General features: G+C 63.5%; 106 protein-coding genes and 1 tRNA gene (2 of these 107 only partly in view). 42 read left to right on the top strand and 65 right to left on the bottom strand.

Features of this window, described 5'->3' with window-relative positions; genetic code table 11:
- The 3 genes from L0U80_RS00290 to arcD all read right to left on the bottom strand — a co-directional run.
- A protein-coding gene (locus L0U80_RS00290) for an ornithine carbamoyltransferase (RefSeq protein ID WP_233861691.1) crosses the window boundary here: on the bottom strand, positions 1-712 show its 5' portion. Its footprint begins 299 nt before the window's first position; the window shows 712 of its 1,011 coding nt (coding positions 1-712); its start codon is at positions 710-712; its stop codon lies beyond the left edge, outside the window.
- A gap of 71 nt (positions 713-783) precedes the next feature.
- Positions 784-2,040: an arginine deiminase gene (gene arcA / locus L0U80_RS00295; RefSeq protein ID WP_233861693.1), complete on the bottom strand. Its 1,257-nt coding sequence runs from the start codon at positions 2,038-2,040 to the stop codon at positions 784-786.
- Between the two features lie 15 nt (positions 2,041-2,055).
- On the bottom strand, positions 2,056-3,534 hold the full coding sequence (arcD, locus tag L0U80_RS00300) for an arginine-ornithine antiporter (RefSeq protein ID WP_267954656.1): 1,479 nt from the start codon (positions 3,532-3,534) through the stop codon (positions 2,056-2,058).
- A gap of 833 nt (positions 3,535-4,367) precedes the next feature.
- Here arcD and queC point away from each other — a divergent pair.
- From queC to L0U80_RS00325, 5 genes are all read left to right on the top strand, one after another.
- Positions 4,368-5,102, top strand: a complete 735-nt coding sequence (queC, locus tag L0U80_RS00305) for a 7-cyano-7-deazaguanine synthase QueC (RefSeq protein ID WP_233861695.1) — start codon at positions 4,368-4,370, stop codon at positions 5,100-5,102.
- Between the two features lie 267 nt (positions 5,103-5,369).
- On the top strand, positions 5,370-6,002 hold the full coding sequence (queE, locus tag L0U80_RS00310) for a 7-carboxy-7-deazaguanine synthase (protein ID WP_233861697.1): 633 nt from the start codon (positions 5,370-5,372) through the stop codon (positions 6,000-6,002).
- 15 nt (positions 6,003-6,017) lie between these two features.
- Positions 6,018-6,461 (top strand): 6-carboxytetrahydropterin synthase QueD, encoded by a 444-nt coding sequence (gene queD, locus L0U80_RS00315; RefSeq protein ID WP_233865548.1) that lies wholly within the window; start codon positions 6,018-6,020, stop codon positions 6,459-6,461.
- Positions 6,462-6,717: 256 nt separating this feature from the next.
- The gene (locus tag L0U80_RS00320) at positions 6,718-7,500 is read left to right on the top strand and encodes an HpcH/HpaI aldolase family protein (RefSeq protein WP_233861699.1); all 783 of its coding nucleotides are present in this window, start codon (positions 6,718-6,720) and stop codon (positions 7,498-7,500) included.
- Entirely contained in the window at positions 7,497-8,213 is a 717-nt protein-coding gene (locus L0U80_RS00325) for a tetratricopeptide repeat protein (protein ID WP_233861701.1), read from the top strand. The genes L0U80_RS00320 and L0U80_RS00325 overlap by 4 nt, the downstream gene beginning before the upstream one ends.
- 41 nt (positions 8,214-8,254) lie before the next feature.
- Here the strand turns inward: L0U80_RS00325 and rodA are convergent, their stop codons facing one another.
- The 5 genes from rodA to L0U80_RS00350 form a co-directional block, all read right to left on the bottom strand.
- The gene (rodA, locus tag L0U80_RS00330) at positions 8,255-9,421 is read right to left on the bottom strand and encodes a rod shape-determining protein RodA (RefSeq protein WP_233861703.1); all 1,167 of its coding nucleotides are present in this window, start codon (positions 9,419-9,421) and stop codon (positions 8,255-8,257) included.
- A gap of 39 nt (positions 9,422-9,460) precedes the next feature.
- The gene (gene mrdA / locus L0U80_RS00335; RefSeq protein WP_233861705.1) at positions 9,461-11,968 is read right to left on the bottom strand and encodes a penicillin-binding protein 2; all 2,508 of its coding nucleotides are present in this window, start codon (positions 11,966-11,968) and stop codon (positions 9,461-9,463) included.
- A gap of 126 nt (positions 11,969-12,094) precedes the next feature.
- Positions 12,095-12,607: a rod shape-determining protein MreD gene (mreD, locus tag L0U80_RS00340; protein ID WP_233861707.1), complete on the bottom strand. Its 513-nt coding sequence runs from the start codon at positions 12,605-12,607 to the stop codon at positions 12,095-12,097.
- Positions 12,607-13,779, bottom strand: a complete 1,173-nt coding sequence (gene mreC, locus L0U80_RS00345) for a rod shape-determining protein MreC (RefSeq protein ID WP_233861709.1) — start codon at positions 13,777-13,779, stop codon at positions 12,607-12,609. Before mreC ends, mreD begins: the two co-directional genes overlap by 1 nt.
- A 139-nt stretch (positions 13,780-13,918) precedes the next feature.
- Positions 13,919-14,962, bottom strand: coding sequence for a rod shape-determining protein (locus L0U80_RS00350; RefSeq protein ID WP_124152902.1), 1,044 nt, complete (start codon positions 14,960-14,962; stop codon positions 13,919-13,921).
- Between the two features lie 533 nt (positions 14,963-15,495).
- Between L0U80_RS00350 and gatC the strand changes: the two genes are divergently transcribed.
- The 5 genes from gatC (at position 15,496) to L0U80_RS00375 (ending at position 20,771) form a co-directional block, all read left to right on the top strand.
- On the top strand, positions 15,496-15,795 hold the full coding sequence (gene gatC, locus L0U80_RS00355; RefSeq protein ID WP_233861711.1) for an Asp-tRNA(Asn)/Glu-tRNA(Gln) amidotransferase subunit GatC: 300 nt from the start codon (positions 15,496-15,498) through the stop codon (positions 15,793-15,795).
- Positions 15,796-15,968: 173 nt separating this feature from the next.
- Complete coding sequence (gatA, locus tag L0U80_RS00360) at positions 15,969-17,459, top strand: Asp-tRNA(Asn)/Glu-tRNA(Gln) amidotransferase subunit GatA (protein ID WP_233861713.1); 1,491 nt, start codon at positions 15,969-15,971, stop codon at positions 17,457-17,459.
- A gap of 2 nt (positions 17,460-17,461) precedes the next feature.
- On the top strand, positions 17,462-18,937 hold the full coding sequence (gene gatB, locus L0U80_RS00365) for an Asp-tRNA(Asn)/Glu-tRNA(Gln) amidotransferase subunit GatB (protein ID WP_233861715.1): 1,476 nt from the start codon (positions 17,462-17,464) through the stop codon (positions 18,935-18,937).
- A 146-nt stretch (positions 18,938-19,083) separates the two neighbouring features.
- Positions 19,084-19,920, top strand: coding sequence for a PPK2 family polyphosphate kinase (locus tag L0U80_RS00370; RefSeq protein ID WP_233861717.1), 837 nt, complete (start codon positions 19,084-19,086; stop codon positions 19,918-19,920).
- A gap of 68 nt (positions 19,921-19,988) precedes the next feature.
- A complete protein-coding gene (locus tag L0U80_RS00375; RefSeq protein WP_233861719.1) occupies positions 19,989-20,771 on the top strand; it encodes an exodeoxyribonuclease III in 783 nt (260 codons plus the stop codon).
- Positions 20,772-20,774: 3 nt separating this feature from the next.
- Here L0U80_RS00375 and L0U80_RS00380 read toward each other — a convergent pair whose 3' ends face one another.
- From L0U80_RS00380 to argB, 8 genes are all read right to left on the bottom strand, one after another.
- Positions 20,775-21,929, bottom strand: coding sequence for a M48 family metallopeptidase (locus tag L0U80_RS00380; RefSeq protein WP_233861721.1), 1,155 nt, complete (start codon positions 21,927-21,929; stop codon positions 20,775-20,777).
- Positions 21,926-23,332: an AmpG family muropeptide MFS transporter gene (locus tag L0U80_RS00385; protein WP_233861723.1), complete on the bottom strand. Its 1,407-nt coding sequence runs from the start codon at positions 23,330-23,332 to the stop codon at positions 21,926-21,928. Before L0U80_RS00385 ends, L0U80_RS00380 begins: the two co-directional genes overlap by 4 nt.
- A gap of 63 nt (positions 23,333-23,395) precedes the next feature.
- Positions 23,396-24,004, bottom strand: a complete 609-nt coding sequence (gene metW / locus L0U80_RS00390; protein ID WP_233861725.1) for a methionine biosynthesis protein MetW — start codon at positions 24,002-24,004, stop codon at positions 23,396-23,398.
- Complete coding sequence (metX, locus tag L0U80_RS00395) at positions 24,001-25,146, bottom strand: homoserine O-succinyltransferase MetX (RefSeq protein WP_233861727.1); 1,146 nt, start codon at positions 25,144-25,146, stop codon at positions 24,001-24,003. The genes metW and metX overlap by 4 nt, the downstream gene beginning before the upstream one ends.
- A gap of 358 nt (positions 25,147-25,504) precedes the next feature.
- Positions 25,505-26,086, bottom strand: a complete 582-nt coding sequence (locus L0U80_RS00400) for an HdeD family acid-resistance protein (RefSeq protein WP_233861730.1) — start codon at positions 26,084-26,086, stop codon at positions 25,505-25,507.
- A gap of 152 nt (positions 26,087-26,238) precedes the next feature.
- Positions 26,239-26,931, bottom strand: a complete 693-nt coding sequence (slmA, locus tag L0U80_RS00405) for a nucleoid occlusion factor SlmA (protein ID WP_233861732.1) — start codon at positions 26,929-26,931, stop codon at positions 26,239-26,241.
- Between the two features lie 51 nt (positions 26,932-26,982).
- Positions 26,983-27,729 carry a pyrimidine 5'-nucleotidase gene (locus tag L0U80_RS00410; protein ID WP_233861734.1) on the bottom strand — a complete coding sequence of 249 codons (747 nt, stop codon included), beginning with the start codon at positions 27,727-27,729 and terminating at the stop codon, positions 26,983-26,985.
- Positions 27,730-27,877: 148 nt separating this feature from the next.
- Complete coding sequence (argB, locus tag L0U80_RS00415) at positions 27,878-28,777, bottom strand: acetylglutamate kinase (protein ID WP_124152914.1); 900 nt, start codon at positions 28,775-28,777, stop codon at positions 27,878-27,880.
- Between the two features lie 359 nt (positions 28,778-29,136).
- Between argB and L0U80_RS00420 the strand changes: the two genes are divergently transcribed.
- Positions 29,137-29,382: a cysteine-rich CWC family protein gene (locus tag L0U80_RS00420; protein WP_233861736.1), complete on the top strand. Its 246-nt coding sequence runs from the start codon at positions 29,137-29,139 to the stop codon at positions 29,380-29,382.
- Between the two features lie 131 nt (positions 29,383-29,513).
- On the opposite strand, the gene L0U80_RS00425 is transcribed toward L0U80_RS00420, so the two are convergent.
- Positions 29,514-30,131, bottom strand: a complete 618-nt coding sequence (locus L0U80_RS00425; RefSeq protein WP_233861738.1) for a hypothetical protein — start codon at positions 30,129-30,131, stop codon at positions 29,514-29,516.
- Between L0U80_RS00425 and L0U80_RS00430 the strand changes: the two genes are divergently transcribed.
- Positions 30,130-31,503 (top strand): ATP-binding protein, encoded by a 1,374-nt coding sequence (locus L0U80_RS00430; RefSeq protein WP_233861740.1) that lies wholly within the window; start codon positions 30,130-30,132, stop codon positions 31,501-31,503. The genes L0U80_RS00425 and L0U80_RS00430 overlap by 2 nt on opposite strands.
- A 57-nt stretch (positions 31,504-31,560) precedes the next feature.
- Positions 31,561-32,103, top strand: coding sequence for a response regulator transcription factor (locus tag L0U80_RS00435; RefSeq protein WP_233861742.1), 543 nt, complete (start codon positions 31,561-31,563; stop codon positions 32,101-32,103).
- A gap of 99 nt (positions 32,104-32,202) precedes the next feature.
- On the opposite strand, the gene hslU is transcribed toward L0U80_RS00435, so the two are convergent.
- From hslU to L0U80_RS00485, 10 genes are all read right to left on the bottom strand, one after another.
- The gene (gene hslU / locus L0U80_RS00440) at positions 32,203-33,552 is read right to left on the bottom strand and encodes an ATP-dependent protease ATPase subunit HslU (RefSeq protein WP_233861744.1); all 1,350 of its coding nucleotides are present in this window, start codon (positions 33,550-33,552) and stop codon (positions 32,203-32,205) included.
- Between the two features lie 57 nt (positions 33,553-33,609).
- A complete protein-coding gene (gene hslV / locus L0U80_RS00445) occupies positions 33,610-34,146 on the bottom strand; it encodes an ATP-dependent protease subunit HslV (RefSeq protein WP_233861746.1) in 537 nt (178 codons plus the stop codon).
- Between the two features lie 357 nt (positions 34,147-34,503).
- Positions 34,504-34,923, bottom strand: coding sequence for an RNA polymerase-binding protein DksA (dksA, locus tag L0U80_RS00450; RefSeq protein WP_027793241.1), 420 nt, complete (start codon positions 34,921-34,923; stop codon positions 34,504-34,506).
- A 611-nt stretch (positions 34,924-35,534) separates the two neighbouring features.
- Entirely contained in the window at positions 35,535-36,617 is a 1,083-nt protein-coding gene (locus tag L0U80_RS00455) for a CobW family GTP-binding protein (RefSeq protein ID WP_373322170.1), read from the bottom strand.
- Positions 36,618-36,870: 253 nt separating this feature from the next.
- Positions 36,871-38,085, bottom strand: a complete 1,215-nt coding sequence (locus tag L0U80_RS00460; RefSeq protein ID WP_233861750.1) for a class I SAM-dependent rRNA methyltransferase — start codon at positions 38,083-38,085, stop codon at positions 36,871-36,873.
- 72 nt (positions 38,086-38,157) lie between these two features.
- On the bottom strand, positions 38,158-39,096 hold the full coding sequence (gene xerC, locus L0U80_RS00465) for a tyrosine recombinase XerC (RefSeq protein ID WP_233861752.1): 939 nt from the start codon (positions 39,094-39,096) through the stop codon (positions 38,158-38,160).
- A 30-nt stretch (positions 39,097-39,126) separates the two neighbouring features.
- On the bottom strand, positions 39,127-39,810 hold the full coding sequence (locus tag L0U80_RS00470; protein ID WP_233861754.1) for a DUF484 family protein: 684 nt from the start codon (positions 39,808-39,810) through the stop codon (positions 39,127-39,129).
- Between the two features lie 123 nt (positions 39,811-39,933).
- Positions 39,934-40,800, bottom strand: a complete 867-nt coding sequence (dapF, locus tag L0U80_RS00475; protein ID WP_233861756.1) for a diaminopimelate epimerase — start codon at positions 40,798-40,800, stop codon at positions 39,934-39,936.
- Positions 40,801-41,127: 327 nt separating this feature from the next.
- A complete protein-coding gene (locus tag L0U80_RS00480) occupies positions 41,128-41,697 on the bottom strand; it encodes a hypothetical protein (protein WP_233861758.1) in 570 nt (189 codons plus the stop codon).
- A gap of 276 nt (positions 41,698-41,973) precedes the next feature.
- Positions 41,974-42,858 carry a lipid A biosynthesis lauroyl acyltransferase gene (locus L0U80_RS00485; protein WP_233861760.1) on the bottom strand — a complete coding sequence of 295 codons (885 nt, stop codon included), beginning with the start codon at positions 42,856-42,858 and terminating at the stop codon, positions 41,974-41,976.
- Positions 42,859-43,160: 302 nt separating this feature from the next.
- Here L0U80_RS00485 and metK point away from each other — a divergent pair, with 302 nt between their 5' ends.
- Positions 43,161-44,348, top strand: coding sequence for a methionine adenosyltransferase (gene metK / locus L0U80_RS00490; RefSeq protein WP_233861762.1), 1,188 nt, complete (start codon positions 43,161-43,163; stop codon positions 44,346-44,348).
- Positions 44,349-44,445: 97 nt separating this feature from the next.
- Here the strand turns inward: metK and L0U80_RS00495 are convergent, their stop codons facing one another.
- A complete protein-coding gene (locus tag L0U80_RS00495) occupies positions 44,446-44,826 on the bottom strand; it encodes a hypothetical protein (RefSeq protein WP_233861764.1) in 381 nt (126 codons plus the stop codon).
- Between the two features lie 583 nt (positions 44,827-45,409).
- Between L0U80_RS00495 and L0U80_RS00500 the strand changes: the two genes are divergently transcribed.
- Positions 45,410-46,171, top strand: a complete 762-nt coding sequence (locus tag L0U80_RS00500) for a phytanoyl-CoA dioxygenase family protein (RefSeq protein WP_233861766.1) — start codon at positions 45,410-45,412, stop codon at positions 46,169-46,171.
- A 106-nt stretch (positions 46,172-46,277) separates the two neighbouring features.
- Here the strand turns inward: L0U80_RS00500 and L0U80_RS00505 are convergent, their stop codons facing one another.
- On the bottom strand, positions 46,278-46,484 hold the full coding sequence (locus L0U80_RS00505) for a DUF3185 family protein (protein WP_233861768.1): 207 nt from the start codon (positions 46,482-46,484) through the stop codon (positions 46,278-46,280).
- 212 nt (positions 46,485-46,696) lie between these two features.
- Here L0U80_RS00505 and mgrA point away from each other — a divergent pair, with 212 nt between their 5' ends.
- Positions 46,697-47,740: an L-glyceraldehyde 3-phosphate reductase gene (gene mgrA, locus L0U80_RS00510; RefSeq protein WP_233861770.1), complete on the top strand. Its 1,044-nt coding sequence runs from the start codon at positions 46,697-46,699 to the stop codon at positions 47,738-47,740.
- Between the two features lie 166 nt (positions 47,741-47,906).
- Here mgrA and L0U80_RS00515 read toward each other — a convergent pair whose 3' ends face one another.
- The gene (locus L0U80_RS00515; RefSeq protein WP_233861772.1) at positions 47,907-49,367 is read right to left on the bottom strand and encodes an MFS transporter; all 1,461 of its coding nucleotides are present in this window, start codon (positions 49,365-49,367) and stop codon (positions 47,907-47,909) included.
- A gap of 168 nt (positions 49,368-49,535) precedes the next feature.
- Between L0U80_RS00515 and L0U80_RS00520 the strand changes: the two genes are divergently transcribed.
- Positions 49,536-50,408, top strand: coding sequence for a LysR family transcriptional regulator (locus L0U80_RS00520; protein WP_233861774.1), 873 nt, complete (start codon positions 49,536-49,538; stop codon positions 50,406-50,408).
- A 121-nt stretch (positions 50,409-50,529) separates the two neighbouring features.
- On the opposite strand, the gene L0U80_RS00525 is transcribed toward L0U80_RS00520, so the two are convergent.
- The gene (locus tag L0U80_RS00525) at positions 50,530-51,543 is read right to left on the bottom strand and encodes an AraC family transcriptional regulator (protein WP_233861776.1); all 1,014 of its coding nucleotides are present in this window, start codon (positions 51,541-51,543) and stop codon (positions 50,530-50,532) included.
- A gap of 98 nt (positions 51,544-51,641) precedes the next feature.
- Here L0U80_RS00525 and L0U80_RS00530 point away from each other — a divergent pair, with 98 nt between their 5' ends.
- Positions 51,642-52,394 (top strand): SDR family oxidoreductase, encoded by a 753-nt coding sequence (locus L0U80_RS00530; protein WP_233861780.1) that lies wholly within the window; start codon positions 51,642-51,644, stop codon positions 52,392-52,394.
- A 145-nt stretch (positions 52,395-52,539) separates the two neighbouring features.
- Here L0U80_RS00530 and L0U80_RS00535 read toward each other — a convergent pair whose 3' ends face one another.
- Positions 52,540-53,415, bottom strand: a complete 876-nt coding sequence (locus L0U80_RS00535; RefSeq protein WP_233861782.1) for a LysR family transcriptional regulator — start codon at positions 53,413-53,415, stop codon at positions 52,540-52,542.
- Between the two features lie 189 nt (positions 53,416-53,604).
- Here L0U80_RS00535 and L0U80_RS00540 point away from each other — a divergent pair, with 189 nt between their 5' ends.
- The 3 genes from L0U80_RS00540 to L0U80_RS00550 all read left to right on the top strand — a co-directional run bounded on the left by L0U80_RS00540 (position 53,605) and on the right by L0U80_RS00550 (position 57,369).
- A complete protein-coding gene (locus L0U80_RS00540; RefSeq protein WP_233861784.1) occupies positions 53,605-54,678 on the top strand; it encodes an alkene reductase in 1,074 nt (357 codons plus the stop codon).
- Between the two features lie 680 nt (positions 54,679-55,358).
- On the top strand, positions 55,359-56,720 hold the full coding sequence (locus tag L0U80_RS00545) for a DUF2254 domain-containing protein (protein ID WP_233861786.1): 1,362 nt from the start codon (positions 55,359-55,361) through the stop codon (positions 56,718-56,720).
- Entirely contained in the window at positions 56,692-57,369 is a 678-nt protein-coding gene (locus L0U80_RS00550; protein ID WP_233865549.1) for a carbonic anhydrase, read from the top strand. Before L0U80_RS00545 ends, L0U80_RS00550 begins: the two co-directional genes overlap by 29 nt.
- A gap of 149 nt (positions 57,370-57,518) precedes the next feature.
- Here the strand turns inward: L0U80_RS00550 and L0U80_RS00555 are convergent, their stop codons facing one another.
- Complete coding sequence (locus L0U80_RS00555; RefSeq protein WP_233861788.1) at positions 57,519-58,409, bottom strand: LysR family transcriptional regulator; 891 nt, start codon at positions 58,407-58,409, stop codon at positions 57,519-57,521.
- A gap of 104 nt (positions 58,410-58,513) precedes the next feature.
- Here L0U80_RS00555 and L0U80_RS00560 point away from each other — a divergent pair, with 104 nt between their 5' ends.
- The gene (locus tag L0U80_RS00560) at positions 58,514-59,017 is read left to right on the top strand and encodes an SRPBCC family protein (RefSeq protein WP_233861790.1); all 504 of its coding nucleotides are present in this window, start codon (positions 58,514-58,516) and stop codon (positions 59,015-59,017) included.
- Between the two features lie 58 nt (positions 59,018-59,075).
- On the opposite strand, the gene L0U80_RS00565 is transcribed toward L0U80_RS00560, so the two are convergent.
- Complete coding sequence (locus L0U80_RS00565) at positions 59,076-59,264, bottom strand: hypothetical protein (protein WP_233861791.1); 189 nt, start codon at positions 59,262-59,264, stop codon at positions 59,076-59,078.
- 262 nt (positions 59,265-59,526) lie between these two features.
- On the bottom strand, positions 59,527-60,777 hold the full coding sequence (locus L0U80_RS00570; RefSeq protein ID WP_233861793.1) for an MFS transporter: 1,251 nt from the start codon (positions 60,775-60,777) through the stop codon (positions 59,527-59,529).
- A 496-nt stretch (positions 60,778-61,273) separates the two neighbouring features.
- Between L0U80_RS00570 and L0U80_RS00575 the strand changes: the two genes are divergently transcribed.
- Positions 61,274-62,005: a helix-turn-helix transcriptional regulator gene (locus L0U80_RS00575; protein WP_233861795.1), complete on the top strand. Its 732-nt coding sequence runs from the start codon at positions 61,274-61,276 to the stop codon at positions 62,003-62,005.
- Between the two features lie 48 nt (positions 62,006-62,053).
- On the opposite strand, the gene fabF is transcribed toward L0U80_RS00575, so the two are convergent.
- From fabF to L0U80_RS00595, 4 genes are all read right to left on the bottom strand, one after another.
- Entirely contained in the window at positions 62,054-63,295 is a 1,242-nt protein-coding gene (gene fabF, locus L0U80_RS00580; protein WP_233861797.1) for a beta-ketoacyl-ACP synthase II, read from the bottom strand.
- Positions 63,296-63,814: 519 nt separating this feature from the next.
- Positions 63,815-65,311, bottom strand: a complete 1,497-nt coding sequence (locus L0U80_RS00585) for an efflux transporter outer membrane subunit (RefSeq protein WP_233865550.1) — start codon at positions 65,309-65,311, stop codon at positions 63,815-63,817.
- Positions 65,311-66,531, bottom strand: coding sequence for an efflux RND transporter periplasmic adaptor subunit (locus L0U80_RS00590; RefSeq protein WP_233861799.1), 1,221 nt, complete (start codon positions 66,529-66,531; stop codon positions 65,311-65,313). The genes L0U80_RS00585 and L0U80_RS00590 overlap by 1 nt, the downstream gene beginning before the upstream one ends.
- Positions 66,532-66,564: 33 nt before the next feature.
- Positions 66,565-69,747 (bottom strand): efflux RND transporter permease subunit, encoded by a 3,183-nt coding sequence (locus tag L0U80_RS00595; RefSeq protein ID WP_233861801.1) that lies wholly within the window; start codon positions 69,745-69,747, stop codon positions 66,565-66,567.
- 524 nt (positions 69,748-70,271) lie between these two features.
- Here L0U80_RS00595 and L0U80_RS00600 point away from each other — a divergent pair.
- The 4 genes from L0U80_RS00600 (at position 70,272) to L0U80_RS00615 (ending at position 73,707) form a co-directional block, all read left to right on the top strand.
- Positions 70,272-70,484, top strand: a complete 213-nt coding sequence (locus L0U80_RS00600) for a hypothetical protein (RefSeq protein ID WP_233861803.1) — start codon at positions 70,272-70,274, stop codon at positions 70,482-70,484.
- 194 nt (positions 70,485-70,678) lie between these two features.
- Positions 70,679-71,707, top strand: coding sequence for a serine/threonine protein kinase (locus tag L0U80_RS00605; protein ID WP_233861804.1), 1,029 nt, complete (start codon positions 70,679-70,681; stop codon positions 71,705-71,707).
- A gap of 448 nt (positions 71,708-72,155) precedes the next feature.
- Positions 72,156-73,565, top strand: a complete 1,410-nt coding sequence (locus L0U80_RS00610) for an L-lactate MFS transporter (protein WP_233861806.1) — start codon at positions 72,156-72,158, stop codon at positions 73,563-73,565.
- 13 nt (positions 73,566-73,578) lie between these two features.
- A complete protein-coding gene (locus L0U80_RS00615) occupies positions 73,579-73,707 on the top strand; it encodes an MFS transporter small subunit (protein WP_233861808.1) in 129 nt (42 codons plus the stop codon).
- A 42-nt stretch (positions 73,708-73,749) separates the two neighbouring features.
- On the opposite strand, the gene L0U80_RS00620 is transcribed toward L0U80_RS00615, so the two are convergent.
- From L0U80_RS00620 to L0U80_RS00665, 10 genes are all read right to left on the bottom strand, one after another.
- Complete coding sequence (locus L0U80_RS00620; protein WP_233861810.1) at positions 73,750-74,772, bottom strand: XdhC family protein; 1,023 nt, start codon at positions 74,770-74,772, stop codon at positions 73,750-73,752.
- Complete coding sequence (locus L0U80_RS00625) at positions 74,745-75,329, bottom strand: SRPBCC family protein (RefSeq protein ID WP_233861812.1); 585 nt, start codon at positions 75,327-75,329, stop codon at positions 74,745-74,747. Before L0U80_RS00625 ends, L0U80_RS00620 begins: the two co-directional genes overlap by 28 nt.
- Positions 75,320-76,600 (bottom strand): vWA domain-containing protein, encoded by a 1,281-nt coding sequence (locus tag L0U80_RS00630; protein ID WP_233861813.1) that lies wholly within the window; start codon positions 76,598-76,600, stop codon positions 75,320-75,322. Before L0U80_RS00630 ends, L0U80_RS00625 begins: the two co-directional genes overlap by 10 nt.
- Before the next feature lie 4 nt (positions 76,601-76,604).
- Positions 76,605-77,492, bottom strand: coding sequence for an AAA family ATPase (locus L0U80_RS00635; RefSeq protein WP_233861814.1), 888 nt, complete (start codon positions 77,490-77,492; stop codon positions 76,605-76,607).
- Positions 77,493-77,584: 92 nt separating this feature from the next.
- Positions 77,585-78,382: an FAD binding domain-containing protein gene (locus tag L0U80_RS00640; protein WP_233861815.1), complete on the bottom strand. Its 798-nt coding sequence runs from the start codon at positions 78,380-78,382 to the stop codon at positions 77,585-77,587.
- A 13-nt stretch (positions 78,383-78,395) separates the two neighbouring features.
- Positions 78,396-80,783 (bottom strand): xanthine dehydrogenase family protein molybdopterin-binding subunit, encoded by a 2,388-nt coding sequence (locus L0U80_RS00645; RefSeq protein WP_233861816.1) that lies wholly within the window; start codon positions 80,781-80,783, stop codon positions 78,396-78,398.
- A gap of 13 nt (positions 80,784-80,796) precedes the next feature.
- Positions 80,797-81,294 carry a (2Fe-2S)-binding protein gene (locus tag L0U80_RS00650; RefSeq protein WP_233861817.1) on the bottom strand — a complete coding sequence of 166 codons (498 nt, stop codon included), beginning with the start codon at positions 81,292-81,294 and terminating at the stop codon, positions 80,797-80,799.
- Positions 81,295-81,779: 485 nt separating this feature from the next.
- On the bottom strand, positions 81,780-83,189 hold the full coding sequence (gene bcaP / locus L0U80_RS00655; protein WP_233861818.1) for a branched-chain amino acid transporter BcaP: 1,410 nt from the start codon (positions 83,187-83,189) through the stop codon (positions 81,780-81,782).
- 289 nt (positions 83,190-83,478) lie between these two features.
- Positions 83,479-84,138: a response regulator transcription factor RqpR gene (rqpR, locus tag L0U80_RS00660; protein ID WP_233861820.1), complete on the bottom strand. Its 660-nt coding sequence runs from the start codon at positions 84,136-84,138 to the stop codon at positions 83,479-83,481.
- A complete protein-coding gene (locus L0U80_RS00665) occupies positions 84,138-84,953 on the bottom strand; it encodes a sensor histidine kinase (RefSeq protein WP_233861822.1) in 816 nt (271 codons plus the stop codon). The genes rqpR and L0U80_RS00665 overlap by 1 nt, the downstream gene beginning before the upstream one ends.
- Positions 84,954-85,065: 112 nt before the next feature.
- Between L0U80_RS00665 and L0U80_RS00670 the strand changes: the two genes are divergently transcribed.
- Positions 85,066-85,368, top strand: coding sequence for a hypothetical protein (locus L0U80_RS00670; protein WP_233861824.1), 303 nt, complete (start codon positions 85,066-85,068; stop codon positions 85,366-85,368).
- 110 nt (positions 85,369-85,478) lie between these two features.
- On the opposite strand, the gene L0U80_RS00675 is transcribed toward L0U80_RS00670, so the two are convergent.
- The 4 genes from L0U80_RS00675 to L0U80_RS00690 form a co-directional block, all read right to left on the bottom strand.
- The gene (locus L0U80_RS00675; protein ID WP_233861826.1) at positions 85,479-86,249 is read right to left on the bottom strand and encodes a ferredoxin--NADP reductase; all 771 of its coding nucleotides are present in this window, start codon (positions 86,247-86,249) and stop codon (positions 85,479-85,481) included.
- Between the two features lie 632 nt (positions 86,250-86,881).
- Positions 86,882-87,535 carry a LysE family translocator gene (locus L0U80_RS00680; RefSeq protein WP_233861828.1) on the bottom strand — a complete coding sequence of 218 codons (654 nt, stop codon included), beginning with the start codon at positions 87,533-87,535 and terminating at the stop codon, positions 86,882-86,884.
- Positions 87,536-87,641: 106 nt separating this feature from the next.
- Positions 87,642-88,439, bottom strand: coding sequence for an endonuclease/exonuclease/phosphatase family protein (locus tag L0U80_RS00685; RefSeq protein WP_233861830.1), 798 nt, complete (start codon positions 88,437-88,439; stop codon positions 87,642-87,644).
- 29 nt (positions 88,440-88,468) lie between these two features.
- The gene (locus L0U80_RS00690; protein ID WP_373322171.1) at positions 88,469-88,972 is read right to left on the bottom strand and encodes a hypothetical protein; all 504 of its coding nucleotides are present in this window, start codon (positions 88,970-88,972) and stop codon (positions 88,469-88,471) included.
- Positions 88,973-89,441: 469 nt separating this feature from the next.
- Here L0U80_RS00690 and L0U80_RS00695 point away from each other — a divergent pair, with 469 nt between their 5' ends.
- Together L0U80_RS00695 and L0U80_RS00700 are read left to right on the top strand one after the other, a co-directional pair.
- Positions 89,442-90,548 carry an NAD(P)/FAD-dependent oxidoreductase gene (locus tag L0U80_RS00695; protein WP_233861832.1) on the top strand — a complete coding sequence of 369 codons (1,107 nt, stop codon included), beginning with the start codon at positions 89,442-89,444 and terminating at the stop codon, positions 90,546-90,548.
- A 254-nt stretch (positions 90,549-90,802) separates the two neighbouring features.
- Positions 90,803-91,114, top strand: a complete 312-nt coding sequence (locus L0U80_RS00700) for a high-potential iron-sulfur protein (protein ID WP_233861834.1) — start codon at positions 90,803-90,805, stop codon at positions 91,112-91,114.
- Positions 91,115-91,189: 75 nt separating this feature from the next.
- Here the strand turns inward: L0U80_RS00700 and L0U80_RS00705 are convergent, their stop codons facing one another.
- Both L0U80_RS00705 and L0U80_RS00710 read right to left on the bottom strand, forming a co-directional pair.
- Complete coding sequence (locus L0U80_RS00705; protein WP_233861836.1) at positions 91,190-92,719, bottom strand: amidase; 1,530 nt, start codon at positions 92,717-92,719, stop codon at positions 91,190-91,192.
- Between the two features lie 107 nt (positions 92,720-92,826).
- Entirely contained in the window at positions 92,827-93,525 is a 699-nt protein-coding gene (locus L0U80_RS00710) for a dienelactone hydrolase family protein (RefSeq protein WP_233861837.1), read from the bottom strand.
- Between the two features lie 585 nt (positions 93,526-94,110).
- On the opposite strand from L0U80_RS00710, the gene L0U80_RS00715 reads away from it, so the two are divergent.
- Positions 94,111-95,256, top strand: coding sequence for a branched-chain amino acid ABC transporter substrate-binding protein (locus L0U80_RS00715; protein ID WP_233861839.1), 1,146 nt, complete (start codon positions 94,111-94,113; stop codon positions 95,254-95,256).
- Between the two features lie 87 nt (positions 95,257-95,343).
- On the opposite strand, the gene L0U80_RS00720 is transcribed toward L0U80_RS00715, so the two are convergent.
- Entirely contained in the window at positions 95,344-96,564 is a 1,221-nt protein-coding gene (locus L0U80_RS00720; protein ID WP_373322077.1) for an MFS transporter, read from the bottom strand.
- Between the two features lie 183 nt (positions 96,565-96,747).
- On the opposite strand from L0U80_RS00720, the gene L0U80_RS00725 reads away from it, so the two are divergent.
- A complete protein-coding gene (locus tag L0U80_RS00725) occupies positions 96,748-97,416 on the top strand; it encodes a HugZ family pyridoxamine 5'-phosphate oxidase (protein WP_233861841.1) in 669 nt (222 codons plus the stop codon).
- Positions 97,417-97,817: 401 nt separating this feature from the next.
- On the top strand, positions 97,818-98,123 hold the full coding sequence (locus L0U80_RS00730) for an H-NS histone family protein (protein ID WP_233861843.1): 306 nt from the start codon (positions 97,818-97,820) through the stop codon (positions 98,121-98,123).
- Positions 98,124-98,151: 28 nt separating this feature from the next.
- Here L0U80_RS00730 and L0U80_RS00735 read toward each other — a convergent pair whose 3' ends face one another.
- Positions 98,152-98,346, bottom strand: a complete 195-nt coding sequence (locus L0U80_RS00735; RefSeq protein ID WP_233861845.1) for a hypothetical protein — start codon at positions 98,344-98,346, stop codon at positions 98,152-98,154.
- A gap of 13 nt (positions 98,347-98,359) precedes the next feature.
- Between L0U80_RS00735 and L0U80_RS00740 the strand changes: the two genes are divergently transcribed.
- Positions 98,360-99,526, top strand: a complete 1,167-nt coding sequence (locus tag L0U80_RS00740) for a cation diffusion facilitator family transporter (protein WP_233861847.1) — start codon at positions 98,360-98,362, stop codon at positions 99,524-99,526.
- A gap of 91 nt (positions 99,527-99,617) precedes the next feature.
- Here the strand turns inward: L0U80_RS00740 and L0U80_RS00745 are convergent, their stop codons facing one another.
- The 3 genes from L0U80_RS00745 to L0U80_RS00755 form a co-directional block, all read right to left on the bottom strand.
- Complete coding sequence (locus L0U80_RS00745) at positions 99,618-100,076, bottom strand: Lrp/AsnC family transcriptional regulator (RefSeq protein WP_124152967.1); 459 nt, start codon at positions 100,074-100,076, stop codon at positions 99,618-99,620.
- A gap of 90 nt (positions 100,077-100,166) precedes the next feature.
- On the bottom strand, positions 100,167-100,811 hold the full coding sequence (locus tag L0U80_RS00750; RefSeq protein ID WP_233861849.1) for a 3'-5' exonuclease family protein: 645 nt from the start codon (positions 100,809-100,811) through the stop codon (positions 100,167-100,169).
- Positions 100,808-101,452, bottom strand: coding sequence for an MBL fold metallo-hydrolase (locus tag L0U80_RS00755; RefSeq protein ID WP_233861851.1), 645 nt, complete (start codon positions 101,450-101,452; stop codon positions 100,808-100,810). The genes L0U80_RS00750 and L0U80_RS00755 overlap by 4 nt, the downstream gene beginning before the upstream one ends.
- A gap of 712 nt (positions 101,453-102,164) precedes the next feature.
- Here L0U80_RS00755 and L0U80_RS00760 point away from each other — a divergent pair.
- The gene (locus L0U80_RS00760) at positions 102,165-102,764 is read left to right on the top strand and encodes a septal ring lytic transglycosylase RlpA family protein (RefSeq protein WP_233861853.1); all 600 of its coding nucleotides are present in this window, start codon (positions 102,165-102,167) and stop codon (positions 102,762-102,764) included.
- A 49-nt stretch (positions 102,765-102,813) separates the two neighbouring features.
- Here the strand turns inward: L0U80_RS00760 and rsmI are convergent, their stop codons facing one another.
- Positions 102,814-103,701: a 16S rRNA (cytidine(1402)-2'-O)-methyltransferase gene (gene rsmI, locus L0U80_RS00765; protein ID WP_233861855.1), complete on the bottom strand. Its 888-nt coding sequence runs from the start codon at positions 103,699-103,701 to the stop codon at positions 102,814-102,816.
- A gap of 190 nt (positions 103,702-103,891) precedes the next feature.
- Between rsmI and L0U80_RS00770 the strand changes: the two genes are divergently transcribed.
- The 7 genes from L0U80_RS00770 to L0U80_RS00800 all read left to right on the top strand — a co-directional run bounded on the left by L0U80_RS00770 (position 103,892) and on the right by L0U80_RS00800 (position 107,328).
- Positions 103,892-104,353: a YraN family protein gene (locus tag L0U80_RS00770; protein WP_373322172.1), complete on the top strand. Its 462-nt coding sequence runs from the start codon at positions 103,892-103,894 to the stop codon at positions 104,351-104,353.
- Between the two features lie 110 nt (positions 104,354-104,463).
- Positions 104,464-105,051 (top strand): phosphoheptose isomerase, encoded by a 588-nt coding sequence (locus L0U80_RS00775; RefSeq protein WP_233861857.1) that lies wholly within the window; start codon positions 104,464-104,466, stop codon positions 105,049-105,051.
- 29 nt (positions 105,052-105,080) lie between these two features.
- Positions 105,081-105,866, top strand: coding sequence for a BON domain-containing protein (locus L0U80_RS00780; protein WP_233861859.1), 786 nt, complete (start codon positions 105,081-105,083; stop codon positions 105,864-105,866).
- Positions 105,866-106,204 (top strand): c-type cytochrome, encoded by a 339-nt coding sequence (locus L0U80_RS00785; protein WP_233865555.1) that lies wholly within the window; start codon positions 105,866-105,868, stop codon positions 106,202-106,204. Before L0U80_RS00780 ends, L0U80_RS00785 begins: the two co-directional genes overlap by 1 nt.
- A 76-nt stretch (positions 106,205-106,280) precedes the next feature.
- A tRNA-Ala gene (locus L0U80_RS00790) sits at positions 106,281-106,356 on the top strand.
- A gap of 176 nt (positions 106,357-106,532) precedes the next feature.
- Positions 106,533-106,673: a YgjP-like metallopeptidase domain-containing protein gene (locus L0U80_RS00795; RefSeq protein WP_233861861.1), complete on the top strand. Its 141-nt coding sequence runs from the start codon at positions 106,533-106,535 to the stop codon at positions 106,671-106,673.
- 40 nt (positions 106,674-106,713) lie between these two features.
- Entirely contained in the window at positions 106,714-107,328 is a 615-nt protein-coding gene (locus L0U80_RS00800) for a GIY-YIG nuclease family protein (RefSeq protein ID WP_233861863.1), read from the top strand.
- A gap of 507 nt (positions 107,329-107,835) precedes the next feature.
- Here L0U80_RS00800 and L0U80_RS00805 read toward each other — a convergent pair.
- The 4 genes in view from L0U80_RS00805 to L0U80_RS00820 are tightly spaced (at most 23 nt apart) and all read right to left on the bottom strand, a layout consistent with a single transcriptional unit that may run on beyond the window.
- Positions 107,836-108,558 (bottom strand): M48 family metallopeptidase, encoded by a 723-nt coding sequence (locus L0U80_RS00805; RefSeq protein WP_233861866.1) that lies wholly within the window; start codon positions 108,556-108,558, stop codon positions 107,836-107,838.
- 2 nt (positions 108,559-108,560) lie between these two features.
- Entirely contained in the window at positions 108,561-111,647 is a 3,087-nt protein-coding gene (locus tag L0U80_RS00810; RefSeq protein WP_233861868.1) for a type I restriction endonuclease subunit R, read from the bottom strand.
- 9 nt (positions 111,648-111,656) lie between these two features.
- Positions 111,657-112,847 carry a restriction endonuclease subunit S gene (locus tag L0U80_RS00815; RefSeq protein WP_233861870.1) on the bottom strand — a complete coding sequence of 397 codons (1,191 nt, stop codon included), beginning with the start codon at positions 112,845-112,847 and terminating at the stop codon, positions 111,657-111,659.
- Between the two features lie 23 nt (positions 112,848-112,870).
- Positions 112,871-113,682: the final stretch of a type I restriction-modification system subunit M gene (locus L0U80_RS00820; RefSeq protein WP_233861872.1), read on the bottom strand. Its footprint extends 1,612 nt past the window's final position; 812 of the gene's 2,424 nt are visible here — the last part of the coding sequence; its start codon lies off the right edge, out of view; the stop codon is at positions 112,871-112,873.

Raw genomic sequence — 113,682 nt, forward strand, 5'->3', positions numbered from 1 at the left:
CCATCGATACCCACACATCGGTATGGACGAAATCCACGCCCTTGACGGCAGCCTTCGGGTCTTCGGTCAGCAGCATGCGCGCGCCGCTTTCTTCAGCGAACTGCTTGCACTGAGTCACGAGTTCCTCGTGTGGCCACAGCGATTTCGGCGCCGAAATGCGAACGTCCATGCCTAGCTTCGCGCCAATGAGCAGCAGCGAATTCCCCATGTTGTTGCGCGCGTCGCCGAGGTACGCGTAACTGATCGACGTGAGCGGCTTATCGGAATGCTCGCGCATGGTGAGTACGTCGGCGAGCATCTGTGTCGGGTGGTATTCGTCGGTCAGGCCATTGAACACCGGTACACCGGCGAATTTCGCCAGTTCCTCGACGATCTCCTGCTTGAAGCCGCGATATTCGATTGCGTCGTACATGCGCCCGAGCACACGTGCCGTGTCCTTCATGCTCTCCTTGTGGCCGATCTGCGAAGAGGTCGGGTCGATATAGGTGACGTTCGCGCCCTGGTCATAAGCGGCGACCTCGAACGCGCAGCGCGTGCGCGTGGACGTCTTTTCGAAGATCAGTGCAATGTTCACGCCCTTGAGGTGCTGCTGCTCGGTTCCTGTGTACTTGGCGCGCTTGAGATCGCGCGAGAGGTCGAGCAGATATCTCAACTCCCGGGTGCTGTGGTGCATCAGGCTGAGCAGGCTGCGGTTGCGCAGGTTGAAAGCCATTTCGGTTCTCCATTGCGAATGCAGTTGGAATGCAGGTATTCAGGCCATCACGTTTGGCCGGGACACAACGTTCACAAATCCACGGCGTCGCGCACGATCGGGCATGTCATGCAGTGACCGCCGCCGCGCCCGCGGCCCAGCTCGCTCGCCGTGATCGTGATGACTTCCACGCCGGCCTTGCGCAGCAGAGTATTCGTGTAGGTGTTGCGGTCGTAGCCGATCACTACGCCGGGTTCGAGGCACACCACGTTGTTGCCGTCGTCCCACTGCTCACGCTCGGCCGCGAACGCGTTGCCGCCGGTTTCGACAATGCGCAGTTCCTTGAGGCCCATCGCTTCGCCTACGACTTCCACGAAGGGCTTTTCCTCGCGGCGCAGATCGAGCTTCGATGGACTCTTGTCGTCGGGGCGAATCGAGAACGGAATGATCTCGCCGACCACTTCGGGGAAGATCGTCACGAGGTCGCGGTCGCAGAAGCTGAACACCGTGTCGAGGTGCATGGCTGCGCGCGACTTGGGCAGGCCCGCCACGACGATGCGCTTGGCGCCGCCTTTGGCGAAGATGTTTTGTGCAAGCCGCCCGATTGCCTGGCGGCTCGAACGCTCACCCATGCCGATGAGCACGACGCCATTGCCGATCGGCATGACATCGCCGCCTTCGAGCGTGGCCGCGCCATGGTCCTCGTCGGGGTCGCCGTACCAGACCTCGAAGTCCTTGCCGGCGAATTCCGGGTGATACCGGTAGATGGCCGTAGTGAGCAGCGTTTCCTGGCGGCGTGCCGGCCAGTACATCGGGTTGAGCGATACGCCCTTGTAAATCCAGCAGGTCGTGTCGCGCGTGAAGACCGTATTGGGCAGCGGGGCCAGCACAAAGCTAGAGTAGCCGAGGTAGCGGCGGAACTCCTTGAGGATCTTGCTTTGATCGGTTTCCGGAATATCTTCGGCGACGACACCGCCAATCAGAAACTCCGCGAGCCGGCGCGGCTCGATCCCTTCCAGCCAGCTGCGTACCTCGCCGGCAAGCGAAACGCCCACCGTCTCGGGGCGAATCTTCCGGTCGAGAATGAATTTCAGCGCATCGGGGTTTTGTACCGTTTCGGTCAGAAGGTTGTGCATTTCGAGCACTTCAATGCCGCGGTCCCGCATCTTCGTCACGAAGTCGAAGTGGTCGCGCTTGGCCTGGCTCACCCAGATGACGTCGTCGAATAGCAGTTCGTCGCAGTTGCTTGGCGTGAGGCGTTGATGCGCGAGCCCGGGGGAGCAGACCATAACCTTGCGCAGCTTGCCCGCCTCGGAGTTGACGCCAAAGGCGACAGTGTCCGTACTCATAGGAAACTCCTCGAATCAGAGGGTGAGAAAGCCCTTGTAGAGGCCGAAAGCCGCGATGAGCGCGCCAATCAGTACCGCGGCGAACACGAAAATCTCCACGGTCGTGAAGACGGGTTTGCCGATCTCGCGTTTCGCGCGTGCGAACAGGATCACACCGGGCGCGTAGAGCAGCGCCGAGAGCAGCACGTATTTGAGCCCGCCCGCGTAGATGAGCCAGATCGCGTAGATCACGGCGATGAGCGAGATGATCATGTCCTTGGTGCGCGGGCCGCTGTCCACCTCGTAGGTCTCGCCGCGCAGCGTCAGCAACAACGCGTAGGCCGCCGACCAGAAATAGGGCAGCAGGATCATCGAGGTCGCGAGATAGATGAGCGAGAGATACGTGCCCTTGGAGAACAGCGTGATGATGAGAAAGAGCTGGACCATGGCGTTCGTGAGCCAGAGCGCGTTGGCCGGCACGTGCTTCGCATTCTCTTTGCGCAGGAAGCTCGGCATGGTGTGATCGCGCGCGGCCGAGAAAATGATTTCGGCGCAAAGCAGCACCCAGGAAAGCAGCGCGCCGCACAGCGATATGACGAGCCCGACGCTAATGAGGATCGCGCCCCAGTGGCCGACCACATGTTCGAGAACACCCGCCATCGAAGGATTTTGCAGTTCGGCCAGTTTGGGTTGCGTGAGCACGCCGAGCGAGAGCACGTTCACGAGCACGAGCAGCAGGAGCACGCCCACGAAGCCGATGACCGTCGCCTTGCCGACATCGCTGCGCTTTTCCGCGCGCGCGGAAAAGATGCTCGCGCCTTCAATGCCGATGAACACCCACACCGTCACGAGCATCATGTTGCGAACCTGGTTCGACACGCTGCCGAGCTTGGGATTCATTTGGCCCCAGAAGTCGGAGTTGAAGGTGCCGCTGTTGAACGCAAACGCGCAGATGATGATGAAGAGGCACAGCGGAATGAGTTTGGCCACCGTGGTGATCTGGTTGACGATCGCGGCTTCCTTGATGCCTCGCAGCACGAGAAAATGCAGCAACCAGAGCAGCACCGAGGCGCAGATCACGGCAACGAGCGTGTTGCCTTCGCCAAAGATCGGAAAGAAGTAGCCGAGCGTGCTGAAGAGGAGAACGAAGTAGCCAACGTTGCCTAACCAGGCACTGATCCAGTAGCCCCACGCCGAACCGAAGCCCATAAAGTCGCCGAAACCGGCTTTTGCGAAGGCATACACCCCGCCGTCGAGTTCGGGCTTGCGCAGCGCTAGCGACTGGAATACGAATGCGAGCATGAGCATGCCGACTGCGGTGATCAACCAGCCGATCAGCACTGCACCGGCGTCTGCGCTGACCGCCATATTCTGCGGAAGGGAAAAGATGCCGCCACCCACCATCGACCCGACAACGAGGGCAGTGAGCGCACCGAGCCGCAGCTTGCTGGAAGCGGGCGTGGCAGCGCTATCGGGCGTCGCAGCGGGACGGGGCGTAGACGTGGAATCGGACATGGGGAGTCTCCCATACGAGCCGGCCCGTCGCAGATTTCGCGCTGCGCACCAACCGGTAAGATTTTTGCTTTTGTGCCTCGCGAACTGTGCGGCTTTGCCGAGGCGCAAACCGATGCCGCGCCAGGACTTGTTTAATCTATAGGTGACACGAATTTTGGCAATACGACTTTGGTCCAATACCGCGAAGCCACGCGCAAGCATTGCTGCGAATATCATCCTGCAAACCGGAAACGTGTGAGTTGTGCGTGGCAATGGCGCGCGATATCGGCGCGCTGTGTCATTGATACGGATCGAATATCAATCGGGCGTTCGCGAGCGAGCGCAGCGATTAGCGCGAATGGCACGGAGCCGATGCACTGCATTGACAGTCGATCATTGCAACTTCATCGCGGCAACGATCGTCAGCCCGGAAGTGCCTTCATTAAAAGCACACGTTTTTGTCATTCTTCGAAAATGAAAGTCCACCTGATTAAATACGATCAAGATCGCAATCATGTTTTCGTTTAAAGAAGACGATGGCCGTCGTGATGTTTTCTGTTTTTCAGGGCGCAATTGGGGTCGAGCTTTCGCAGCTATCACTGCACGGCACAACGGCAAATCAATCCGCGGAACAGGGATAACCATTTCTTATTGGGGGCAGGTGAGCGAGTCCGACGCGCGAACTCACGAGGTCGCCCGCCCGGTCTTCGGGCGGGTTTGTGACGCAACTGCTACAATTGGCGAGAATTGCAGCCCCAGGATAATCGCGCGATTCCTGGGGCTTTTTCGTTTCTCTGCGGCGCTGCTCCGGCACGTGCGGCGCTGTGCGGGAATCACACACAGGGAGTTTCACGGTGACTCGAACAGACGCTAAAAACAGCGCACTCGTGCTGTTTTCCGGCGGCCAGGACTCGGCCACATGCCTCGCATGGGCGCTCGATCGTTACGATACCGTCGAGACGCTGGGCTTCGACTACGGCCAGCGCCATCGCGTCGAACTGGAGTGCCGTGAGGGCTACCGTACGGCCATCGCGCGCGCGTTTCCCGAATGGGGCAAGCGCCTCGGCGACGATCACATGATCGACCTTTCGGTGCTCGGCTCGATCAGCGATACGGCCATGACGCGCGAGATCGAGATCGAGACCGCCGCGACCGGCTTGCCGAACACGTTCGTGCCGGGCCGCAACCTGATGTTCATGACGATCGCCGCTGCGATCGCGTACCGGCGGGGGCTCAAGGTGCTCGTCGGCGGGATGTGCGAGACCGATTTTTCGGGCTACCCCGACTGCCGGGACGACACCATGAAGGCCCTCCAGGTCGCGCTGAACCTCGGCATGGATAGCCGCTTCGTGCTGGAAACGCCGCTCATGTGGCTCGACAAGGCCGATACGTGGCGCCTCGCGCGGCAACTGGGCGGCGAAGAACTCGTCGAACTGGTGCGCGTCGAAACGCACACGTGCTACGTCGGCGAGCGCGCCGAACTGCATCCGTGGGGCTTCGGCTGCGGCGAGTGCCCGGCCTGCAAGCTCCGCAAGCGCGGCTACGAAGCGTATCTCGCGGGCGAGAAGGTCACCGAAGCGCCGGTCTGAGGGCCTGACCGGGTTCGGGCCGAGGCGTGTGCCAGGCTCGGGCGCGAGCGTGGTTTTGGGCGGAACGCTCTGGCTTTTCGCACAGGCTCGGCTCCGTGGCGTGGCACGAACTCAAGGCACGCTGTATAGCGCCGCATCGCGTGCGGCGGCGTCGGGCACAATGCGCTGGAATGAAATCCGGCACGCACGCGCGCGGCGACACCGGCGACACCGGTTGCAGAGCGCTCCCGGCACGCGACTCAACCCGATCCAGGATCAGGCAGCACAATGACTTACGCAGTAAAAGAGATTTTCTACACATTGCAGGGCGAAGGCGCGAACGCCGGGCGTCCGGCCGTCTTTTGCCGGTTCGCCGGCTGCAATCTGTGGTCCGGCCGCGAAGAGGACCGGGCCGAAGCCGCGTGCCGCTTCTGCGACACCGATTTCGTCGGCACCGACGGCGAGAACGGCGGCAAGTACCGCAGCGCCGACGAACTGGTCGCGAAGATCGCGTCGCTGTGGCCCGAGGGCGAAGGCAACCGCTTCGTGGTGTGCACGGGCGGCGAGCCGATGCTGCAGATCGACGCGCCGTTCGTCGACGCGCTGCACGCCGCCGGCTTCGAGATCGCCATCGAAACGAACGGTTCGTTACCGGTGCTGGAGTCGATCGATTGGGTCTGCGTGAGCCCGAAGGCCGACGCGCCGCTCGTCGTTACAAAAGGCAACGAACTGAAGGTCGTGGTGCCGCAGGACAACCAGCGCCTCGCCGACTACGCGAAACTGGACTTCGAGTATTTCCTCGTCCAGCCGATGGATGGCCCGTCGCGCGACCTGAACACGAAACTCGCCATCGACTGGTGCAAGCGGCATCCGCAATGGCGCCTTTCGATGCAGACTCACAAATACCTGAACATCCCCTGAAGCGGAAGCACCGTGCTGACGATCACCCGAAAACTCGAATTCGATGCGGGCCACCGCATCCCCGACCACCGCAGCCAGTGCCGTAACCTGCACGGGCATCGCTACGTGCTCGAGATCACGCTGCAAGGCGATCTCATCGAGACCGAAGGCGCGCCCGACCGCGGCATGGTGATGGACTTCGCCGACGTGAAGTCGCTCGCGAACCAGCACCTCATCGACCTGTGGGATCACGCGTTTCTCGTCTACGAGGGCGACACGCAGGTGCGCGGTTTCCTCGAAACGCTGCCGGGCCACAAGACCGTCGTGATCGACCGTATTCCGACCGTCGAGAATCTTGCAGCCATCGTGTTCGAGATTCTCGCGAACGTCTACGATGCCCACTACGGTGTGAATCTGCGGCTCCATAAAGTGCGCCTCTCCGAGACGCCGAACTGCTGGGCCGAAGTCATCCGCGACTGACCCTCGCGCATCCTCGCGCTCCGGCCATTGCCTTTCCCGCCTGCTGTTGCAGGCGCTCGCGTACGCGCTCTAGCGCCCCGGGTTTTCCGCCCGATGACGATACGCGTTGTCGCGGTATGATCGCTCGAGCAAGGCCGCGCACCCTCGTGCGCGGACACAAAACTCAAACGATGCGAGACATGCAGGTTGCGGCGCCGCCGGGCCACACGGCCCGGGCATGACGCGTGCGGCTCGCAGACTCGCCGGGAGCGCGGCGATGAGCACTTTCACCAATCCCCTGAAAGAGCGCCTGAAAGAAGCGGAGCCGCTCTACGGCCTGTGGCTGTCGATGGGCAGCGAGACCGCCGCCGAGGCGCTCGCGCACGCCGGTTTTGACTGGCTCCTGATCGACATGGAGCATGCGCCGAACGACAGCGCCGACACGGTCGCCCAGCTGCGCGCTATCGCAGCCGCCCATTTACCGACCGAACCCGTCGTGCGCCTGCCGACGACCGAGCCGTGGCTCGTCAAGCGCGTGCTCGATGCGGGCGCGCGCACGGTGATGTTTCCGAACATTGGCTCGGCCAAAGAAGCGGCGTGCGCCGTGAGCCTCACGCAGTATCCGGGCGAACGCACGCCCGACGGGCGGCGCGGTGTGGCTGGCGTCGTGCGCGCGGCCGGCTACGGCATGCGGCGCGACTACCTGCACGGCGCGAACGCACAGATCGCGGTCATCGTGCAGATTGAATCGGCGTCGGCGCTCGAAGAGGTCGAGCAGATTGCGGCGACGCCGGGCGTCGATTGTCTCTTTGTCGGCCCCGCCGACCTCGCTGCGAGCCTCGGCCATCTGGGCGATTCGAAACACCCCGACGTCACTGCGGCGATGCTGCGCATCGTCGCGGCGGCGCGTGGCGCGGGCGTGGCCGCAGGCATCTTCGCGATGGATGCTGTGCAGGCGAAGCAGTATCGTGAGATGGGTTTCAGCTTCATCGCGCTCGCCGCCGACGTGATCTGGCTCGTGCGCGCGACGCGTCAGGCCTTGCAGGAGGCGAGATCATGAAGTGCAGCAAAGGCGCGTTCGCACGAGCGGCCGCCGGATTTTTCGCCGCCACCGCAGCGGCGGCATGCTTCGCGGCCGGGGCGTCCGCCGCGAAGGGTGTGAGTGCAGAAACGGACCCCGCGACGGCCACCGCCGTAGCCGACTACAACGCAAGCAACCTGGACGCCGCGCGCAAGGAGTTCCACGCGGCGGCCGCGCGCGGCAACCGTCTCGCGGAATTCGACTACGCGATGATGCTGCTCAACGGCGAGGGCGGGGCGACGGACGTCGGCGAAGGCCGCAAGTGGCTGCGCAAGGCCGCCGACGCAAACATGTCGCACGCGCAGTACGTCTACGGGAAGATGTACGACGATGGCGACTTCGTCGAGCGTGATCCGGCAGCGGCGCACCAGTGGTTCCTGAAGGCGGCGAAACAGGGCCACGTGCAGGCACAGCTGGCGCTCGCGAACCAGTTCCTCGACGGACGCGGCACGACGCGTGACAACAAGCAGGCGTTCTACTGGTACAAGAAGGCTGCCGAAGGCGGCGACATGACGGCGCAATACGTGACCGGCTCGTTCTACGAGCACGGCGGCGATGGCGTACCGAGGAACATCAACGTCGCACGCGCGTACTACGCGGCGGCGGCGGCGCAGGGCGACCGGGTGGCGCTGCTCAAGTACCAGCAGTTGAGCGAGCAGTTGCAGAAGTCGACGCCAGGCGCGACGCAGTAGGCACCGCAGGCAAGCGGCGCCGCGCCGCGCTCGGGCGCAGACTAGCTCTGCATGAGCCGCCTGTGGCGGCCAACGCTCATGATGAGTCCGATCGCGATACCGAGCGTCGTGAGCGCGGTTCCGCCATAACTCATGAACGGCAGCGGCACGCCCACCACGGGCAGGATGCCGCTCACCATCCCGATGTTCACGAATGCGTAGGTGAAGAAGGCCATCGTCAACGATCCGGCCAGTAATCGCCCGAACAGCGTTGCGCCGTTCGCGGCGATAAAGAGTCCGCGCGCGATCAGGCACATATAAAGCGTGAGCAGCACGATCCCGCCCAGCATGCCGAATTCCTCGGAGAACACCGCGAAAATGAAGTCGGTGTGCTTTTCGGGGATGAATTCGAGGTGCGACTGCGTGCCCTTGAGCCAGCCCTTGCCAAGCGGCCCGCCCGAGCCGATGGCGATCACGGCCTGAATCGTGTGGAAGCCCTTGCCGAGCGGGTCGGAGGTCGGGTCGAGCAGCGTGCAGATGCGGTGCTTCTGATAGTCGTGCATGAGCGGCCAGTTCACCTGCGGCTGGCAGATCTTGTCCTGGAACGCCGCAATCGACGCGACCGCGATCACACCCGCGATCAGCACCGGCACGATCAGCCGGAACGAAAGCCCCGCGAAATAGATCACGAAGAAGCCCGACGCGAACACGAGCACGGCCGTGCCGAGGTCGGGCTGCTTGGCGATCAGACCGACCGGCACGAGCAGGATGATGAAGCCGACGAGAAAGTCGTACCAGCGCATCACGCCCTCGCGGCGCTGGTAGTACCACGCGAGCATGAGCGGCGTGGCGATCTTGAGAATTTCCGACGGCTGGATCACGACGCCCACATTGATCCAGCGTTTTGCGCCCTTGCGCGTGAGTCCGAACATCGCGACCGCAACTAGCAGCGCGATCCCGAACGTGTACATCGGCACGGCGAAGCGCATCAGCGTTGTGGGCGGCACATTTGCGAGTGCCCACATCAGCACGAACGTCAGCATGATGTTGCGCACCTGGTCTTCGACGCGGCCCGGCATGTCGAGGCTCGCGCTGTACAGCGTCACGATGCCCACGCACAGCAGCAGGAACACGACGAGCGCGAGCGGCCGGTCGAAGCCGATGAAGAGCTTGCGGATCGTGTCGAGCACCGCGCGCTTGTCGATCTTGTCGAACTGGAAGAAGGGCATGACGGATTCCTTTGTCGTCCGGAGTTAGCGCTTTAGCGCTTACTCCGGTCCCATGTCGATGCCGCCGGTGGCGGCCTTCGGCGCTGCGGCGTCGTTGCGCGATGGCGCGAGCGCAGCGTCCGGCGTGTTCGCCGGATGGCGCGGGCGGCGCGGTCCGTTGCGGCGTGCCGCCGACGCGGCGTCTACGCCGCTCGCGGAGGTGTCGGCGGACAGTGACGTGCCGCCGTTCACGGTATCGGCGACGCGCTGTGCGTCGGGCGAGACCGGCATGCGGCGCACGGCGCCGTCAGCCGGCGCGGCTGCGGCACGCGGGTTCGTGGCGTTGGGGGCGGTCGTACCTGTGGCGCGTGTGGCAGCGGTTGCCGAAGCGCCCGCCGCGCTTGTCGCGCCAGTTGCGCCTGTCGCGCCCGAAGCGGCGCTGGCGGGCGCTACTGCGCCCGCGCCGCCACCGGCTGCACCAGACGCTGCCGCCGCCGAAGCAGCCGCCGCTGCCGATGCCGCGCCCGGTATCGGCAGCGCCTTGAATCCAGCGGCGACTCTCACCGGCTGGGTATCGGCCCCGGCATCCTGCACGGCGGCGCCGATCACCGGCGCGGACGCATCCTGTGCGTCGGACGCCGCCGTGGCCACTTCGGCCTGCAGGGCACCCGGTTTTTGCCGGTCGAGGAGGTAGTAATCGAGCACGCGGCGCGCAATCGGGCCAGCGGCCTGGGCACCCCAGCCACCGTTCTCGACGACCAGCGCGAGCGCGATCTTCGGCTGCTCGGCGGGCGCGAACGCGATGAAGAGCGCGTGGTCGCGCAGATGCTCCGCGAGCGCATGCGCCTGATATTTCGCGCCCTGCAGCGAGAACACCTGCGCCGTGCCGGTCTTGCCCGCCGACGTATATTGGGCGTTGGCGAACACCTGGTACGCGGTGCCGGACGGGTTCATCGTCACGCCTTCCATGCCGCGCTTCACGACGTCGATGTCGCTCTGCGAAACGTCGAGGCGTCCGTTCTGGCTCGGCACGGTGAGGCGCACGTCGTGGGTGAGCGGATTCTCGACGTCCTTCACGAGGTGCGGCTTCATGAGCACACCGTTGTTGGCGAGCGTCGCGGTGGCGTGCGCGAGCTGCAGGATCGTGAACGAGTTGTAGCCCTGGCCGATGCCGAGGCTGATCGTCTCACCCTCGTACCAGCGCTGCGCTTCGGGTTTGCGGTAGGCCTTGCGCTTCCATTCCGTCGACGGCAGGATGCCGCGCGCCTCGCCCGCGATGTCGATGCCGGTAATCTGGCCGAAGCCGAGCGGCTTCATGAAGTTCGCGATGTTGTCGACGCCGAGATCGTGCGCGAGCATGAAGAAGTAGGTGTCGTTGGACACCATGATCGCGCGGTTCATGTCGATCCAGCCCTGGCCGGAGCGCACGTCGTTGTTGAAGCGGTGGCCGCCGAACATGTAGTAGCCCGGATCCTGGAAGCCCCATTGCGGCGTGCGCTTGTGCAGTGTGAGCGCGGCGAGCGCCATGAACGGCTTGTAGGTCGAGCCCGGCGGATACGTGCCGTGCAGCGGACGGTTGAGCAGCGGGTGATCGGACGAGTTGTTGAGTTCGTCCCACGTCTGCTGGTCGATGCCGTCGACGAACGTGTTCGGGTCGAAGCTCGGCGCGGAGACGAACGCGAGAATGTCGCCCGTCGAGGGCTCGATCGCCACGAGTGCGCCGCGCCGTCCGGCGAACGCCTTCTCGGCGACCTCCTGCAGGCCGATGTCGATTGACAGCCGCAGGTTGTTGCCCGGCGTTGCCTGGGTGCGCGACATCGTGCGCACGGGGCGGCCGCCCGCTGTGACTTCGACTTCCTCGAAACCGGTCAGGCCGTGCAGTTCGGTTTCATAGCTCTGCTCGACGCCGATCTTGCCGATGTAGTCGGTGCCGTTGTAGTTGTTCGCGTCCCGACGCGGATCGTAGTGCTCCTGATCGCTGTTGTTCTCGTCGCTTGCGTCGTCGATACGTTCCTGGTCGCGCTGCGAGATCCTGCCGATATAACCGATTACGTGCGCGGCCGTCGTGCCGAGCGGGTACTGGCGGAACAGGCGGGCGCGCACTTCCACGCCGGGGAAGCGGTAGCGCTGGGCGGTGAAGTGTGCGACTTCGTCGTCGGTGAGGCGGGTGCGGATCGGCAGGCTCTCGAAGTTCTTCGAGTCTTCTAGCAGCTTCTTGAAGCGGCGCCGGTCGCGCTGATCGATCGGGATGACCGTCGAGATCTGGTCGATCGTGTTGTCGAGCGTATCGGTCAGCTTCGACGGCGTGATTTCGAGCGTGTAGGCCGAGTAGTTCTTCGCGAGGACGACGCCGTTGCGGTCGGTGATGATGCCGCGATTGGGCACGATCGGCGCAACCGAGATGCGGTTTTCATCGGCCTGCAGCGAATACTTGCTGTGGTTCCAGACCTGCAGCCAGATAAAGCGCAACCCGATCAGCCCGAAACAGACGAACACGAACAGCCCCGCCGCGGCGACGCGCACGCGGAACTTCGAGATCTGTTGCTGGGTGTCCTTGAATTCGGTCATGCAATGAGTCCGGCTTGTGGGCGCATTGGGGTGCGAATTTGCCTCCAACACGCCACGGGCCGGTTTTCGTAAGGTCTAGTCAAACGCTTCTTCCTGCGTCCCTCGGCTCTTTGCGGCGCGCGCCGCTCAGATGGGCCGTGTATCGTCGGGATCGACGGGGCGGCGCTGCGGCAGGAGGAGCACGACGCTCGCAATGGGCCACAGCACGGCGGCGACGAAGCCGCTCACGAGGTAGTCCCAGCCGGGAAACGACGCGCCCATCAGCAGGCGGGTCACGAACGGCACGAGCTGTGTGCCCACCAGTACCGGCATCACGGCGAACGCTTGCACCCCGAGCGACATCCACAGCACGCGACGGTGGATCGTGATCGCGCCATACGACAGCAGCGTGTACGCGAGCGCGTGCTCGCCGAGCAGGCTCGCGTTATGGACGTCCATCAGGAGGCCGAGGGAGAACGCGATGCCCATGCCGACCTTGCGCGGCTGGTGGATGTTCCAGAACAGCAGAACGAGCGCGACGAAATCGGGGACGCCGGGCAGCTTGCCCCACGGCAGCAGGTTCAGCAAAAACGCGGTGGCGAGGCTGAACGCGATGAAATACGGGTTGACCGGCTGAAGGATGTATTGCGGACGCGCCATCACGGATTCTCCCGCGTGGTGGCGTGCGCCGCGCGTTGCTGCGCGGGCCGGGGCGCCGGATTGGCCGCTGGCTTGGCAACGGCAGTGCGGTCAGGCTTCGCTGCCGGTTGGGGCGCGGTTGCTGACGGATTCTGCGGTGCGTTGGCGGTGGTGGTGGGGCTTGGAGCCGTGTTCGCCCCCGCGCCTGTGCCTGCGGTCGCGCCGGGTTTGGCCGCTGCCGTACCGCTCGCCTGTGCGGCCGCTGCCGCCTGCGCCTTGCTCTCCGCGGCTTTCTTCGCGTCCGCCTTCTTTTTCGCGTCGGGGCTGACCGGTTCGAGTTCCGCGGGACGCGGCGGCACTTGCGACACGTAATGCAGCACCAGCACCTGACGCGCGCCGCGCACGGTGGCGACCGGCGCACAGACGACACGCGCAAATGCCGTGTCGGCCTGTTTGTCCACGCGCAGCACCTTCGCGACCGGCAACCCTTGCGGATACACGCCGTCGAGGCCGCTCGTCACGAGTTCGTCGCCGACCTGCACATCGGCGCTGATCGGCACGAAACGCAGGTCGAGCAGTGCGCCTTGCGGCGTGCCGTAGATCACGCTGCGCAGGCCCGTGCGCACGATTTCGACCGGCACCGCCTGATCTTTGTCCGTCAGCAGCGTGACTTCCGACTGCAACGGGAACACGCGCGTGACCTGGCCGATCACGCCGTCCTCACTCACGACGGGCGCGCCGTTCTGGATGTCCTGCTGCGAGCCGCGTCCGATCACGACCTTCTGCGTAAACGGATCGCGCGTGTCGTACTGGATCTCGGCGGGGGTCGCCTGAGCGCCAAAGTGCTGCGACAGCTGCAAGAGGGCACGCAGGTGCGCGTTCTCGGCGGCGAGTATTGCGGCCTGGTTGGCCTGCTGCGAGAGCTGGAGGTTGCGCGCGTGAAGCTGTGTGTTGTCCGAGCGCAGCGTAGCGCTCGTGACGGCGAGGTCGGCGGCGCCGACGAAGAAGTCACGCGGCACGAGGGCCGCGCGCTGCAGCGGGTAAAGGCCTGCCCCGAGTACGCCGCGCACGACTTCCAGAGTCTTGAAGCGGGCGTCAGAGATCAAGAGGACGAGCGACAGCGCGACGAACAAAATGAGCCGCGCAAGTGCCGAAGGGCCTTGCTTGAACAGGGGCGGCGGACTGTATTCCATGGTCGGCGCCGGGGGCGTGTGCAGATAGATAAAACGGTGGCGTCTCAAGGGGCGCCGTTCAGCGGGCGGTTCCAGGCATGGAGCGGCGGGCTAGCCGCCATGCCGTTGTGTGCCGCGCCGCTTGCATGGGGGCCGGTGCTTACTCGTAGGAGAAGATGCTGCCGAGCTTGTCCATGCGCTCGAGCGCCATACCCGACCCGCGCACGACGCAGGTAAGCGGGTCTTCGGCGACGAGCACCGGCAAGCCGGTTTCTTCCGCGAGCAGGCGGTCCAGATCGCGCAACAGCGCGCCGCCGCCCGTGAGCATCATGCCGCGCTCGGCGATGTCGGCGCCGAGTTCCGGCGGCGTCTGCTCGAGCGCGATCTTCACCGACGAGACGATCTGGTTCAGCGGATCGGTGAGGGCTTCCAGGATCTCGTTGCTCGAAATCGTGAAGCTGCGCGGGATGCCTTCCGACAGGTTGCGACCCTTCACTTCCATTTCCTTGACTTCGGAGCCGGGGAAGGCCGAACCGATTTCCTTCTTGATGGCTTCGGCAGTCTGTTCGCCGATCAGCATGCCGTAGTTGCGGCGGATGTAGTTGACGATGGCCTCGTCGAACTTGTCACCGCCGACGCGCACCGAACCCTTATAGACGATGCCGCCGAGCGAGATCACGCCGACTTCCGTCGTGCCGCCGCCGATGTCGACGACCATCGAACCCGTGGCTTCCGACACCGGCAGGCCCGCGCCGATTGCAGCGGCCATCGGCTCTTCGATCAGGTAGACCTGCGAAGCGCCCGCACCGTGCGCGGCTTCCTTGATCGCGCGGCGCTCGACCTGGGTCGAACCGCACGGCACGCAGATGATGATGCGCGGCGACGGCGAGAACATGCGCGATTCGTGAGCGCTCTTGATGAACTGCTTGATCATCTGCTCGGTCACCGTGAAGTCGGCGATCACGCCGTCCTTCATCGGGCGGATCGCCTCGATGTTGCCCGGCACCTTGCCGAGCATCTGCTTGGCTTCCTTGCCGACTGCCTGAATTGTCTTCTTGCCGTTCGGGCCGCCTTCCTGGCGGATCGAAACGACCGAGGGTTCGTCGAGAACGATGCCCTTGCCGCGCATGTAGATGAGCGTGTTGGCGGTGCCAAGGTCGATCGCGAGATCGTTGGAGAAGTAGCTACGCAGAAAACCGAACATTCAAAAATCCTGTCTCGCTTGTAGCCGACCTTCGCATTAAGCGGGTCAAGGACGGCAGCGGAAAAAATTACAGCCCCAGGCCGGGCGCGCCGTTTGAGCCAAGCGCGCCTCGATGAACCTGACACTGCGGGGATGGGTACCGGAGGCAGCCTGGCGGCGTGCCCAGCGTGCCCCGTCTTGCGCTAAACAGACTGCGCCAAACGCATTGCGCCAATCGCGTTGCGACAACCGCATTACGCCCATCGCGCCCTTCGCGCCTCTCGAGACCTATCAGGGTCCCGGTTTAGACCCTTCAAGTTCGCGAAGTACTACGCGCAACCAACGAAAGGCAGACGCAAGGCGGTCCGGGTTTGGGTCGAACGCGTAATGATACCTTATAATTTTGCCTGTTTTACAGGATCCGGAAGGCAGTTTTTGACGATGCCGAAGCTTTATTCGAACGCCGGATCCGGCGCGATAAACCGCTGTTGCAGCACTGTTTTTCAGACAATGCCGCGATGGCTGTAGTAACAGTCCTCTTTTCCGGTGACCGTATGGCCCTGACCCTGAACGATGTGAAGCGAATCGCGCATCTCGCGCGCCTCGAACTGGCCGACGCCGAAGCCGGCAACACGCTCGTCCAACTGAACGATTTTTTCGGTCTCGTCGAGCAGATGCAGGCCGTCGACACGACCGGCATCGCGCCGCTCGCGCACCCGATCGAGCAGATCGAGGACGTGGCGCTGCGCCTGCGCGCGGATGCCGTGACCGAAGTGGTCGACCGCAATGCGCTGCAACGCCCGGCGCCCGCGGTGCAGGACGGTCTGTACCTCGTGCCGCGCGTGATCGAATAACGCGTCGATTTTCCCGTCGCCGCCCGCCTGTGAGCTGCAGGTGGCGCGCGACGGCTCCCCCGATCTCACGGGGCGCGGCCTGACGGTTCGGTGCGGCGCCCCGGATGACGGCGCCGCGCACGCAGGAAACACAGTAAGGGGCGCTGCCGCCATGTTCTTCCAGGAACCACGCAATGCATGAAAAAAGCTTGACCGAACTGCGCGCCGCGCTGGCTGCGAAGGAATGCTCCGCAGTCGAGCTGGCCCAGCTTTATCTGGGGCGAATCGACGCGCATAAGGGTCTGAACGCGTTTGTCGACGTCAACCCGGAACTGACGCTCGCGCAGGCCAAGGCCGCCGACGCGCGCCTCGCCGCGGGCGAAACCGGTGCGCTGCTCGGCCTGCCGCTCGCGCACAAGGACGTGTTCGTCACGCGCGGCTGGCGCTCGACGGCCGGCTCGAAGATGCTCGAAAACTACGTGAGCCCATTCGACGCAACGGTCGTCGACCGGCTCGAGCGCGCGGGCATGGTCTGCCTCGGCAAGACCAACATGGACGAATTCGCGATGGGCTCGTCCAACGAGAACTCGCATTTCGGCGCGGTGAAGAACCCGTGGGATCAGAAGGCGGTGCCGGGCGGCTCGTCGGGCGGCTCGGCGGCAGCCGTGGCCGCGCGCCTCGCGCCCGCCGCAACCGGCACGGACACGGGCGGCTCGATCCGTCAGCCCGCGTCGTTCTCGGGCATCACCGGCATCAAGCCGACCTATGGCCGCGTGTCGCGCTACGGCATGATCGCGTTCGCCTCATCGCTCGATCAGGGCGGCCCGATGGCACAAAGCGCCGCCGACTGCGGCCTTCTGCTCAACGCGATGGTAGGCTTCGACGAGCGCGACTCGACGAGCCTCGAGCGTGATGCCGAAGACTACACGCGCCACCTCGGCAAGACGTGGGGCGCCGATGCAACGGCGGACAAGCCGCTCGCCGGCCTGCGCATTGGCCTGCCGAAGGAATACTTCGGCGCGGGCCTGTCTGCCGACGTTCGCGCGGCCGTCGATGCGGCGCTCAAGGTGTACGAATCGCTCGGGGCCACGCTGGTCGAAGTGACGCTGCCGAAGACCGAACTGTCGATCCCCGTCTACTACGTGATCGCGCCTGCCGAAGCCTCGTCGAACCTTTCGCGTTTCGATGGCGTTCGCTATGGCCATCGCGCAGCCGAATATCGCGACCTGCTCGACATGTACAAGAAGTCGCGCGCCGAAGGGTTCGGCCCTGAAGTGAAGCGCCGGATTCTTGTCGGCACCTACGTGCTTTCGCACGGCTACTACGACGCGTACTACCTCCAGGCGCAGAAGATCCGCCGCATCATTGCGCAGGACTTCCAGGAAGCGTTCAAACAGTGCGACGTCATCATGGGGCCGGTTGCGCCGAGCGTCGCGTGGGACATCGGCGCGAAGGGCGACGATCCTGTGCAGATGTATCTCGCGGACGTGTACACGCTTTCGACGAGCCTCGCCGGCCTGCCCGGCATGAGCGTGCCGTGCGGCTTCGGTGCCGGGGCGAACGCGCAGCGTCCGGTCGGTCTGCAGATCGTCGGCAACTATTTCAACGAGGCCCGCATGCTGCAGGTCGCCGACGCTTTCCAGCGCGCGACCGACTGGCATCGCAAGGCACCGGCAGGGGTGTGAACATGGCAACACAATGGGAAGTCGTTATCGGTCTTGAGACGCACGCGCAGTTGTCGACGGCGTCGAAGATCTTCTCGGGCGCCTCGACGCAGTTCGGCGCCGACGCCAACACGCAAGCCTGCCCCGTCGATCTCGCGCTGCCGGGCGTGCTGCCCGTGATGAACCGCGGCGCCGTCGAGCGCGCGATCCGCTTCGGTCTCTCGATCGGCGCGACGATCGCGCCGCGCAGCATCTTCGCGCGCAAGAACTACTTCTATCCGGATCTGCCGAAGGGCTATCAGATCAGCCAGTACGAGATTCCGGTCGTGCAGGGCGGTCAGATCACGATCCAGGTGCCGGCCAACGAGAAGGCCGGCAAGGAAGCCTACGAGAAGACCGTCAATCTGACGCGCGCGCACCTCGAAGAGGATGCGGGCAAGTCGCTGCACGAAGACTTCGCGGGCATGACCGGCATCGACCTGAACCGCGCGGGCACACCGCTGCTCGAAATCGTCACCGAGCCGGAAATGCGCAGCGCCGCCGAAGCCGTGGCCTACGCGAAGGCGCTGCACAGCCTCGTGATGTGGCTCGGCATCTGCGACGGCAACATGCAGGAAGGTTCGTTCCGCTGCGATGCGAACGTCTCCGTGCGTCCAGTCGGGCAGAAGGAATTCGGCACGCGCGCCGAGATCAAGAACCTGAACTCGTTCCGCTTCCTCGAAGAAGCGATCCTGTTCGAAGTGCGTCGCCAGATCGAGCTGATCGAGGACGGCGGCACCGTCGTGCAGGAAACGCGCCTCTACGACCCGGACAAGCGCGAGACGCGCTCGATGCGCAGCAAGGAAGATGCGCACGATTACCGCTATTTCCCCGATCCCGATTTGATGCCGCTCGTGATCGATTCGGCGTGGGTCGAGCGCGTGAAGGGCGAGATGCCTGAACTGCCCGCGTCGATGCAGGTGCGCTTCGTCGAACAGTACGGTGTGACGCCGTACGATGCGACCGTGCTCACGTCGAGCAAGGCGATGGCGTCGTACTTCGAGGCCGTGGTCGAAAAGGCCGGTGCCGCGCAGGCGAAGGTCGCCGCGAACTGGCTGATGGGCGAAGTCTCGTCGCAGTTGAACCGCGAAGGCCTCGAAATCGACGCGTCGCCGGTCACCGCCGCGCAGCTCGCGCTGTTGCTGCAACGTATCGCCGACGGCACGATCTCTAACAAGATCGCCAAGGAAGTGTTTCTTGCGATGTGGGACGAAAAGGCTTCGGACGAAGCGGCCGCCGACCGCATCATCGAAGCGAAGGGCCTCAAGCAGATCTCCGACACCGGCGCGCTCGAAGCGATCATCGACGAGGTGCTTGCGGCGAACCAGAAGTCGGTGGAAGAGTTCCGCGCGGGCAAGGAGAAGGCGTTCAATGCGCTGATCGGCCAGGCGATGAAGGCAACGAAGGGCAAGGCGAATCCGCAGCAGGTCAATGAGCTGCTGAAGAAGAAGCTGTCCTGAGTGCGCGGTTGAGTGCGCCTTTGCAGGACGGCGTCGCGCGGGCCGCGCGATGCCGCCCTGCTGTTTGAGGCTCCGGTGGACTGCGGTGCATGGGAGCGGAGTGAGTGCGACTGCACCAACTCCGATCGACAGAGGAGAACCACGGCATGTTGAAGCCCCAGAGTCTCGACGATTACCGCGTTCCGTACTTCACCGACAAGCGCGCCGCGAAGTTCGCCCTCGATGCGATCGATCCGTCGGCCAAGCCGTTCACGACAGGCAGCAAGACCAGCGACCGCGACCGTCTCGCCGAAATCGGCGCGAAGATCGACGTGCAGCAGGAGCGCCTGCATGCGCAGCACTATCGGCGCGTATTGCTCGTGCTGCAGGGCATGGACACGAGCGGTAAGGACGGCACAATCCGCGGCGTCTTTCAGGACGTCGATCCGCTGGGCTTGCGCATCGTGGCGTTTCGCGCGCCCACGCCCATCGAATCCGCACGCGACTTTCTCTGGCGCGTGCATTTGCAGGTGCCTTCGGCGGGCGAACTGGCCATCTTCAACCGCAGCCACTACGAAGACGTGCTCGTGCCGCGCGTGATCGGGCAGATCGGCCCGGACGAGTGGGAACGGCGCTATCGCCAGATCCGCGAATTCGAGGCGATGCTCTCGGAGACCGGCACGACGATCATCAAGTGCATGCTGCACATCTCGAAGGACGAACAGCGGAACCGCATCCAGGCGCGGATCGACGATCCGACCAAGCACTGGAAGTTCGATCTCTCCGACCTCGAAGCGCGCAATCGATGGGACGCCTATCAGGCCGCCTATCGCGACGTGCTCGCGGCCACCTCCACGGAATACGCGCCGTGGTACGTGATTCCGGCGGATTCGAAGTCGCATCGCAACGTGATGGTCGCGGAACTGTTGTTGCGCGCGCTGGAAAACCTCAAGCTCGCATTCCCGCCGGCGAAAGAAGAACTGAACGGCCTCAAGATCGACTAGGCCGTCAGTCGACGACGATGCCTCCGCGCCGCGGCGCGGGGCGACGCAAACCAAAAAGGAAACAAGATATGTTGCGTGTGATTACCGCGAACCTCAATGGCATCCGCTCGGCGTCGAAGAAGGGCTTCTTCGAGTGGTTCGGCGAGCAGAAGGCCGACGTGCTGTGCGTGCAGGAAATCAAATGCTCGCAGGACGACATGACGCCCGAATTCCTCGCGCCCCACGATTTCAAGGGCTATTTCCAGCATGCGGTGAAGAAGGGCTATAGCGGCGCGGGCCTCTATACGCGACATGAACCGGACGACGTGATCATCGGTTTCGGCAGCGCGGAGTTCGATCCCGAGGGACGCTACGTCGAGGCGCGCTTCGGCAAGCTTTCGATCGTGTCGGTCTACGTGCCGTCGGGCTCGAGCGGCGAGGAGCGCCAGGAGGCGAAATACCGCTTCATGGATGAGTTCATGCCGCATCTCGCCGAACTCAAGAGCGAGGGGCGCGAGGTGGTCGTGTGCGGCGATGTGAACATCGTCCACAAGGAAATCGACATCAAGAACTGGAAGGGCAATCAGAAGAACTCCGGCTGCCTGCCCGAAGAGCGCGCGTGGCTCACGAAGCTTTTTGACGACGTCGGTTACGTCGACGTGTTCCGCACGCTAGACACGCGTGCCGAGCAGTACACCTGGTGGAGCAACCGCGGCCAGGCGTATGCGAAGAACGTGGGGTGGCGAATCGACTACGAGATCGCTACGCCGGGCATCGCGGCCACCGCAAAGCGCACGTCGATCTTCAAGGACATCAAATTCAGCGACCACGCGCCGCTCACCATCGACTACGACTACAAGATCAAGCGCTGAGCGTCAGGGCTCCACAAGCTTGCGCCGCTGCGGCACGGGGATGCCCGCGTAGTCGGGCACCGTGTTGAGCGGCATGCCGATCGACTTCGCGTAGAGCGGCATCATGTCGGGCAGGCGCTTGTAGAGGTCGGCGCGGCGCGCGTTCGTGTACGGATGCACGTAGACGAAGCCATCGCCGCGGTCGCTCTTCGTGGCCAGGCCGAGCTTGTCCCAGCCCGTGAGCGCCGCACGCGGATCGAAGCCCGCACGAGACGCGATGTCACTGCCGATCACGTCGGCTTCGGTTTCATCGGCGCGGCCGTAGCGCATTTCGACAAGTTGCGAGCCGACGCCCAGCGGAAATACGCCCAGATCGGCGAGACCAAACAGTTGCGGCACCGTGCCGGCCTCGATCTGCGCTGCCTGCTGTGCGCCGAGACGCTCGCGCACGTGCTCGCGTAACGCATGCGCGATCTCGTGACCGAGCAGCATGCCGAATTCGTGGTCGTTGAGCTTCACTCGGTCGAGCAGGCCGCCGTACACCACGATCTTGCCGCCCGGCAGGCAGTACATCCGGATATCCGGCGAACGGACCACCGCCGCTTCCCATTTCCAGTTCTTGACCCGATCGCTCCACTTCTGCGCGTAAGGCGCGAGCCGGTCGACCATGAAGCGCACGCGTTGTACGTGTGGATCGCTGTCGGGGTAGAGACGCTCCGAGTGGGCCGCGCCGCGCACGATCTCGGCGTATTCGGCGGCGGCCTGCGCCTCCAGCATCGGCGACGGGATCAGGATGCGATATAGCCTGGCCTCACCGAAGCGCACCTGGCGGCTCGTGCCCGGCGTCGCGCGGGCAGCTGCGGGCGGTGTGACCGCGTTCGCGCCGGCGGTATTGCCAGCGCCCTGGGTGGCGCTTTTAGCCGGTAGCGGCACAGCGGGCGAAGGCGACGCCATGGGCAATACCGAGGGCGACGCCGTGGGCAAGACCGCGGACGCGATGGTCATCATCACGGGCGGGCTGTTGTTGTCGTCGGCGTGCGCCTGCGGCGCGTGGAGAACGAGCAGCGCGGGCAGCACCGCCGCGAGCGTCAGCGAAAGCTCCCGTGCCCGTGCGCCGGCCCGGCGTCGACGGCGGGGCGTCGAACGCTCACACGGGGCGGCGGTCTGGTGCGGGGTCACGATCGGATTCTCCACGGGGCGATGCGGACGAGCAGGAGCATACCCGGTACAGCGAGTGCCGTGCAGACGATGAAGTAGTCGAACCAGCCGATCCTCGCGACGAGGAAACCACTCGCCGCCGAGGCGAGCGTGCGTGGCACCGAAGCGAGACTCGTGAAGAGTGCGAACTGCGTGGCGGTATAGCGCGGGTCGGTTGTGCTCGCAATGTAGGCGGTGAATGCGGCGAGCGTGAGGCCGGTGGCGAACGTCTCGAAGCCGTAGACGAGCGCGAGCGCCACGGTGCGCGGATCGAGCGAAAACTGCACGTTCGCGCCAAACACGCTTGCGACTTGCGAAACGGCGTGGCTCACGGCGAGCACGCCGCTGTAGATCGACGCGAGCGATGGTGCGTCGGGCCCGACCTGAGCGAGCCACGCAAAGCCGAGCGTCGAGACCATCTGCAGGAAACCGAAGATCCACAGCCCGCGTCCAATGCCGATCTTCACGAGCGCCACGCCACCGATGATGCCGCCCGCGAGGCTCGCGCCGAACGCCGTCATCTTGGCGATCACGCCGATCTCGGTGCGCGAGAAGCCGATGTCGAGGAAGAACGACGTCGAAAGCGTGGTGGCCATCGTGTCGCCGAGCTTGTAAAGGAAGATGAACGCGAGCACGAAAAGCGCATTCCCCCAGCCGCCGCGCCGCACGAATTCGGCGAACGGCTGCACGATCGCCTCGCTCAGGTTACGCGGCGGCGGGCCTTGCACCTCGGGTTCGCTCACCACGAGCGCCATGATCATGCCGGGAATCATGAACGCGGCAGTGACGATGAACACCGTGCTCCACGGCAGGTGATCGGAGAGGATCAGCGCAAGAGACCCCGGCACGAGCGCGGCGATCTTGTACGCGTTCACGTGGACCGCGTTGCCGAGGCCCTGTTGCGTGTCGGAGAGCAGTTCGCGCCGGTAGGCGTCGATGGCGATGTCCTGGCTTGCGCCGAAGAACGCCACCAGCGCGGCGAGCGCTGCCACCATCTTGATCGAATCCTTCGGCGAGACGAACCCGAGCGTCGCGATAGCGATCGCAACGAGGATCTGCGTGACGAGCATCCAGCCGCGCCGGCGTCCCGGACGCCAGCCGGCAAGGCGCGGCACGTAGCGGTCCATGAGCGGCGCCCAGACGAACTTCCAGGTGTAGGGAATCTGGATCAGCGCAAAGAGGCCGATTTCCTTGAGGCTCACGCCTTCGGAACGCAGCCACGCCTGCACGAGATAGACGAGCGTGAAAAGCGGCAGCCCCGAGGTGAAACCAAGGAACACGCAGATCAGCATGTGCGTGTTCAGATACGCGCGCCAGCCAGGGTGTTCTTCGTGAGCGTCAACGTGGACGTTGCGGGCGGTGGCCTCGTTGGGCGGATTCTGCATGTCGTCAGCGGCGGCGGTTTTTGTGGATCGGAGTCGAAAAAACGCGCGCCACCGCAGGCGACGTCATTTTTTCTTCACGCGATAGACCGCAAGACTACCACGCCAGTTCACGCCCCACCGGACGGTCTGACCGCCGTGAAGCACGGCGCGATCAAGAATTTCGATGCCCACTTCGGGCGCGAGCGCCTCGAAATCTTTCACCGTGAGCACACGCACATTCGGCGTGTTGTGCCACTGGTAGGGCAGCGACTTCGAAACCGGCATGCGTCCGCGCAGCACGGAAAGCCGATGCGGCCAGTAGCCGAAATTCGGGAACGAAACGATGCATTCCTTGCCCACGCGCGCCGTCTCGCGCAGGATCGCCGCGGTCTGGTGAATGGTCTGCAGCGTTTGGGAGAGGATCGCGAAGTCGAAGCTTGCGTCCTCGAACAGGCGAAGTCCGTCCTCCAGATTCTGCTGGATCACGTTGATGCCGTTCTGAACGGAGGCCAGCACCCCAGCGTCGTTGATCTCGATGCCGTAGCCCGTGCACTCCAGTTCCTCGCCGAGCAGCGAGAGCAGAGCGCCATCGCCGCAGCCGAGGTCGAGTACCGTCGAACGCGGCTCGATCCAGCGTGCAATCGTGCGGAAGTCGGCGCGTGCTGAAAGACTGACAAAAGCGCTGGGATTCATGCGCCCACCTCGTTGGCAATACGTTCGTAGTAAGCGCGCATGACGTTGTGATAGCGCGCGTCGTCGAGCAGGAAGGCATCGTGGCCGTGCGGCGCGTCGATTTCCGCGTAGCTCACCTGGCGCTTGTGGTCGAGCAGCGCCTTCACGAGTTCGCGCGAGCGTGCGGGCGCGAAGCGCCAGTCGGTCGAGAAGCTCGCCACGAGATACTTCGCCTTCGTGTGCGCGAGCGCCTTCGTGAGATCGCCGTCGAACGCCTTCGCCGGGTCGAAGTAATCGAGCGCGCGCGTGATGAGCAGGTAGGTGTTCGCGTCGAAGTAGTCGGCGAATTTTTCGCCCTGGTAGCGCAGATACGACTCCACCTCGAACTCGACGTCGAAGCTGAAGTTGTATTCGTCGACAGCGCCTTCGGCTCTACGCAGCGCGCGGCCGAATTTCTCGGCCATGTCGTCATCCGAGAGATACGTGATGTGGCCGATCATGCGCGCGACGCGCAGGCCGCGCTTCGGCTTTACGCCGTGCGCGTAGTAGTCGCCGCCGTGGAAGTCGGGGTCCGAGAGGATCGACGAGCGCGCCACTTCGTTGAACGCGATGTTCTGTGCGGAGAGCTTGGGCGTCGACGCGATGACGATGCAGTGGCCGAGCCGGTCCGGATAGCGCAGGCTCCACGCCAGCGCCTGCATTCCGCCGAGGCTGCCGCCCATCACGGCGGCAAACTTCTCGATTCCGAAGCGGTCGGCCACGAGCGCCTGGGCGTCCACCCAGTCCTCGACGGTGACGACCGGAAACTTCGCGCCGTAGGGCTGACCGGTCGCGGGATCGGTGCTCATCGGGCCGGTGGAGCCAAAGCACGAACCGAGATTGTTCACGCCGATCACGAAGAAACGGTTGGTGTCGAGCGGCTTGCCGGGGCCGACCATGTTGTCCCACCAGCCGACGTTTTTCGGGTCGTTCTCGTAGACGCCCGCGACGTGATGCGACGCGTTGAGCGCGTGACAGACGAGCACCGCGTTGCTGCGGGCGGCGTTGAGCGTGCCGTAGGTTTCGACCACGAGGTCGTACCCGGCAATGGCTGTGCCGTTCTGCAGTTGCAGAGGCTCGTCGAAATGCAGTGTTTGTGGAGCGACGATGCCGATCGATTCCATTCGTTCCGCCTTGGGTTTCCGGGGCGGCTAAACGGTGTCGGCTGGGCGCGGATTGCAGGAGGGTGGCGCGGCTGACGACCTCTTTAGCCGCATTTGTAATGAACCTGCGCGCCGTAACATTCGGTGGCTTTCAGGTTCGCGCGCCCGCAATCGAGTCAGCAAATCGGCGCGTAGTGATTCAAAACGAACGCAGAGTATAGCGGAAAACGCGCACGGCAATACGGCGGATGGGCCGTGGCGGACGTGGGCTGGCGGTGTGGGGCGCCCATTGCGCGCCGCCGTGAGCGGAGACAGCAGGCCGGGACAGCGAGCGCTGCGTTGGTGTCCCGGCGGTGAATCTTGCGAGTGGACTCGCGGGTCAACTCCTCGCCGGATGCCCCTTGCGCCAGCGCCGCAGATGCAATGCGGCGACGATCATCAAGACGCCGTAAAGCACGGCGTAGGCGGCGATCAGCCAGATCAGCGAGAGCGCGCCCGCACCGGGAAACAACACGACGAACAAGCCGACGCCGGCCGAGAGCAGCCCCGAGAGTCCCACGGCCCACGGATGCGCGACGGCGCGACGATACTGGATCGCGTAAATGATCTCGAAGATGCCGATGGCGAGCGCCCAGAAGCCGATGATCAGGACGAGGATGATGGCCGTCTCGCGAGGCCAGAAGAACGCAACGAAGCCCGCGACTACGCCGATGAGGCCCACGACGACGTAGGTCCAGCGCCGCTTGCCGCCGCCGCGTGCGCCGTAGATCAGGGCGAAAGCGCCGTCCACGACGGCGTAGGAGCCCCAGACGTAGGCGAGCGCGATGACAGTGAGCTTGGGCAGTGAGAAGGCGGCCAGGCCGAAGACTATGGCCGCGATGCCGCGGGCGAGGAGCCAGCCCCAGTGAGCGGACAGACCGGTAAGGAACGGCAGCGGAGCGGACGGCAATGGCTGGTTCATGCGGTTCTTCTCCTTTTGGCGGGGCGCGGGGCCGTCGCTTGCCGTGGCGGCCGCTTGACGGCGTAGAGCTCGCCGCGCGGCGACCCCGCGCACGCAGCGGCAGCGCGCATTGCGCCGACGCTTGCGGCCCGGGCGCCTGCCGGGTGTCTCCTTTACTGAAGAATGACCCGGATCTGCTCGTCGGCGTGTTCGACGGGCGAGCGTTCGAAGCCGCTCTGTGCATAACGGTGCCAGCAGCCGATCACATAGTGGACGACCAGATTCGCGCGCACAGCCGGATCGTACCCCTTCGGGAGCGGCACTGCGCCGGGTTTGTTCGGGTCCTGCAACCCTTCCGCGACGCTCACGCGCAGGCACTGACGCAGCGACGCCTCGATGCGGTCGAGCATCTGGTTGACGCGCTCGGCGAGCCGCTCGTGTTCGCCCACGAGCGCTTCGCAGGTCAGCACGCGCGTCATGCCGGCGTTCTTGGTGGAGAAGTTGATGAGCATGAGCGCGATGGCGCGCGCCTGAAGCACGCCGCTCGGCTCTTTGGCGACGATCTGGTTGATGAGCGCGAAGAGCGTCTGCTCGATGAAATCGATGAGGCCCTCGTACATCTGGGCCTTGCTCGCGAAGTGGCGATAGAGCGCCGCCTCGGAAACGCCGAGCCGCGCGGCCAGCGCCGCAGTCGTGATCTTTTCGCCGCGCGGCGTCTCGAGCATCGACGCGAGCGTCTGGAGAATGTGGACACGGCGTTCGCCCGGTTTCGGGCGTGCGGTGCGTTGCACCACGCCGGGAGGATCTGCTGTTACGACCGCAGTTACTCCCGCATCGCGCGCTTCGGTCGGCTGGCTCGGCTGCATGAATGTCGCCCTTTCTCTTGCCGCCGGAATCCCATTCCAGCGGTCACGTCGTCACCCCGTCTGCCGCAGTCTTCCTGACTGCAGACCCGTTTGTAGGGATTTTAGCGAACGAATGCGGTGATCGACATAGTGAGGACGGCCGCTTCTGCCCGCGCGCATAGTCAGCGCGCGCTCGGGCAGGTGTCCGGTGATCCAGACCGTCTGGATGCCGAGCCGCCGGTAGCGTTTCAGATGGCCGCGCGTGTCCTCGATCAGGATGGCGTCGGAAAGCGATGCACCCGCACGGCGCAGCGCCGCGCGCAGCATCGCGCGGTCCGGCTTGGCGCGCCAGCCGCTGCGCGTACGCATGTGCTCGATGGCGACGACGCGCTCGAAGAGCCGCTCGATGCCAAGCTCCGCGAGCACCGCGCGCGCATAGGCCTCGGGCGCGTTGGTCAGCACGATCTTGCGGCCCGGGAGCGCAGCGATCGTGCGCGCGAGGCCGCGCTCGGCGACGAGCATCGCGCGCAGATCGGGGAACGTGTGGACGACCTTCAGGAAGTCGTGCGGATCGACGGGATGGTGCCGCGTCAGGCCGAGCAGCGCCGCGCCGTACCGGAGCGTGTAACTCGTGCGCAGGTGGTCCGCGATGTCGTGGCTCACGCCGAGCGTATCGACGATGTACTGCGTCATCGCCCGGTTGATGGCCGGGAAGATCGCGTGCGACGCGCCGTGCAGCGTGTTGTCGAGGTCGAAGAGCCAGACCGGCGTGCGCGCCGCATGGTGCGGGCGGTGCTGGCGCGCTCGGGTGTGGGTCATCGTGGAGTGGCGTGCGGCGCGTTGGGGGAGAGGCCGGGCGCCCTGGGGCCGCCGCGACGGGCGGCGCTGGGGCGCCGGAGGTTCTGAAGTTGCCACTCGGGTTGCCACTCGGCGGCGCATCGGGTGGCCGAATGCGTCGCCGTCATCCTCAATGCGAGCGGATCATCGTGCCGAACGGCTGCTCGGTCAGGATTTCGAGCAGGACTGAATGCTCGATCCGGCCGTCGATGATGTGCACCGAGCGCACGCCGCTCTTGGCCGCGTCGAGCGCCGACGAGATCTTCGGCAGCATGCCGCCGGAGATCGTGCCGTCTTCGAAGAGCGCGTCGATCTCGCGCGCCGAGAGATTCGTGAGCAGGTTGCCCGCCTTGTCCATCACGCCGGGGATGTTGGTCATCATCACGAGCTTCTCGGCGTTGAGCACGACTGCGAGCTTGCCCGCCACCAGATCGGCGTTGATGTTGTACGAGAGCCCGTCTTCGCCGAAGCCGATCGGCGAGATCACCGGAATGAACGCGTCATCCTGGAGCGCCCGCACCACCGCCGGATTGATCTGCTCGACTTCGCCGACCTGGCCGATGTCGACGTACTGACCCGGGTTGTCGCGGTCCGGCATCATCAGCTTGCGGGCGTGGATCAGGCCGCCGTCCTTGCCGGTCAGGCCCACCGCATGACCGCCGAAGTGGTTGATGAGCGTGACGATGTCCTGCTGCACCTCGCCGCCGAGCACCCACTCGACGACTTCCATCGTTTCTTCGTCGGTGACGCGCATGCCCTGGACGAAGGTGCCCTGCTTGCCGATCTTCTTGAGCGCCTGATCGATCTGCGGGCCGCCGCCGTGCACGATGACCGGGTTGATGCCCACGAGCTTGAGCAGGATGACATCGCGCGCGAAGCCCTGCTTGAGTCGCTCTTCGGTCATGGCATTGCCGCCGTACTTGATGACGACGGTCTTGCCGTGATACTGGCGGATGTACGGCAGCGCTTCAGCCAGAATTTCTGCTTTCAGGGTGGGCGCGATCTGCGAGAGGTCGATGGGCTCGGACATGGCGGCGGGAATGGGCAAAAAACGGGGAAAAAGACGGTTGAAACAGGCCGAATTGTACAGGACTGGCGCGCTGCAACAGGGTTTTGATCGGGGTTTCGGGCGAGCTTCCGATACGGCGCGATGCACGCCGACGGGCGCTCGCCGGGGACGCCCCGGGACGGCGCGGGGCGCATTGTGCAAAGTTGTGCCGGTGTGCCGGCCGGAAGCGTCGGCGGCCGTGCATGGTGCGCCGGGTCGGAGGAGGCCGGTGGCGGTGCAAAGCGCGCGCCAGCCTGTTCTGCTTGCCGCCCCTGTCGCCAGCACGCGCTGTGGCATCATTTCTTTACCGCCGAAGTCGGCCTCACAAGGAGCGCGCCGCCATGACCGCTTCCGCCACCCCCGCCGCTGGCATGAAACACGCGCGCTGCCCGCGCTGCGGCCGGGCCTTCGACTGCGGCCGGAACACCGAACCCTTCGATTGCTGGTGCCGCACGCTCCCCGCGCTTCCCGCGAGCCAGCTCGATCCGCGCGGGCGCTGTCTGTGCCCTGAATGTCTCGCTGATGCCGCCGCGCCCGCCGCAATCGGCCCGGGCGACGCCACGGGCAGCGGGGGGCTCGTGCGCTGAATGTGCGTTCCGCTTCGTCCCAGGTCTGGGACTCCCTGGACCGATTGAGGGAGGGCAGGTCGCGTGGCGCGAACACCGGGCGGTCCCGGTTGGCGTTCCGCGCGTGCCAGGCCGATGTCGGTCGGATGCGGTCACGTCAAATGGGCCCACGCCCAACTGCCGCCCGTATGCCCGGTGACGGCATTTTCGATGCAGAGGGCATTTTCACCACTGCTAAGCTTGATATAAATCAATATATCTACAAGATTGTTGTGAAGTTCGGGGAACAATGAGGCGGCGGTCGCCGTGCGACGGTAAGGTTCGACGGCTTCGGCGTGCGGATCTGCGACTTGCAGCGCGAACCCGGCGCTCAGGGGGCGCGGTTCGCTCGGGCGCGAGCCGCGCAACCGCAGACGTAACGCGGGTCGCATGGTCGAGACTTCGGGTTTCAGGCCCGGGTTCCGGGAGCGATAGTGACGGACGGAACGCAGCAGCGCGTCATGCGTCCAGCGCGGGCAGCGTAGCCGCTGCCGGATCGAGCCGTGCGTGTGGCGATGGGTCCGTGGGTGGTCACGGCTTGACGTCGAGGTAATCGAAAAAAACTTATCGGTTGGATAGAAACAGAAGCGGACCACGTAGGTTGTCTGGCATCGATTCTTCCGCCGTATTCCCGGCATACTGCCGATATGGCGTTGGGCGCCAGCCGCTGTTGGTTCGAATCTTTTAGGGATAATCGGTCGGACACGTCCGAACAGGTAAACTGGCACCATGTATCGCATTACCGTCAGTGCTCGCGTCAACCTTAGCCATCTATTCTGGCTGCGCAGCCTTGCCATCATCGGACAACTCTGCACGATCGCGGTCGTGCAGTTCTTCCTCGGCGTGCGTCTGCCATTGCCGGCCATGCTGTTCGTGATCGCGATGGAGGTGGCGTTCAACGGCGTCACCTGGATGCGTGTCGCGCAGGATCGTCCCGAGTCCAATCTCGAACTGTTCGGGCAGATCTGGGTCGATCTCGGCGCACTCTCCGCGCTGCTCTTTCTGTCGGGCGGCACGACCAATCCGTTCGTCTCGCTCTATCTGCCCTCGCTTGCGATTGCAGCGGCCGTGCTGCCGTGGTATCTCACCGGCTGGCTCGCTGCGTTCGCGGTGACCTGCTACGTGCTGCTCGGCTTCGATAACGTGCCGCTCAACCTGGACAACCCCAATAACCTGTTCGATTACTATCGCGCGGGCATGTGGGTGAACTTCATGGTGAGCGTCGGGTTGATCGTGTGGTTCGTCGCGCGCATGTCGACCGCCCTGCGCCAGCGCGACCACGCGCTTGGCGACGCGCAACAGCGCCTCTTGCGCGACGAGCGCGCGGTGGCGCTCGGCGTGCAGGCGGCGACCGTTGCGCACGAGATCGGCACGCCGCTCTCGACCATCGCGATGCTCACCGAGGAATTGCGCGACTGTGCGCGCACCGACAAGGCGCTCGCCCCTTACGTCGCCGACATCTCCCTGCTCGAGCGGCAGATCTCGCTGTGCACGTCGGCGCTTGCGCGTCTGCGCAGCCGCGCCTCGTCGCAGGGTGCCCGTCAGCCCGTGAGCGAGTGGCTCGGTCCGTTCGTCGAGCAATGGCGGCTGCGCCATCCCCACGTCAAATTCGAGCAACTGGGTGATGTGCCCGACGATCTGAGTCTCGACGACACGGTGGCAGTCGGCCAGATTCTGACTATCCTGCTGGACAACGCCGCGCGTGCGAGCCGCGATTACGTGACGTTGCGCGCGTATGCATCGGCGCGCGCGGGTTATATCGATTTCGAAGTCTGCGACGCGGGGCCTGGTATCCCGGCGTCGCTGCGAAACACGCTCGGCGCGGCACCCGTGGAAAGCACACAGGGTGGCCATGGTGTCGGGCTGTATCTGGCGTTTTCGTCGGCGGCGCGGCTGGGCGGATTGATCGATCTGTCCGACGTTGCTTCGTCGGTCGCGGCGGGCGAAGGCCCGGGTGCGGCGGGCGGCGGAAGTGGTGCAGGGAGCGCAGGTCGCGAGCACAAGTCGCGCGGTACGCGCGCCGTATTGCACGTGCCGGTGAAGACCGGCGCGTCGGCAGCGGCGCCGGACACGCGTGCGCAGGACGCGGCCGCCGCAGGTTAAGGTATCGGATCAGGCGCGGCCCGGCGCGGCGCCGCCTAACAACACGGAGAAGCAGGCATGAGCGATATGAATTTTCTGGTGATCGACGACGATGAGGTGTTCTCCGACATTCTCACGCGTGGGCTGGCGCGACGCGGTTACCAGGTGCAGCAGGCGCACAACGCCGAAGAGGCGATCCGCTTCGCGAACCAGCAGAAGTTCGCACAGATCACGGTGGACCTGCATCTGGGCAGCGATTCGGGTCTCTCGCTCGTCGCGCCATTGCGCGACCTTCAGCCCGACGCGCGCATGCTCGTGCTGACGGGCTACGCTAGCATCGCGACGGCGGTTCAGGCGGTGAAGGACGGCGCCGACAACTACCTCGCGAAGCCGGCGAACGTCGAGATGATTCTCTCGGCACTGCAAAGCGACGCGAGCGCACTGCAGGCTGACGCTGCGATCGAAAACCCGGCGCCGCTCTCGGTTGCGCGCCTCGAATGGGAACACATCCAGCGAGTGCTGGCCGAGCACGGCGGCAACATCTCCGCCACGGCGCGAGCGCTCAACATGCACCGCCGCACGCTGCAGCGCAAGCTGGCGAAGCGTCCGGTGCGCCAGTAAGCGCAGCATTCGCCTTAGCCGCTGCTGCGCGGCGCGGCGTGACAAAAGAAAAGGGGCCCTGCGGGGCCCCTTTGCACATTGCCTGCGACCAGGCAGCGCTTACAGCACGTAGCGCGACAGATCTTCGTCCTGCGCCACTTCGCCGAGCGCGCGATCGACGTAAGCGCCATCGATCGTGACGCTCTTGCCCGCATGATTGCCGGCCGAGAATGACACGTCTTCCAGCAGCTTCTCGATCACCGTGTAAAGACGGCGTGCACCGATGTTCTCGGTCTTTTCGTTGACGGCGAACGCGATCTCCGCGAGTCGGCGGATGCCGTCTTCCGCGAAATCGAGCTGTACGTCCTCGGTAGCGAGCAGCGCCTGATATTGCTTGACGAGACTCGCGTCGGTCGCGACGAGAATCGATTCGAAGTCCTTCACAGACAGCGAGTCGAGTTCGACGCGGATCGGGAAGCGCCCCTGCAGTTCCGGAATCAGATCGCTCGGCTTCGCGAGGTGGAACGCGCCGCTCGCGATGAACAGGATGTGATCGGTTTTCACCATCCCGTACTTCGTGTTGATGGTCGTGCCTTCGACGAGCGGCAGCAGATCGCGCTGCACGCCCTGGCGGGAGACCTCACCGCCGCCGCCTTCGTTGTTGCGCGACGTAATCTTGTCGATTTCGTCGAGGAACACGATGCCGTTCTGCTCGACGTTCTGCACGGCCTTCGTCTTGACCTCTTCGTCGTTGAGCATCTTGCCGGCTTCTTCGTCGGTGAGGAGTTTCAGCGCTTCCTTCACCTTGAGCTTGCGGCGGGACTTCTTGCCGCCGCCCAGATTCGCAAACATCGAGCGGATCTGCTCGGTCATGTCCTCCATGCCCGGGGGGCCCATGATGTCCATGCCCACTTGCGGCTGTTCGATGTCGAGCTCGATTTCCTTGTCGTCGAGCTGGCCTTCGCGCAGGCGCTTGCGGAACGTCTGGCGCGTGGTGCTCTCGCCGTCGCCCTGGCTTGCGGTGTCGGGCGTCGAGCCGAAGCCGACCGGACGCGCAGTCGGCACCAGGATGTCGAGGATGCGGTCTTCGGCCTGATCGGTGGCCTTGCTGCGCACTTTGCGCATTTCCGATTCGCGCGTCTGCTTCACCGAAATTTCGATGAGGTCGCGCACGATGCTGTCGACGTCACGGCCCACGTAGCCCACTTCCGTGAACTTGGTCGCTTCGATCTTGATGAACGGCGCGTCCGCGAGCTTCGCGAGACGTCGCGCAATCTCGGTCTTGCCGACGCCCGTTGGCCCGATCATGAGGATGTTCTTCGGCGTGATTTCCTGGCGCAGCGGATCGCTCACCTGCTGACGGCGCCAGCGGTTGCGCAGCGCGACGGCGACGGCCTTCTTCGCCTTCGCCTGGCCGATGATGTTTTTGTCGAGTTCCGAGACGATCTCGGCGGGGGTCATGGTGCTCATCCTGATTCCTTGTCGTGGATGATGTCGATGCGTGTCTGGTCGACGCGCTGGCTCGATCTACTCGATGGTTTCGATCACGCGGTTGTGGTTCGTGTAAATGCACATGTCGCCCGCGATTTCGAGCGACTTTTCCACGATCTCGCGAGGCGACAGGTCGGTGTTGTCGAGGAGCGCGCGCGCCGCGGCCTGTGCGTACGAGCCGCCCGAACCGATCGCACAGATCCCGCCTTCGGGGTCGAGCACGTCGCCGTTGCCGGTGATGACGAGGGTGGTCTGCGCGTCGGCGGCGATCAGCATGGCTTCGAGACGTCGCAGCATGCGGTCGGTGCGCCAGTCCTTCGCGAGTTCGACGGCGGCGCGCGTGAGGTTGCCCTGATGCTTTTCGAGCTTGGCTTCGAAGCGATCGAGGAGTGAGAAAGCATCGGCCGTGCCGCCGGCGAAGCCGACCATCACCTTGCCGCCGTAGATGCGCCGAACCTTCTTCGCGCCACCCTTCATGACGATGTTGCCGAGCGTGACCTGGCCGTCACCGCCGAGCGCGACCTTGTCGCCGCGCCGCACGGAGACGATCGTCGTGCCGTGAAATTGCTCCATGTGGGTTCCTTTTTTACCGTTGATGCCGGTTGCTGACGGGAGTATGCGGTGGCACACGGGGCCGCCGTCCCTTGAAATCCGGAGCACGCCGCGAGGCGCCAGGAGGCGCACGCCGACGCGCGTATTAGTCGAAGTTTAGGGCGGCGTCGGCGAGTTCAAGTGGCCGCGCAGGGCAAATACGCGCGGCATGTGCGATGAAGGCGGGGGAGGGGTCAGCGAATGGAGCAGAAAAGCGGGCAGTAAAGCGGCGGCCAACAACGCCCGCTACAAAAACAAAAAGCGCACGGGACTCCGTGCGCTTCGATCCTGAAGGCGGATGGTGCGGCGCGCACCCGCGGCGGCGCGCCGGCTGGTCGATCAATCGCCGAACAGCTTCTGGCGCAGTTCGCGGCGCTCCTGCGCCTCGAGCGACAGCGTGGCCGTCGGCCGCGCGAGCAGACGCGGGATGCCGATCGGCTCGCCGGTTTCCTCGCACCAGCCGTACTCGCCCGAGTCGATGCGCGCGAGCGATTGCTGCACCTTCTTCAGCAGCTTGCGCTCGCGGTCGCGCGTGCGCAGTTCGAGCGCATGCTCTTCCTCGATCGTCGCGCGGTCGGCCGGATCAGGCACGATCACGGTTTCACGCAGATTCTCGGTGGTCTGGCCCGCATTGCGGAGGATTTCCGCCTGCAGCTGTTCGAGCCGGTTCTTGAAGAAGGCGAGCTGATCCTCGTTCATGTAATCCTTGTCGCTCATCTTCAGGATTTCGGCTTCGGTCAAGAGTCGTTTCGTAGTCATCTGGCTTGCTTCTTCAATGAGTGAGGCAAAAACCTGGTGCTAATGCCCGCACTTTTGTGTTGCCCGCAATGGCCTTGTACGGGGCCTTTCTACGCTGACGCGCTGGCTGGCACGGACGATCTACTGTCGTGACGCCAGATTGCCGCTGCGGGGCCGAACTCCTCTGGAAACCGGTTTTCAGACGCTTCTGAGGCATTTTCCATACCGGCTGCGCTACGACTTTGCGTGCTGCCGGTACAGCCGACCGTCCGGTGCAAACGTTTCCGGCGGACTGCCTTTCTGCTCGTGCTCGCGATGCTTTGTGCATGTTGGCACGGCCATGATGCGCGCTACCGGCCCGGTACCGAATCGAGGCTCAGGGTCCGGCTTCTACCTGCCGTCCAGCCTGTTTTCCAGTGGGGCCGTATTGTAACTGAATCGCAAACTCACCCGTAAAAGGGGTAATCCCTGCATCCGGCCGATTTTCGATACACCGTTATCCGGAAAATATAACGCGCCAATTGTGAAAAAGCGATGGTCGGGTACGTTATTTGAGGGGCGGGACACGCAGGCGGGGGGAAAGGCGGGCCCGGCCCGGCGCGCAGGACGCGCGGGACCGGGTGAGAAACGCATCAGACGAGGCAGGCGTCGAGGCCGTCGGTGATGAGGTCCTGCGGCAGTTCGATGCCGATGAACACCATCTTGCTGTTCTTCTTTTCGGCCGGCAGCCACTTCATGGCGAGATCGCTGCCCATCATCTGGTGGACGCCCTGGAACACCACCTTGCGATCCACGCCCTTCATGTACAGCACGCCCTTGTAGCGCAGCAGGCGCTCGCCGTAGATCTGCAGGATGCCGCCAAGGAAGTCCTCGAGGCGGTTCGGATCGAATGGACGGTCGCTGCGGTACACGAACGACTTGATCTTGTCGTCGTGGTGCGCGTGGTGATGGTGGTGGCCGTGGTCGTGGCCTTCGTGATCGCAGTGACCGTGATCGTGGTCGCAGTTCGCGTGGTCGTGATCATGGTCGTGCGCGTGATCGTGATGCGCGTGGGCGTGATCGTCTTCCTCGAGGAAATCAGGGTCGATATCGAGCTTCGCGTTGAGGTTGAAGCCGCGCAGGTCAAACACTTCCTTGATGTCGGCAACGCCAAAATCCACCTGGCGGATTTGCGCCTTCGGGTTCATGTGCATCAGGCGATGACGCAGGTCGCCGAGTTCGCTTTCGTCGACGAGGTCGGCCTTCGTGATGAACAGGCGATCCGCGAAACCGATCTGGCGCTGCACCACTTCGTGCTCGTCGAGCTGATGGTTGCCGTGCTTTGCATCGACGAGCGTGATGATCGCGTCGAGCAGGAATTCGTCGGCGATTTCGTTATCCATGAAGAACGTCTGCGCGACCGGGCCCGGATTGGCGAGGCCCGTCGTTTCGATCACGACGCGGTCGAAATCGAGCTTGCCGTCGCGCTTTTGCTGCGCGAGGTCGCCGAGCACGCGCGCGAGGTCACCGCGAATCGTGCAGCAGATGCAGCCGTTGCTCATCTGGATGATCTGCTCGGTGCTGTCCTGTACGAGGATCTCGTTGTCGATGTTTTCTTCGCCGAATTCGTTCTCGATCACGGCAATCTTCATGCCGTGATTTTCATTGAGGATGCGCTTGAGCAGCGTCGTTTTGCCGCTGCCGAGGAAGCCGGTCAGGATGGTGACGGGAATCATGGATGCCATGCTGGGTGCCTGTTTTGTACTGTGCCTGGGTCGAAACGCTGGCCGGGCGGTGCGGGTTTCTCGCGCGTCGAAGCGTGAAAACGGTGGCAGCCGTCGTCCGGTGTTACAAGATAACTAGCTATTGAAACATATCTGCGGTCCCGGTGCCTGGCCACGGCGGTCGCGCCGGGCGAGGTGCCGCGTCACATATGGGGCGCGACCGCGAGCCTTCCGGATCGTGCAGTCGGCCCTCAGATGGGGTCGCTCAGGCAATCTGCAACAGCAGGCCCTTCAGATACTCGCCTTCGGGGAATGCGGTCAGGAGCGGATGGTCGACGCCCGCGCCGAGCCGTTTGAGGATGCGCGCGTCGACTTTCGCGTCGGCGGCTGCGCCCGCGACGATCTTCTGGAACAACTCCGCGTCGATTGCGCCCGAGCACGAATACGTGAAGAGCAAGCCACCCGGACGCAGCAGCTTGAGACCGGTGAGGTTGATGTCCTTGTACGCGCGGGCCGCACGGTCCACGTGCTCGCGCGATGCCGCGAACTTCGGCGGATCGAGCACGACGAGGTCGAAGCGCTCGCCCTCTTCATGCAGGCGGCGCAGCGTCTTGAAGGCGTCGGCGTCGAGCCAGGTGGCGCGAGCGGCGTCGAAGCCGTTCGCCTCCACGTTCTTCTGCGCCGTGGCGAGCGCTTCGCCCGACGAATCGATCGATACGACGCGTTTCGCGCCGCCCTTCATCGCCGCGAGCGAGAAGCCGCCCGTGTAGCAGAAGCAGTTGAGCACGTCGCGCTCGCGCGCGAAGGTCTGCACGAGCGCGCGGTTGTCGCGCTGATCGACGTAAAAGCCGGTCTTGTGCCCGTTGCGGACATCGACGTGATAGCGCACGCCGTTTTCGTTCGTCACGATCGTTTCGGGCGGCTCGTCGCCCGCGAGCAGGCCGGTGATCTGTTCGAGGCCTTCCTTCTCGCGGATCGACACGTCCGAGCGCTCGTACACGTTCGGGCAGCCGGTCGCGCTCGTGAGCGCGCCCACGATGGCTTCCTTCCAAGCCTCGACACCCGCCGCCATGAACTGGCAGACGAGCTGGCCGCGGCCCGTTGTATTCCCATTCGCGCCGTCTTCGATGTACTGATCGACGATCAGACCCGGCAGGCCGTCGGCTTCACCGAAGATCACGCGCACTGCACCGGTGTTGCTCACCATCGCCTGGCGATGCGCGACGGCGCGTTGCACGCGGCGCTTGAAGAACGCGTGGTCGATGGGTTCGTTTTCGTCGAAGCTCCAGACGCGCGCGCGGATCTGCGAGTGCGGGCTGTACGCGGCGCGCGCGAGGAAACGGCCGTCGTGCGCGCGCACGATCACTGTCGCGCCCGCGGCGGGCTTGCCCTCGACGCGGTCGATCGCATTCGCGTAGACCCACGGATGGCGACGCAGCAGGGATTTTTCTTTCGAGGGTTTGAGCGTGACGATATTCATGGTGTGTTCAATACAAAAAGACGCAACGTGCGGCGGCCGGGTCGCCCGGCCGCTCATGCACGCCGCGATGCATCAGTCGCGCTTTTTGGCGCGCGGATGCGCGGTGTCGTAGACCTTCGCCAGATGCTGGAAATCGAGCGATGTATAGACCTGGGTGGCCGCGATGCTCGCATGGCCGAGCAGTTCCTGCACTGCGCGCAGGTCGCCGCTGGACTGCAGCAGGTGCGTCGCGAATGAGTGCCGCAGCACGTGCGGGTGGACGTTTGCCGGAATACCGGCGGCGAGCGCCGCACGTTTAACGCGCTCGCGCACGACGCCGGGCGCCATGCGGTTGCCGCGCACGGAGATGAAGAGCGGGGCGTCGTCGTGCTTGACGAGCGTATCGCGCACGGCGAGCCAGGCGTCGAGCGCATCGAGTGCCTTGCGCCCGACCGGCACGACGCGATGCCGGTTGCCCTTGCCCTGGACTTCGACTTCGGCCGCGTCACGTTTGAGCCAGCCAGCCGATTCGTGGCCGTCACGTTTCACGTAGCGCACGTCGAGGCCCACGAGTTCTGCGAGCCGCAGCCCCGACGAGTAGAACAGTTCCAGCATGGCGTGATCGCGCAATGCCTCGGCGCTGTGGCCCTCGGCGACGGCGGGGCCGGGGGCTTCCATTAACCGCTGGGCGTCGTCGACGGAGAGCGCCTTCGGCAGCGTCTTCGCACGCTTGGGCGCACGCACGGCGGCCACGGGATTGGCATCGAGTTCGATGCGCCCCGCGAGCCAGCGATAGAACGCCCGCCACGCCGATAGCCGGTGCCCGATCGAGCGCGCCGAGAGGCCGCCCGAATGCGCGCGCGCGACGGCGCCGCGCACGTCGGCGGGCGTGATCTTCTCCAGCGGGCGAGCGCCTGCGAGCTTCTTCAGCTCATCGAGCTCATGCGTGTAGCCGCGCAGCGTGTGCGCCGACAGCCGCCGCTCGTGTTCGAGGCTGGCGAGGTAGTCGGCGATCGGATCGGTTGGCGTCACGATGGGCTGCGCTTAGGAAAGGCTGCTCGCTCAGTGCGGCAGCAGGCGCGTGAGCGCCGCGCTCGCGAGCGCGCCGATCTGGGTGAGGAAATCGGTGGCCATGCCTTCATGGAAGCGGCGCGGATCGGGCGAGCCCAGCACGAGCAGGCCGAACGCGTTGCCTTCGGACTCGGGCTTGCCGTCTGCCTCGAGGGCGCGCAGCGCGACCAGCGCGACCGACTGCGGCGCGCCATCCGCCGTATCGAGCCACTGCGCAGCTTCGAAGCCGGAATTCGCGCCGCAATACGGTACCGCAAGGCTGTTCGTGAAGAGCCGCACTTCTTCACCGGGCTGGCGCGCGAAGTCGGCCTGGGCGTAGGTCTCGGCGACGTCCCAGACGCGCAGCGCAGCCTGCGGCACGTCGAACACATCGCGCAGATTCTGGGCGATCGTGCGCGGCAGCGCGTACGGGTCGCGCTCGGCGACGATGCGCGTCGTCCAGCGGCCGAACTTGCTGGCGATGCTGTCGTTTTCGTGGCCGTAGCGCAGCAATTCGGAAAGACGGCGTTCGAGATGCTTGTTCTTCTCGCGCAGCATCTCCATTTGCCGCTCCTGCAGCGATACGGCGGCTTTGCCGTGCGGGTTGCCCAGCTTGATCGACGCAAGCAGTTCGGCATGCTCAACGAAGAACTCGGGATTGGCGAGCAGATAGTCGGCGACTTCGCGATCGTTCATGTTTTGGCGCGTTGTTGTCAAAGGCGCGCGGGGCGCGCAATCAATGAAGCAAATGAATCGTTCGGCGGCGAATCGGACGCTGGCGGCCGGCGTGGTGAACCTCCGGGGGCACGGGCACGGCGCTCAGTCGGCCAGATCGATTTCGCCTTCGAATACGGTTGTGGCGGGACCCGCCATCAGGAGCGCGGCGGACTCGTCGCGCGCACCGTCCCAGGCGATCGTGAGCATGCCGCCGTGCGTGTGAACCTTGACGGGTGTGTCGAGCAGACCGCGCCGGATGCCCGCAGCGACGGCCGCGCACGCGCCCGTGCCGCACGCGAGCGTCTCGCCCGCGCCGCGCTCGTAGACGCGCAGCCGCACCTCGTTGCGCGAAACGATCTGCATGAAGCCGGCGTTCACCTTCTTCGGGAAACGCGGATGCGCCTCGACCACGGGGCCTTCCGCGAGCACCGGGAACGCCTCGACGTCGTCGACTACCTGCACCGCGTGCGGGTTGCCCATCGATACGGTCGAAATCCAGCGGGTTTCGCCATTCACGTCGAGCGGCCACAAGGTGTCATTGCCCTCGCGGCGGCCCTCGAGCTCGTTCGCATCGAACGGCACGCGCGCCGGTTCGAAGACCGGGCTGCCCATATCGACGACGACTTCACCGTTTTCCTGCATGACGAGCGTGATCGTGCCGTTTTGCACCTGCACGCGCACGCGGTTTGCGTCCGTGAGCTTGCGGTCGCGGACGAACTTTACGAAGCAACGCGCGCCGTTGCCGCAGTGCTCGACCTCGCCGCCGTCGCAGTTGTAAATGCGATAACGGAAATCGACGCCCTCGATGGTCGGCTTCTCGACGAGCAGCAACTGATCGGCACCGACGCCGAAGTGGCGGTCAGCGAGTGCACGCACCTGCTCTGGCGTGAGCGCGAGTGGCTGGCTATAGCCGTCGAGCACGACGAAGTCGTTGCCGGCACCGTGCATTTTGGTGAATTTGAGCTTCACGTTTTACGTCTTTTCCTTGCCGCGAAAGGCTGTGTAGGTGACAGCCTGAAGATCACGCTTCGCAGTCCATCTGGACCGCATGAGGCGAATGCCAAATGATACACGCTGGAAACGCTTGATAACACGGCGTGGCCCGGCGGCTGCCTGCGGTCCGGCGTGGCCCGTCCCGGCTGCCGGGCGATTTACGGTGTGCAGGGCGAGGCGGCGTCCGGACGCTTCACATGGCATCGCCCGCGCGGTTGCCTCGACGGTTTTGCATCGATGTCACGACTGTGTGCGCAGGAAAACAACGTCTTGACGCTTCACAGCTTCGCTACGCCGTCCGGGTTACTTACCGCCCCGTATCGGTTTCGTGAAAGATGCGTCGCAATGCCAGCTTCGGTCGCGTATTGCAGCGATCCGTGCGATCGCCGGGCTTCGCCACTCGGGTGGCAGCTTGCAGGTACGGCGCGACGAGCGTTTCGTCGGGGCGTCATCGTCGCCGGGTGGGTCGTAGTTGTCACGCACATCGCCTGTCAATGCATTGACGCTTTGATGAAATTCGCCGCCGCCGTCCGCGGCGCGATGAAAGTCCCAGCCGCCCTCGTCCCACCCCGCGACAATCCATTGGAAGTTACGTGTCGTCAGACGCCATGTCTCGCTCCAGCGCAACGGCCCACCGCCGCCCACGTTCTGAACGACAAGCGAACCGTGGCTGATCTCGAGTTGCTGATACGGATCACCCAGCATGCCGCCATCTTCCGTGCCCATCGCGACGTCGTCGTTCGAGAGCACGTGTTTACCGTCGACGAAGATTCGCAAGCGACGCTTCCCGTCGTTCTGCGCTCGTAAAACGTCAATGCAGGCTTCGACAGGCTGGGTCGAGCCGAACGATCCGCGCAGGCTGTCGTCAAGCACGTATCCGGGGTCGATCCGGCCGCATGGGTTGTCGGAAGCGCCAGTGCTCGCCGCGACACTGTGCGCAGAATTCGTCAGTGCCAGGGCGAGGTAAAGAAGCAGCGTTGGGAGCCTGCGTCGAAAATCGGGGAGGCGCCGAAACTGCTTCCTGGCGTCAAGGCACATCGAGGGGTACGAGCGTTGCATCATAGGGGGCACACCGCTGAGAACGATGCCCCATGCTAGCGGGCCAGATCGCAGGGATCTTTAGGACCCGCCCGATTTTGCAGACGGTCCTCAGTACACCCCTGGCTCACCCGGCGGCCGCGTCTTGAAACGCTTGTGGACCCAGTAATACTGCTCGGGAATCCGCGGAATCTGCTCTTCGAGGAATGCGTTCATGCGGCGCGCGTCGAGATCGTCGTCGCCGGTGGGGTAGTTGTCCCACGGCTTGAACACCTTCAGCCGATAGCCCTTGTAGTTCGGCAGCACCTCGCCGATGAACGGCACCACCTGTGCGCGCCCCACTTTCGCGAGACGCCCCACGGCAGTCAGCGTACAGGCGGGCACGCCAAAGAACGGCACGAACGTCGAGTTGCGCATGCCGTAATCCATATCAGCGCCGAGCATCACGGGCTTTTTGTCGCGCAGCCAGCGCAGCACGACGCGTGCGCTATCCGCGCGGCTGACCATCTCGGCGCCGAAGCGGCTGCGACCTGCCTTCGCAGCGGCTTCGAACTCGGGGTTCGAGAACGGCTGATAAAGCGAGCCGCACGGACGATGCAGCGAGTAGTTGAGGAACATCGACCCCGCCTCGATGCCGACGAAGTGCAAGCCGAGGAACAGCGTGGGCGGCAGGTCGGGATCGGTGAGGTCGACTTCGCTGTCGAGTTCGATGATCTTTTCGAGCTTCTTCGCCGAACCGAACCACTGCACGCTGCGCTCCACATAGCTGCGGATCGCATGGCGGAAGTGCTTGCCCGCGACGTCCTCGCGCTTCTCGTCGCTCCAGTCGGGGAAGCAGAGCTTGAGATTGGTATGGACGACGCGCTTGCGGCGGCTCGGGATCTGATAGAGCAGCCAGCCGAGGCCGTCGCCGAGACGGGCGACGAAACCATAGGGCAGGATCGCAAAAAACTTGAGCAGGCCGATGGCGAAACGGGAGCCGAGCTTGCCTAGCATTGGACGGCTCCCCGGACGTTTGCGGCGGCGAATACGTAGACGAAACCCCTTGAGGGCGTATGGGTGAATACGATGGACGGCACGCGACGTGAACCTGCGACAAAAGAAGGAAGTCGCTATAATACGGGCTTCGCCGAGTTAATAGACAACTTGCGGGGCGAAGCCGGTTTGAGCCAGATCGTGGTCAATCAATCGACTGCGAAGCGAAAACGGGTCAGGAAATCCGCTAAAGCGTCGCCGCTTCAAAGCTTCCGAAGCTGGCTACGTGAATACAACCGTTACCAGTCAAAGGAGTTTAGAGCGTGGCAAACGACTATTTCTTCACTTCGGAATCCGTCTCCGAAGGCCATCCGGACAAGGTCGCTGACCAGATCTCGGACGCTATCCTCGACGCCATCCTCACCCAGGACAAGTACTCGCGCGTTGCAGCCGAAACGCTGTGCAACACGGGTCTCGTCGTGCTCGCCGGCGAAATCACGACGACTGCAAACGTCGATTACATCCAGGTCGCGCGCGACACGATCAAGCGCATCGGCTACGACAACACCGATTACGGCATCGACTACCGCGGCTGCGCCGTGCTGGTCGCTTACGACAAGCAATCGCCGGACATCGCCCAGGGCGTGGACCGCGCGCACGACAATAACCTTGATCAAGGTGCGGGCGACCAGGGCCTGATGTTCGGCTACGCATGCGACGAAACGCCCGAGCTGATGCCGCTGCCGATCCACCTTTCGCACCGTCTCGTCGAGCGCCAGTCGAACCTGCGCCGCGATGGCCGTCTTCCCTGGCTGCGTCCCGACGCGAAGTCGCAGGTCACGATCCGCTACGTCGACGGCAAGCCGCATGCAATCGACACCGTCGTGCTGTCGACGCAGCACTCGCCGGACATCGACCTCGGTACGCTGCGCGAAGCCGTGATCGAAGAAGTCATCAAGCCGGTGCTTCCGGCCGACCTCATCAAGGGCGAGATCAAGTTCCTCGTGAACCCGACCGGCCGTTTCGTGATCGGTGGCCCGCAGGGCGATTGCGGTCTTACGGGCCGCAAGATCATCGTCGATACGTACGGCGGTGCAGCTCCGCACGGCGGCGGCGCGTTCTCGGGCAAGGATCCGTCGAAGGTGGACCGTTCGGCTGCCTACGCGGGCCGTTATGTCGCGAAGAACATCGTGGCCGCAGGCCTCGCATCGCGCTGCCTGATCCAGGTGTCGTATGCAATCGGCGTCGCGCAACCGACCTCGGTGATGGTCAACACGTTTGGCACGGGCAAAGTCTCGGACGCGACGATCACGCAACTCGTGCGCGAGCACTTCGACCTGCGTCCGAAGGGCATCATCCAGATGCTCGACCTGCTGCGTCCGATCTACGAAAAGACCGCTGCTTACGGCCACTTTGGCCGCGAAGAGCCGGAATTCTCGTGGGAAGCCACCGACAAGGCACTCGCGCTGGCCGAAGCCGCCGGCACGGAGCCGGTGGGCGCGCTGGCGTAACGAGCTTTGGTTGTCTGGCCCGTGCAGTTCGCGCGCCAGACGAAGAAAAACCCCGCAGGGCGTCGAGCCCGTGCGGGGTTTTTTATTTGTGCCGCCTTTATTGCATCGCGAACGCAAACCATCCCGTGCTGCTCGCCGACATGCGGCGCGGACGGCGCACGATACTGCCGCGCGGCGCGTTGCTGTCCGCCACAGGCTTGTTGCCGACCGTGCTGAACACGCGCAGCGGCGTGCTGGGGCGATAAAGCAGCGTGCGTAGCGAGAAATGCCGCGCGCCCGAACGCACGCGCAGCACCGAGAAGAACGAGTGGTACCAGGCGCGCATGCTGTGGATGGGCTTCGTTTGACGCACTTGTTCCGCAAGTGCGCGCGTGCGTGCCGTGTGGTGGCGAAGCGCGCGCGTGACGTGACGGCGTGCGGGACGTGCGGCCTTCAATGCGACGTGAGTAAGACGACGGGTGTCGAAAACGGTGTGCATGGTCTTTAGTGGAGTCGGGGCGAGGGGCGCCTACATGGCGCTTCGTTTGCAGCAGCAAACGTGCCTGTCCAGACGGAATTGGAAAACACCGCACAGTTCGCAACGCTCTCGTGGAGCGGCGATGAAAGCGACGGAACGGGCCTGCGTTCTGTGGCGGGCCTCACAGTGGATGCGGGCTGCCCGTTCGTGCGGGTGAGTATCTGAAATCTCGAACGACATGCACGGAGGCTACACGCGATTCGTGACGTGCTGAAGTCGGTTAAACCCCCTGGTCGCGCACTCATGACGCATGCGATTGCGCCCTCTGACGCCATGACGGTGCGTGCGCCCCAATGCCGTGCGCGTGCGTTGATGGCTCGCGGTTGTCTGTTCGACTATGTCTGATCCGATGTTTTCGCCACCGTTGCGCACGCGTTGACGTGAATAGTGATCGATCGTATCGATGCGTCAAACACCGTATCCGCTGCGGCTTCGGTGTCTGCCTGCGGGCCGTCGACAGGCCCTACGGTGCCGCGCCACTCGCTTTACAATCGAACGATAGGGCGCGCGCCCGACGCCAGAGACCTCGAACAACGGAAGTCCAATGTCACTCCAGTCAAAGAAGGAACAAGTGCAGTCGCTACGCGACCACGGCTTCGTGGTGGTGCCGGGACTCGTTTCGCCCGAGCGCTGCGAAGAACTCAAGCGCATCGGCGAGACGCAGTTGCAGGAGGCCACTGCGCCGATCGAATTCGAGGCCGATTTGCGCTATCCCGGCGCACCTGAGTCGAAACAGGCGGCTGGCGGACATACGGTTCGGCGTCTGCTTGACGCGTACTCGCGTCATGCGCGTTTTCGCGAGTGGGCGACGTCGCCGGAAATCGGCGGCTGGATGGAACTGTATTTCGGCGAAACACCGGTGCTTTCGCGTGCGCATCACAACTGCCTGATGACGAAGCATCCCGCCTACGGCAGCCTCACCGGCTGGCACCGCGATGCGCGCTACTGGTCGTTCGAACGCGACGATCTCATTTCCGTGTGGCTCGCGCTCGGGCCCGAAACGGTCGCGAACGGTGGACTGATGTTCGTGCCGGGCTCGCACGAGGCGGCGTTCACGTCGGATCGTTTCGACGCCGCGAAATTCTTCCGCGCCGATCTGCCCGAGAACCAGGTGTGGATCGACCGTGCCGTGTCGCCACCGCTCAAGACCGGTGATGTCGTGTTCTTCCACTGCAACACGCTGCATTCGGCGGGGCGCAACGAGAGCGATCAGGTGAAGTTTTCGCTCGTGTTCACGTATCACGGCGCGAGCAACGTGCCGCTGCCGGGCACACGATCGGCAGGGATGCCGGAAGTGCCGTTCTGAACGATGCGAACGGCGGGCCGCTTTTGCGGCCTGTCGCATGCGTCCGCAGTAAAGCGCGGTGAACGGGTGGCTGTGGAGCCGCGCCCCGCATTGCCGCGCGACAGCGTCAGCGCCGCCGCCCTGAACTCGCGAGTCCCGTGAGGCCCGCGACAGTCGCCGCCAGGCCGCCTACGATCAGCATGATCGTGCGGTTGGTGGGCGCGCCGGTAAATAGCCGCGACATGTCATTCGAAAGCGAATGAAACGACTGACCGCCGAAATACAGCAGCACGACGCCGCATATGATCAGCGCGAATGAAATCGCTTTGGCCATGAAATACCTCTCGAGGGTACGGACGCCGCAGTGTAGGCGAGCGGTGACGTGGCGTCTATCGGGCACCGCCCCTGAAATCCCGCATAGTGGGCGTCTGCACAGCACGGGCAGATTGGCTACCATGTCAGCCTCTGCCGCGCGCCGGTACGCTGCGCAGTTTCCCCACGCAGTTCTCCCGCGCAGTTCCCCCGCTTTCATCGAGGATTCAATCCATGGCCTACGAAGCAGCATCCGAACGCTATTCGGACATGCAATACCGTTTTTGCGGCAAGTCTGGACTCAAGCTGCCCGCGCTGTCACTCGGCCTGTGGCACAACTTCGGCGACACCACGCCGATCGCGACGCAGCGCGAAATCCTGCGCACCGCCTTCGATCTCGGGATCACGCACTTCGACCTCGCCAACAACTACGGCCCGCCGTACGGCAGCGCGGAAACCAACTTCGGCCGGATCTTCCACGACGACTTCCGTCCGTACCGCGACGAACTGCTGATCTCGTCGAAGGCTGGCTGGGACATGTGGCCCGGCCCGTACGGCCAGGGCGGCGGCTCGCGCAAGTACGTGCTCGCGAGCCTCGATCAGAGCTTGAAGCGCATGGGGCTCGACTACGTCGACATCTTCTACTCGCACCGCTTCGATGTGGAGACGCCGCTCGAAGAGACCGCGGGCGCACTCGCGAGCGCGGTGCAGCAGGGCAAGGCGCTCTATGTCGGGATCTCGTCGTATTCGCCCGCGAAGACGCGCGAGATGGCGAAGCTGCTCGCCGAATACAAGGTGCCGCTGCTGATCCATCAACCGTCGTACAACCTGCTCAACCGATGGGTCGAGCACGGGCTCCTCGACACCCTCGATGACCTCGGCGTCGGCAGCATTGCTTTCACGCCGCTTGCGCAAGGACTCCTTACTAACAAGTATCTGAACGGCGTGCCGCAAGACGCGCGCGTGAATCGTCCCGGCGGCGGCTCGCTCTCGAGCGAGCACCTGAGCGCCGCGAACATCGAACACGTGCGCAAGCTCAACGCAATCGCCCAGCGCCGCGGCCAGAGCCTCGCGCAGATGGCGATTGCGTGGACGCTGCGCGGCGGTCGCGTCACGTCGGCGCTGATCGGCGCGAGCCGTGCCGAGCAGGTGCGCGAGAACGTCGCCGCGCTGAAGAATCTCGAGTTCTCGAAAGAAGAACTCGACGAGATCGACCGCTATGCGACCGAAGGCGGTGTCAATCTTTGGGAGAAGCCGTCGACGGATCAGCACATCTGATCTGCGTTGCGGCGCGGCCGTCACGCGGCGCCTCGCTGATTTGATTCACTGAGCCCTCTCGATTCCGGGAGGGCTTTTTTTACGCTTCGTCGCTTGCGCTGTCGTCGACGAAGCGCACTAGCACGCCGGGCTGCGTCGATTATTGGCGAGCGCCCGCCCGCAGCCGTCAACTGCTCGCATGCAGTCTCCGATGCAGTGGTTCGAGCGCGGAAGACAGCACAGCGCAAGGAACCAGGATCGCGACAAGCGCGAACATCGACGTCCTGAACGCATGCACGTAATCCACGACACCGGGATTCGTGCCTAGCGTCGAGAAAAACAGGCCGCCCAGCGTTGCCGCGCCGACGGCGGCGCCGATCTGCAGCGTCGCCGTGACCATGCCGGACGCGACACCCGCGCGCTCGGGCTCGACTTCGGCGAGCACGATCCGCACGACGGATGGCAGAACAAGGCCCTGGCCCAGGCCGATCGTCGCGAGCCCCACGTAGAAGCCCGGGCTGGGCGTGCCGGAGCCGGCCAGCGCGGCGGCCGTCGCAAGCCCGATCGCCAGTAACGCGAAACCGAGCGTCAGCACGCGGTAGCCGCCGAACCGGTAGACGAGACGCGGCATCAGGAGCGGGCTCGTGATGAAACCGAGGCCGAACGGCATGATCGCAAGCCCCGACGCGAGCGGCGTCCAGTGCAGGCCGCCCTGCAGATAGATGCCGTAGGTCAGGAAGAACGCGCTCATCATGTAGAACAGGAATGCCAAAGCAAGGCCGAGCGCGATGACCGGATTCCGGAACAGGCGCACGTCGAGGAGCGGATCGTTTCCGTCCACGAGCCTGCGCCACTCGACCCGGACCAGCAAATACAGCATCGGGAGCGAACCGGCGAGGCAGGCGAGCATCCAGAGCGGCCAACCGGCCTCGGGTCCGCGCGTCAGCGGATAGACGAGCATCAACAGGAAAAGCGAAAGCAGAATCGACCCGGGCAGATCGATGCGCTTGCCGCGCGGCGGCCGGTTTTCCGGAATGAAACGCCAACTGCCCAGCAGGGCCAGCACGCCGATCGGCAGATTGACGAGGAAGATCGAACGCCAGCCGAGCCCGAACGGATGGAGGCTGATCAATGCGCCGCCGCCGAGTTGGCCGATGACCGCCGCGAGGCCGAAGACGAAACCGTAAAGGCCCATGACGCGCACCTGTTCGTGCGGTGTGAACACGCTTCGGATCGTGGCAAGCACCTGCGGTCCGAGAATCGCAGCGAACAGACCCTGCAGGAGACGCCCGGCGACGAGTTCCGGGCCGCTGCCAGCGAGGCCACACAGCGTGGACGCGAGTACAAAACCTGCCATCCCGATCATGAAGAGGCGTTTTCGGCCGTAGAGGTCGCCGAGCCGGCCACCCGTGATCTGCGTGACGGCGTTCGCGCATGCGTAGGCCGAGACGACCAGTTGCAGTTCGGAGGGCTGGGCGCCCAGGCCGTCGCGGATGGCCGGCAGTGCAAGGTTCACGATGAAGTAGTCGAGCGGCGGCAGTATCGCGCCAACGAGCAGGACCACCAGCGCCCAGCCGTGATGGCTGCGTGCCGTTTCCGCTGGCGCGTAGGGTGCCGGGGTGCGTGCGGCGAGCGTGTTGTCGGACATGGGGGAGACTCTCTGGGACAGGGCGCGGAATGCGCCATCCCGGCTGCTTGCTCCTTACTGGGCGTGCAGCCGGCATGATCGAGTCGAAAGTCTGCCCCCAGCGTATCGTCCTGAAAAGCGGGAATTGGTGGTAGCATCCATCGAGTAATCCGATGGATGGGGGATGCAATGCGTGGTTTCGATCTTGACCAGTTGAGGACCTTCGCCGCGGTGGCGCAGGCGGGTAGTTTGTCCGCGGCCGCGCCGCTCCTGCACTTATCGCAGTCGACAGTGAGTGAGCAGGTGCGCAAGCTCGAGACCCGCGCGGGCGTGCCGTTGTTCGTGCGCAGCAAGCGCGGTGTCGAGCCTACGGTTGCGGGGGCGCGGCTGCTGGACCACGCGCGGCGCATCGTGGCGCTCAATGAGGCCGCATTCGACGAATTGCGCGGGCAGGCGATCAAGGGCGAATTGCGCGTCGCGATCACCGACTATTTCCGCACCAACGAGGTGGCCGGCATGCTGGTGCGGCTGCGTGACTGTTATCCGCAGTTGAGCTTGCATGTCAGCACAATGAAGAGCGCCGAAATCGAACTCGCGCAGGCGAAAGGGCAGATCGATATCGGGGTGGTCATGAATATGTCGAGTGGCCCGTTCAGACCCGCTGCCGCCGATACGCGCTGGATGCTGCGCCGGGAGCCGCTCCACTGGGTTGCGTCGCCGTCGCTTGCTGAGCAGTTGCCCGATCCGTTGCCGCTCGTTCTGCTGCCGGGCGACTGCATGATGCATCAGGTCGCGGTGCGGTCACTTGAAGAAAGCGGTGTGCCCTATGAGCTCGTGCACAGTGCATCCGGTGTGGCCGGACTGCAATCGATGCTCGCAGCTGGGCTGGGCGTGGGCTGCCTGTGCGCGTCGGCGATTGTGGACGGGCTCGTGAGGCTGGGTCCGAAACATCGGTTGCCGGTGTTGCCGGAAGCGGTGTTTTCGCTGACGCCGCCGTATTCCGGTGAGTCGGAAACGGTCGCGCAGGCACGGGAAGTGTTGGGGCGGCAGTTGTTGATGTGAGGGTGGGGTGTGGGGCGGCTGTGGATGTTGAGTGGCGCTTTATCGCGGAACCCGAAGCGGTGCGGGCGGCGGTAGTCGACCCACTGCCGCTGTTGATAGACGCGTCCGTGCAACGACGGGTTTAGGTACCCTGAACGACATGCTTCCGTTGACCGGCCCGGACCTGGTTGTCTGGATTGTCGTTGTCGAACGGTTCCGAAGGGTCGTCAAACAATGGCGTCGTCGATGGCGCTTGCGAATAGAGTCCCGGTGGCATTCCGACATGTCGCGTAAAGGCGACGCCGAAGGCGCTCGCCGAACTGTAGCCCACACGCTCGGCGATCTCGGCAATCGTCAGTCGCCCGTTTTTCAGCAGTTTTTTTGCCAGGGACATGCGCCATGTGAGCAGGTAGGTCATCGGGGCGACGCCAACATCCCGGCGGAAGCGGTCAAAAAAAGAAGAACGCGACATCGCCGCATCGCGTGCCAGCTGTTCAACGCTCAACTGCGCCGCAGGTTGCTCATGCATGCGCCGCAGAGCCATCGCCAACTTTGGATCGGACAGCCCACGCACCAGGCCCGGTGACGCCGCAGTGTCGGCGGCCGATCGGAAGGCCTCGATCAGTAACACTTCCAGCAAACGGGCCACCACAAGATCTTTCGCCGGCCGATCGGCGCGAGACTCCTCACGCAAGAGGTCAACCAGCGTCGACAGGCTGCGCTGCCGGCGAACGAGCACCCACTGAGGCAGGAGTGAAAGCAGCATTGCCGAGTCCGGCGAGCCGAATTCACAGTTGCCGACGAGCATGCGAAGGTCCACAGGGGCTTCAGGATCACCGACGCGCGCCCCGCCCGGGATCGGTGCGATCGGTGTGGTGACGGCCTCGCCAACGCGCGGTGGTTGCCGATCGAGACTCGACGTCGCGAATCCACGCGCGGCGGGAATGAGTGCGAAGTCGCCTTCACGCAGCGTTATCGGTTCGTCATCCGACGCACCGTCCACCGTCAGGTGGCAAGCCCCCTGGAGCACCACGAAATAGAACGGACGGCCCATCTCGGCGCGGCGCACTGCCCAAGGGGTGGATGCGAGGACAAGCTTGGAGAAAGGGGCTTGAGGCCGCAACAGCAAGACGACTTCCCCGAGTGGGTCGACCATCTGTGGACTATCTCAACAGAAAAATGGACAAGTAACTATAGCTGATCCAGGGCGGCAGGCCTATCGTACAAGCTCTGCCCACCCTATCGGATCCTTCAATGTCTACACTCCCCACCGTCCTCATAACCGGCTGCTCGTCCGGTTTTGGCCTTGAAACGGCACGGCATTTCCTCGACAAAGGGTGGCGTGTCATCGCGACAATGCGCGCGCCACGCGAGGACCTGTTGCCGCCTTCGGACCGACTCCGCGTTCTGCCGCTGGACGTCACCGATGCAGAGAGTATTCGTCGCTGTATTCAGGATGCCGGTCCAATCGACGCATTGGTCAACAACGCCGGAGTCGGATTGCTCTCGCCGTTGGAGGGCGTCGAACTCGCAAACGCTCGCGAAGTTTTTGAAGTCAACACGCTAGGCACCATCGCGATGACGCAGGCGGTATTGCCTCAATTCCGGCACCGGTGCGCAGGTGTCATTGTGAATGTGACATCCACTGTGACGATGAAGCCCTTGCCGCTGCTGTCTGTATATACGGGTAGCAAAGCAGCAGTGAACGCCTTTACGGAATCGCTCGCATTGGAATTGGCGCCCTTCAATGTGCGCGTGCGCCTGGTGCTCCCAGGGCGTGCGCCAGGCACGAGCTTCGGCGACAACGCCCGGCGGCTAATGGGCGACGGTGTACCCGACGCATACTCGGACTTTGCGCAAAGCGTGTTCGCTGCAGTACGCAATACGACCACACCGGTCACCAACGCCATTGACGTTGCGGCGGCCGTGTGGAGCGCAGTCACCGATCCTTCCACACCGATGCGCATACCCGCTGGTGCGGACGCGGTCGCGCTAGCGCAGGCGTGAGGGCGCAGGTACGACCTGGTACGTTCAGATCAGCACGTGCGGTGCGGGCGGCGGTAGTCGACGCTGAACGGACTTTCATTGGCTGATCAGCCGATTGTCGGTTCGTGTGGCGGATCAGCCGCACACGGGCGCAACGTTCGCCGCGCTACCGCGCCAGGCGTTCCTGCAGGAATTCGATAAAGCGCTGTGTTTTCGCGGGCAGCAGCCTGGTTTCCGTGATCGCGTAGATCGGCACGGCCGTGCCGTGCCAGTCCGGGAGAATACGGCGCAATGTCCCGCTGGCCAGATCCTCTGCGACCACTTCTTCTGGCATCAGAACAATGCCCCTATCCAATGCCGCGAGACGTCGGATCATGCCGACGCTGTTGAGCGCGAATCGTCCGCGCACGGGCACGGTAGTGGTGTGCTTTCCATCATGCAACGTCCACGTGGCCGCCTTCAGGATAGCCAGGCATTCGTGCTGCGCGAGATCGGCGGGCCGGTCAGGTTCCCCCGATTGTTTGAGATAGCCGGGCGATGCGTACAGGTATGGGGTCAGCGAGGCCAGCGTGCGCGCTATCAACTGCGAGTTTTCGGACTCGCCTATGCGGATCGCAACGTCGTAGGGCTCACTGACAAGATCGATTCGCCGAGGCGTGAGGTCGAAGTCGAAGCTGATGCCCGGATACAGTTCAGCGAACTCCACGACAAGCGGTGCCAGGTATGTCACTGCAAAATCGACGGGCAGCGATACGCGCAGTACCCCACCAGGCTGGGCGAGCATTTCGCCGAGCTGCTCGTGGGCGAGGCGGGCCTCGTCGACAATGCGCTTGCATCGCTCGAAGTAAATCAGACCGGCCTCGGTCAACTCGATCTTGCGGGTCGTGCGATGCAGCAGGCGCAGCCCGATGGTTTTCTCCAGTGCGCTGATTCGCCTCGACACCGTCGAATTCGGAATGCCCATCGCTTGCGCAGCGTTGCGAAAGCCCTTGGCTTTGACGACCTCTACAAACAAGGCCATGTCATTGAGGTAGTCGTCCATTCGCATTGCTCCATTGCTGCAGCAATGATATCCGAAAGGCCATCTTTATCTTCCGCGTGAAGCAGACGATGATGCCTTCATCGCAAGTTCAGGCTGCAGTTGACGCGCTTTGGGATACGGAAGTGTCCGACATGGCTTCGTCGACCAGTGGCGCCTGTTCCCGGTTCCACTTCATTCGAGGATCCCATCGTGAGCAAACTGTTCGATTCCGTTCGTGTTGGCCGCAACACTCTGCGAAACCGCCTGGTCATGGCGCCGATGACCAGGTCGCGTGCCATGTTCGACGGCACGCCAGGCGAGCTGGCCGTTGAGTATTACGGGCAGCGCGCCAGCGTCGGCCTGATTGTCTCGGAGGGGACTCAGCCCTCAGCGGACGGCCAGGGCTACCTGATGACACCCGGCATCTACACCGATGAGCACGTGGCCGGCTGGAAGCGCGTCACGGATGCAGTGCATCGGAAGGGCGGTCACATGTTCATTCAACTGATGCACGCCGGACGTATGTCCCACCCGGACAACACGCCTCATCACCGCCCGGGTGTGGCGCCGTCTGCGATCGCACCGGGCACAGGTATGTTTACCGCCACGGGAATGCAGGACGTTCCGGTGCCGCGCGCGCTGACGATCGAGGAGGTTCGCCAGACGGTCGCCGACTTTGCCTTCGCGGCACGCCGCGCGGTTGAAGCCGGTGCGGACGGCGTCGAAATTCACGGCGCGAACGCGTATCTGGTCCAGCAGTTTTTCGCCCCAAGCGCAAACGCACGCACGGACGAATACGGCGGCTCGATCGAAAACCGCGCACGCTTCGCCATCGAGGTGGCGAAGGCAATTGCCCGCGAGATCGGCGCTGATCGAACGGCCATCCGCCTGTCGCCCGGTACGTCGATGTGGGGCATTGACGAAGGTGCCGAAGGGCCGGAGCTCTACCGTTACCTCGTCGGCGAACTCGACAAGCTGGGGCTCGCCTATCTGCACATCATGCACCAGGGTAATGAGGCTCTTCTGCGGGACATCCGTTCGCTCTGGACCGGCAAACTGATTCTGAACCGTCCAGGGCGATCGCGCGAACAGGTGGGAGTCGACGTCGCTTCGGGCATGGCCGATCTGGAAGCGTACGGCGCCATGGTGTTGGCGAACCCGGATTTCGTCGAACGCCTCAAGACCAACGCTCCGATGAATGAGCCGCACAGGGAAGGTTTCTTTGGTGGCACAGAGAAGTTCTACACCGACTATCCGACGCTGACCGAAGCCGTCGCTCGCTGAGGTGAGGAGGCGATCAGGTACGTAAGCCCGCCGCTTACACGCTGAAGCGCCGAAAGTCGGATCATGCAGCCCAGATGCGTCATTCGAGTTTCCATCTGGGTATGTCGCGGCGGGCTGAAGCTGGCCGGCTACTGCCTGTCGCGGGCGGCAGTAGTCGGCCCTGTTCCGACGTTCCCGCCACCCTCATCCCTGCGGCAGCTTCAAGGTGCCGAGCCGTCGTCTACCCATCCTGTCCGGCTGGCAAATCGTTGCCCAGAGCTGTTGATCCCAGTCTCGCGAATGCCGGTAAATTCCGCCAATTCAGAATCCAGTGCGATTGAGGCCATCGCGCGTAACGCCTCGGTCAACGTGGTTTCCACGGGGCAGCGTTCCATCGCCGTCCGCCTTTGACTTCCGGCACCGTCGAAGCGTCATTCCGCAGACTTGTCGCTCACCTGTGGGACGTTGGTCTCATTGACCGGTCCGAGGTTCAGGTGTCTGATCATCTGGCGAAGGTTTGCGCTTCCGAAGCCTGAACTGCTGAAGTGGGAACTCCCCACCCCGCGAGAAAGCGACCGCGGTTCAGCTGCGTTCATACGCATTCATGCGCATCCCGATCGGATAGCCTTCTTTCATGCCGTCTGACAAACTGCAGATCGCCTGGTCTCCGCTGCAATACGAATCGTAGGGAGATAGCACGCATGGACTGGAATCGCTGGTACAGCCTGAAGAGCTACCTGAGATCGTCGCTGTGGATTGTCCCGCTCATCGCAGTGGCCATTTACGCCGTCATAAAGCCTCTGACTGAAATGCTGGGACGGTGGATGACGCGGCAGGGCATCCTCGATCCCCAAACCGGCTTGCTTGGTCTGTCCATGACTGGGGCGCGGTCATTGGTGGGTGACATCGTTTCCGCAGACCTGGCGTTTCTGGTGTTTACGTTTGGTTCGCTGCTCGTCGCAATCCAGGTCGCCGGTGGGCAGTACACGCCGCGGATCATCGCGACAACGCTGCTGCGCGACAACATCATCCGTAGCATTTCGGGATTGTTCGTTTTCACACTGCTGTTTGCGAACAGAACGCTGGCCTGGATGGGGGAGAACGAGGTACACCAGCTTCAGGTGTTTCTCGCCTCGTTATTCGGATTCGCTTCCGTCGTCGCCTTCCTTTTCCTGATCGATTACGCAGCGAAATCTCTGCGTCCCATCAGCCTTGTGGCTCGTGTTGGGGAGCGAGGAATCGCGGTCATAGAGAGCGTTTTTCCCGCCGCATCTACGGGTGCGCCTACCCCGCCGAAACGTGACAGAGGGCGAGACGTACCCGATCGAATTGTTCGTCATCGCGGGAATTCCGGCATCGTTCTGGCCGTGAATCTGGAAAGACTGGTAGCCGCGGCGCAGCGCGCTGACGTAGTCATCGAATTCGTGCCGCAGGTCGGTGATTTCGTCGCGGTGGACGAACCCCTGTTCTATTTGTATGGGAACGCTAACGCTATCGACGAAAGGAGGCTGCGCACACTTGTCGCTTTCGGGACGGAACGCACGATGGAGCAGGACCCCATGTTCGCGTTTCGCATCCTTGCCGATATCGCGTTGAAAGCGCTGTCGGCAGCGATCAACGATCCGACCACGGCGGTGCTTGCGATCGACCAGTTGCACCGGCTATTGCGCATGGTGGGCAAGCGATCGCTTCGCGTCGAAGAGATCGAAGACAGGTCAGGGCGGGTGCGCGTGATCTTCAGAACACCTAATTGGGAAGACTTCGTTCATATCAGTTTCCGGGAAATTCGACAGTACGGCGCGGGCAGCATCCAGATCGCGCGGCGTCAGCGCGCGGCGATAGAGAACCTCATCCAGAACCTGCCGGAACATCGACATGACGCCTTGCGCATCGAATTGACATTGCTCGATCGCGAGATCGCTTCGAAGCATCATTTTCCGGAAGACCTCGCGTTGGCCCGTATCCCCGACTCGCAAGGGCTTGGCGGTGCGGCAACTTCAACGGCAAAGCAGCCAGCCCGCTCGGAGACGAAACATGCGCAAACTCATCATGGGCATCGTTGAATTTCGCGAAAAAATGCTGCCGCAATACGCGAAACGGTTCAGCGAACTGGCGCTTGCGCAGTCGCCTGATGTGCTTTTCGTCACGTGTTCGGACAGCCGCGTTGTGCCTGACCTGCTTGCATCGACTCACCCTGGCGATCTCTTTACGATGCGCAACGTCGGTAATCTGATACCACCTGCAACCGCGGAAGGGGTCTCCACCGGTGATCTTTCTGAGGCAAGCGCGATCGAGTACGCAGTGCTGGTGTTGAAAGTCGCGAATATCGTTGTGTGCGGGCATTCCGAGTGCGGCGCGATGAAAGCTGTGTATACGCGCAACGCCAAGCTGAAAACGCCGAACCTCGATAAATGGCTATACCACGCGAACAACGCAGCATTCCGGCTTGAACACGAGGGGCCGCTCGATGACAGGCTGAAGCCGCACGATCAGTTGTCGCAACTTAACGTACTTGTGCAGCTCGAGCATCTGATGACTTATCCGATCGTCCGTCAGCAGGTCACTGCTGGGGCGCTGGTTTTGAGTGGTTGGTGGTTCGACATCGCGACTGGCGACATGTATGCCTATGAACGCTCGAGCCGCTCATTCGAAGTCATCGACCGCGCGATGGCTGACCGGATCGTTGCGCGGCTTGCCGCACGGGCGCAATGAGGGTTCGTGGCGCCCGTGTGGGGGCGTCGCAAGCGCGATGCGTGGCGATAGCCGACCCGCTCGGGGCCGTTGAAATGGCACGGCCGTTTTTGGGGTACAGCCGTCAAATGGCTGAAAGCCGGTGTCGGCCCGCAACAAGCGGAAACTGATTAACTTATCGATTCGCAAGTCTGGGCAAGCAGCGCGCGCGCCCATCGATGCCCCGGCGCATGATGCGTGCGCTCATGCCATGCCACCGTCTTTGTGAAGCCCGGAATCTCGAGGGGCGGATCGAAGATCGCGAGGCCCGTCGCCTGCGTTGCCAGCCGCGACGGCACCACGGCGATCAGGTTGCTCGACCGCAAGATCTCCGGCAACACCAGAAAGCTCGTCACCGATACCGTCACGCGCCGCACGCGTCCCACCCTTGCCAGTGCTTCGTCGGTCACGCCCGTCAGGCTGCCGCCGTTATAGGACACCAGCGCGTGATCGAGCGCGCAGAACCGGTCCAGTGACAAGCGCTTTTTGCCCGCATCGGGATGACCTTCCCGCATCACGCACACATACCGCTCGTCGAACAGACGGCGTGCGTGTAGGTCGGGTGGCGTGGTATCCGGCGTAATCAGCGCGAAGTCGATATCGCCGCGTTGCAGTTGCTCGTAGAGACGCTCGTGACGGACCGGCAGAATTACCGTGCGGATACCCGGCGCGTGCTGCCTGAGCGCCGACAGAAACGGTACGACCACGGCTTGCAGGGCGTAGTCCGTCGCGGCGATGGTCAGCGTCATATCGGTCACGGCCGGATCGAACGACGGTGGCTGCAGCATGGATTCCACGTCGGCCAGGATCTGCTTCACCGGGCCTTCGAGTTCCAGCGCGCGCGCCGTCGGCACGATGCCGCGCTGCGTTCGAACGAACAGCGGGTCGCCAAAGCTTTCGCGCAAACGCGTCAGCATCGCGCTGACCGCCGGTTGCGTCAGCGACAGCCGTTGCGCCGCGCGGGTCACATTGCGCTCGTCTAGCAAGGCGTCGAGCGCTTTGAGCAAATTCAGATCGATCATCCTGATATCAACCGGATGGATGGCAGAGATCATGATAGTCGATTGGATTTATTTCAGCGCGACGTCCATCATGAGCCCAGTTCCCAATTTCAAGGATGCGCATCATGAACGAAATCTTCTGGCCGCAAGGTTATCTACCGGGCACCACCGAAAATTTTGCATCGAATGAAGTAATCGTTGCCGGTCTGAGCGCGGCGGATGTGTGGCCGTTCCTCGTGAACGCTCCGCTGTGGCCGACGTACTACGCGAACTCCGCCGATATCCGCTTCTACGACGGCAAAGGCCCGATCCTCGAAAACGGTGTGCGCTTCTATTTCAGCACCTTCGGCTTCCCGGTCGAAGCGCAGGTCACCGAATATCAGGCGCCTGTCGCGGGCCAACCGGGCCGCGTCGCGTGGCACGGCTGGGCGGGCGAAAACGACACGCGCCTCGATGTTCACCACGCGTGGCTGATTGAAGATCTGTCGGGCGGTCGCGTGCGCATCCTGACGCAGGAAACGCAAAAGGGTAAGCCAGCTGAGGAGCTGGCCAAGGCACGCCCGAATCCGATGATCAACGGTCATCAGGAATGGCTGGACGGACTCGTTGAGGCAGCGCGCAAGAATTGAAGCGCGGCGCACGCGCGGTGGACTTCGCGCGGCGTCCGGCGCAGATGCCAGTTATTCGCTACGTCATCAACACGGGCAACGTTTCGACGAGAGCCACTGCCACCAGCGCACCGATCAACGCGCCGATCACGCGCAGGGTGTTGTGCCGGAACTCGGTCGCACAAGGGAGCGCGCCAAGAAAGAGCGCGCCCGCGAGGGCCATCGGGATGATCATCACGAAATCGCCAATCGTGAAATAACCGTCCATGCTCGTCTCCTTATCGGGTAGGCGGCGGAAACGTGTGGCTACTGTCGTGTTGATGCAGTGATGGCTTCCGGCCTTTTCCGAGTATAGGTGAGCGCTGCAAACGTGGCGGCGGTATGCACGCAGCACCGGTGGCTCCGCTGGGCGGCGCGGCGCCGCCTGGCGCGGCACGGTCGCTGGCTCGCTTCACGGAGAGCGGCATCTGCGCGCACGCGCGGACATTACAAATTCATTTCATCGCGCGCAGGCGCTGGAAGCGGATTTTTCAGGCCATGCCAGCCCGCTCGCGCGTGCGTAGCCTCCACGCCAGTACAAGACCGGCGATCAGCAGCGCCGCAACGAGGCCCGCGACGCCGCCCCAACCGCCGCCCGCCCAGAAGTGCCCGCCGATCGAGCCCATGATGCTCGATCCGAGGTAGTACGCGAGCAAGTAGAGCGCCGCGGCCTGGCCCTTTGCTTCGCGTGCGAGACGGCCGACCCAGCCGCTGGCGACGGCATGGCCCGCGAAGAAGCCGATCGTGAGGCAGCCGATGCCGGCGGCGATCATCCAGAGCGACGAGAACAGCGTAAGTGCGACTCCGGCGAGCATCGTCGCGAGGCTGGCGATGAGGACGCGTCCGCGCCCGAAGGTGTCGGCCATGCGGCCCGACCACGGCGAGGCGACCACACCGGTCAGATAGACGATGAATATCGCGCCGATGGCGGACTGGCTCAGGTTGTACGGCGGCGCGATGAGCCGGTAGCCGATGTAGTTATAGAGCGTGACGAAGCTGCCCATCAGGACGAAGCCCATCGAGAACAGCACGGGCAAGCCGGGCCGCCCGAAATGCTTCAGGAGTGCCGCGCGATGATGCGCGAAGCCGAGTCCCTTCTTCGGCACGAAGTGGCGCGAGGGCGGCAGAAGCGCACGAAACGCGAGCATCGAACCGATGCCGAGCGCGCCGATCACGGCTATCGCCACGCGCCAGCCGAACAGGTCGGTGAGGACGCCTGTGATGACGCGTCCCGCCATGCCGCCGATGGCCGTGCCGCCGACGTACAGACCCATCGCCATCCCGAGGCCATCGGGATGCATTTCCTCGGCGAGCCAGGCCATCGCGACGGCGGGCACGCCGCCGAGCGCAAGGCCGACGAGCGTGCGCAGCAGCAGCAATTCATGCCAGTGCGGGACGAACGCGGTAGCGAGCGTGAGCAGCGACGACGCCGTGAGCGACGCGGTCATCATGGTGCGCCGGCTCCAGCCTTCGGAGACGAAACCCGCGACGAATACTGCTCCGGCGAGCGCGGCAGTGGTGAGCGAAAGCGAGAGACTGCTCTGCGCGGGACTTACGCCGAATGCCTGCGAGAACGCAGGAAGAAGCGGTTGGACACAGTAGAGCAGCGAGAACGTCGCATAGCCGGCGAATAGCAGGGCGAGACACGCGCGCCAGTAAGCGCGCGAGCCGCGTTCGAGGTAGGGCTCGCTCGACGGCGAACGGGTCGCGGTGGTGCGAGCAGCGCCCGGTGAAACGGTCACGACTGGATCTCCTTGCAGACTACAAAGTGCAAAGCCGCAACGATACGCCTGTTGTGCGAATTACGTTGGCGAGGTTGCAGCGGTTCGCGGTTCTTGTGTAGGAGCAAGCTGGGTGAAAGTCAGTCCTCGCGTCGCTGATGTAGGTGCTCGCGGGTCACAAACAATTTTGACGGGTCGGGCTACGCGTCGAGGTGCGCGTTGATATCCCGTCGACCGCGGTCCCCGGACCCGAGTTGAGCTTGACGGTAACGGTGTTCTGAATGCGCAGTTGTTTCGCGATCGAACTATTACATCACCATCATTCGAGACCACATTACCGCGGTTGGTTTTTCAAGAAATCCTGGTCGAAATGTAAATATATTTGGAATGCAAAACATTCCTGATTCTCACGGACAAACGACGACATATCAGCTTGAATTTCCCCAGATGCCGAATGTAGGATGACGCGAATCAACTGAATCCTTGCAGTGGGGAACCACCCGGCAAGACGATCATCATGAACGCGATTGAGAACGCCGATGTAGCTCGCGCACTGATTGAGTGCCAGGATCGAAGCGAGTGGTCGTCGCTGCTATTTGAGCTTGCCGGGCATTATGACTTTCCTTCCGTTTTTTTCGCGATGACGGAGTCGTTGGCCGCAACGTATCGCGCGGCTTTTGTCGAGACGAATTTTCCGCCAGGTTGGTGGCAAGCGTACGAGGCCGAGCGTTTTTCGAAAATCGATCCCGTACTGGCACACTGCCGCAGACACATGCATCCGCTGATCTGGGATGCGCAGACTTTCGTAACCGAACGCGAGCGCGCGTTTTACGAATGCGGACTACAACATGGGTTGGCCTCGGGGATTGCCTATCCGGTCCACGGTCCGCTTGGTGCGGCGGGAATTCTATGTTTTGCGTCCCCCGATAGCACTCACGCGACTGCACTCGCAAACGCGAATGCGTGTGCGTCACTGGCGCTCGTGCGTGATTATGTTTGTGAGTCGCATCGCAAGATCGCACGCTCAAAGCGGACGACGGCCGAGACCGCAACACTGACGCCACGCGAACTCGAGTGCCTGCGATGGGTCGCGGCCGGTAAAACATCGTGGGAAATGTCGCGCATCCTTTCCTGCTCCGAGGCGACGATCAATTTTCATATTTCCAACATCACGCGCAAGTTCGGCGTGCAGACGCGCCGACAGGCCGCGATTCGCGCGATTTCCGAGGGTCTTGTCGTGCCTGCTTGATTGAGGCGATGCGCCTCCGGTTGAACACACGGAGTTTTGCGCATCGCCTCAGCTGTACCGACGAAATACCAGCGTGCCGTTTGTCCCTCCGAAAGCGAACGAATTCGAAATCGCCACATCGATGTCCATGTCGCGCGCGACGTTCGGCACGTAATCGAGGTCGCAATCAGGATCGGGCGTCGTGAGGTTCGCTGTCGGCGGTGCAATCTGGTGATAAATCGAGAGCGCGGTGTACACGGCCTCGACGCCGCCCGCCGCGCCGAGCAGGTGGCCCGTCATCGACTTCGTCGAACTGATCGCGAGCTCTCTCGCGTGGTCGCCGAACACCGCCTTGAACGCAGTCGTTTCAACGCGGTCGCCGAGCGGCGTCGATGTGCCGTGCGCATTGGCGTACTGCACGAGTCGCGGATCGACACCTGCGTTATGCAGTGCGTTTCGCATGCAGCGCATGGCGCCGTCTCCATCCTCCGAAGGGCTTGTGATGTGGTAAGCGTCCGTGCTCATGCCGAAGCCTGCGAGTTCGGCGTAAATGCGCGCCCCGCGTCGGCGCGCATGCTCGAGTTCCTCCAACACGACGATGCCCGCGCCTTCGCCGAGCACGAAACCGTCGCGCCCGGCGTCCCAGGGGCGGCTCGCCGTCTCGGGGCTATCGTTGCGCGTGGACAGTGCTCTCGCGCGCCCGAATCCCGCAAAACTGCTTGTCATGATCGCAGCCTCGGCGCCGCCCGCGAGCATCACATCGGCGTCGCCGTATTCGATGAGGCGGCTCGCGTCGCCGATCGAATGCGTTGACGTCGAACAGGCGGTGGCCAGCGCGAGACTTGGACCCTTGAGTCCGAACATGATCGACAGATAACCCGAGATCATATTGATGATCAACGAAGGGATGTAGAACGGCGACACGCGCCGGAGTCCGTGTTCGCGGAGCATGAAGCCCGTTTCGACGATCGTGTTGATACCGCCGATTCCCGAGCCCGCGTGAACGCCGATGCGGTGGGCGTTCGAATCCGTCACTTCGAGGCCGGCGTCACGAAAAGCTTCGATGCCCGCGACGATCCCCAACTGGATGAAGCGGTCCATGTGCCGCAATTCTTTTTCTGGAATCGCGCCGCTCGCGTCGAACGTCGGGATTTCGCCCGCGATTTGCGACGGAAACGCGCTTGCGTCGAAAAAGCTGACGCGACTGATTCCGCCTCGTCCGGCCACGATGTTGGTCCAGTTTTCCTCGACGCCAACGCCCACAGGCGAAATCACGCCGAGGCCGGTGACGACTACCCTTCTTTTGGTCACGAATTGTTATTCCTTGTTTGCGTCGAAGCGTGCCGGAAAGGCGACGCCTGCTGCGAAACGCGCAGTAAGGTGAACATTCGGCATGGTTCCGTGGCCTGGGACTGACGTATGTCGGCCCACGTTGCGCAGGAGAGATCCCGCGATCGCCGATGCGGGTGGCAGCCCGAGACTGCGACCCACAGTGTGTGCAACTTACGCGACGCATGAATCGAATTGCGGTTCGCAGGCCGGTAGGATGGGCGAATCTTATGGCGACTTGAACTATTAGTTTTTATAGGTCGAAGAATGCCTCGGCTGAACCGGAATCAGAGTTGTCTGATGCACAAAGGGAGATTGAGGACTCCAGAGATATCGAGATCGGGCCGTCGCAGCCAATTTCCGTCGATGCCAACGCGCCTCGGTCGCATCGCGAGGGGATGCGACCGAGGCGCGTTGGCGTCATCGGCCACGCGCTACTCAATGCGACACCTCAAGGGCTTACGTCCAGCCCGGAGGCGTCCACGTAAACATTAGCGCCGCTTATTCTCCGTGCGCGTGCGGCTGCGCGACGGATACGGTCGACCGCTCCGGATGCACGAGCTGATCGTCGTTGGGCAGCGCCGCCATGCTCCATCCGCCGCCCAGCGCCTTCACCAGCGCGACGCTAGCCGCCATGCGACGGCGCGCGATCGTTACGGCCTGGCGTTCATTGGTGAGCGTTGTCGTCTGCGCGACCACGACGTCGAGGTACGTTATGGCGCCGCTGCGGTATCGGTTCTCGACGATCGCGAGCGTGCGCCGCGCCGCCGCCACCGCGCGATCCTGCGCATAGGCTTCCTCTTCCAGCACACGCAGCGTCGCGAGGTTGTCTTCGACCTGGCCGAACGCATCGAGCACCGTCTGCCGGTACTGCGCGACGCTTTCGTCGTACTGCGCGCGCGCTTCGTCGCGTACCGCCGCGCGGCCGCCGAAATCGAGCAGCGTGCCCGCGAGTTGCGGCCCGAGCGACCAGAACCGCGCGGGCGCGACGAGCCATTGGCTGTAATTGGTCGCTTCGAGCCCGCCCGTCACGGCGAGAATCAAGTTCGGGAAGAATGCCGCTGTCGCGACACCAACCTGCGCGTTCGCGGCCGCGACGAGTCGCTCTGCTGCGGCGATATCGGGGCGCCGTTCGAGCAGCGTCGACGGCACACCCGGCGGCGTGACCACGGGATGCGCCGTGAGCGGGGCGCCTTGCAGCACGGGCAGCACGAACGTAGAAGGCGACTGTCCAGTGAGGATCGCGATGGCGTGCTCGAACTGCGCGCGATCCACGCCGAGGTCGATGGCTTGCGCACGCGTGGTTTCAAGCTGTGTCTGCGCTTGACCGACGTCAGCATCGGTCGCGATACCGCCTGCGTAGCGGTGTTGCGTGAGGTCGAGCGATTCCTCGTAGGCCTTGATCGTGTCGTCGAGCAACTGCCGCTCGCGATCGATGCCGCGCAGCTCGAAGTAGTCGGTTGCGAGTTCGGCCTGCATCGACAGCAGTATCGACTGGGCGTCGGCGGCGCTTGCCTGTGCGTTCGCCTTCGCGTTTTCAACCGTGCGCGCCACACGCCCCCACACGTCGGGCTCCCAGGAGGCATCGACGCCGACGACGTAGTCGTTGATCGTGTGTCCCGCCGTCGACTTGAACATGACGTTCTCCGACGTGCGCGTGCGGTTGAACGCAGCGCTTGCCGTCACGAGCGGGAAGAAACTCGAACGCTGTTGTGCGACGTTCGCGCGTGCCGCACGAAACCGCGCCTGCGCTGCCGCTACGTTCTGGTTCGCACTCGCGACCTGCGCTTCGAGCGCGTTGAGTTGCTCGTCGCCGTAGATTTCCCACCATGCGCCGCGCAGCGTGGTATCGGAGGGATGGGCTTCTTGCCAGCCGGTTCCTTCGAGATCCCTATAGTTCGCGGCCACTGGTATCGTCGGCCGAACGTAGTCGGGGCCAACTGCGCAGCCTGCGAGCGCAGCCGCCGCGGTGAACAGAATTGAGAAGCGTGCGCGCATCATGAGTCCGCGCCAGCGCGACTCTGCGCCGATGACGTGCCGCCCTTTGGCTCGGTGGACGGCGTGACGATCCGTACCGGCGTCCCATCGACGATCGAATCCTGCGGGTTGACGATCACACGCTCGTGGCCGTCGAGTCCCGATGCAACGGCAACGCGCGTGCCGAAATCGGTGCCGAGCGTCACGTTCACGAGTTTTACGCGGTTGTTCTCGTCGACGGTTGCCACCTTCACGCCATTCGGGCGAAAGAGGAACGCGTTGCCCGGCAGCGTGAGGGGCGCCGCATTGGCCCCGAGCGCGAAGTGCACCTGTGCGTATGCACCGGGCAGCAGTTCCCCGCTGCGGTTTTCGACATCCACTTCGACGAGCATCGTGCGCTGCTGCGGATCGACGGCGCCTGCCGTGCGCGCGACCACACCGGGGTAGTGCTTGCCCTGCGTTTCGTCGAGTGTGAGGTAGGCGCTTTCGCTTACGCGGATCTGCTGTGCGTAGGCTTGCGGCACGTTCGCATAGACGCGCAGACGGTCGGCCTGCTGGAGATGGAAAAGCTCTCTTTGCGCCCCGCCCGAACTGCCCGCATCGATCAGCGCGCCGACATCGACGTTACGCGCGGTCACGATGCCGTCGAACGGTGCGGTCACCTTCTCGAACGACTGCAGTTGCGAGAGCCGCGAGACGTTGTAGCGCGCCGCATCGAGCGTGCCTTGTTTCGCGAGCATGTCGGCGACTTTTTCGTCGGTGTCCTGCTTCGACACCGATCGGCTCTGCAGCATTTCCGTCCAGCGTGCGGCCGTGGTTTTCGCGAGTTCGTAGTTCGCCTGGGCGTTTACGAGGTCGGCACGTGCGGCGCGTAGCTGGTCGTCGACTTCGGGTGCGTCGATTTCTGCGAGCAACTGCCCCGCCTTCACATGCGCGCCGAGATCCGCGTGCCACTTGCGCAGATAGCCGTTCGTGCGCGCATAGATAGGCGTGTCGAGAAACGCCTGCATGTTGCCGGGCAGCACGAGATCGAGCGCACGCGTCGAGCGCTGCGGCGTGACCACTTGCACGGATAGCGTGCTCGCCTGTTTGGCGTCGCGTTCGAGCGCGGCCTGTGCGTTGTGGCGCGACCAGATACCTTGCGCAGTGAGCGCGATCACCACGAGTGCGGCGAGCGCGATGGGCCAGCGGCCGGGGTTGCGATGCTTGCGAGGCGGCGGGGCGTCAGCGTGCGGCTGCATTGCGCCTCCGCGTGGGGAACGTGAAGAAAGTCGTCATGATTTAGGCATTACGTTTTCGATAGCACGCTGGCGGCGCTCGCCAAGCTTGCGGTACACGAGCGAGAACACCACCGGCACGAAGATCAGCGTTGCGAGCGTGCCCACGGCGAGCCCGCCGATCACTGCGCGCCCGAGCGGTGCATTCTGCTCGCCGCCTTCGCCGAGACCGATCGCCATCGGCACCATGCCGATCACCATCGCGAGTGCGGTCATCAACACCGGGCGAAAGCGCGTGTAGCCCGCTTCGATGGCGGCGCGTGCGGCGTCGCCGTGCTCGTTCAACTGCTCGCGTGCGAAGCTGACGACGAGGATGGAGTTCGCGGTCGCTATGCCGATACACATGATCGCGCCGGTCAGCGCGGGAATGGAAATCGTGGTGTGCGTGAGGAACAGTATCCAGACAATACCCGCGAGGGCACCAGGCAGCGCCGTGATGATGATGAACGGATCGAGCCACGACTGGAAGTTCACGACGATCAGCAGATACACGAGCACGATCGCGAACACGAGCCCGCCGAGCAATCCCGAGAACGACTGGTTCATCGTCTGCACCTGGCCGCGCACGACAATGGTGGAGGTTTTCGGCAATTCGGCCTTTGCGTCTCCGATGATCCTGTTGATGTCGTCGGAGATTGCGCCGAGGTCGCGGCCATCGGCTGTGCCGTAGATGTCGATCGTGGTCTGCGCGTTGTAGTGCGTGGTGACGGCGTTGCTGGACATGCGCTGCATGCTCGCGAGCGAGCCGAGAATGTTGCTGCGTCCGTTTGCCGTGAGCGGGATGTTCGCGAGCGATTGCAGCGAATCGATCGTGTATTGCGGCGCTTCGGTGATGACGTTGTAGCTCACGCCGTTCATCGGATTGAGCCAGAACGTCGGCGTGGTCTGCTGGCTGCCCGATAGCGTGATGAGCAGATTGCTCGCCACGTCGCGCTGTGAGAAGCCCGCTTGCTGCGCGCGCGTGCGGTCGACGTCGATGAAGATGCGCGGCAAGTCGGCGGGCTGCTGGATGCGTGCGTCGACGAAACCGGGCACGCCGCGCAGGCGCGCCAGCAACTTCGCGGCGAACTCGCGATTGTCCGCCACCTCGCGGCCGACGATCTGGATGTCGATCGGGGCCGGCATGCCGAAGTTCAGCGTCTGGCTCACGATGTCGGCGGGGAGGAACGAGAACTGCACGCCGGGGAATTCGTCGTTGAGCGTGCCGCGCAACAGGCGCACGTAATCGGCGGTCGGACGATGGTCGGCGTTCAGCGAGATCAGCACGTCGGCGTCCGATGTGCCGATCGTGCCCGTGTTGCTGTATGAGAGATTGATGCCGGAAATCGGCAGGCCGATGTTGTCGATAATCGAATGCAGTTCGCGCGTGGGAATCAGCGTGCGGATGCGTTCGTCGATGCGGTCGACGATGACCGCAGTTTCTTCGACGCGCATGCCGGTCTTCGCGCGCACGTGCAGGGCAATGGTGCCCGCGTCGACTTGCGGAAAGAAGTCGCGTCCGAGGAACGGCATCAGCAGCAACGAAGCGCCGCAGCACGCAAGGAACGCGATGACGAACACAACAGGATGCTTGACGCGCGCCGCGAGAAAGTCGCGGTAGCGCACGCGCAGTTGCTCGAATCCGCGCTCGAACGCGAGATGCACGCGCATGAACGGATTGCGCGTCGTCTCGCGCATGTGGTGCAAGTCCGCGGGCTTGTGATGATGTCGCATCAGGTACTTCGCGAGCGTCGGCACGAGCGTCCGCGAGAAAAAGTACGACGCGAGCATCGCGAACACCACGGCTTCTGCGAGCGGAATAAACAGATAATGCGCGACGCCCGATAGCAGGAACATCGGCACGAACACGATGCAGATCGAGAGTGTGGAGACGAGCGTCGGGATCGCGATCTGGTGCGCGCCGTCGAGGATCGCCTGCTCGAGTGTTTTGCCCTGTTCGAGCTGCTGGCTGATGTTTTCGATGGCGACGGTCGCGTCGTCGACGAGAATGCCCACCGCGAGCGCGAGCCCGCCGAGCGTCATGATGTTGATGGTTTCGCCGAGCGCCGAGAGCGCGATGATCGACGTGAGCATCGACAGTGGAATCGACACGGCGATGATGAGCGTCGCGCGCCAGTTGCCGAGAAAGAGCAGGATCATGAGCGCGGTGAGCGCGGCGGCGATCAATGCTTCGCGCAGCACGCCCTCGACCGATGCGCGCACGAACAGCGACTGGTCGGCGACGGGATCGATATTGAGCGACGACGGGACGAGGTTGCGCAGCGCCGGCATCATCTCCTTGATGCGGTCGACGATCTCGAGCGTCGAGGTGTTGCCGCTCTTGTTGATCGTAAGTAGCGATGCGCGCTGGCCGTCCACGCGCACGATATTGGTCTGCGGCTGGAAGCCGTCGCGCACGTGCGCGACGTCGCGGATATAGATCGTGCCGTTCGTGGTGGTTTTCACCGGAATGTCGTTTAGACCCGCTAGTGTGTTTGGACTGGCGTTCATCAGCACCGAGTATTCGGTCGAGCCGATTTTCGCCGTGCCTGAGGGCAGGATCAGATTTTGCACGCTGATGGCGTTGACGACGTCCATCGGCGAAAGGTTGTGCTGCTGCAGCGCGCGCTGGTCGATGTCAACCATGATCTGCCGCTGCTTGCCGCCGTAAGGCAGCGGCGCGGAGGCGCCGGGCACGGTCGCGAGCTGGGTCTTGAGGAAGTTGTTGCCGTAGTCGAACAACTCCTGTTCGGTGAGCTGCATCGACGAGAGCGACAGACGCAGGATCGGCACCGTGGAGGCGTTGTATCGCAGGATGAACGGCGGATTGATGCCGGGCGGCAGCGAGCGCAATTGCGCCTGCGAGAGCGCCGTCACTTCCGCGAGTGCTTCCTGGATGTTGGCATGCGGCTGGAAAAAGATCTTCACGACCGCGATGCCGTTGAGCGACGAGGATTCCGTGTGCTCGATGTCGTTCACGGCCACCGAGAGCCCGCGCTCATAGTTGAGCACGATGCGCTTTTCCATCTCGTCGGCGGGCAGGCCCTGGTATGTCCAGATGACCGAGAGGACCGGGATGTCGATGTTAGGGAAGATGTCCGTGGGCGTGCGCAGGATCGTCAGCGGTCCGACGATCAGCAGCAGCAACGCGAGGACAATGAACGTGTACGGACGCCTGAGCGCCAGTCGGACGATCCACATGGAAGGGCGCGTTCCTTCGTGGTGATGTGTGTCGCGTTCCCGGCTGGTCCGGCCGCAGGCGGCGATCGTTTTCGGTATTGGTCTTGGTGCAGGGCCGCCGGCCCGCGCACACGAATGCGACAGGACTATAGCGCCAGTTGCCTGACATCAGCGTACTTTTTCCGTGCGCGTGCATGCAAGTGCGGACCGGACGGGGTTTACCATCTGTGGCCGTTAGCTTGTTGTAATATATGGCCGCCATTGGATGCGGGTGATGGCGCGCCGCTTCGTTGGGCGTTTGCTTCACCCCCCTAATTTTCTGCTTTGCGTACCGGCCCAAACAGGCAACAATGCGTAAACCGGTCCGATGCCGCCGCGCAATATATCGAGCAATACGACGAAATGCGCGAAACAGCGCATGAAAGCAGCGGGCCGCGGGCGAGACGAGATGGATGCGTGTACAACCGTTGGTGCGCGCAGGCTTTGGTTACCACATTGACCGGCGCTTCAGACATGGAAGCCGGCGTTGAGAACGGGGAAACATCATGAAAGTCGGTTCTATCGTACGTACAGTGCATATGGCCGTGCCCCAAGGCGCGCGCGGCATCGTCATGCGCATTCTCGGCGACATGGCCATGGTGACGTGGTATGACGGCGAGCCTGGCTCGTCGAAGCAGCTCAATACCGAGCCCTTTTTTCTGGAAGACCTGATCGACACGGGCGAGCACGTCCTGCCGGCCGGTTCGATGATTCACTGAAACGCCAGGCGGCGGCGCGCGAACGACGCGTGAACGCCGCCGTGGCTGGGAACGCGAAGTACCGCGCGCACTAAAAACAACGATGTGCGCGAGATCAGCATGGCAAGCGCGAGGAGACCACCCTGCGCACGCGGCGCAAGAACACCGCGGCGCATCGCTCGCAGTGCCGGCCCGCAAGAGGCACAATTGCGGCTATGAATCACGATCTTTCCTCTACCCCGGACGACGCCGCGCCCGAGGCGCCCTACGCGCGCCTCACGCCCGAGTGCGTGCTCGACGCGATCGACAGCGTGCTGATCCCCGCCGGCCGTCGCACCGACGGCCGCATGCTTGCGCTCAACAGCTACGAAAACCGCGTCTATCAGGTGGGTGTCGAAGACGGCCCGCCGGTCGTCGCGAAGTTTTACCGTCCTGCACGCTGGTCCGACGAGGCGATCCTCGAAGAGCACGCTTTCGTCGGCGAGCTTGCCGCGCGCGAGATTCCCGCCGTGCCGGCGCTCGCTTTCGACCGCCGCACGCTGCACACTTTCGACGGTTTCCGCTTCGCCGTTTTCGAGCGGCGCGGCGGCCGCGCGCCCGACCTCGACCGCAGCGATACGCTCGAATGGATCGGCCGCTTCATTGGCCGCATTCATGCGGTCGGCGCGATGGAGCCCTACCGCGCGCGTCCTGCGCTCGATATCCAGACGTTTGGGTATGAACCGCGCGCCTGGCTGCTGGAGCACAGTTTCGTGCCCGCCGACGTGCGCACCGCGTGGGAAGCGGCGGTGAATCTTGCGCTCGAGGGCGTCGAAGCCGCGTTTGAACGCGCAGGCGACGTGCGCTCGCTGCGTTTGCACGGCGACTGTCATCCGAGCAACCTGTTGTGGACGGACGCGGGTCCGCATTTCGTTGATTTCGACGACAGCCGCATGGGTCCCGCGATCCAGGATCTGTGGCTGCTGCTGCCGGGCGACCGCGCGGGCGCGTCGCGCGCGCTCACCGATCTGCTGGCGGGCTATGAGGACTTCTGCGAATTCGAGCCGCGCGAACTGCATCTGATCGAAGCGCTGCGCACGCTGCGGCTCATCCACTACAGCGCGTGGCTCGCGCGGCGCTGGCACGATCCCGCGTTTCCGGCCGCGTTTCCGTGGTTCAACACGCAGCGCTACTGGGAAGATCGCATTCTCGAGTTACGCGAGCAGATCGGCGCGATGCAGGAAGGGCCGCTTTGGCCCGTTTGAGTCGCGCTCACGCTGTGCCGCGCTATCGACGGTTCTGGTCGGTGAAGTTCCTCAACAGAGTGACCATCCATCGCGTGAACGCATTACGCGCCATCGTTTCGAAGGCGGCGCGCATGTGCGCGCAATCGTTTGCAGTGAAAGCATCTCGCGTGAAATGCGCGCATTTCGCGCGGGAGACGTGTAATCCGGTTGCCGGGATCCAGCACGTACAACGAAGTGAAATCGACGAGTGCGTTCCCGGCGTGATCCGGCGGGCACGTCGAGTGCAAACGTGCCGGACGGCAGCGCAACGCACTCACGCTCGAAACCGACCGCACACATATGCAGCGCGGTCTCATATTGCCAAGGCCCGCCTTGGGTTCTATGGTTGCGACATTAAAAGCGCACGGCCGTTTCAGCCAAACACAATGCGCAACCGGCGTCCCCACGCCCCAATAAGGAGACATATATGAGCAGCTTTGCCGATTCGAAGCGCGACGCCCCAGCCGCGCCCTTCTTCTCGAAGGAGGCAACCATCGCACCACCCGGGTTTTCCCGGTGGATGGTGCCGCCCGCGGCACTTGCCGTTCATCTTTGTATCGGTCAGGCCTACGCCTTCTCGGTGTTCAATGCACCGCTCACGAAAGTCATCGGCATAACTAATTCTGCGCCTACCGACTGGGCGCTCACTTCGCTCGGCTGGATTTTCTCGCTCGCGATCGTTTTCCTTGGCCTGTCGGCGGCGTTCGGCGGCAAATGGCTCGAACGTGTCGGCCCCCGCCGCACGATGTTTACGGCGGCTTGCTGCTTCGGCGGCGGCTTCCTGGTGTCGGCGCTCGGCGTGTGGCTACACGAAATCTGGCTGCTGTATCTCGGCTATGGCGTGATTGGCGGCATCGGGCTCGGGCTGGGTTACGTCTCGCCGGTCTCGACGCTGATCCGCTGGTTCCCCGACCGTCGCGGCATGGCGACGGGCATGGCGATCATGGGCTTCGGCGGCGGCGCGATGATTGCCGCACCTTTGTCCGTACTGCTGATGAAGCATTTCGCCAGCGATACGAGCGTGGGTGTCGCGCAGACCTTCGTCGTGCTCGGCGTGGCGTACTTCATCTCGATGACGATCGGCGCGCTCGCCATTCGCGTGCCGGCGCCGGGCTGGAAGCCGGCCGGCTGGACGCCGCCCGCGACCACGGCCAAGCTCGTGTCGCGCAACGACGTGCACATCGATCAAGCACTCAAGACGCCGCAGTTCTACCTGATCTGGCTCGTGCTGTTCCTCAACGTGACGGCCGGTATCGGCATTCTCGGTCAGGCTTCGGTCATGATCCAGGAGAGCTTCAAGGACACCGTGACCGCAGGCGCCGCGGCGGGCTTCGTCGGCCTGCTCTCGCTCTTCAACATGGGCGGGCGGTTCGTGTGGGCGTCGGCGTCTGACTGGGTGGGCCGCAAGAACACGTACTTCATCTTCTTCGTGCTGGGTGCGGCGCTTTACTATGCCGTGCCGCAGTTCGCGCAGAGCGGCAACATCGTGTTCTTCGTGCTCGCGTACTGCCTGATTCTCTCGATGTATGGCGGCGGCTTCTCCACCGTGCCGGCCTATCTCGCCGACATGTTTGGTACGGCGTTCGTCGGCGGCATTCACGGGCGTCTGTTGACCGCGTGGGCGGCTGCGGGTGTCGCGGGCCCGGTGCTCGTGAACTACCTGCGCGCGTATCAGGTGGCGAACGGCGTTGCGAAGGCGGACGCCTATACGATGACTGTTCACATCATGGCGGTGCTGCTCGTGATCGGCTTCATCTGCAACCTGCTCATCAAGCGCGTCCACGAGAAGCATCACATGAGCGAATCGGGCGATTCGCAACTCGCCGTCGGCAAATAAGGAGAAGCGAACAATGAATACGACTGCCGATACGAAGTCGTCGAACAAACTGCTGATGGCGGTTTTCTGGCTGTACGTGCTCGTGCCGCTCGCCTGGGGCGTGACCAACACGCTGATTCAGGCAACGAAGCTGTTCCAGTAAGCGGCTCTTCAGCCGGGGCGCGCCGCGTGAGCGGCGCGCCCGTCAAACATGACAATCCGAGGCCGCGCCCGCCGAGATTTCGCGGGCCGCTTTGGCGCCTTCGACCTGGAGAATGGTGGGCAGTGACACGCCGTTCTTCGCTGCGGTGACCTCTGCGAGGATCGACACCGCGATTTCCGGCGGCGTGCGGCTGCCGATGTAGATGCCCACGGGTCCATGCATCCGCGAGAGCTGGGCGTCATCCAGATCGAATTCCTTCAACCGTTCACGCCGCGCCGCGTTGTTACGCCGCGAGCCGAGCGCCCCCACATAGAACGCGTGCGTCTTGAGCGCTTCCATTAGCGCGAGATCATCGAGTTTCGGATCGTGCGTGAGCGCGATCACCGCGCAACGGTCGTCGAGCTTCATGTCGAGCACGGTATCGTCCGGCATGGTGCGCACGAGCGTCGTGCCCGGCACGTCCCACGTGTCCGTGTATTCTTCGCGCGGATCGCACACCGTCACCTGGTAATCGAGCCCCACGGCGATCTGGCAGAGATAGCGCGAAAGCTGACCCGCGCCGATCACGAGCATGCGGTAACGCGGCCCGTGGATCGTGGTGAGACGCGTGCCGTCGAAAAAGACGCCATCGGTGGCGCTGGCGGGGCCGAGCGAGGCCTGGCCGCTTGCCATGTCGAGCGTGCGCGCGACGAGTTCGCCGCGCTCCACGGCGTCGAGCAGCGCGCGGATGCCACTCGCATCGGCGAGCGGTTCCAGCACGAGCTGGATCGTGCCGCCGCACGGCAGCCCGAAGCGATGCGCCTCTTCAGCCGTGATGCCGTACTTCACGGTATCGGGCTTTTCGATGTGGATGCCTTCGCGACGTACGCGGTCGATCAGATCGTCCTCGATGCAGCCGCCCGACACCGAACCGACCACAAGCCCGTCCTCGCGCACGACGAGCATCGCGCCTTCGGGACGCGGCGACGAACCCCACGTTTTCACCACCGTCACGAGGAGCGCGCGGTGACCTTCGTCGAGCCATCGCACGCTGGATTTCAGGACTTCGAGATCCACGCTGTCCATGAGCGTCTCCTTTTGTTCGGTTCGTCGCCGGTTGTTGCTTCGGCGGCATCGTCTTCAACCATTTGTGTTGCTTCGGCTTTACCGGCTTCTTCTTCCGCTTCGATGACGCTTGTGCCGTCGCCCAGTTGCTCGCCAAAGCGTTTGAAGAAATGCGCCGCGATCTTTTGCGCCGCGCCGTCGACGAGCCGCGAGCCGATCTGCGCGAGCTTGCCGCCCACCTGCGCAGTCGCTGTGTAGGTCAGCATGGTCGCATCGTCGCCTGCGCTCTGGAGCTGAACCTGCGCACTGCCCTTGCCGAAGCCCGCCGCGCCACCCTGGCCTTCGAAGTGGATCGTGTAGCGGTTGGGCGCCTCGACATCGGTCAGTGCCATGCGGCCCTTGAAGCGTGCCTTCACCGGCCCGACCGCCGCCATCAGCGCAACAGCCCAGGTGTTCTCGCCGTCCGCCTCGATGCTCTCGCAGCCGGGAATGCAGGCCTTCAGGATGGCCGTGTCGTTGAGCGCCTCCCACGCCCGCTGCTGCGGTACCGGCAGCGAGTGGCTTTCGGTCAACTCCATCTTGTTCCCCCTTGTTGTGATGCCCGCAGTGGCGCGCTGCGTGAGTGCGGTGCTAGCGGCGCCACGCTCAGGCTGTGCCCGAATGCTTCAAGACTCTCTAGATCGTGGACGGGATAGTGGGCGTCCACATGCGGCAGCATCGCTTGCACGCCGCGTGCCTTCGGCGTGAAGCCGCTGTAGCGCAGCAGCGGATTGAGCCAAACCACGCGATGCGCGAAGCGATGGAGGCGCGCCATTTCGGCGGCGAGCGTTTCGGTGGCTTCGTGATCGAGTCCGTCGGTGACGATCAGCACGGTTGCTCGACCACTGAGCATGCGGCGCGCCCAGCGCCGGTTGAATTCGCCGAGCGTGGCGCCGATGCGCGTGCCGCCCGACCAGTCCGCGACCTGCGCACAGAGTTGCGCGAGTGCGATGTCAGGGTCGCGTTCGCGCAGTGCGCGCGTCGCGTGCGTGAGGCGCGTGCCGAAGAGGAAGACCTGCAGGCGCTCGCGTGAATGCAGCAGCGCGTGGCAGTAGTAGAGCACCGCGCGCGAATAGCTGCTCATCGATCCGGAGATGTCGAGCAGCAGCACGACGGGCGGCTTGCGTTCGACCGGTGCGCGATATTTCCACACGGTCCAGTCGCCGCCTGCACGCACAGCGTGGCGCGCACTCGCGCGCAGGTCGGCATGCGTGCCATGCGACGCGGCTTTTAGCCGGCGCGTGCGCTCGGTCGCGAGCGGCAGACGGCGCGCGCGGATCAGGTGGCGCAGCGTGCGCCATTCGTCGGCGGTGAGCGTGTCGAAGTCGCGGTGGCGCAGGCGCTCTTCTGCGCTGAACGTCGCGTGCGCGCGCAGTTCGTATTCGTCGGGCGATTCGGGCTTGTGCGTGCTGTGCGGCGCGGGCGCACGCGCAGCGAGGGCATCGGCGAGTCGGTTGTTGCGGCGCGGCGGCGGCACGCCGCCTTGCACCTTTGGCAGGAGCAGCGCGCGCAGCTTGCCTTCCCAGTCCGGATCGCGCCAGAACAGATCGAACGCGGCATAAAAGAGGTCGCGTTCGTCGGCCGCCGACGTAAACAGCGCCGCAAGCGCCGCGCGAACATCGTCGCGGCGGGTGAGATCGATGAGGCAAAGCGCGTCGATCGCGTCGACGGCTTGCGCGGACGACATCGGTAGACCCGCGTGGCGCAATACGCGCACGAAATGCACGACGTTGCGAGCGAAGATGGCCGGTGTTTCGTCGCGTTCGTTGCGCTCATCGGCGTCGGTTGCGAACAGTGGCGCGGCATCCATCGGTTCACTCCGCGACCGCGAGCGTTTCGGCGATACGCTGCGTGTCGAGTTGTGCGAGGTCGTCCTGATACTTGAGCAGCACGCCGAGCGTGTCCTGCACCGACTGCGGATCGAGTTCCGTCACCGAAAGCGCGGCGAGCGCGCGGCACCAGTCGATCGTTTCAGCGATACCGGGTGCCTTGAAGAGATCCATCGTGCGAAGCTGATGCACGAAGGCCACGGCGCGACGCTGCAGTTGCGCCGACGTTTCCGGCGCGCGCGCCGCCACGATCGCGAGTTCGCGTTCGCGCCCGGGGTAGTCGAGCCATTGATAGATGCAGCGGCGCTTTAGCGCGTCATGGACTTCGCGCGTGCGGTTCGACGTGATGACGACGAGCGGCGGAACGTCCGCGCGCACCGTGCCGTACTCGGGAATCGATACCTGGAAATCCGAAAGAAGTTCGAGCAGGAAGGCTTCGAATGGCTCGTCGGCGCGGTCGATTTCGTCGATCAGCAGCACGCGGCGTGCGGCCGGGTTCTGCGGATCGGGTTGCAGCGCCTGCAGCAAAGGCCGCTTGAGCAGGAATTCGTCGCGATAGAGCGTGTCGTTGTGCGGCTTTTCGTGCGCTGCCTCGGCAAGACGCAGCGCCATGATCTGGCGCGGGTAATCCCACTCGTAGAGCGCGCTCGCCGTGTCGAGCCCTTCGTAGCATTGCAGCCGCAGAAGCGTCGTGCCGAGCAGCGCAGCGGCGGCTTTCGCAAGCTCGGTTTTGCCGACGCCAGGCTCGCCTTCGAGAAAGAGCGGCCGCTGCATGCGCATCGCGAGAAAGAGTGCGGTCGCGAGTTCGCGGCTCGCAAAATAGCCGCGCGATTGAAGTTGCGCGAGGGTGTCGTCGATCGAGGCCGGTTGCATGGCGTGCCTGAAAACGCGAGAACTCGAAAATGCAAATACGCGGTCACTCGCGCACCGGTTGCGCCGATGCGCGAGTGACCGCTTCGTGGCGACTAGCCGAGTGCCCTCGTCACCGCGCGCGCCGCGAGCACCGGAATCAGGTGCGCGCGGTACGCGGCGCTGGCGTGCAGGTCGGTGTTGAGGTCGTCGTCGGGGATCGTCACGGCGCGCGCAGCGGCGGGCGCGAAGCTGGCCGTGAGCGCCTGCTCGAGCGGCGTCGCGCGGAACACCGATGGCGCCGCACCCGTCACCGCCACGCGCACGCCATCGGCGAACTTCGCGACGAACACGCCGGTCAGCGCGAATTGCGAAGCCGGATTCCTGAACTTCTCGTACGCGGCGCACTCGGGCACCGGGAACTCGACGGACACGATCAGTTCGTCGGGTGCCAGTGCGGTCTCGAACATGCCAAGGAAGAACATGTCGGCGGCGATGCGTCGCCGGTCGGTGACGACCGTCGCGTTCAATGCGAGTACGGCGGCGGGATAGTCGGCGGCAGGATCGTTGTTCGCGAGCGAGCCGCCCAGCGTCCCGAGCGCACGCACCTGGCGGTCGCCGATGTGCGCGGCGAGGTCCGCGAGCGCGGGCAACCCGTTGCGGATCAGCGTGCCCTCGGCGACATCCGCATGGCACGCGGCGGCGCCCACCTTCACCATCTTGTTGTCCGCGGAGATCTCTTTGAGGCCGGGAATGCGGGTGACGTCCACGAGTGTCGATGGCTGTGCGAGCCGCAGCTTCATCGCCGCGAGCAGGCTCTGGCCGCCTCCGAGGTACTTCGCGTCCGCGTCGCTTGCGAGCGTTTTCACGGCGCCTTGTGCATCGGTGGCGCGCTGGTAATCGAATGAGTACATGATGCGCCTCCGCTTAAGGTTGTGACGATTGCGCTTGCTGGATCGCCGACCACACGCGATGCGGTGTGGCCGGCATCTGCAGGTCCTTCACGCCGAGTGGCGCAAGCGCGTCCAGAATCGCATTGATCACCGCGGGTGGCGAGCCGATCGCGCCCGCCTCGCCGCAGCCCTTCACGCCGAGCGGATTGTGCGTGCACGGTGTGCCCTTCGCGGTTTCGACCGTGTAACTCGGCACGTCGGAGGCGCGCGGCATCGCGTAGTCCATGTACGAGCCCGAGAGCAGCTGGCCGCTTTCGGTGTCGTAGACGCAACGTTCCAGCATCGCCTGGCCGATACCCTGACCGATCCCGCCATGCACCTGGCCTTCGACGATCATCGGATTGATGACGTTGCCGAAGTCGTCCACGGCGGTAAAGCGCTCGATGCGCGTCACGCCGGTCTCGGGATCGATTTCCACTTCGCAAAGGTACGCGCCCGATGGATAGGTGAAGTTGGTCGGGTCGTAGAACGCGCTTTCATCGAGGCCCGGTTCGAGCGTTTCGAGCGGATAGTTGTGCGGCACGTAGGCCGCGAGCGCGATTTCGGCGAAGGCCTTGGTGCGGTCTGTACCCGCGACGCGGAACACGCCGTTCGCAAACTCGATGTCCTCGACGGACGCTTCGAGCATGTGCGCCGCAATCTTTTTCGCCTTCGCTTCGATCTTGTCGAGCGCCTTCATGATCGCCGAACCGCCCACCGCGATCGAGCGCGAGCCGTAAGTGCCCATGCCGAACGGAATGCGGCCAGTGTCGCCGTGCACGATCTCGATCTGCTCGATCGGCACGCCGAGGCGGTCGGAGACCACTTGCGCGAAGGTCGTCTCGTGACCCTGGCCGTGGCTATGCGAGCCCGTGAACACGGTGACGGAGCCCGTCGGGTTCACGCGAACCTCGCCCGCTTCGAAGAGGCCCGCACGCGCGCCGAGCGCACCCGCGATGTTCGAAGGTGCGAGGCCGCAGGCTTCGATGTAGCACGAGTAACCGAGACCGCGCAGCAAGCCTTGCGCCTTCGAGGCGTCACGGCGCGCGGCGAAGCCATTCACGTCGGCGAGTTCCAGCGCGCGTGAGAGGCACGCTTCGTAATCGCCGGTGTCGTACGTGAGGCCAACCGGTGTCGCGTAGGGGAACGAACGGATGAAGTTGCGGCGGCGGATCTCGGCGGGGTCGATGTTCAATTCGCGCGCCGCGGTTTCCACGAGACGTTCGACCACGTAGGTCGCCTCGGGGCGGCCCGCGCCGCGATACGCATCGACGGGTACCGTGTTCGTGAACACGGCCTTCACCTCGGCGTAGATCGCGGGCGTCGTGTACTGGCCCGCGAGCAGCGTCGCGTAGAGGATCGTCGGCACGCAGGACGCGAACGTCGACAGATACGCGCCCACGTTCGCGATCGTATGCACGCGCATCGCGAGGAACTTGCCGTCCTGGTCCATCGCGAGTTCGGCTTTCGTGACGTGGTCGCGGCCGTGGGCGTCGGAGACGAACGACTCGCTGCGCTCGGCCGTCCACTTCACCGGGCGGCGGATCTTCTTCGAAGCCCACGTGAGCGCCACGTCTTCGGCATACAGATAAATCTTCGAGCCGAAGCCGCCGCCCACGTCCGGCGCGACGATGCGCAGTTTCGTCTCGGGCAGCCCGAGCACGAACGCGGCCATCAGCAGCCGTTCGACGTGCGGGTTCTGGTTCGAGACGTAGACCGTGTAGCTGTCGTCGTGCGACGAGTAGCTCGCGTTCACGGCGCGCGGTTCGATCGCGTTTGGCACGAGCCGGTTATTCACGATATCGAGCGTCGTGACGTGCGCGGCCTGCGCGAAAGCGGCGTCGGTCGCGGCCTTGTCGCCGTGGCCCCACGTGAAGCACGTGTTGTTGGGCACACCGTCGTGTACGAGCGGCTGACCCGCATCGGCGGCGTGCGCCGTGTTGGCGACAGCGGGCAGTTCCTCGTAATCGACTTCGATCCGTTCGGCGGCGTCCTTCGCCTGCTTCAGCGATTCGGCGATTACGAGCGCTACCTGGTCGCCAACGTGCTGCGCCGTTTCGTGCGCGATGACCGGGTGCATCGGTTCGTGCATCGGCGTTCCATCGATGCTGTGGATCAGCCAGCCGCACGGCAGGCCGCCAACCTTTTCGGCGGCGATGTCGGCGCCAGTGAACACGGCTACCACGCCGGGCGAGGCTTTCGCTGCGTTAGTGTCGACGCTCTTGATGCGCGCATGCGCGTGCGGCGAGCGCACGAACACGGCATACGTCTGCGCGGGAAGAACGACGTCATCGGTGTACTGGCCGGCGCCGGTGAGGAAGCGATAGTCTTCCTTGCGCTTTACCGGCGCGCCGATCATGCGGTTCGGTTCGGGTGCGTTCATGGTGGCCTCCTCGTCAGACCGTCGCCGTGGCGGCAGTCGTACCGGCGCGCATGCCTTCGGCTCCCGCAAGCACGGCCTTCACGATGTTGTGATAGCCGGTGCAGCGGCACAGGTTGCCCTCGAGGTTCGCGCGCACCTCGGCCTCGGTGAGGTCCGGCTTCGATGCGGCGAGCGCAGCCGCGCTCATCACCATGCCGGGTGTGCAGAAGCCGCACTGCAGGCCGTGGCATTCGCGGAACGCCGCCTGCATCGGATGCAGCTCGCCGTTTTTCGCCAGACCTTCGATCGTGGTGACGTCCATGCCGTCGCATTGCACGGCGAGCTGATTGCACGACTTGATCGCGCGGCCGTTGAGATGGACGGTGCAGGCGCCGCATTGTGCGGTATCGCACCCGACGTGGGTGCCGGTGAGGCGTAGCTGCTCGCGGAGGAACTGAACCAGAAGCGTGTGTGGCTCGACGTCGGCGGTCACGGGTTCGCCGTTGACCGTGAGGCGGATACTGATGGCCATTGAATGTCTCCTGTGTCGACGGGACCACGCGCTTTCGCGCCTGATCCCGTCCCACGCCCGCAAGGGCGCCGGACCGAGCTTAGGTGTCGACACGTCGACTGCAGTCGACACGCCTTACTCCGGTCCCGTACCAAGTTATGGAATTGAGACCTGCCTGGGCCCGCATTCACCATCTTTGCCCCGAATTGCCGTCTGCTGTTCCGCCGTCCGTGGCGCACGCTGCGCGCCTGGCCGCCGCGTGAGGCTGGCGGCCCGGATGGAGTGGGGGCGGAGGGTCCGGCTGGTGCTTTGCTCTTCAGTGATGCCAGGGGGTAGTGCTGGGCACAGTAAAGCACAAATTACCGTTCAGCGCTGCGCGGGGTTTTACGGTGGGGCCGGATGAAAAACGTCCCGTCCCAACTGGTGGGACGGGACGTTTTTACGCTGCGTTGCGGCACGGCGCCCGGCCATGTCGCGTTTCTCGCGCGTGCGGTGGGGGCGCCTTGTCAGTGGTGATCGTGCGGCGCGTGCGCGAGGCGCGAATGGTGGCGCGAGTAGACGAAATAAATGACGATGCCGAGTCCGACCCAGATGACGAACGCGATCCACGTGATCCGCTGCAGGTTCACCATCAGGAAGATGCACGAGGCGACCGCGAGGATCGGCACGACCGGCACGCCGGGGCAGCGGAATGAGCGCGGCAGGTCCGGGTGCGTTTTGCGCAATACGAGCACGGCGATCGACACCATCGAGAACGCCGCGAGCGTGCCGATGTTGATGAGTTCGGCGAGCACGTCCAGCGGCACGAGCGCGCCGATCAGGCCGAAGAAGATGCCGACGATCCAGGTGGTGAGGAACGGCGTCGCGAAGCGCGGATGGATGTGCGACAGCGGGGCGGGCAAGAGGCCGTCGCGCGACATTGCGTAGATGATGCGGGTCTGGCCGTAGCTCATCACGAGGATCACGGTCAGCATGCCGAGCACGGCGCCGAGGTCGATGAGGCCCGCCACCCAGTTTTCGCCGGCTTGCTGGAGCGCGAACGAGACCGGGTTCGCGACATGGGCGAACTGCGGGGACGGCACGATGCCGGTCACCACGGCCGCGACGGCGACGTACAGCACCGTGCACACGCCGAGCGACGCGATGATGCCGATGGGCAGGTCGCGCTTCGGATCCCTCACTTCCTCGGCCGCGGACGAGACCGAATCGAAGCCGATGAACGCGAAGAACATCACGGCGGCCGCGCCGAAGACGCCGCGCCATCCGTTGGGCATGAACGGATGCCAGTTGTCGGGCTTGATGTGGAACACGCCGACCACGATCACGAGCAGCACGACCGTCACCTTGATGGCGACCATGATGTTGTTGATGCGGGTGGATTCGCGCACGCCGATGGACAGCAGCGTGGTGATCGCCATCATCACGAGGAAGGCCGGCAGGTTGAACAGCGTGTGGGCGCCAGGCAACGCGCCCGGTGCGGCGCTGAGCAAGGCGGGCAGCCTGATCCCGAATCCGCCGAGCAGCGACTGCAGGTAACCGGACCAGCCCACAGACACCGCCGAGGTAGCGAGCCCGTATTCGAGCATCAGATCCCAGCCGATTACCCACGCGGCCAGTTCGCCGAGTGTCGCGTAGGAGTACGTGTAGATCGAGCCTGCGACGGGAATCGTCGACGCGAATTCGGCGTAGGCGAGCGCGGCGAAACCGCAGGCCACGGCGGCGACGAGGAACGCAATCATCAGCGCGGGGCCGGCCTGCACGGCGCCGGTGCCGGCGAGCACGAAAATGCCGGTGCCGATGATGGCGCCGATGCCGAGGAACATGAGGTCTATCGCGCCGAGTGCTTTCTTGAGGCCGCTGCCCTGGGCGCTCGCCCGCAGCATGTGCTCGACGTTCTTCTTACGAAAGAGGGACATTTGGCGGGGTACTCCTGGTTTGCGCGGGCAGTCGGTGTCGATTGGGGACGCGTGCCGAAAATCGGGAAAAACCGGGAATTTGTATGGATACCTTTAGCCAGTCACGCGCGTCCTCGCAGGAAGCGCGGTCAGTCACTTCAGGATTATGTCCCAAGCGGGCGTGGCGGCACGTGATGCTTGCCGGTGCACCGCGGATTGGTGGGATTTGTTTCTGGATCAAGCGCTTGCGGCGAGAGGCAGGCCTTGGTGCTGTGCCTCTCGCCGATGCTTTCGGCCGCCAGAACGGGCCTTACGCGCTCACTGCCGGAGCGAGATCGACGAGCCGGTTGCTCATCACGTAGAGCGTGAGTTCGGCGTTGTTGCTGAGGTTCATCTTTTCGAGCAGGCGCGTGCGGTAGACGCTCACCGTCTTCACCGAAAGCGAGAGCGCGCGCGCAATATCGGTGAGACGTTTGCCCGTGGCGAGCATGCACAGCGTCTGGTATTCGCGGTCGGAGAGCTTTTCGTGCGGCATCTGCTCGGCGTCGTCGACGAGCACGTAGTCCGCGAGCGCCACGGCCATCTCCGGGCTGACGTATTTGCGACCGGTCACGACCTGCTGGATCGCACCCATCATCTGCGTGGCGTCCACCGTTTTCGAGAGGTAACCCGATGCACCCGCCTTCAGCGCGCGCACCGCGTACTGATCCTCGCGATACATCGAGAACATCAGCACCGGCAGACGCGGTGACCTGCGCTTCACACGCTTGAGCACCTCGACGCCATTCATGTCGGGCAGCGAGATATCGAGCAGCACCACGTCGAAAGCGTGCTTCGCGATCGCGGCGAGCGCTTCGGCGCCGGTCTGCGCTTCAATCACTTCGCTCGCGACGCCGCGGTCCATGAGCAACTGACGCACGCCCTGGCGCACGACGGCGTGGTCGTCGACAAGCAGGATGCGGTGAGTCATCAATGCGCCCCTTTCACGAGGGAAGGGGCGCGATCGGAGGCGCTTGCACCGAGTAGCGCGTCCCAGGCGAAGCGCGCGCGCACGGCCGTGCCGGCCTGTGCACCGCGTCCGCCTGCGCGCAGCGTGCCGCCGAACGCGGTACAACGCTCGCGCATACCGGCCAGGCCATAGTGTTTGCGACCGCCGCTTGCGCGGCCTGTACGGCTGCCGCCGCGCGGCAGGCCGATGCCGTCGTCGGTGATAGTGAGGATCAGGTGGTGTGGTGCGCAGTCGAGTCGCACATCGGCGCGGGCGGCGTGGGCATGGCGCGCCACATTGGCGAGCGCTTCCTGCGCGACACGGAAGACGGCAAGCGCGGCGTCGGCAGACAGGCGAGCGAGGCGCATGTCGGCCGCAAAGACAAAACTCGTGGCGAGACCGGTGCGGACGCCGAAGCCGCGTGCCCAGTCGGCGAGTACGGGGACGAGGCCCGCATCCAGATGCGGCGCGCTGAGTCCGTCGAGCACGTGGCGGACCGCTTCGACCGCAGCGTTCAGCGACTGCGCCACGAGCGCGAGCGCTTCGGTGCACTGCGACGACGCGTCGGCGGGCAGTGAGGCGTGGACCCTGGCGAGCGCGAAGTGCGTGGCGGCGAGTTCCGCGCCTACGCTGTCGTGCAATTCGTGCGCAAGGTGCTGGCGGGCGGCTTCGTCGGCGTCGATACGCGCGGCTTGTGCCATTGCGATCTGTCGCTGCAAAAGGGCGATCTGCCCGGCTACGTCGCTGTCCTCGCGTACGCGCGCCGGGATAACGGACTCCTCAACGGCATGTGTCATGCGTGCGCCGGGCGTTTCCCGACCCTGTGCGCAAGCGGCTACCACGCTGGTATTCCACGTACCCATCTACCCCCCGTTCTGAAGCCTGTCCTTAATACCGACGGCTTCCGGGGTGAATCAGGTTCCCGGCGCGACGGATAACGACACGGCGCAGCGTAGCTATATTTACATTCGTTACCAACCTTGTTGGGGCTCTGTCGGGCCTCCAAAACTGCTGATGCTGCGCCGCGATAATATCTTAAAAAAAAATAAAATGCAGTCTAGACAAGGTTTAGCGACGCATATTGAGATTTCATGTGAGGATTTGCCGCGGTTTAATTGTCGGAATTATCCGACAGATAAAATACCTGAATTCCGTGACATCTATAAGCGCGAGGACGGCAATGTTAAATCGACGAACGCTGTATGCCCCTGATGTAAAAAGGGTTTTCGCAGGAACATAGGGACGAAAAAAAAACCGGAGCGCGAGGCTCCGGTTTTTGTTTCTGCATGTCGCGGTGGGGTCCGCGGACAGTGTCGGTGCGATCAGCCGACGAACGCTTTTTCGACCACGAAATGGCCAGGCTCGTTGTTGCTGCCTTCTTTGAGGCCAGCCTTTTCGAGCAGCTCGACGGTGTCGCGCAGCATGTGTGTGCTGCCGCACAGCATGATGCGGTCACGTTCCGACGAGAACGGCGGCAGGTCGAGGTCGGTGAACAGCTTGCCGGTTTCGATCAGTTCCGTGATGCGGCCACGGTTCTCGAACACTTCGCGCGTGATGGTCGGGTAGTAGACCAGCTTCTCGCGGACGACGTCGCCGAGGTACTCGTGATTGCGCAGTTCGTCGGTGATGAATTCCTTGTACGCGAGTTCATCGACGAAGCGGCAGGTGTGCGTGAGCACGACTTTTTCGTAGCGGTCGTAAATGTCGGGGTCTTTGATGATCGACATGAACGGCGCGAGGCCCGTGCCGGTCGAGAGCAGCCACAGGATCTTGCCGGGCAGCAGGTTGTCGGCCACCAGCGTGCCGACGGGTTTCTTGCCGATCAGAACCTTGTCGCCAACCTTCAGGTGCTGCAGACGCGACGTGAGCGGACCGTCCTGCACCTTGATGCTCAGGAATTCGAGGTGCTCTTCGTAGTTCGCGCTCGCGAGCGAGTAGGCACGCATCAGCGGCTTGCCGTCCACTTCGAGGCCGACCATCGTGAACTGGCCGTTGTCGAATCGCAGAGCCGCGTCGCGCGTGCAGGTGAAGCTGAAAAGCGTATCGGTCCAGTGATGGACGCTCAAAACGGTTTCTTCGGTGTTTTTGCTCATGGTTCCTGATGATGCGAAACAAGGGCTGCCAGACCCCGACCAACCCGCCGGCCGTCGATGGTGTCCAGTGGCTCCTGGCGGTGCGACCCGGCGATGCCGCGCTTTGCCGGCGCGCTTTTTAGCGTACCTTTCGGCGCGTTTGCCGGTCTACCGCGCTACGAACGAGGCTGAATCCGCTATTTTACCGCGTCGGCGCATCACAGGTCCCGCTGCGCCGGAGGACGGATTGGGTCACGCGTTGCGTGGCGAATCCGGCGGCGGGTCAGCGTCGTGCGCGGTGCGATGAGTCGCAAGGCGCACGCGGACGTGACGGACAAGGCTGGCATCGGCCTATGGCGGCACGCCGGCCGGTGCCCGGGGAGCGGGCGGTGTGCTGCCAGCGGCGCGCGTCCGTCTGGTATGACCCATGCGGACTGCCGCGCAGGAGCGCACGCGTGCGAATTTCGGGATGATGATACCGGATGCTCTGTCGGACCGCAGCAATTACCCTGGTAGCCGGGCAGCTACAGTGCGGCCCCGGGCCGGGGTGGCATTGGTGCTGTGCGGCCCGGCTGGCGGGCGATTCGGGTGTTCCGGATATTGGAGCGGCACTCGTGCGGCAGAGCGTCGCGCCAACGGCGGGAATGATGCGACTAGCGGTCGATGGCGAGCTTCACGCCGAGGCTGACGAGCGCCACACCGCAGAACGCGTCGATCGGGCGGCGGATGCGGCGGTAGCCGCGCTGCGCGCGGTCGTCGGCGAACAGGAAGGCGATGCTGCAATGCCAGCCGAACGACATCGTCGCCACGGTCGCGAGCGCCACGCCGTAGAACCACAGTGGCGGGTGCGCGGGAAACATCGCGGCGAACACGCTGGTCCAGAACACGCACGACTTCGGGTTCGTCAGGCAGGTGAAGAGGCCGGCGCGCCAGGTGCGGAAGTACTCGTGACGGGCGGGCGGGGCAAGCGGCTCTGTGTTTTGCCTCGTAACCGGACCCGCAGAAGCCGTATCCCGTCGTGCTCCCGAGCGCAGCAACTTGAAGCCGAACCAGACGAGATACACCGCACCCGCCACGCGCACGCCGTTGTATACCCAGTCGATGCGCTGGAGGACCGTGGCGAAGCCGAGCATGGCGAGGGCGGCCCAGAGCGTCGACCCGACGCCCACGCCGAACGCCGACATCACGCCGAGCCCGCGTCGTCCGGCGAGCGAAAGCTGCGTGACCATGAAGAAATTCGGGCCGGGGCTGATGAGCGCCAGCGAGTAGACCGCGGCGATCTGGAGCAGCGTGGTGATGTAGTGCATGACGGGGACAGACGACAGGGCGCGCAGTGCGCAACGCGACATCTTAGCCCGTTACGGGCGTATCCACGCTAACCGCTTCGGCATCCGGAACAGCGCACGTCGGGCGTCATTCGAGGCGCAGCCGCGCCATGTACGGCAGGTGATCGGAGAGCCAGGCGGTTTCCTGCGCGGGCTGGATCAGCTCGACGGGCTGCAGGCCGCGCACGAACATCTTGTCGAGTGCGAGTTGCGGCGAGAACGCCGGAAACGTGCGCGCGGGTTCGCCCAGCAGCGTCGCCACTTCGTGCATGCCGTGCTCGGCGAAGATCGGCACCGAGTCGTTGCGCCAGTCGTTGAAGTCGCCGGCGAGCACGAGCGGTCCTTGCGGCGCCTCCTTCGCGATCCAGTGCGCGATCCAGTTCATCTGCCGCAAGCGCGCGCTGCGTGTGAGCGCGAGGTGCGCGCAAAGCAGCGTGACCGACCGCGTGCCGACGTTCGCGCGCGCCACGAGCAGCCCGCGCCGCTCGAAACGGTGCGCGGAGATGTCCCAGCGTCCGCCGAGATCGAGTGGATGGGGTGAAAGGATGGCGTTGCCGTGCCGCCAGGACGGCTTGAACACGTTCGGGCCGAGCGCGATCTGGAGCTCACTCGCCTGGGCGATCTCGGTGGCCTGGCAGTGCCAGACGTCTTCGAGCGGATCGCCGAGTTGCGCGCCGAACGTCGACGCGAGCAACGGCTGCGGCAGGCGCCGCGCCATGGCTTCCTGGAGGAACCAGGCGTCGGCGTGGGTGGACTGGACCCATCGCCGCATCGCCTGCCAGGCCTGGAAGCCTAGCGGCGAGCGGCCCTTGTGCAGGTTCCAGCTCACCGCAACGAAGTCGTTGAGGTGTGAGGTGTCGATGAGCGGTTCGTCGGGGTTTCTCATGCGGGTGGTTCTCTCTGGCGCTCTGCGGCTTACGGTTGCGGCGGCGCGAGGCTTGCGCTGATCCGGTACGCAAGCGATGGATTCATATCGACGATTTGCCAGTTCACCGGCTCGTCCGGCGGGACGCGCAGCCCCGGATGGCTGGCGGCGATCCGGCGCGGCTGCGGCGGCAGCGCGCAACCTTCGGGCGTTTGCGACTGTACGTCGGATTCGAGCGTTTCCTGAGCGTCGATCGCGAGAATCGACTCGCTCGCATTCGCCTGCAGCGGCGAGACCGTCACGGTGCGCTGCAGGTCGATGCTGCCGCCTGGCTGGTCCTTGCATCCGATGTCGTGTGTGACAACGTGATGGTGGGTGTCCGTGCGCGCCTGGCCAACTGTGGTCGTACCCTCGAACTGGTCGATCTGCTGGCCGTCGCGCAAAACATCGAGCGTCCATTTCACGACCGGTTGCGCCGTGTCCTGCGCGTGGGCGCAGACGGCGGCCGTCATGGCCGCCGCAAACAGCGAAGTGGCGAGGCTGTGCTTCCACAACATCATGTTGTTGACTCCGTGCGCGCAAGCCGCGTGAGTGGCGAAGGAATTCGTCAGCTGCGCGGCAGGATCGTTCTGACCTTCGATCCTATACCCGGTTCGCAATAGCCGGACCGACGCAGTTCTGTTCAGATTGGGGTGCGCTCCACAGGTTCAACCGCGACGTGTTGCACCATTGAAGCCGGATTGGCAACGAGTGTGCAACTTCCGGACGATCCGGGGCGTTTTTGTTGTCCGGCGAGCAACGGTGGCTCGCGTTTTATCGAGGCTGTTTTTCGATAGTGCGAGTGTAAGCTTCATTCCACGCCCGGCTCTCTGGAGGCCGGGCGCATCACCGATACCGAGCCGGGTCACGGCGTACAATTTTTAAAGAAAGTGGCGGCGCGCGTTGCGCGCCATTACCAGGATCAAGCGGATCGCGGCGCCCGGTCGAAGTGGAATCCGGCGCCGCAGGGGCGGACGTGCAGACATGGATCAGATTGATTGCGTAGTCATCGGTGCGGGCGTCGTCGGACTGGCGGCTGCCCGCGCGCTTGCGGCGAAAGGGCGAGAGGTTATTGTGCTCGAAGCGGCCGAAGCCATCGGCACGGGCACCAGTTCGCGCAACAGCGAGGTCATTCACGCCGGTCTTTACTACCCGCGCGGCTCGCTGAAGGCGACGCTCTGCGTGCGCGGACGCGAAATGCTTTACGAGTACTGCGCGGCGCGCAACGTGGCGCACAAGCGCGCGGGCAAGCTGCTCGTCGCGACGGCGCCGAACCAGATCCCGCAGCTCGAAGCCATCCTCACGCGCGGCAAGGAAAACGGCGTGTTCGATCTCACGCGGATCAGCTCGAACGAGGCGCTCGAACTCGAGCCGGCGCTCGAATGCGTCGCGGCCGTGTATTCGCCCCAGACCGGCATCGTCGACAGCCATGCGCTGATGCTCGCCCTGCAGGGCGACGCCGAGCGTGATGGCGCGGTGATTGCGCTCAGGTCGCCGGTCGAGGCGATCGACGCGACGCCGAACGGCTTCATCGTCAACGTGGGCGGCGAGGCGCCCACCACGGTGCGCGCGGCCAGCGTCATCAACAGCGCGGGCCTTCATGCGAACGCGCTCGCGCGGCGGATTCGCGGGCTCGACGCGCGCCACGTTCCGCCGCTCTATCTCGCGCGCGGCAATTACTTCAGCGTGTCGACGCGCGTGCCGTTTTCGCGCCTCATTTACCCGATGCCGAACGAGGCCGGGCTCGGCGTTCACCTCACGCTCGACCTGGGCGGCCAGGGGCGCTTTGGTCCGGACGTCGAGTGGATCGATTCGATCGACTACGACGTCGATCCGCATCGCGCCGACGCGTTCTACGCGCAGATCCGCAGCTATTGGCCCGCGCTACCGGACGGCGCGCTGCAGCCGGCCTACGCCGGCATCCGGCCGAAACTTTCGGGTCCCGGTGAGCCCGCCGCCGATTTCATGATCCAGGGCGCCGCCGCGCATGGCGTGCGTGGGCTCGTGAATCTGTTCGGGATCGAATCGCCCGGGCTCACGGCCTCGCTCGCCATCGCCCAGCGCGTGTGCGAGCTGGCCGGGGCTGGTTGAGCGCGATTTTGGGCACCGGCAATGTTGCTTCGGCCGATTCGCGTCGCGCGGTACCGAACGCGGCTGTCGCGTCCCGCGTCGCCTGACCGCCATCGCTGACCCGTTCAATCAGCATCGATGTTTCGTGCGCACGCATCCACAATGCGACTTGTCTATACCCGGAATTGCGGCTGTATTGCGCATCCGTTCGTTGCTATGCTTGCTTCGCGCCGTCGTAAGAACGGTGTTTAGCCCTACATACTGGAGTGAGTTAGATGAAAACGTCCCGCCGCAGCTTTCTGATCACGAGCATTGGCGTCGCAACGACCGTCGCCCTGTCCCGTCAGGCTTTCGCCGATGCACCGAAGCTCAGCGAATCCGATCCCACGGCCATGGCACTTGGCTACAGGGCTGACGCCACGAAGGTCGACAAGGCGAAGTTTGCAAAGTACGTCGCCGGTCAGACCTGCAGCAACTGCCAGTTCTTCCAGGGAAAGCCCACCGACGCCTGGGCGCCATGCGCGATGTTCGCCGGCAAGGAGGTTTCAGCCAAGGGCTGGTGCGGCGCCTACGCAAAGAAGGCATAAGCGCTTTTTCGCACGCTTTTCCGCGGTTTCGCCGCGCAGCTGTCGCGCGAACGCCTCCGCGCATCAACGCATCGATCAGACGCGCGGCATCGCGCGGCGCGCCTGCAGCAATGGCGGGCGCCGTCCAAACCACGGCCGCGCCGCCTCCAGTTGCGCCGCGAGGCGCAACAGCAACGCATCCTCACCGTCGCGCGCGGCGAACTGCACACCGATCGGCAGTCCGCGCGAACTCCACGCGAGCGGCACCGACATCGACGGCTGGCCCGTCATGTTGAACAGCTCGGTGCAGCCCGCCCAGGCGAACGCCTTGTTCGACGCCTCAGTCAGCATCTTGCGCATCAGCACCTCCATCGGCATCGCCGTGACGGCACGCATCTGCATGCGCTCGGTCAGCGACGGCTTCAACTCACCGATCTTCACGGGCGCCGCAGCGAGTGTCGCGCACAGGATCACGTCGTAGCGCGTCATGAGGTCGGCGAGCTGCGCCGTGACGCGCTGCTGAAAGTCCAGCGCGCCGGGCAGCGCACTTTTGCCGAGCTTGCGGCCGATATGCCCCATCGCCCACGTCGCAATTTCGAAGTCACGGCGGCGCGGCGGCGTGCCGGTGATGTCGTCGGCGTGGAGCACGGATTGCTCGGCGATCGACGACCACAGCATCAGAAACGCCTCGCGTGCCGCAGCGAAATCGATCGACAGCGTCACCGGCTCCACCCGGTGACCGAGCGACGCGACGAGCGCAGCCGCGTCTTCGACGGCGCCCCGCACCTCGGGCGAAAGCGAGAACGCGAACATCGGATCGGTGACGAGCGCGATGTCAAGCGGCTTCGCGCTGTCGAGTGTCTCGCGTGCCGCCGAGAGGAACGTGCCCGGCGCGCCGGGCATGAGGTCAGGGTCGCCTGCAATCAGGTCTAGCATCAGCGCGCTGTCACGCACGCTGCGCGAGACCGCCAGATCGACGCCCAGTGCACCGGGCGACGGCTCGACGTTCGAGGGCGGCTGACGCGAGCGCGACGGCTTCAGGCCGAACAGGCCGCAGCAAGACGCCGGAATGCGGATCGAACCGCCGCCGTCCGAAGCATGGGCGAGCGGCACGACGCCCGCGGCGACCACTGCTGCCGCGCCGCCGCTCGATCCGCCGGGCGTGTGGTCCAGGTTCCAGGGATTGCGGCACGCGCCGAAGAGTTCAGGCTCCGTGTACGGCATCTGGCCCAGTTCTGAGGCGCTGGTCTTGCCGAAGATGTTGAGTCCCGCCGCGCGGAAGCGTTTGATGACCGGAGCGTCGTCGGCGGGGACGTAGTGGCGGTAGTGGCGGCTGCCGAGCGTCATACGCAGCCCCGCCACCGCCGCACCCAGATCTTTCACGAGGAAGGGCACGCCTGCGAGCGGGCCCTGGGTCAGTGCGTCGGCGTCGTTGCCGCCCGCCTCGATCCGCAGCGCGCGGCGGCGCGCCGCGTCGTAGTCCTTCAGCACGATCGCGTTGATCGCGGGATTGGCGGCCTCCGCGCGCTCGATCGCCGTATCGAGCAGTTCGCGCGGGCTCACGTCGCCACGCTTCACGAGTTCGGCAAGGCCGATGGCGTCGTACTCCAGATAGTCGGTCTGCAAGGTGAGGCCTCCTGCTCCAGAAGATGCGTGACAGTGAATGTGACGCTCGTGCGAGCGTCGTGCTTGCTTTGCGCTCGCGGGTGATGCCGCCGAGCCGCTTTCAGGACTTACAGATGCTCTGCGAGGAAAGCCAGCGTACGCCCGTGTGCGAGCGCCGAAGCATGCTGGTTGTACGAAGCGCGCACCGAGCAGTTGAAACCGTGTTCGGCTTTCGGGTACAGATGGAATTCGGCGTTGTTGCGGCCCGCGAAACTCGCCTTCACCTGATCGACGGCGTCGAGCGGAATGGCGTGATCGAGTTCGGCGTAGTGAAACTGGATCGGCACAGTGACCTTGCCGGCGACGTCGAGCGCGTTCTGAATGCCGCCGCCATAGTACGAAACGGCGGCGTCGAGTGCGCCTTCCGCCGCTGCGAGATAAGCGAGGCGGCCGCCGAAGCAGTAGCCGATCGCGGCGACCTTACCCGTGCATTCGGGCAACTTGCGCAGCACGGCAGCCGTCGCGGCGATGTCTTGCGCCGCGAGCTTCGGGTCGGTTTTCTGCAGCAGTTCGATGCCCTTGTCGCGGTCCGCGCCGACGTAGTCCAGTTCGACGCGCGGCTGCGTGCGCCAGAAGACGTCCGGCGCGATGGCGACGTAACCATCGAGTGCGTACTGCTCGACGACGTCGCGGATATGACCGTTGACGCCAAAAATCTCCTGCACGATGACGATGCCCGGACCCTTGCCGCCCTTGGGCAGTGCAAGGTAGCCGCCGAAGCTGTCGTTGCCGGCGGGAATGTCGATCCATCGAGTCGAAACGCTCATGCTGTTCTCCTTACTATTCAGACTGCGTTGTTGCGTATTTTGGGGGCCAGTTTGCCACACGTGCCCATTGGCTTGCAGCGCGCTGCATGCCCGACGACGGTTCGTGCTCCGATCGTATATGTGTCGCATGTAGTTTTAATAGAGCACTTAATTGAATTGGCAATGAACCCATTCAATGGGCTTTCACTTAAACCCAGAAAGCGTGACACGCGGTCGCGCCACTACTTTTTTATCCCAAAATGGATGGCGCAAAGCTTCAGGAAGGCTTTCCGGGAGATTGCGTATGTCGTTCCAGATCACTGAAAATACAAGGAAAAAACCTATTGGGCAGAGTTGCGAGTCGACACGGTACAAAGCCTATTGGTACTCGTACCAATATCTGAAAAAAGTCGCCCCAATTAATTTGATCACCTACACTTGCGCGCAAGTATGACCGGGCCGTCCGCCATAAACGGATTCACCGGCATGCTGGCCAGGTGCATCAAGGATGCATCCGGCGTGGTCGTCCGAACGGGGAGCGACACGTACGGGGCGCGGGAGCACAGGGCGATTACGTCGCTTTTGGGTACGAAACTGGAGACTTACATGACTATCAAGCTTCAAAAGCTGTTGCCGATTAGCGCTGCGGCCATGCTGTTTGCGACCTTCGCATCGGCAGCCAGCGCGGACGTAGTGGTCAAGATCGGCCACGTCGCTCCGTTGACGGGTCAAATTGCCCACCTCGGCAAAGACAACGAAGATGGTGCACGCCTCGCCGTCGAGGAAATCAACGCCAAGGGTCTCACGATCGGCGGCCAGAAGGTCACGCTGCAGCTCGACGCTCAGGACGACGCAGCCGACCCGCGCCAGGCCACCCAGGTCGCGCAGAAGCTCGTCGACGACAAGGTCGTTGCAGTGGTCGGCCACCTGAATTCGGGTACGTCGATCCCGGCTTCGAAGATCTATAGCGATGCAGGCATCGTGCAGATCTCGCCGTCGGCAACGAACCCGGCCTACACGCAGCAAGGCTTCAAGACGACCTACCGCGTCGTCGCGACCGATGCGCAGCAAGGCCCGGCACTCGCCAACTACGCGTCCAAGACCATGAACCTGAAGAGCGTCGCGATCGTCGACGACTCGACGGCTTATGGCCAGGGTCTCGCGAACGAATTCGAGAAGACCGCCAAGTCGCTCGGCATGAAGGTTCTGTCGCACGACGCGACGAACGACAAGGCCGTGGACTTCCGCGCAATTCTCACGAAGATCAAGGGTGAAAACCCCGACGCGATCATGTACGGCGGCATGGACGCCACGGGCGGCCCGTTCGCGAAGCAAGCGAAGCAGCTTGGCCTGCGCGCGAAGGTGCTCGCGGGTGACGGCGTCTGTACCGACAAGCTGTCCGACCTGGCCGGCGACGCAACCGACAACATCGTGTGCTCGGAAGCCGGCATGGCGCTCGAAAAGATGCCGGGCGGCAAGGAGTTCGAAGCCAAGTTCGAGAAGCGCTTCGGCCAGCCGATCCAGATCTACGCACCGTTCACGTATGACGCCGTGTACATCATCGTCGATGCGATGAAGCGTGCGAATTCGACCGAACCGGCGAAGATCCTCGCTGCAATGCCGACGACCGACTACAAGGGCGTGATCGGTGAGACGACCTTCGATGCGAAGGGCGACCTCAAGCACGGCGTGATCTCGCTGTACGACTACAAGGGTGGCAAGAAGACCCTGCTCGACGTCGTCAAGATGTAATTCGACAACCGCGCAAGCGGTGTAAAAAAGGCACGCGGACGAAAGTCCGCGTGCCTTTATCTTTTTCGTGGCACCGAGTGCCGGGTTTCAGATGCCGAGGCGTTGCAGCACCTTGGGCGCGGCCCAGGCGATGAGCGCGCAGCAGAGCGCCACGACAGCCAGTCCGATGGTGAGATTCGTCACCTGCGTGATGGCGCCGATCACGACCGGGCCGAAGAGCAGGCCGAAATACGCAATGCCCGCGACGTGTGCGAGCCCTTCGGCGGCGTGGATGCCCTTCACGCGCGCGGCGGCCGCGAACAGCACGGGCATCATGTTCGCAAGACCGAGGCCCATCAGCGTGAAGCCCGCGAGCGCGGAGAACGCGAACGGCAGGACGAGCGCGCCGATCATACCGGCGAACGCGAGCGACGCGCTCGCCATCAGGAGCTGCGGCGCGCCGAAGCGTTTGCGCACGACATCGCCGGCGAAACGCGCCGCCGCCATGCCGCCAGAGAACGCTGCATACGCTGCGCTCGCGAGCGCGGGCGTGGACAACACGACGTCGCGCATGTAGACGGTCGCCCAGTCGTACATCGCGCCTTCGGCGATCAGGGCGATGAGCGCGATGCCGCCGAGCGCCCAGAGCGCGGGCGTGCGCCAGCGGTTGCCGGTCCGCGCATGCTCGCCGTGGGTCGGGTGCGGCACGTGCGGCAGCACGGCGGGGCACGACGCAACGAGCACAATCGCCGAAAGCGCAGAAGCGAGCACGAGATGCACCGCGGGCGCCATGCCACGCGCGAGCAGGGCGCCGCCGATCGCGGCGCCCGCCATGCCGCCGAGGCTGAACATGCCGTGCAGCGACGACATGATCGGCCGGTCGAGCGCCTCTTCGACGACGCTGGCTTCGGCGTTCATCGCGACGTCGAGTGTCGCCATGCCTCCGCCGAACAGGGCCAGCACGGGAAGCAGCATCCAGAACGACGGCACCACGAGGATCAGCGCGCCGCACACCGACATCGTGAGGCCGCCCGCGAGACACGCGCGGCGCGTGCCGACGCGTGCGATCCAGCCGCCGATCGTCGTCATCGCGGCGATCGATCCGCCCGCGACGGCGAAGAGCGCGCAGGACAGCAGCGCGGGACTCAGGTGGAAGCGATCGCGCACGGTGGGCACGTGCACCCCCCAGGACGCGTACATCATCCCGGCGATGAAGAAGAGCGCCATGGTGGCGAGCCGGGCGCGCTGGCGCGTCGCTTTGGGCAGGGCGCGATGGGCGGCCGCTGGGGAGTGCGTGGCGACGGCAGGGTCGAGTGCAGGGTCGGACACGGAGAATTCCCGGAAGGAGGTAAAAAGAGGAAGGTTTCTGAAAGTAAACGCCGATTCTAACGAACGTTGCGACACCTCGCCGCACTACGACCCGCGCCTCACTAATAACAGGACGCACGGCGCATAGTGTCGGAGACGCTAATATCACGACATGACAGAATCCGCCTGGCTCGAGGACGCACCTTGAAAATACCCGCTCACGCTCCGCTTCATCTGCTGCACCAGGTGCCGATCGGCACGCTTGCGACCCATGCGCGCGAGCCGCACGGCTTTCCGTATCCGACCGTGATGCCGTTCGCGCCGGATGCGTCTCATCGCCCGGTCATCCTGGTAAGCCGGCTCGCCGAGCACACGCGCAATCTTCAGGACGACCCGCGCGCGGGTTTTCTCGTCGCACATGCGCCGGACGGCGATGTGCTCAACGGACCGCGCGAAACGCTGTTGGGCCAGTTCGCGCCGGTCGACGCCGACCGCGAAGGGGCCGTCGCGCGCCGCTACCTGCGCTATCACCCGGACGCCGAGCGCTACCTCGCGCTAGGCGACTTCGCGTTCTGGGTGCTGTACGTCGAACGGCTGCGCTATATCGCCGGATTCGGCGCGATGGGCTGGCTGAACGGTGCGGAACTCGACACGCTCGATCCGCTTCCCGAAGAGGAGGAGGTCACGCTGATTGCGTTTTTCGAGGGGCATCCGGCGCGGCGGACGGGGCTCGAACTGGCGGGCGTCGACCGCTACGGCGCCGACCTGAAGATCGACGGCGTGCGCACGCGCTTTATCTTCGATGCACCGCAGCTCGATCTCCAATCCTTGCATGCTGTGCTGGCGGATTGCGTGGAGCGCCACCAGGGCTGAATGATTTTTCGGAAGCTGCGCCGGCAGATATCGGGGTCTCGTGGATTATCGGGCGCAGTTGTCCTCGCCGTCATCCTCAACGGTTCTGAAGTTCTCACGCGATGAAATGTTTTTGCATTTCTGAACCATTTAATTTTCATTGTTTGATAATTCTTAAGGCGAGATTAATATGCAAAATAGGCGTACGTAAAAATACTGATTCGCACCCATTGAAAGTCACTGGATGTCCGGCCTGCATCTGAACGTTATCGAAAGAGCCTTCTATTAATTTTTATAGTTTGCGCTATTGCGCGCATTCAATTCTGTGTTAATCTCGCCTCCACTTTCCGGGGCGCAGATCAGTCTTTCGGTATACCCGCACTAGACCGGTAGCCATAATTGCCTAAACCACAAGGGTACCTATGTCTTCCTACAAGGAACTACTCGCCCAGCGTGAAAAGCTGGAGAAGCAGATTGAAGAGGCGAAGGAGCGCGAATATGCTCAAGTCCTCGATGAAATCAAGCAGAAAATGGCCGATTACGGTATTACGCTCGCCGAACTCGGCGGCAGCCGTGCCGGCAGCAAAAACGCCAAGGTGAGCCGCTCGCGCGCCAGCGTTGCCCCTAAATATCGCGATCCGGACAGCGGCAGCACATGGTCGGGTCGTGGCAAACCTCCTCGCTGGATTGCCGGCAAGGATCGCGAAAAGTTTCTGATCCAGAAGTAATTCGCTACTTACCGCACACGGCGGGCCGTCAAAGTCCGTCGATGCGAAAAAGCCGCGCAGTCATCACGACGCGCGGCTTTTTTTTGCCCGCAATACAGCCGCCGAATTTCGTGAACGAGAATGCGTCGCGTTCTTGTAGGCGTATGATTTTAAAGAATTTCATGAGGTAATCTCGAAGTTGAACAGGTTGTCCGATTACAATTGCGGAAAATCCCTGATTCATCTTTTTCCCCTGTATGACCTCTACAGCCGATACGCAACTCTCGGATAAGAACCAGGTTGCGCGCAAAACCACGCTCGTGAGCGTCGCCGTCAATTCGGTGCTCGTCGTCCTGCAAATCGTCGTTGGCGTGTTCGCGCATTCCCAGGCACTCGTCGCAGACGGTGTTCATTCGTTTGCCGATCTCGTTTCCGATTTCGTCGTCCTGCTGGCCAACCGTCATAGCGGCGCCAAGCCGGATGCCGATCACAATTACGGCCACAGCCGTTATGAAACTGTCGCTTCGCTTTTCCTCGGCGCGTTGCTGATTGCGGTCGGCATCGGCATGCTGTGGCGTGCCGGCACGCGCATCGCCAATCTCGACGCGATTCCGCCCGTGCACATGAGTGCGCTCGTCGTCGCGATTTTCGTGCTCTTTTCCAAGGAAGGGCTCTTCCGTTACATGCTGCGCGAGGCTCAGCGCGTGCGCTCGCAAATGCTGATCGCCAACGCCTGGCATGCGCGTTCGGATGCGGCGTCGTCGCTCGTGGTCGCGATCGGCATTGTCGGTTCGCTCGCCGGCGTGCGGCTCCTCGACCCGATCGCGGCGGCGATCGTCGGCTTCATGGTGGCACGCATGGGCTGGGTGTTCGGCTGGGACGCGTTGCAGGACCTCTCCGACCGCGCACTCGACGAAGCCGCTACCGCCGACCTGCGCGCGCTGCTGCTCGCGACGCCGGGCGTGCTCGACCTCCACGAAATGCGCACGCGCAAGGCCGGCGACCTCGCGCTCGTAGATGCGCACATCCTCGTCGATCCCATGATCTCGGTCTCCGAAGGGCACTACATCGCAGAGGCGGCCCGCCTGCGCGTGCTCACCGATCCGCGCGTGCTCGACGCGCTGATCCACGTCGATCCCGAGGACGACATGCACGTGCGCTCGGTGGCGAATCTGCCCGCGCGCCAGGCGCTCATCGGGACGTTGCGCGACGCGTTCGCCAAATATGGCGTACACGTCGAGTCGGTGACGCTGCACTATCTGAGCACGGGGCTCGCGGTGCAGGTGGCGCTCGCGGCCAGCGATGACGTCGCGCGCCTCGCGGGCGTCGATCTCGACGCGATCAAGCGCTTGATCGGCGCAAGCCAGCTCGACGTGACGCACGTTGTGAGCACTCAGGCCGCTCTGGGTCCGGCGCACACGTAAATCACGATCCGAAACTGTCGCGCCGCGCGATTCGGACGACCCGCGCGCGGTGGCGTTCAGGGCCGTCCTCCGAAGCCGGGACAGCCTGGCTTCAGAGCGGCAGTTGGGTATCGAACTTGATTTCGCGAAGCACGACGCTCGTGCGCACCTGTGCGACGGCCGGAATGCGAAAGATGCGCTCGTGCAGGAAGGTGTCGTAGGCCTTGATGTCAGGCGCGACGATCTTGAGGATGTAGTCGGATTCGCCGGTCGTGCTATAGCACTCGGTGACTTCGGGGCACGTGGCGATCTCACGCTCGAACTGCTCGACACCGCCTTCGGTGTGGCGCGTGAGATGGATATGCGCGAGCGCGCAGACGTGCAGGCCGAGCTTTTCCCGATCGAGCAGCGCCGTATAACGCTGGATCACGCCCGATTGCTCCATGTCCTTGATACGGCGCCAGCACGGCGTGCTGGACAATCCCACCTGATCCGAAATTTCCTGAACCGACCGGCGCGCGTCCAGTTGCAGCAGGCGCAGGATCTTTTGCGAGAACGTATCGAGTGTCAACTGCGCCTCCGTTTGCGTCGCCGTATTACTGAATGTTAGAGGGCAGGAGAACGAAACGCAATGCACAACGGCATTGATGAGGCGGATTGTCTAATTTGATGGTTCGTCGGCGGCATTTTGCCCTGAGGCGTCCCTATCAGCGACCGTCGCCTCACGTGCGGCCTGAGAGGCGCGCAGATCGGCGAGCATGTTGCAGAAGAGCGCGCCTTGCTCGATGGCGTCATCGAGTGCCACGTGCGTGTGCGGATGGTCGTCGAACCAGTGTTTCGGGAAACGCGGCTTGATGCACTTGCGGTACGGCAGGCCCGTCATCGCAAACGCGAGCGTCTTGATATCGAGCGCCGACCACGAAAACGGGCAGCGCCCCGCGAAACGCATCATGTACCAGAACATGTACGTGAAATCGAAGCCCGCGGGCATCGCCACGAACACCGGCTTGCCGGGCAACGCCTCGACCCACTCCACGTAAGCCACGAGCGCCGCCGCAGGATCTTGCAGATCTTTGCGGCACGCGGCCCACGCTTCGGGCTGCGTCTCCCACCACGCGGCCTGCACCGGATGCGGCGCCGCGCCTTCGAGCGTGGCCAGATTGGCTGAGAAAGTGGCGATCAGGCGCTTGTCGGCGGTATAGGCCGCCGACGCGAAACTCAGCATCGAATGCGGACCGGGGATCGGACCGTCCGCCTCGACGTCGGTGCTGACGTAGATTTCCTCGATGGCGACGTTATTAATCATCCGGGTATGCCGTCTGCTACGTATGGGTTGGAACGGCGCTCTTCTCCGAACGTCGATACCGGGCCGTGGCCGGGTACGAACGTGACGTCGTCGCCGAGCGGCCAGAGCCTCTCGCGGATCGAGCGGATCAGGTCGGCGTGATTGCCGCGCGGAAAATCGGTACGTCCGATCGAGCCCGCGAACAGCACATCGCCGACGATCGCCAGCCGGTGCTTCTGGCTGAAGAAGATCACGTGGCCCGGCGTGTGGCCGGGGCAGTGATAGACCTCGAGGTCCTCGTCGCCGAAGTGCACGGTGTCGCCATTCTTGAGCCAGCGGTCCGGCTCGAAGGCCTCGGCGGCAGGAAAGCCAAAGCGCGTGCTTTGCTGCGGCAGCATGTCGATCCAGAAACGCTCGTCTTCGTGCGGACCTTCGATCGGCACGCCGTATTTGGCGGCAAGCGTCTTCGCGCCGGCGCAGTGATCGACGTGACCGTGTGTCAGCAGGACCTTTTCGAGCTGTACCTCCTGACGCGCGAGTTCGGCCTCGATGCGATCGAGATCGCCGCCTGGATCGATGACGGCCGCGCGGCGCGTTGCTTCGCAGACGAGCAGCGAACAGTTTTGCTGGAAGGGTGTGACGGGAATCAGCGTGACTTTCATGCGCCTCTTTGGATCGCGAGGAACGGACGGCCGCGAGAGACGGGCCGCTGCCAAAGCTCCGATTGTACCGGCGCGCACGAGGGACCGCCGAGCGTTCCCTCCAATCGCCGGGAACGCCCGCCAGATAAGGCCTGGCGACGGGCGTTGTTACAATTGTAGTTAAAATTACGTAAATTCTGAGGGTTGCGCGGGTGACAGCTATTCTTTTTGGGTATAATGCCGGCCAACACGAACGTTTTTCGTGCTTTCAATGGGCGATGTGACCCGCTTAACAGGGTCTCGATTCATCGCTGTCATGTAGTGCCATTGTCGGATGACCGCCTTTGCGCGGACTGAAGCGATGGCAAATCAGGTGCCGATCCGATCGGCACCGCACGTCTTGTCCAGCCAGGCGCCGCGCGCCTGCAACGGCCTTGCTGCCGTGACGCTGGATGGGGCCTACGCCGCTGTTCCTGTGCGCCGTGTGTCACCGGCGCGCCAGAACGTGGATGCCATGTTCGATGGCGGCGTGTGGGGTCTGGTCCGGTTGCCGGGGAGCGGCTGCACCAGACGTGAAAGATAACTAGCGGTTGGTGACCCAAAAGGGGTCGCATTTTGGTGCCGGCTCAAACTCGCCTTTTGCGAGAGGAGTACTGCCGCACCTGCAGCCGCCGAAGCCTTTCCGCCGTGTGCAACATCGCCGCGTGGGGCTTCGACATGTGATGGCAAGCTTATGAAAATCAGACTACCTCGAAGATGCGGGAGTCTCGCAGCCGTTTTCGTGCTGGCCGGTTGTGCCATGCCGCCGAGTTCGCAGAACCAGGCGGACGACACGGCACTCCGGACCGGCGACGCGCAGAACGGATTCTTCGCGCCGCAGGCCTACGACACGGCGCTCGCGGCCCTGCCCGCGTCGGGCACCGGTAGCGACAAGTCGCTCGCCGACGCTCAGCCGATCGGCGGTGGCCCGGACATTTCGACGTACCACCAGGCCGGCCGTGCGTCGTGGTATGGCCGTGCTTTCCACGGCCACAAGACTGCAAGCGGCGAGCGCTTCAACATGCAAGCGCTGACCGCAGCGCACCGCACATTGCCGCTCGGTTCGTACGTGCGCGTGACCGTGCCGCTCACCCATAAGTCGATCGTCGTGAAGATCAACGATCGTGGGCCGTTTGCACGCGGTCGCGTGATCGACCTTTCGTATGCCGCAGCCAAGAAACTCGGTCTGCAGCACGCAGGCGTCGCGAGCGTGAAGATCGAAGGCCTTTCGATCCAGGAAGGACGTACCGAGATCTCGGAGCAACTCGCTTCGAACACGGACAGCGTACGCTGATCGTCGTGCCGGATTCGAGAAGGGCCGCCGCTGGCGGCCCTTCGTCATTTCAGTCGCCCTCTTCTTCCTCGCCCTTCAGTTCGAGCGCGCGCGTGTAGAGCGCGTTGCGCGATGCGCCGGTCAGCGCTGCCGCGAGCTTCGCGGCGCTTTTCACCGGCACCTCCTGCAGGAGCACCCGCAACAGCGCGTCGTGATCCTCGCCCGACGCCGCCGCGGCGTGCGCCCCCTCGACGACCAGCACGAACTCTCCGCGTTGACGATTCGCGTCCTCCGCGAGCCACGCTGGCCCTTCGGCCAGGGTGCATCGATGCAGCGACTCATGTAGCTTCGTTATTTCGCGGGCGATCAACAGACGCCGCCCCGGACCGAATGCGTCCGCGAGAGCCTGCACGGTTTCCACGATGCGATGCGGCGCTTCGTAGAACACCATCGCGTGCTCGTGCGCAACGAGCGGTTGCAATGCGGAGGCACGCTGCTTCGGCTTTGGCGGAAGGAAGCCGACGAACGTGAAAGTCGCCACCCAGTCGCCGGCTGCGCTCAAGGCGGTCGCGAGCGCACTTGCGCCGGGCAGCGGCACGACCTGGAAACCGGCTTCGCGCACTGCGTCGACGAGCTTCGCTCCCGGGTCGGAAATGCCGGGCGTGCCCGCGTCGGACACGCAGGCCACGCGCTCGCCAGCACGCAGAAAGTCGATGACGCGCTGCGCTGCCTCACGCTCGTTGTGCTCGTGCACGGCGATGAGCGGCTTCGAAATGCCGTAACGCGTGAGCAACTGGCCCGTGTTGCGCGTGTCCTCGGCGGCGATGCGGTCGACGAGACCGAGGACGTGCAGCGCGCGCAAGGTGATGTCGGCGAGATTGCCGATGGGCGTCGCCACGACGTACAGCGTGGCGGCCGGATATTGCTGGGCCTGTGCGAGTTCGAGGAGGGACGTCATGACACGGAACGCGCGAACGCAAGAAAAGAGGTCGACATTGTGCCACGCGAGGGTTCGCGAAGCGGCGGGCGAGGGTGCTGGCGATGTCGCGGAACGTGCGGCCCTCGCACGTCGCTTTAGCGGCGATCTCCAGTGCCGGCTGACGCGGAGCGACAACAGGCCCGCGCGCGACTCGAAACCTTCAGGCGTCGTGACGCCCACGGGCACCCCGTCTTCCCCGGCAAAATTCCCGCGCACCGACAACTTTCCCGCGCGTCGCGAGTCCAACGCCGGACCGCGCGCCGCTGGTGCCCGTTTCGAAGCGCACGCGCTCGCATTTCTGCAACGTCAACGGCTCGTCCTGGTCGCGCGCAACGTGCTTTGCCGTGGCGGCGAACTCGACCTCGTGATGCGCGAGCGCGATGGCACGCTGGTCTTTGTCGAAGTGCGCGCGCGCAAGTGGCGCGGTTACGGCGGTGCCGCGGCGAGCGTTGGGTGGCACAAGCAGCAGCGCATCGTGCGTGCTGCCCGGCAGTTTCTTGCGGCAGGTGCCCTGGGAGAAAGTGCACACGAACGCGGGCAGGGCCTGCCGCCGTGCCGGTTCGACGTCATTGCGTTCGAGAGCGGGCGCCTCGAATGGCTGCGCGACGCCTTTCGCGCCGACGACCGATGAATACGCGGAGAACGCCCGCGAGTGCGCTAAACTTGCATCAATCCGCATACATGCAAGCGGTTTTCCGCGCTGCAGGCAGCACAACATAGGCAGTACTAGATAGAGAGTCGATGTCCGTCGAACGTATTCAACAGCATTTCCGCGACAGCGCAGCCGTCATGCTCGCGGCCATGGAAACCCTCGCGGTGCCGATTGCGGCCGCCGTCGATACGATGTTCGCCGCACTCGCGAACAGCAACAAGATTCTGGCTTGCGGTAACGGTGGATCGGCCGCAGACGCCCAGCATTTCGCAGCCGAGCTGATCGGGCGCTTCGAGCGCGAACGCCCGGGTCTTCCGGCGCTCGCCCTTACCACCGACGCCTCGGTGCTCACCGCCGTCGCCAACGACTACGCGTTCGATCAGGTGTTCGCGAAGCAAGTGCGTGCGCTTGGGCAGCCAGGCGACGTGCTACTCGCGATCACGACATCGGGTAATTCTGCGAACGTGCTCGCGGCGATTGAAGAAGCGCACGAGCGCGAAATGATCGTGATCGCGCTGACCGGCAAGGGCGGCGGCCAGGTTAACGAAGCGCTCGCCGACACCGATATCCATCTGTGCGTGCCGTCCGACCGGACCGCGCGCATTCAGGAAGTGCACGTTCTGGCTATCCATTGCCTGTGCGACGGCATCGACGCGATGCTGCTGGGCGAAGACTGACACCGACGGACGGACGAAGGAGAGTGACGTTGAAGAGCAGATATGGCATCCATGGCGCGGTGGCGCGAACGGCCCTGACGATCGGATTCGCGGCCGCACTCTCGGCGAGCCTTCAGGGCTGCTTTGTTGCGCTGGCGGGCGCGGCCGGCGGATCGGCTCTGGTGGCGACCGACCGGCGCACGGTGGGCTCGCAGACCGAAGACCGCGAGATTCAGGTGAAGGCGCTTTCGGATCTCAGCAAAAACCTGCCGGACACGTCGCATATCAATGTGGCTGTGTTCAACCAGCGCGTGCTGCTAACCGGCGAAGTGCCGGATGAAAGCTCGAAGCAGAAAGCCGAGGCGTTGACGCGGGCTATCGCGAATGTTGGCTCGGTGGTGAACGAGCTGGCGGTGTTGCCTGCGAGTTCATTCTCCTCGCGGGCTAACGATTCGTATCTCGAAGGGCGCGTGAAGGGTGAACTGGTCGCGTATAAGGATATTTCTGCGAACAACTTCAAGGTCGTTAGCGAGCGTGGGATCGTCTATCTGATGGGGCTCGTGACGCCGGACGAAGGCAGCATTGCCGCCGATGCTACTAGCAAGGTGATGGGTGTTCAGAAGGTCGTGAAGGTCTATCAGTACATTCAGCCTGGGCAGACAGGTGTTCCGGCTGTGTCGGCGACGAGTGCGCCGCCGCCGGTCAATGCCGCAGAGGAGCCGACTGTGGGGGCCGTGCCGGATGCTTCGGTGAGTTCGCGGCCTATTGATTCGCAGCCGGCGGCGCCTGGTGGCAATTCGCCGTCCGGGCAGTCGGGTACTGGGAAGGCTATGTGATGCGGGGTTTGTGCAGGTTGGTTTTCGCGGTGGCTGGCGGGGCGATGATTCTGGTTTCGCCTGGCGCTTTTGCTGCCGCGGATGGGTTGAGCGTTGCACGTGCCAATGCTTGCATGGGGTGTCATGCGGTGGATCGTAAGCTCGTCGGGCCTTCGTTTCAGCAGATCGCGGCGCGGTATAAGAGCGACGCTGGGGCTCAGGGGAAGCTTGAGAAAAAGGTCCGCGATGGTGGGGCTGGGGTTTGGGGGGCGATTCCTATGCCCTCGCATCCTGCTATGAGTGCTGGTGATATACGTACCGTTGTTGGTTGGGTGCTTGCGGGGGCGCCTTCCAGGTAGTTTGGTTTTCTGCTTTTGCGTAAATTTGGGTGGGTGGTCGGTCGCGTTTTAGCTGTGCTAGAATCGTTGCTTCGTTGGGGCGGTAGCTCAGCTGGGAGAGCGTCGCGTTCGCAATGCGAAGGTCGGGAGTTCGATCCTCCTCCGCTCCACCAAGAACACGTCTGAAGTTGTACTAGAAAGTCCTGAAACCCGCGTAGCTGCAAGGCTCCGCGGGTTTTTTGTTTCCAGCGATGTCCGGCGGAATCTGTTGACATCCGGTGGTTCGACGGGGCATTTTCGGGGGCACAATGCGAGCCGCGAAGGCTGATGCCCCCAACGAGGTCGAGAGATGCCGCTACCCAAGATTGCCCATTTGCGCGAACGGCACCATACGCCGGCGTTCCGGCTGCATGTCGAGAGAGCTATACCTGATTTCGCGCAGCGCAAAGAGTGGCTCGCCGAAAACGGAATCGATGTCGAAGGTATCTAAAAGGATATCTAAGTGATGGCATTTATCTGAGGAAGACCGTATGGCTTTGAGCATTGTGTATGTATTAACTAATCCGGCTATGCCCGGTCTGGTGAAGATCGGCTATACAACCCAAGAGGATGCTAACGCCCGAATTGGCCAGTTATTTACGACGGGCATTCCTGTCCCGTTCAAACTGGAGTTCGCGTGTAAGGTTCCCAACCCGGAGGAAGTGGAGAAGGCCCTGCATCTCGCCTTTGCTCCGAGCCGAATTAACCCGAAGCGGGAATTCTTTCGTATTGAACCGGATCAGGCGATCGCAATCCTTCGACTGCTGCACGTCCAGGATGCGACTACTGAGATTGAGGCTCAGCCGAGTTCCATAGATGAACAGTCGATCGTTGCCGCGGAACAGTTAAAAGCCCGCCGTCCAAATCTTGATTTCGAGGAAATGGGGATTCCCGTTGGGGCCGAGCTTCGCTCAGTTCACACAGACGCAGTCGCGATTGTCGAGGGCAATCGGAAGGTTCGCTACAACGGAGAAGTGATGTCGTTGACGGCTGCGACGCGGTTGGACATGGATCTTGAATACAGCGTAGCACCCGGTCCGCATTGGACCTATAACGGGAAGACGGTTCGAGACATCTACGAAGAGACTTATGGGGATGTCGTTTGACTGCGGAAGCGGCTGATTCGCGATGAGGTGAATCGGTTGCCTAACGAGTTCACCCGGTCCGCTGCTTATCGTGGAGCGGAGGCGCTGCCGCAAGGAGGTGCCGCCTATCAGCACGATACTCAAGACATAACTGGCCCTTTCGATGCTCAGGTGCTGATTGCATACCACTTCGTCAGGTAGAGCATGCAGGTGTTTGCCATCAAGGATGAGAGGCGACATGACCGCTGTTTTTTGAGGCACTGGTGACTGCAGTTGCTCACGGACCATCAAAAAATCAAAGGGTTACAGGCAAGTTACCTGTAACCCTTTGATTTTTTTCGGCGTCATGTATCCACCAGGTGACCGGATTTCTCCCGACTCGATCAACACCGATGCCGCTCAAAAGGAGCTTCGTTGGTGTATGGAAGCGCGTTGCGCCAATGCCACTGGGGCGACCCCGTTTCACCCTCGAACAATCCCGTAGACCTACGCGTGCCGGACGAAAACCTCAACTGGCATCGTCACACGCTAGTACACCCAGTCCTCATGCCGTACCGGCAGCCGGTTCACCTCGTCGCGAATCTGCCGCCACTGCGGCATGAACCTGTCCATCAGCGACTGGAACCGCGCATTGTGGGTCGGCTCGATCAGGTGCAGCAGCTCGTGCACCAGGATGTATTCCAGGCAGTCCGGCGGCTTGCGCGCCAGGTCCGTATTCAGGCGAATGTTGCCGGATACCGGATTGCAACTTCCCCACTTCGTCTTCATGTGCTGAACAAGAATCCGTCGTGCCCGCACGCCCAGCAACGGCTCCCACTTTTCCAGCAAGGGCGGCACGGCACCCCGTAGCTGCTCCCGATACCACGCATCCAGCACATCACGGCGACGGCCTGAATCACTGCCGGGGCGCACCCCGAGTTCCAGCGTCGAGTGCTTCAGATTCACCGCCGGTGCCGCATCGGCCTCCACAATCCGCAGCAGGTAGCGCTTGCCCCAGACGTAATGGCTCTCACGGTCCAGATACTCACGGGCTGTCTCGCGCTCCTGCGCAAGCAGCTTGCGCTGCTGCCGCCTGATCCAGTCCAGCCGGGTAATGGCATAGACACGGATCACGTCCTGGGCCATATGCAGGGGCGCAGAAATGCGCACATGCCCATCCGGCGGATACACGCTCAGATGGACGTGCTTGATGTCCTTCCTCACCACATCGACATGCAGGTCGCCCAGGTCGATGCTGCTGCTCGGCGCCACGGTCAATACTCCTGCTTCTGGGCTTCGATAATCAGGAAGATGCGCTCGACCTCGCGGTCATCCTGAAGAATGTCCCACAAGGCCTGCTTGATCACGTTCTCGCGCGGCAGGACACCACGCCAGCCATCGGGACGCACGCGCCTGACAGCCGCATCGATTTCGAGCGCCTGGGTCAGTGCCTGCTCCTCGGTACGGCTGCTGGCCGCTTTCAGATTATTGAACAGCGCGCGCTTGCCGTTTGAATCCAGTGCGGCCGGCGTGTCGTCCGACTTGCCTGCCTGCACGCGCTTCACGAGATCGGCTATCTGCTTCAGGTACTGCTCGTAGTCGATCGCCTTTTCCTTGCGCTTTTTGATGATCTCATCGAGCAATGCGGACATCTTCGCAAAATACGCCGGATCGGTCAGGTGATCCTTCACGATCTTGCTGCGGACGTTGTTCTCGATGGTTTCGGCAACCGACTGGCGGTCCTTCATCTCGCCAAGTTTTTTCGCAATGGCGTCAGCAATGCCGGTCTTCACGATCAGGTCGAGCAGGCCAATGTTCTCGAATCCGGAAATCTTGCGCGGCTCACTGGCCTCGATGTACGTGTCGATCAGGTGGCGCATGTCCGCTTCATACGGCTTGAGGTCCAGCGTCTCTCCGCTTGCGAGGCGAATCGTCTCGCGCAGCTTCACGTACTGTTCCAGCTTCTGCCGGATCGCGGTCTGCTGTGACGCGTTGTAGCCCGCATCTTCCAGTTCATCGGCGATGCAGGCGTACGCACGCAGCAGGCCGACCACGCCGGTATAGAACGCGACCCGCTGCGGTTCGCGGGCTTTCAGATCGTCCGCGTTTTCGGTGTTGCCGCAGAAATAGTGGATATATTGCAGCTCGCCCTTGGGCGGCTCCACTTTTTCCACGAGCAACGACAGGGCTTCGAGTGCTGCATCCAGACGCTCCCGGCCTTTCTGAACCCGGGTTTCGAGCATGACTTCCGGCGCGACGCCGCCCGCGCTATGGTCAAGCTCGGACGCGTACACGGCGAGCGCGTTCTCGACCTTCCTGAATAGATCCTTGTAGTCGACGATGTAGCCGAAATCCTTGTCATCGGTATCGAGCCGGTTGGTACGGCAAATGGCCTGAAACAGGCCGTGATCCTGCATGGATTTGTCGATGTACAGATACGTACAGGGCGGAGCGTCGAATCCGGTCAGGAGCTTGTCCACGACGATCAGCAGCTTCATGCCAGCCGGTTCCTTGATGAAGCGGGCCTTGGCCTGATCCTCGTACGTCTCGGTTCTTGACATGCCCGCCTTCGGCTGCACGTCTTTCAGCAGTTCGGTATAGGTGTTGAAGATGAACTGTTTGTCGGTCTCGGTATTCGCCCCGGTTTCTTCCAGGGTTACGTTTTTCGTCAGCGGGTTATAAGACGTGACGACGGCACACTTGCCCTTGAACGGCGTCTTCTGGAACAGCGCGAAATACTTGCACGCCTCGTAGATGCTGGAAGCCACGAGCATGGCATTGCCGCGTTCGCTGGACAGCCGCGGCTTGACGCTGAAGTCGAAGATGATGTCCTCGACCACGCGATCCATGCGCGAGCGCGAACTGAGCACCTGCTGCATCGTGCCCCACTGCTTTTTCAGTTCGTTCTTCTGCCAGTCGTTCAGCCCCTTCGTTTTGGCCTCGAACCAGGTATCGATTTTGTCCTGGGACCCGAGCTTCTGGTCAATATCGCGTGCCTCATAGACGAGATCGAGCACGACGCCATCCTCGACCGCCTCGCTGAACTTGTAGGTGTGGATGTAGCTGCCGAACACTTCCAGGCTGCTCGCCGCGTCGCGCTTGAGCAGCGGCGTGCCGGTAAAGCCGATGAACACGGCAGACGGCATCATCGCTTTCATCACGCGGTTCAGGCGCCCGCCCTGGGTGCGGTGGCATTCATCCACGAACACGAATAGATCGCCCACTGTTTTGCTGGGCTGGGATTCCAGCTCCTTGATGAAGGCATCAAAATCCCCGTCGCCGAGTCCCTTGCCGGCGCCGAACTTGTGCACGAGTGAACACAGCAGGCGCGGAGCCGGTTGAGCCAGGCGGCCCATCAGGTCGCGCCCGCTGCTGGTGCGATGGATGGGTTCGCCGCTGCTCTCGAAGACACGCTTGATCTGCTTGTCCAGCTCGTCGCGGTCGGTGATGACGACCACGCGCGCATGTGGGTTGTTTTCCAGAATCCAGCGGGCCAGCAGCACCATCAGGATGCTCTTGCCCGCGCCCTGGGTGTGCCAGATGATCCCGCCCTGGCGTTTTCGCACGTGTTCCTGCGCGGCTTTGATGCCGAAATACTGATGCACGCGCGGTAGCTTCTTTACTCCGCCGTCGAACAGGATGAAGTCGCGCATCAGCTCGATGAGCCGGGCCTTGTTGCACATCTTCAGCAGGTACTTGTCCAGCTTGTAGCCGCTGTTGTCGGCTTCGTCCTCTTTCCACTGGAGGAAGAATTTTTCCGGTGTGCCAGTTGTGCCGTATTGCAGGCCTTCCGAATCGTTGCCGGCGAAAACGAACTGCACGGTGCTGAAGAACCACGCGTTGAATTCGTGTTGCTGGTTGGACAGGTTCTGCCGAATGCCGTCGCCGATGCTGACGCGGCTGTTTTTCAGTTCCAGCACGCCGATGGCAATGCCGTTGACGTAGAGCACGATGTCCGGGCGACGTTCGTGACCACCCTTCAGGGTGACTTCCTCGGCAATGGCAAAGTGGTTTTTGAGCGGCTGTGTCCAGTTGATGAGCCACACCGTTTCAGCCACATGGTCGCCTTCGACCTTCACCGGGATGCCGTAGCGAAGAAGCTGATAGACCGCCTCGTTGTTCGCGTACAGCGCGCGCTGCGGATTGCCGGCCTCCTTTTTAAGCAGGTAGAGTGCCTGGCTGATCTGGGCCGGACGATAACCGGCATCGGTCAGATATGCCGTCAGCAACGCGTCTTCGACGTTGCTGTTGCCTGTGCGATCGCTCCAGTCGCCGAGCGGGGCATAGCCCAGTTGCCCGGTGAACAGCTTGATGACGCGGTTTTGGGTGGCTTTTTCTGATTTACCGATCTCGTCCGTCATGGGAGTTTCCTAGACTAATCGTGTCTTGCCGGTCAGCAGTTCCTGCATCATGCCTTGTTTCAGCAGGTGGGTTTTTTCGCGGCGTGCTTCGAGTGTGGCCAGTTCGGTGTCCATGTCGGAGAGCACCTCGGCAATGGCGGTTTGCTCTTCAAATGAAGGCAAAGCAACTTCGAAATTACGAACAACCCCCCAGTCCGCTCTCGGCATGTGCGTTCCGTAAGACACACTAGCGGCCTCAATGAAATCGTCCGTCTGCACAATCGCGAACACGAATCCGGCGCTGACTTGGTCTCTATCGAACATCAGTGGCCAAATCTCGGTCGTGCATATCCCGTCCTCAGATGCACGCCAATACTTGCGAAGATACGAACGCAAACGCCCGAATAACACGTCCCCCGCACGGAAACGATATTTCGATGCACTTGAATTGCTAGCCAAGCCTCGCGTCAGAAGGCGCCCATCACCCTGCCCAACATGCTCCAACTCCACGCATAGCGTTTCAGGTTCGACCTGCGCAGGCATGACCTTCTGATTCCGGATGGAGACAAACTCACCCAGCCGTCTCACCTCCCACTCCCCACCAAACCCCGGTAGCCGCGTCTTGCCGGTGAGCAGTTGCTGCATGGCGGCCTGCTTGAGGTCGCGCTTCTTGGCGATGAGTTTATCCAGGCCAGACAGCAGGGCGTCTACGTCGCTCAAGGCTTCGGCGATAGCGGATTGTTCACCCCTTCTAGGAAACGGAAGAGCGATCCCTCGAATAATGGTCGTATTTAGATTTGGCTGACCATTACCAGTTGCTATGTCTTCTCGAAGTCTTTCCGTTTGAGAATTGATGAAATAACAAACAAAAATCTTGTCTCCATCTCGCTGATTTATGATTGCAGCGATACCGTCGTTAGCACAGCAAGTCGTATTGAGTACCTTTGCAACCCCTAGAGTTGCGCCGCTGTTGGCGATGATCAGGGTTCCCGCCTTTAACGTTCGGCTATGCTTCGAGCCGTCCTCTGTCAAAAATCCGAAAGTCTCACTAATGTGAAGCTGATGATCTGGCACATTGGTTAACGCAGCCACGGTCAACCACGGGATGAAATTCCCATTGAAGTAGCGCGGATCGCCCGCTGGCCTGGGTGAGCCACCTCGAACAATCGCTCCCAAATCTCCAAGGTGTTTTACTTCCCACTCTTCGGGAATCACACCCACCTCAGTCTGCTTGTACCCCGGCCTCAGTTCCACACCGCCCCCATCTGGCGCAGATGCGCATCAACACGAGCAGACAGCGCGGCGACTTCATCCACCAGCACCGGCAACGGCGATTCGTAGCGCAACGCCAGATCACGCACACGGCTGGTCAGCGTGTGCGACACACGCTCCAGTTCACTGGACACGGTAGCCGACAAAGCCGCGAGCCATTTATCCTCTACAACAAGCGTCCTGATCTCCTCAACAGTCAGCCTGGGGTATTGCGCGTAAGCCTTGGCATCCAGCTCGGTTTCCAGCGCCCTAAGCTTCTTTTTCAGGCTGGTCTCCTTGTCAGCCAGCGCCTGCCATTGCTTCAATATGGCCAGTTCCTCGGCTGCATCGTCATCCTTACCGATCTCCCTGATACGCTCCTTCACCGCCGCCGCATTGATCTTGTCGAAACCACTGAACACGCCGTCTTCGCCACCGTGCTCTTCCTCCAGTTCAGCCAGCGCGCTGCTGGCCGCTTCCAGTGCCGTGCTGGTCTCGTCAATGGTTATCTGCTCAGCCGCGAAATAGCGCGCAACGATATATGACTTCGGCACGAGGTCGCACGCCCAACCCTTGTCCTTCTCCACAACCTTGGCGTTGTCGCCCTTGCCCTTCGTAATTTTTTCAATGACGCGATACGTCTGCGCCACCCAGCCGTCGGACGCCAGCAGATAGGCATCGTCCTGCATGGTGTCGGCCCAGTAGTCCATCAGGTGCTGATACACGTCGTATGCATCGACCAGGGGCTTGCCTTCGTAGTGGTGCAACAGGCCATCGGCCAGCTCCACGACAAGCTGCTTCGGGT

This window comes from Paraburkholderia adhaesiva (assembly GCF_021390575.1).
Taxonomy (GTDB): Bacteria; Pseudomonadota; Gammaproteobacteria; order Burkholderiales; family Burkholderiaceae; genus Paraburkholderia; species Paraburkholderia adhaesiva.

What these genes read in the sequence shown, in the direction of transcription:
- arcA (WP_233861693.1), bottom strand. Translation starts at nt 2,040, where the DNA reads ATGAGTACGGACACTGTCGCCTTTGGCGTCAACTCCGAGGCGGGCAAG.
- arcD (WP_267954656.1), bottom strand. Translation starts at nt 3,534, where the DNA reads ATGTCCGATTCCACGTCTACGCCCCGTCCCGCTGCGACGCCCGATAGC.
- queE (WP_233861697.1), top strand. Translation starts at nt 5,370, where the DNA reads ATGACTTACGCAGTAAAAGAGATTTTCTACACATTGCAGGGCGAAGGC.
- L0U80_RS00320 (WP_233861699.1), top strand. Translation starts at nt 6,718, where the DNA reads ATGAGCACTTTCACCAATCCCCTGAAAGAGCGCCTGAAAGAAGCGGAG.
- L0U80_RS00325 (WP_233861701.1), top strand. Translation starts at nt 7,497, where the DNA reads ATGAAGTGCAGCAAAGGCGCGTTCGCACGAGCGGCCGCCGGATTTTTC.
- rodA (WP_233861703.1), bottom strand. Translation starts at nt 9,421, where the DNA reads ATGCCCTTCTTCCAGTTCGACAAGATCGACAAGCGCGCGGTGCTCGAC.
- mrdA (WP_233861705.1), bottom strand. Translation starts at nt 11,968, where the DNA reads ATGACCGAATTCAAGGACACCCAGCAACAGATCTCGAAGTTCCGCGTG.
- mreD (WP_233861707.1), bottom strand. Translation starts at nt 12,607, where the DNA reads ATGGCGCGTCCGCAATACATCCTTCAGCCGGTCAACCCGTATTTCATC.
- mreC (WP_233861709.1), bottom strand. Translation starts at nt 13,779, where the DNA reads ATGGAATACAGTCCGCCGCCCCTGTTCAAGCAAGGCCCTTCGGCACTT.
- L0U80_RS00350 (WP_124152902.1), bottom strand. Translation starts at nt 14,962, where the DNA reads ATGTTCGGTTTTCTGCGTAGCTACTTCTCCAACGATCTCGCGATCGAC.
- gatC (WP_233861711.1), top strand. Translation starts at nt 15,496, where the DNA reads ATGGCCCTGACCCTGAACGATGTGAAGCGAATCGCGCATCTCGCGCGC.
- gatA (WP_233861713.1), top strand. Translation starts at nt 15,969, where the DNA reads ATGCATGAAAAAAGCTTGACCGAACTGCGCGCCGCGCTGGCTGCGAAG.
- gatB (WP_233861715.1), top strand. Translation starts at nt 17,462, where the DNA reads ATGGCAACACAATGGGAAGTCGTTATCGGTCTTGAGACGCACGCGCAG.
- L0U80_RS00370 (WP_233861717.1), top strand. Translation starts at nt 19,084, where the DNA reads ATGTTGAAGCCCCAGAGTCTCGACGATTACCGCGTTCCGTACTTCACC.
- L0U80_RS00375 (WP_233861719.1), top strand. Translation starts at nt 19,989, where the DNA reads ATGTTGCGTGTGATTACCGCGAACCTCAATGGCATCCGCTCGGCGTCG.
- L0U80_RS00385 (WP_233861723.1), bottom strand. Translation starts at nt 23,332, where the DNA reads ATGCAGAATCCGCCCAACGAGGCCACCGCCCGCAACGTCCACGTTGAC.
- metW (WP_233861725.1), bottom strand. Translation starts at nt 24,004, where the DNA reads ATGAATCCCAGCGCTTTTGTCAGTCTTTCAGCACGCGCCGACTTCCGC.
- metX (WP_233861727.1), bottom strand. Translation starts at nt 25,146, where the DNA reads ATGGAATCGATCGGCATCGTCGCTCCACAAACACTGCATTTCGACGAG.
- L0U80_RS00400 (WP_233861730.1), bottom strand. Translation starts at nt 26,086, where the DNA reads ATGAACCAGCCATTGCCGTCCGCTCCGCTGCCGTTCCTTACCGGTCTG.
- slmA (WP_233861732.1), bottom strand. Translation starts at nt 26,931, where the DNA reads ATGCAGCCGAGCCAGCCGACCGAAGCGCGCGATGCGGGAGTAACTGCG.
- L0U80_RS00410 (WP_233861734.1), bottom strand. Translation starts at nt 27,729, where the DNA reads ATGACCCACACCCGAGCGCGCCAGCACCGCCCGCACCATGCGGCGCGC.
- argB (WP_124152914.1), bottom strand. Translation starts at nt 28,777, where the DNA reads ATGTCCGAGCCCATCGACCTCTCGCAGATCGCGCCCACCCTGAAAGCA.
- L0U80_RS00420 (WP_233861736.1), top strand. Translation starts at nt 29,137, where the DNA reads ATGACCGCTTCCGCCACCCCCGCCGCTGGCATGAAACACGCGCGCTGC.
- L0U80_RS00430 (WP_233861740.1), top strand. Translation starts at nt 30,130, where the DNA reads ATGTATCGCATTACCGTCAGTGCTCGCGTCAACCTTAGCCATCTATTC.
- L0U80_RS00425 (WP_233861738.1), bottom strand. Translation starts at nt 30,131, where the DNA reads ATGGTGCCAGTTTACCTGTTCGGACGTGTCCGACCGATTATCCCTAAA.
- L0U80_RS00435 (WP_233861742.1), top strand. Translation starts at nt 31,561, where the DNA reads ATGAGCGATATGAATTTTCTGGTGATCGACGACGATGAGGTGTTCTCC.
- hslU (WP_233861744.1), bottom strand. Translation starts at nt 33,552, where the DNA reads ATGAGCACCATGACCCCCGCCGAGATCGTCTCGGAACTCGACAAAAAC.
- hslV (WP_233861746.1), bottom strand. Translation starts at nt 34,146, where the DNA reads ATGGAGCAATTTCACGGCACGACGATCGTCTCCGTGCGGCGCGGCGAC.
- dksA (WP_027793241.1), bottom strand. Translation starts at nt 34,923, where the DNA reads ATGACTACGAAACGACTCTTGACCGAAGCCGAAATCCTGAAGATGAGC.
- L0U80_RS00455 (WP_373322170.1), bottom strand. Translation starts at nt 36,617, where the DNA reads ATGATTCCCGTCACCATCCTGACCGGCTTCCTCGGCAGCGGCAAAACG.
- L0U80_RS00460 (WP_233861750.1), bottom strand. Translation starts at nt 38,085, where the DNA reads ATGAATATCGTCACGCTCAAACCCTCGAAAGAAAAATCCCTGCTGCGT.
- L0U80_RS00470 (WP_233861754.1), bottom strand. Translation starts at nt 39,810, where the DNA reads ATGAACGATCGCGAAGTCGCCGACTATCTGCTCGCCAATCCCGAGTTC.
- L0U80_RS00485 (WP_233861760.1), bottom strand. Translation starts at nt 42,858, where the DNA reads ATGCTAGGCAAGCTCGGCTCCCGTTTCGCCATCGGCCTGCTCAAGTTT.
- L0U80_RS00495 (WP_233861764.1), bottom strand. Translation starts at nt 44,826, where the DNA reads ATGCACACCGTTTTCGACACCCGTCGTCTTACTCACGTCGCATTGAAG.
- L0U80_RS00500 (WP_233861766.1), top strand. Translation starts at nt 45,410, where the DNA reads ATGTCACTCCAGTCAAAGAAGGAACAAGTGCAGTCGCTACGCGACCAC.
- L0U80_RS00505 (WP_233861768.1), bottom strand. Translation starts at nt 46,484, where the DNA reads ATGGCCAAAGCGATTTCATTCGCGCTGATCATATGCGGCGTCGTGCTG.
- mgrA (WP_233861770.1), top strand. Translation starts at nt 46,697, where the DNA reads ATGGCCTACGAAGCAGCATCCGAACGCTATTCGGACATGCAATACCGT.
- L0U80_RS00515 (WP_233861772.1), bottom strand. Translation starts at nt 49,367, where the DNA reads ATGTCCGACAACACGCTCGCCGCACGCACCCCGGCACCCTACGCGCCA.
- L0U80_RS00520 (WP_233861774.1), top strand. Translation starts at nt 49,536, where the DNA reads ATGCGTGGTTTCGATCTTGACCAGTTGAGGACCTTCGCCGCGGTGGCG.
- L0U80_RS00525 (WP_233861776.1), bottom strand. Translation starts at nt 51,543, where the DNA reads ATGGTCGACCCACTCGGGGAAGTCGTCTTGCTGTTGCGGCCTCAAGCC.
- L0U80_RS00530 (WP_233861780.1), top strand. Translation starts at nt 51,642, where the DNA reads ATGTCTACACTCCCCACCGTCCTCATAACCGGCTGCTCGTCCGGTTTT.
- L0U80_RS00535 (WP_233861782.1), bottom strand. Translation starts at nt 53,415, where the DNA reads ATGGACGACTACCTCAATGACATGGCCTTGTTTGTAGAGGTCGTCAAA.
- L0U80_RS00545 (WP_233861786.1), top strand. Translation starts at nt 55,359, where the DNA reads ATGGACTGGAATCGCTGGTACAGCCTGAAGAGCTACCTGAGATCGTCG.
- L0U80_RS00550 (WP_233865549.1), top strand. Translation starts at nt 56,692, where the DNA reads ATGCGCAAACTCATCATGGGCATCGTTGAATTTCGCGAAAAAATGCTG.
- L0U80_RS00555 (WP_233861788.1), bottom strand. Translation starts at nt 58,409, where the DNA reads ATGATCGATCTGAATTTGCTCAAAGCGCTCGACGCCTTGCTAGACGAG.
- L0U80_RS00560 (WP_233861790.1), top strand. Translation starts at nt 58,514, where the DNA reads ATGAACGAAATCTTCTGGCCGCAAGGTTATCTACCGGGCACCACCGAA.
- L0U80_RS00565 (WP_233861791.1), bottom strand. Translation starts at nt 59,264, where the DNA reads ATGGACGGTTATTTCACGATTGGCGATTTCGTGATGATCATCCCGATG.
- L0U80_RS00575 (WP_233861795.1), top strand. Translation starts at nt 61,274, where the DNA reads ATGAACGCGATTGAGAACGCCGATGTAGCTCGCGCACTGATTGAGTGC.
- L0U80_RS00585 (WP_233865550.1), bottom strand. Translation starts at nt 65,311, where the DNA reads ATGCGCGCACGCTTCTCAATTCTGTTCACCGCGGCGGCTGCGCTCGCA.
- L0U80_RS00590 (WP_233861799.1), bottom strand. Translation starts at nt 66,531, where the DNA reads ATGCAGCCGCACGCTGACGCCCCGCCGCCTCGCAAGCATCGCAACCCC.
- L0U80_RS00595 (WP_233861801.1), bottom strand. Translation starts at nt 69,747, where the DNA reads ATGTGGATCGTCCGACTGGCGCTCAGGCGTCCGTACACGTTCATTGTC.
- L0U80_RS00600 (WP_233861803.1), top strand. Translation starts at nt 70,272, where the DNA reads ATGAAAGTCGGTTCTATCGTACGTACAGTGCATATGGCCGTGCCCCAA.
- L0U80_RS00605 (WP_233861804.1), top strand. Translation starts at nt 70,679, where the DNA reads ATGAATCACGATCTTTCCTCTACCCCGGACGACGCCGCGCCCGAGGCG.
- L0U80_RS00610 (WP_233861806.1), top strand. Translation starts at nt 72,156, where the DNA reads ATGAGCAGCTTTGCCGATTCGAAGCGCGACGCCCCAGCCGCGCCCTTC.
- L0U80_RS00615 (WP_233861808.1), top strand. Translation starts at nt 73,579, where the DNA reads ATGAATACGACTGCCGATACGAAGTCGTCGAACAAACTGCTGATGGCG.
- L0U80_RS00620 (WP_233861810.1), bottom strand. Translation starts at nt 74,772, where the DNA reads ATGGACAGCGTGGATCTCGAAGTCCTGAAATCCAGCGTGCGATGGCTC.
- L0U80_RS00625 (WP_233861812.1), bottom strand. Translation starts at nt 75,329, where the DNA reads ATGGAGTTGACCGAAAGCCACTCGCTGCCGGTACCGCAGCAGCGGGCG.
- L0U80_RS00630 (WP_233861813.1), bottom strand. Translation starts at nt 76,600, where the DNA reads ATGGATGCCGCGCCACTGTTCGCAACCGACGCCGATGAGCGCAACGAA.
- L0U80_RS00635 (WP_233861814.1), bottom strand. Translation starts at nt 77,492, where the DNA reads ATGCAACCGGCCTCGATCGACGACACCCTCGCGCAACTTCAATCGCGC.
- L0U80_RS00640 (WP_233861815.1), bottom strand. Translation starts at nt 78,382, where the DNA reads ATGTACTCATTCGATTACCAGCGCGCCACCGATGCACAAGGCGCCGTG.
- L0U80_RS00645 (WP_233861816.1), bottom strand. Translation starts at nt 80,783, where the DNA reads ATGAACGCACCCGAACCGAACCGCATGATCGGCGCGCCGGTAAAGCGC.
- L0U80_RS00650 (WP_233861817.1), bottom strand. Translation starts at nt 81,294, where the DNA reads ATGGCCATCAGTATCCGCCTCACGGTCAACGGCGAACCCGTGACCGCC.
- bcaP (WP_233861818.1), bottom strand. Translation starts at nt 83,189, where the DNA reads ATGTCCCTCTTTCGTAAGAAGAACGTCGAGCACATGCTGCGGGCGAGC.
- rqpR (WP_233861820.1), bottom strand. Translation starts at nt 84,138, where the DNA reads ATGACTCACCGCATCCTGCTTGTCGACGACCACGCCGTCGTGCGCCAG.
- L0U80_RS00665 (WP_233861822.1), bottom strand. Translation starts at nt 84,953, where the DNA reads ATGACACATGCCGTTGAGGAGTCCGTTATCCCGGCGCGCGTACGCGAG.
- L0U80_RS00675 (WP_233861826.1), bottom strand. Translation starts at nt 86,249, where the DNA reads ATGAGCAAAAACACCGAAGAAACCGTTTTGAGCGTCCATCACTGGACC.
- L0U80_RS00680 (WP_233861828.1), bottom strand. Translation starts at nt 87,535, where the DNA reads ATGCACTACATCACCACGCTGCTCCAGATCGCCGCGGTCTACTCGCTG.
- L0U80_RS00685 (WP_233861830.1), bottom strand. Translation starts at nt 88,439, where the DNA reads ATGAGAAACCCCGACGAACCGCTCATCGACACCTCACACCTCAACGAC.
- L0U80_RS00695 (WP_233861832.1), top strand. Translation starts at nt 89,442, where the DNA reads ATGGATCAGATTGATTGCGTAGTCATCGGTGCGGGCGTCGTCGGACTG.
- L0U80_RS00700 (WP_233861834.1), top strand. Translation starts at nt 90,803, where the DNA reads ATGAAAACGTCCCGCCGCAGCTTTCTGATCACGAGCATTGGCGTCGCA.
- L0U80_RS00710 (WP_233861837.1), bottom strand. Translation starts at nt 93,525, where the DNA reads ATGAGCGTTTCGACTCGATGGATCGACATTCCCGCCGGCAACGACAGC.
- L0U80_RS00715 (WP_233861839.1), top strand. Translation starts at nt 94,111, where the DNA reads ATGACTATCAAGCTTCAAAAGCTGTTGCCGATTAGCGCTGCGGCCATG.
- L0U80_RS00730 (WP_233861843.1), top strand. Translation starts at nt 97,818, where the DNA reads ATGTCTTCCTACAAGGAACTACTCGCCCAGCGTGAAAAGCTGGAGAAG.
- L0U80_RS00735 (WP_233861845.1), bottom strand. Translation starts at nt 98,346, where the DNA reads ATGAATCAGGGATTTTCCGCAATTGTAATCGGACAACCTGTTCAACTT.
- L0U80_RS00740 (WP_233861847.1), top strand. Translation starts at nt 98,360, where the DNA reads ATGACCTCTACAGCCGATACGCAACTCTCGGATAAGAACCAGGTTGCG.
- L0U80_RS00750 (WP_233861849.1), bottom strand. Translation starts at nt 100,811, where the DNA reads ATGATTAATAACGTCGCCATCGAGGAAATCTACGTCAGCACCGACGTC.
- L0U80_RS00755 (WP_233861851.1), bottom strand. Translation starts at nt 101,452, where the DNA reads ATGAAAGTCACGCTGATTCCCGTCACACCCTTCCAGCAAAACTGTTCG.
- L0U80_RS00760 (WP_233861853.1), top strand. Translation starts at nt 102,165, where the DNA reads ATGAAAATCAGACTACCTCGAAGATGCGGGAGTCTCGCAGCCGTTTTC.
- rsmI (WP_233861855.1), bottom strand. Translation starts at nt 103,701, where the DNA reads ATGACGTCCCTCCTCGAACTCGCACAGGCCCAGCAATATCCGGCCGCC.
- L0U80_RS00775 (WP_233861857.1), top strand. Translation starts at nt 104,464, where the DNA reads ATGTCCGTCGAACGTATTCAACAGCATTTCCGCGACAGCGCAGCCGTC.
- L0U80_RS00785 (WP_233865555.1), top strand. Translation starts at nt 105,866, where the DNA reads ATGCGGGGTTTGTGCAGGTTGGTTTTCGCGGTGGCTGGCGGGGCGATG.
- L0U80_RS00795 (WP_233861861.1), top strand. Translation starts at nt 106,533, where the DNA reads ATGCCGCTACCCAAGATTGCCCATTTGCGCGAACGGCACCATACGCCG.
- L0U80_RS00800 (WP_233861863.1), top strand. Translation starts at nt 106,714, where the DNA reads ATGGCTTTGAGCATTGTGTATGTATTAACTAATCCGGCTATGCCCGGT.
- L0U80_RS00810 (WP_233861868.1), bottom strand. Translation starts at nt 111,647, where the DNA reads ATGACGGACGAGATCGGTAAATCAGAAAAAGCCACCCAAAACCGCGTC.